We start from the raw sequence: 115343 nt of genomic DNA, 5'->3' as shown, positions 1-115343 counted from the left end.
TTCTCAGCAGCAATCCCTCGTCGTTTTTTCAGCGGCTGAATAACGATCTGAGTGCCGTCGCCAACCATTTGGGTTATCAGCGCTTAACGCTGCATCGCACTTTTATCCCGGAATCGCAGCCAGAGATTCTGGCGCAACGCATTATCGCCAGCAGTGAGAAGCGCGACGGCCTGATCGTGTTTGGTCATGACTATCCCATGATCCACGACGCGCTGGCGCACTGTCATGCCAACGGCATTCCGGTGGTCACCTTCGTGACGGATATCCCGGATGCGCAACGGCTTTGCCACGTCGGCATTAATCAGTATCAGGCAGGCCGCACCGCAGGACTGCTGATGAGCAAAACGATCAATACCACTGGCGATGTGATTATGGTCAGCGGGCGCATCGACTATCGCGCCCACCGCCAGCGCATTGAAGGGTTTCGCAATGCGATGGCTGCCCACGCGCCGCAGGTGAAACTGCGGGAAGCGCTGGCCGGACAGGATCAGCGAGACACCATCCGCTCGCTGCTGGATTCGACGCTCTCACTGTCAAATGACGTGGCCGGGGTTTACAACACCGGCGTGGGCAATACCGAAGTGCGGGATATCCTGCAAAAGCACCAGCGGCTGGGCGTATGCGCCTTTATCACCCATGAGCTGTACAGCATCACCAAAGCCATGCTGCAGGAGGATGCGGTGGATTTCACCCTCGACCAGAATGCCCATCAGCATGCGCGCCTTTCGATCGAGCTGCTGTTGAGTCATCTGGAAACCGGGTATCAGCCTGCGCTGTATGAGGACGGGAAGGTCGATTTGAAGATTGTGACGTGTGAGAATTTGGGTTGAAGGTGGGGTGATCATTTCCGGGTTTTAGTGAGGGGGGCAGTCTGCAATGTGCCATAAGCGGAATTAGTTAACAACCATCAGTGTTGTTCAACGGGGAAGGGTCATTTGATTTTTCTGCCCTAAGAAAATGAAAAAAGCGCGCCGGATCAAGTTTGCTCTACGCGAGGCCGCTAATCCCGTAGCCGGGACGTTTTAACATCATTATGATGGCGGATACACTTGCTGTGTGAAGGTTCCACCAGTGATACCCGCCCAATTACTGCTTCGGGCGTTTCTTTTGTGAATTAGTGGTAATGAGTAGTGAATCGCTAACAGTTACCCGAATAAACGGTTCCTGCAATTAATTCTATATACTGAACAGGGGGAGATTATTACACATGAAATTTAAGGACAGAAATCTCAGGGCTCTCGCGGAATGTCTCATCGGAGATAATACGGCATTCCTGTATCGCTCAAGCAGTCGCATCACTGAATTTTTCCAGGACTGCGACATGGAGGTTATTCATGACGGATCAACGCGGTGGGCATGGACGGCCCAGAGGCTTGAAGAACTTCTTAATGAGCCACAGCCAAAGGCCCATACTTTACCGGAAAGGTTTATTCATGTACTCAGGACTTTAATGTTAAAAGAAGATGCCATGGATGACGATCCCGCAAGATCAAAAGCGCTTGAAGAACTGAACAAGCCATTGATGCGGGAAGGCTATGAGGCATTCTATGGTGACGATAATCTTTTGTATATACGCCATATTGGCACCAAAACAGTTTCAGTAAGTAATAATCCTCATCGGCCCTTAACGCCTCACGAAATAAAACGCAGAACATTACTGACCTTCTTTCTCGATACCTGCTCTGAAGATGAGCTGATAGAAGAGGTACTCCTCCCTTTATTCCGGCAACTCGGTTTTCACCGAATAACAGCAGCGGGACATAAAGATAAAGCACTGGAATACGGGAAAGACATCTGGATGAAGTTCACACTGCCAACTCAGCATGTTCTTTATTTCGGCATTCAGGCAAAAAAAGGCAAGCTGGATGCGTCCGGAGTCAGCAAAGCTACGAATTCAAACGTGGCAGAAATCCACAACCAGGTACTGATGATGCTTGGCCATGAAATATTTGACCCGGAAACAAACAGAAAGGTGCTGGTAGATCATGCCTTTATTCTTTCCGGCGGAGAAATTACTAAACAGGCGAGGAATTGGCTTGGCGGGAAACTTGATGCCAGCAAAAGAAGCCAGATAATGTTTATGGACCGGGAAGACATTCTTAATTTATATACTGTAAGTAATATACCTCTGCCCGGAGGTGCACTCATCTCTGATGATGCCGTTAAGAACGATGATATTCCGTTCTAATCAGGAGTACGTCTTTTTCCGAAAGAAATACGCGACAGGTAGCACTGGGAAGGCATACAGCGGCACCGTATGCCTATCTGTTATCAGCTCCGACCATCGTAGAGTTTGGCGATTTCCGTTGCAGCTTTCTCTATACCCGGATAAACCGTACTTTCGTTGATGCCGAAGCGGCTGAGCTGCTGCATCAGGCGTTCCTTGTTTCTAATCACCAGTTTTCTGACGTTCAGCGTACTTAGCCCTGTTGCTGGCAGGTCCACGTTTTCGCCAAATAAGAGGAACGCTCCAGACTGAGAAGAAATTCGGGCGTTGCTGAGCCGCCCTTTAACCAGAACGATTTTACTCAAATGTGCCGGATCGATAATGTTTTTGAAATAGGACTTCTCATCACGGATCAGATGAAGCAAATGCCCGCACTCTTCGGTGGCATTAAATGCCTGAGTCGCCAAGCTGGTATTCAGGTTGCTTTTGATACGTGATGGAAGCCGGGAAAGATTGGCTATACAACTTACAGTATCGGAGTCGAAAAACTTAATTTCACTTTTGGGTGCCGTTAATATAATGACGTTGCCATCAATTTCATTTTCATCTTTGTCTCGTTTGATTTTGGAACACGCGAAATAGAGTGCGATAAGCGGGTTAGTTGAGACGTCAAGCAGGCGCGTGGGTAAACCATAATGTTGCATGCGTACAAGCTTATCCAGCATATAGCGGTCATCTCTGAACTCGGCGGGTTGAACCGTCAGCAGCTCGGTAATCATATCCGATTCGTGATGTCGGTAGCGATAGTTACCCTGCGTATTTTTGCGGAACAGCGAAGGTTCTAACTGATAGCTGATGTCGGAGTGACCCCGGTAAAACACATCTTCGTTATTTTCCTGAGGATGATTCAGTATGATTTCCAGATATTGATTGATATCCGAAATTACCTCAAGGTCTTCATTATTGTCAGGTGCTTCGGTTTTAACCGCAGCGGAAGCTTCAGGGGCTAATACACTGAGGCCTAATATATCGAAAAACTCTTTAACGTCTATATCCTTGACTGCCCAGAAATTTCTGTTCAGCCCGAAGCTGCCTAGCTCCAGCTTCCTGACGTATTCTTTTTCACTGGTTAAGAACTCTTTGCCGATGAAACCGGTTAACTCATAGTTAAAAGCCAGAACTTTTTCCCTGTTTATAGTGGTTGCTCTGATGTTACTTATTCTTCCAATGCGGATATGGCTGTAATAACCGCCTGTATTGTCTTCCTCATCAACTTCAAACTCCGGCTCTGTCATAAAGATGACCGGCAGTTCCTGAAGAAACTGATAGGTTTTGCTGGTCAGGGGGAGCAGTTTATTTCTGAGTGAGTCAGGGGTGGATTCAAAAAGCCGGGAAACCGGAAAAGATGCTTCACCGTTATTGTCAGAGAAAAAACTGTGATAATCGGGATTACCGACCACGATAAGATTCAACATGTATGTCATCCTTGCATTAATTACATTGTATTTTCATTATGCCAGAACTGGTGAGTTTTTAAACATTGCGTGACCTGTGCCCCGCTGGTTCACATAAAACGCTGTTAGCAATGTCCGCTTTTCGCTCATAACTGACCTTTAACATTAAAAGAATGATGTGTACGCCCACGGCTATCAACCTTCTCACCCGTAAGTCTTTCAACAGCCTCGATAGCGTCTGGATCACCATGCCAAGCCATGCAACTTGAACAATCGCCACCACAATCAAGATTCAGTGTTTCTGATGCGGCACTCATTGGCTGGTCACAAGTCTGGCAATTGTTCACTTTCATTGGAACCACATCCTATTCTAATTTTGTTGCTGAGCTGCCTCATATACCGCTTTATGCTTAGCTTCTCGCTCCTGGCAGACATTAGGTTCATAAAGCTTACTGCTTATGCAAGAAATAACGATTTTGCATAACGCCAGCGCAAGTACTGAACTCTCCAATCCGGATGATTGATAACGTCACCCAAAATTGCACTTAAAGCGGTGAGATAGCCTCAACCTCATGCTGGAATACATAGGGATCGGAAAGCAATTCGAACGCCTCGTCATCAGGGTATGTCATTGCCACCTGATAATTTTCACCTGCGAAGGCCTTTACTGCCTCAAGGTCCTGCCAGTAGGTGGCAAGGAAAAAATGCTCCCAACCGTTCTGCGTTTCACTTCGCACGAATGCGCCCTTATTTCCCTCGACACTCCTTGAATGCTCCACACCTGTTTTATCGAGATGCTCAGCAAAGCCCTCTGCATGTTTAAGCGGAACGCAACCGTGCCATGTCCGGACAATCATTAACTTTCTCCTTTCAGTGATTATGATCCCGAAGAAAAACCGTTACCACGTCTTTGGGGGGAATGCCTCCGCACTCGGAAATGAGCCATCCGACAGCGCCGCGATGATAGGTCCCATGGAAAAGCACATGGTTGATCATGTCGAGTGACTTCATTTGACCTTCACCGCCATCGACAAACTGGAATCTGATAACTTTAGCGAAATCGGCATCTTGCATGGCGCTCACGCGCTCGATATACCACTCGATACATTCGCGCATATTCACTCGCAATTCTTCAACTGATGGCGTTTCTGGCGTGTTGAGGGCGGAATATCCGTGTTGCCGGCTGGTCATGTTAGCCTGGAAAATTCTGTCTACTACGTAGATATGATTCATCAACCTCAGCATCAGGTGACGCTTCTCAGGATGGATTGAATCATCGGTTTCCTGTATCGACTGGAGGGTATCTGTATCCGCCCACAGTTTATATTTTAGTAGCGCAACTAACGTGTCCTTATCCATTACCTTGCCCTTCATTTCCTGTGAAGCGATATCATGCCTTCATTGCGTCTTGCAGTGCAACATGACTAAACCAACACGGTCTGCCTATATATCGTAATCATTGAGTCGCTAAAACTAATGCATATGAAATTGGGCTTGTTCTGTTCTAAGCCCAAACATTCCCAAAGTCCTATATTAATAATTGTTCAATAGGCTCAAGGACCCTTGTGGTAACCTGGCTTGAATGTCACGCCAAAAGGAGTCCAGATGCTAACGGTATGGGGTCGCAAAACGTCTTCGAATGTTCAGGCTTTGATGTGGTGCATTGGAGAAATGGAATTGCCGTACGTCAGGCACGACATAGGGCATAAGTATAAAGGGACTGAGACTGATTTTTACTATTCACTTAATCCAAACAGGACTGTTCCGGTTCTGCAAGATGGTACCGCTCCACCCCTATGGGAGACGGGAGCCATTCTTCGCTATCTCGCTAATCGCTATGGTGCTGAAAGCTTCTGGCCCTCGGATGACATACAAAAAGCGAATATAGATAAATGGGCTGAATGGTCAAAAATTAATGTGGCGACGGCATTTAATCTCCCTGTGTTCTGGCGTGTTGTACGTACACCGCAGGAAAACCGAGACGAGCAAGCTATAACTGAAGCGATGGTGAAGTTAGAAAACTACCTCTCAGTCGCAGAAGCGCAGTTCGAAAAACACCGCTTTCTGGCGGGAGATGATTTTTCTCTGGCCGACATCCAGTTTGGTCACGTGTTATACCGTTATTACGATATAGATGTCGTCCGAAAGCCTTTACCCAGATTACGTGCGTATTATGAAAATATCGCCTTGAGACCTGCTTTTCAGGAGCATGTCATGGTTTCATATGAAGAGTTGCGCGCTTAACGGTGTAAGTTTGATGCAGCACGTTATGAGCTATAAACGGCCTGGATTGATACTAGCGATTGTTCATTGCGGGGCAGTAACAGCTGTTCGGCTTGGGAGTTGTTATAACGTCAGTTGGAGATGTAACGCAGCGCTTTCATGTAAAAGGCCAAAAATTTGACCACGGCGCACACACCTTTAATTGAGTCACAGGAAAGCGTCTTTTATAAAACCGGCCTTTATCGATCCAGCCGCACAGGGCGATGCCGTTCTCGTATTCAAGAACCACCATTGTGTGTTTTCGTTTATGGCGCTGAACAATGGTGCCCACTTCTGTCATGTTGATACCTTGTTTGATAGCACCGACCTGACGATAAAATCGTTGCTCCTTCTGAGGTCTTCAATTGCAGGCTGAATTTTTGCGTAAACACGCATCCCTTCCAGCATCATGAAAATACTTACTGCCATTACTCTTGCATCTTCATCCTGTCGAAAGACCTGCTGTGCCTGGCCTTTGGTCAATATTGTCTCTAATTGATTAATTATCTTATTAAATTTATCAGACACCTTGTTTTTGACCTCTTCATCACCCGGCAAGAGTTCACTGGCGGCGGCTATGGTAAAGCAGCCTTTATCTCCTTCAGGAGCAGATGAGAACAGGGCGACAAATTCGAGGGTTTCCCGCAATGCATCTTCTGGCGACAAGTCCGCATCACGCTTCATGCCTCTGGATGTTCCTTCATCCATATAAAGCTGTAGTGCAGCAAGATAGATAGCCCGTTTATCCGGGTAAAGTTTGTAGATGCTGGCGCTTGCCAGGCCTGATGCCTTCATAAGGTCAGACATCGAGGTTGCCCGGTATCCATTCTGCCAGAAGCACTCCAGCGCAGTGTTAAGAAAGTCCTTTGGATCAAATTCTCTGGGCCTACCAACCGATGCTTTCATAAGGTTCTCCTGTGGGGGAATATCGATTGTAGATCGATCAATCTACAATTGGAAGCTTCTGTGAAATTCTTCATTCACGGATCCTGGCTGTTCGTTTTTCTTTAAAGGTGACTAGAGTGGCGGGGGGGCTACAACACTGACGTGGGCAGTACCGAGGTGCGGGATATCAACCCCCTTGGTATAAGGACATGAAGGTTAATTTGAAGATTGTGACTTGTGAGAATTTGGGTTGAGTATGGAAAGGGGGGCAGTACTGAGTTGCTGAAAAGGCAGCCCCCTGAGAACAATGACTGCCATTTGTTTGCAAATAAAAAACTCATTTTTAACGATTATTTTTTAATTTCAATCTGTTGCCATCCTTTCTTGAACATGCAGTCCTTAACAAGGATAGTGCGCTGAGTTTCATTGACGTCACTTGTTGAATAACTGGTGTCAGTGGACTTATCTTTCTTATTTTTAGACGTATATTTATCGCTCACCACGTTATCGGGCGGTAAATCACGTAGCGCCTGAGCCTGGCAGGCCGTTTCTGCCATCGCCTCCTGCTGCTCATTCGCATCAGCCTTAACCCATTTATATTCCACGCAGCCTGTCAGACAGAGGGGAATAAGCAGTAGCATTAGTAGTCTTTTCATTTATTTTTCAATGATTTCTTTAACGTCTTTCTGGTTCATTTGGTGGGTGACCCCGTCAGCATCTTTATATGAGATAAGTCCGGTGTCGTTATCTTTAACCGGTTTACCGTGCGTGGTGATCATGTGCCCGTCATCGGTTGAAATCACATAACTGCTTGAGCATGCGGTGAGACTCAACGCAGCGGACGCAACCATACAAGCCAGGATAAGTCGTTTTGAAGATGCAGATACTTTCATTTTAAGCTCTCTGGTTTGGTATTTTCGAAATGAATGATAAAGAGGTTGCTGATTATCACGCGCACTCTGTAAACAGATAGTCAATGGCCGGGTAAAGAAACGCGCGGGTATATTTTTCCATGATCTTAATCATTTTTTATAATGCGCTTGCATGGGAAATTTTTTTCCAATTCGGTTAAGCAGGGGAAATGGACATCTGCCTGCAAAGCCCCTCACAGCGCAGTGTTAAGAAAGTCCATAGGATCAAATTGGCTGTCCGTGTTTCTTTAAGGGTGATAAGAGTAGTCTCATTGCTGGGCAGGAGAGTTTTCCTTCAGCAACCTTCATCTCTGGGACGGGTGAAGAGACTCTGAACAATCTAAACGCAGAATGAGGTTTGTTTATGATAAAAAGAACTCTCCGGGCATGTATGCCTGAAACCTGGTGGAGCAGAAATGAGAACTCAGAAGCGATGCATGGGATATGTGGCCATAGTTGTTGATGACTACGATCGGGCAATAGCGTATTACACGGAAAAACTGGGCTTTACGCTCGTTGAGGATACACCGCAGCCAGGAAAACGCTGGGTAGTCGTTACACCAAACCCGGACAGCGACTGTAATCTTCTATTGGCTCGCGCATCAAACGAGAAGCAGGAAAACTTTATCGGCAACCAGTGTGGCGGACGTGTTTTCCTTTTTCTTCAGACTGATGACTTCTGGCGCGACTACACCGCCATGAAAGCTAAGGGGGTGGAATTCTGCCAGGAACCTCGCGAAGAGGAGTACGGTACAGTTGTTGTATTTGAAGACCTGTATGGCAACCGCTGGGATCTTTACCAGAATAAGTAAAGTCAACGCTCTCTGGAGGCTACACCTTTAGAGAGTAGCCTTAAGGATTTCGCCTAACTCTGAGTTCACATGACTCATCTTATATCCGCGCCTGGCCGGATATTTATAAGTATAACTTAGCGGCTGTAATCAATTCCTCTGAGAAATTGAATATATCATCAATATTACTCAAAGGGTGTCTAATTTCTTTCTTGTTATCATCAAACAATCCAATATACATCTGGCTTCTATTTAAATGAAGCCGGCATATTGGTTTTCTGTTGTTATCATCAATGAGTATGCCGAAATAACTTTTAGTATCTCTGAACCCAATTCTCTCCGGTGAGAGAGTCGTTCTGATTATTGACTTAACGATATGGAAACCTTCAATCTCTTCTGCGGTTGTGACAATATCATTATTCTCTTCTGCAGTTGAGATATCATCATTGGTAGTTTTCTCAACATCAGTTTTTGTCTCGACAATTTTTGTACTGTTGAGGGCTGATTTCAGTCTTTCATTAACTTGGTCAGTCATCCATTGTGTCAGCGATTTTTTGGTAAGTGCTGAAAAAAGCTCCCTGACTTTCTGGGTTTGCACACCCTCATATACTCGCGATGCAATTAGCCGTACAAAATCATCATCAGGATTTATAAATTGCGATGAGATTATTTTCTTAATTTGACTGACATACTTTAGTTCACCAGCAGCGTTTACAATTGAATCAACATCAAATGCACTTTTAGTCAGCTTGAAAATCTCAGGGACGACGTTCTCATCAATATAATCTAAATCAAGCTCTAAAAATGGTTTCTCATCCATTTTGTTAGGGGAGTCTAGATCTGTGAAAAACTTATAAACCTGTCCATTGGTTAATATAGATATGCGTGCTGTAGTTACATGGAAATACCTGAAAAGTTGAGATGCATGGTTAATGTTTAATGGTTCGCCAATTTTTTTGCATTCAATAAGGATCTGTATTTCACCATTTTTTATTATTGCGAAGTCTATTTTTTCGCCTTTCTTGGTGCCAACATCACAAATGTATTCAGGTATGACTTCTGTTGGATCAAAAACATCATAACCAAGAACTTTGTTAATAAATGGCATTACGAAGGCACTTTTTGTTGCCTCTTCAGTTTTAATCAATGATGCCTGTTGTTTAATTTTTGCAGAGAGATCGTTAAGCGTGTCCAAAATTTCCATTTTTTCACCAGTTTTTGGTTTCATCGATTAAAAAGACCAGCACCATCTTCTAAAACCCTGTTTTAAAACTTAAAATTCTATATCTTTCTTTAAAATCTCATTGAGATGAAGGAAATCTTAAACCTTCATTAATAACGACGTCGTTATGAAGCATCAATATCCTTTAGGGATTATCTCATTGACACTAACAGTATCCGATCAAGGATTTCTAATCAATACCCCGATGAAATATTTCAACACATCCATAACTATCTGAATTAAATGGTTTTAAATGAAATGATCCATGAATTTTAGTTAACTTTTAACTAAAGATCGCTTTTTTTAAACAACATTCATCTGCCCTATTTTTTAATAAAGTTAAGCTGGACAGAAATTTCTTACACTCTGAGTGCTGAAAAAGCTTATTTCTCATGATTTATGCCGATCGCAGGCAGTGCCAGCGATTAATCAATGTTTAACCTTCTTTTATCAGCGTTTGACGATTTTAATATTGAGTGAAATTCTTGCAGTCTTCATTCGGAATCCTGGAAAGACACTTAAGAAAGTAACCTGAAAATGCACCCTAATTTGAGTGCATTATCATGTTTTTTAGAATTTAAACTGGAACTTATTCAGTCATCCTAGGGATACTACGCAGCAGGATGTATTTTAACCAACAGGGATGAAGTTATGGAAAATGATGTCAAAATCGTGATGTCCCCGGTGCAGCTCGCAGCTGCACTCTCAGACAGGTCCGTTACAGAAGGTGAAACTCTCAGTAATCGTTTATTTGGCGGCCTTGGACTCGTCATGGGCACTCTGGAGCTTGTGGGGGCGACGGCTCTGTGTGTCGCTCCTGAGTCGACAGGATTAACCAAAGCCGGATGTATTGTGGTTGGAGCGCACAGCCTTGATGGTATTAATACCGCTGCAAATCAGATTATTACGGGAAATAATACTCGCTCAGCCACCTATAAAGCTGCTACTGCGATGGCAAAAGCTTTCGGTGCTGACGACGATACTGCGTTGAAGATCGGGCTTACCGTGGATATCGCCGTGCCATTAGGATTCGCATTGGCGATTGGAGCTACCCGCGTTGCAGCGGTGAGGGCTGGCCGCATCAGATTGAGAGAGCATGAGTCAGCGACTAATCTCAAGCTAGGCGGACATACCCTTTCCATGCATATCGGCAAGAGTGACAGTGACCTTTTGGCCAGATTTCAAACAAATAAACGATTGCAGTTCTCCTCTACATTTTCAGATGTGCGCATAGCTGAGGATGCCATCTCAAGAGCGATTTTTATCAATAAATCATCGATAAAGTCCGTATTGGCTGGAGGACGGCCCGAGGCCAGGCTCACCATTCGTTACCCGACAAATGAAGTCCTGGGTTATGGTTTCAGGCGTGGAAGCAGTCAAAGATTGATTTTGAAAAATGTCAGGGTCGTTATCGAGTTTCAAAAGTACAACGGTAAGCCATATTATATTCTCACCGCCTTCGCGGATGCATAAGGAACACAATGCAAAAATTCAATTTGCTTGATCAACTGATATTCGGTTATTTCAATCAAGATTACGACCTCATCAATGACGGCGAAGAGTCTATGGAAGGGATCATAAAACTCTATAAAAATAGATTTATGGACTGGATGTTGAAAGATCTTATTGATGAAGTCGATGATTTCATTACCGCTTATGGTGATGGTATAGAGGATGGGTTCGAGAAGAGGTACGGGCATGATTTCTCACCAGAGCTGTGGGAGACAACGGCCCTTGAGTTTTTGATGACGGTACGCCGTATAGCATCAGAGAAGTAAAGCCCGATAGTTCCCGCTCAGGCTCATGTAGCACAATCATTTATGCGTACAGTGTTCTACAGGTTTGTTGTTTTTTACGTTAAGGATAATGAATGAAAAAAATACTCTCTCTCCTCGCCCTGATGATGTTGGTCACCATGCAAGCTGAAGCTGCGCGTGGGCGGCAACCTTGCTCAGGCTCAAAGGGCGGTATCTCTCACTGTACTGCTGAAGGGGGTTTCATCTGTAACGATGGCAGCTTGAGCCAGTCTAAGCGGTTCTGTTCAGGCTATGGCACTCGAAGTATCCAACAACCGATTCCAGAATCACGCATTAAACCGTCACCTCCTAAGAAAACCAGTGTGAAAAAACCGATACACAGCGAGAAAGTAGATTCCCAACCTGCTCAAAATGATGACGCTTCAAAGCTGGAACCGAGAAAGCCGACCTGTGCGCCGATTTATATGGCAGATAAGGCTGGATATACCCATCTCCCGATTTGTTCTGGAAACCAGTATTAACGGATATATTCCAATAATTTCTATTACTCCTGAGAAATTATTAACATATTAAACTGTCTTTAACTCAGGAGTATTTACAAAAAGCCTGCAACACCCACCCTCAATACATTTTTTTGCGAGCCACTTCTAACCCTTCAAATTTGAGTATTTTTCACTCAGTTTTCATTTGACTCACTATATATGCATACAGGAGACTATCACCGTTACGCATTACCCCGCGTAACAAATAGCAACGCCCCGAAAGTGCGATAACACTTCCGAGGCGTCTGACCACAAACGTTAAAGGAGCTAACGAATATGGCTACGGCATACAGTAACACAAACGGCTACGATGATTTCACATCTGAATCTTCAATTTTTGATCTGAGTATTCCAGCGCTGTTGAAATTACCGGTAAATACCTCTCTGGACTTATTCCAGATACTGGATATTTGTCGTTGTTATGGCGATGCATTAATTGAGAATGACTTTGAGGAACAGCGCATGGCGCTTTGTGGCCGCCTGTTCGCCGGACTGGAAGTGCTAAAGGTGGTATTAACCTATCCTTTACCTGACTATCTGATTGAACAGCTCACGGTCGATGAGGTGCAGTCTGGCGGCTATATCAGTCCGCTGACCAACGACTCGGAAACGCTCTGTGGCTACTGTTCTGCGCTGGCGCTGGTGTTGCTCAGCCAGCGGCAACCGCTGGAGCAGGCAGAACAGATCACTGAATTGCTTTTCGATATGCTCTACGTTCTGACTGAAGACCTGAAAGCACCGCGCTTTATCCGCACCAGCGAGGGGTTAGCCATGATTGAAGGCGAAACGCTGCTGCCGGTTCATTAAGTCACTGTCATTCAGCCCGAGCAATCGGGCTGTTCTTGCCTGCCATCAGGTCCGTTAAGCCACTGAATTACCAGCCGGTCGTTTTAGGTAAATCAGGTTCGGCGTCGCTCCATTTCTTCGCCTGTTTGCTGTTTTTTGGTGCGATAAACACGGTTTCTTTGCCTTCCTTATGAGCTTTGAGCAGCCCCAACTTCGCAAGCTGCTGGAAATCCGTTCTGGCCGTGTTGTAGGAAATCTTCAGATTCTCCATTGCTTCGCCGAGCGAGAATATTCTGCCTGGGTGCGCAATGGCCACGCTCATGATTTGCTGCTGGCGGGCGTTCAGGTCTTTGACCGACTCATTGCTCCACAGCCAGGCATCCAGCTCCGATCGGATGCGGATCAGTTCTTTGATGTGCGTGATATATGCGTCAACCGCCTTTGCGACCGTCTCGCACTGATGGCTCACAAAATACGTCAGGTCGAAATCATCCGTTTCGGTCTGCAGGTAGGCCTTGCCATAGGCGACCGGTGCCTCCTTCAACAAACGGCTGACTGAGATATGCCGGAAGGCCGAGTAGCCGCACTTGAGCATGTACCAATAAAACAGCGCGCGTGCCGTCCTGCCGTTGCCATCGCAGAAGGGGTGAATGTAGCCAATCATAAAATGCAGCACGCAGGCTTTCAGCAACGGATGGATATAGGAACCCGTTACGTCTTTCTCGTGCGGTTCATTAGCCCAGTGACACAATGTCTCAATATACTCATCAAGCTGTGTATGGCTGGGCGGCTGATGGATCACGTCTTTCGACAGCGTATCTTCCACCACGATGTCATCGTGATCGCGAAAGTCGCCGGGTTTATACTGCGCGTCGTTGATATCCCGCACACCGATGGCGTGAATTTCTTTCAGCAGCCCGGCCGTCATTTTTTGTCCCGCCTGCTGAACGACAAATTGCATCATGCGGTAGTTGCCGAAAATCATCCTTTCGCTTTCATCTCTCGGCTCCCTTTTTATCTGCAGCATTTCCTGAGCCACGCGGGTGGTGGTCGCCGCACCTTCCAGCTGGCTGGAGGAAATCGACTCTTCACCAAACAGGTCTTTAATAAAGTAGCTTCTCTCTTCCAGGCCTTTTAACAGCTCATTTTCGGCGGAAGAGGAGGTCAGTCTGTCGACCTGGCTGCAGGTTTTCTGCATAAAATCGGTGACGTACAGCTGCGCCTTGCTGCCGTTTTTGTCCGTCAGCGGCAATGTCCGGCCACCGCTCCGGCGGGCATGCTTCACAAAGGTCCAGACCAGTTCAGGATCAAGCTGTTTTGGGATGCGATGCCGCAGCGAATCCCAGTGCAGGTAGCGCCCCTTATCGTCGACCGGTTTCATAAACTCAATATAGGCCGACAGGTTTTCACCATTGCTGAAGACATTGGCTAATTCATTGATATTCAGCGCGTCTGGCGGTCTTTTAATTTTCATTTTTTTCAACTCAAAAATCGAAGAAATTGAGTTGATGATGGAGAGGAAATAACCGATCTGCAAGTTTTATCGCCAGGCTGCATCGTTACCCGGCCGCTGCCCGGCGTTGAATAACCCTGGCACACAGCCCTTCACCGGATTTTCTTTACAAAATTTCTGTGCCTTCCAGCCGCGAACGCTTTATCTTCTACAGCAAATTTGCGAGCGTGCGCGTTTCCACGGCCCTGACGTGCAAAAAGAGTAAAAACAGAACCGATTATTTTGTAGAATTTGATCAGTACGCCTCAGGGCTGACGGTGTTCAATCTGGAGAAATTATGAGTAAGTCGAAGATCGTGTTGTTATCCGCTGTATTGATGGGAGCCCTGCCGGTGATGTCCACTGCGTATGCAGAAGGCGAGCAGGCTCAGCAAGTTCAGACCGACCCGGCGGCTCAGGCACCGGCCACGCAGGATCCGGCCACCGCCGCTGACCCGTCAGATGCGGACACCGGCACGCCGTCCTCTCAGGATAATCAGGGCGTGACCACACCAGGTCAGACCCCGGACGTGCAAACGCCTGCGGAACACAATCAGGATGCCGTTGAGAAGCCCGATCCGGCGCACCCGTATGCGATCAAAACGTTCTTCGCGGACTTCCAGCGCTTCAATATCGGTAGCGTGATCCCCGACCGTTACCGCACCAAGAAGTATGAAGTCGTGGACTGGAAAACCCGTAACCTGCCGAAACCGGCAGACGGCACGGCCTGGACCTATATGGGCGGCAACTATGTGCTGTTCACCAAAGTCGATGGCAAAATCGTGCAGGCTGAATCCGGCGACATCTTCTACCACCAGTAATAAAAAAACGGAAACCGCACGCGTCGGTTTCCGTTCTTCGTTGGTTCCCACCTTATCACCGCAGGATCCGCTTCTTCTGACGTCTCCACGCCTTATTCGGCAGGGCGGTTCAGCTCTTTCCAGCGCTTATACACGTCCAGTGCCTGAACGTCCGGCTGATGCTTCATTGGCAGGCGGCGCTGCGCGATCGGCTTGGCAAATTCCTGATAGAAGTTCTCCAGCTCAAAGTACTGACGATCGTCGCGGTAAAACGGCACGTACTCTTCGCGGGTGGTGATGTAAATCACCTGCTTCGGACTGCAATAGTACAGCGAACCCAGGCACATCGGGCACGGGCTGGCCAGAATGTAGATCTCACAGTCGGAGAGATTTTCCGTTTGCAGCTTTTTACAGGCTTCGCGGATCGCCAGGATCTCAGCATGAGCGGTCGGATCGTGGCTCTGCGCGGCTTTATTGGCGCTTTCGGCCACGATCTCGCCATTGCGCACAATTACCGTGGCAAACGGTCTGCCACCTTCTTCAACGTTCTGCATTGCCAACTCAATCGTTCTTTTTACAAAATCCATCATGACCTCTCTCACTCGTTAAGACAGGCGTAAGCGTAGGCTTAATATTGCTAGCAATCAAGCTAGCAAAGACGGAGTTGAGCTTATGGCACTGATAATTAACCGCTTATAGGTGTTTCATGCAGATGCCGCCAGCCGATGCCGGCAGAAGACAGGCTGAACACCACGGTTGAACGCCGCTGGGTAGGCGCTGAACCCGGCAGCGACTGGATTTCGCGGTAACTGACCACGGCACCGTCGGTCCATTCGCTGACCAGCGTCATCTCGTCGATTGCGATTTTCAGCCCTGGCTTTGCCGCCTGGCTGGCGCGGAAAAACTGGCTCAGTTTGGAGTGATCCAGCACCGCGCCGCTCAGCCCGATCATGGAAAACGCCGCCGGGAAGCGAGCCAGTAACGCCCCGACGTCGCCGCTGCCTTCACTCAGCCAGTTTTCAATGGCGACATGTGCGTCCAGCACTTCGGTAAACCAGGTATTCATGACGTTTTCTCACTGTTAACGGGATATTTTTGCTGCTGGCGGGCAAACCAGTCAGCCGGTACATGATGCGGTGCCTGCGTCAGCTGCTCAATGCCCTGTTCGATGATGATCGACGCCTGCTTCCACAGGTCGGCATTGCCGTCGGTCAGCAGCGAAATCTGCACGCGCTTTTCGACCAGATAGACGCGGGCAAAATGCGGATCGAAATGGATTATCGAGCGGGTGTTATCAATGATGTCCGCCAGTTTGATGGTCTGCGCATCCGCAGAGGCTTTGGCGGTGTGGCGGAAGTGGGCGACTTTGCGCGCGGCGCGGTTTTTGGCGTCCGCCGGTGGGCAGTCGGTCAGCATCTCGACCAGCTCCGCGACTTCCGGGCCGAAAAAGTTGCTGATGTCATTTAAGGTGGATGGCGTGTCCTCAACCGTGTCGTGCAGCCAGGCGGCCGCCAGCATCACTTCGTTGTCGGTCACGCTTCTGACCAGTTCGACCACGGCCGCCGGATGAACGATATAGGGTTCATCGGTGTATTTGCGGCGCTGGCCCGCTTCCGCGTGGGCTTTGGTGGCATATCGCCGTGCCTGTTCTTCCAGTGAATCCATCCGTTTTCCCCCATAGATAGAAATTAGCTTGCAAATATATCGTGCACTATTTATATTTTTGGTCATGACGAAAGATAAAGATGACAAAAAAGCCAAAGACTCGCCACTGTTGCTTGATCAACAGCTGTGCTTTGCGCTTTATTCCGCCAATCTGGCGCTCCACAAGCTTTACCGGCAGCTGCTGACCCAGCTCGATGTCACCTATCCGCAATATCTGGTGCTGCTGGTGCTGTGGGAAAAGGATGACGTCACCGTCTCCGAGATTGGCGAGCGTCTTTTCCTTGATTCCGCGACCTTAACGCCGCTGCTGAAACGACTGGAAGCCGCCGGATTGCTCAATCGCCAGCGTTCACGCAAAGATGAGCGCCAGGTGGTGGTGACCTTAACGGAGCAGGGGGCTGAATTGCGCCGTAAGGCCGAGAACATCCCTGAGTCGGTCTTCTGCGCCACGGCGTGTGACGGCGATACGCTGACCTCGCTGAAAACCGGACTGGAAACGCTGCGCGACAACCTTAACGGGTAAGCGCGGATGCACTAAAATCAGTATCGATTCTTTTTGTTATATAAATCGTGCGCGATTTAATCGCGTATAAAAACACTCAACAGGAGTTTCACCATGTCTATCGAAAAAGTTGTTTATACCGCAAAAGCTAAAGCCACCGGTGGCCGTGACGGCCGTGCGACCTCTTCCGACGGCGTGCTGGACGTTAAGCTGGGCGTGCCGAAAGAAATGGGCGGCGCAGGCGGCGAAGCGACTAACCCAGAGCAGCTGTTTGCTGCCGGTTACTCTGCATGCTTCCTTGGTGCGATGAAATTTGTGGCCGGTCGCGACAAAATCGCTATCCCGAAAGACGCCTTTATTGAAGGCGAAGTGGGCATCGGCGCGATCCCGACCGGTTTCGGTATCGAAGCCAAACTGAATATTCATCTGGAAGGCATGGACGAAGCGGAAGCCAAAAAACTGGTCGACGCTGCGCACATCGTTTGCCCGTACTCTAATGCAACCCGTGGCAACATCGACGTGACCCTGAATATCATCAACTAATTTGATGGTATAAATGCCCCCCGGCCCGCTCTGTGGCCGGGGATGCGCGCCCCGTAACGTTTTAAAATACAAAAAAACCGCAATCTTCCTGGTAGTTTCCTGTTCTCCGCTTACGCTTACTTAGCACCCTAACTAGTCGACACACAGCATCCTTCTCAGGAGAGACACATGATCAAGTCCCGTATTGCAGCCCTGCTGCTCGGCACGCTGCTGGTCAGCGGCACCTCTTTCGCTGCAGATACCACTATCAAACCTACCCGCGGAACAATCGATTCGGTCAGCGACTCGGCGGTGCAGATCACCACCCGTCAGGGCGATAAGCTGGATGTAAAAATCACCGACCAGACCAAGGTCAACAGCGTCAGCAAAGCCAAAATGAGCGATATCAAACCGGACAGCTTTATCGGCACCGCCGCGGTTCCGATGGCCAATGGCGAGCTGAAAGCGCTGGAAGTGCACGTGTTTGCGCCAAGCCTGCGTGGCAGCGGTGAAGGCTTCAACCCGTTTGAATCGCCGGACGGCAAAATCAACACCATGACCAACGGCACCGTCGGCAAGCTGGTCAACAGCAACGGCCGCACCCTGACGGTCAAAGTGCATGACATGGAAAAAACCGTGATCGTGCCTGACGACGTGCCGGTGGTGCTGATTGAGCCGGGCAACAAGAGCCTGCTGAAAGCCGGAACCAAAGTGGTGCTGTTCGGCATGAAAGATGCGCAGGGCAACATCGTGGCACGCGGCATTTCTGCCGGTAAAGACGGCCTGACGCCGCCAATGTAACCCGGAGAAACCATGCCGGCTTCTGCAAAAAAACGGGTCCATCCGTGGCCCGTACGCCTGTGTCACTGGCTGAACGTGCTGGTGATGGTTGGCATGGTGATGAGCGGCTGGGGCATTTATAACGCCTCGCCGCTGTTTTCGTTTACCTTCCCGGCGTTCCTCACCCTTGGCGGCTGGCTGGGCGGCAATATCGCCTGGCATCTGGCGGTGATGTGGCTGCTGTTCGTCAACGCGGCGATCTATGTGCTGTGGGGGCTGTTCAGCGGGCATTTTCGTCGTCGCTTCTTACCCTTTACGCCCGCGTCGGTGCTGCGTGATATCGGCCAGGCGCTGCGCTTTAAGCTGCCGCACCAGCAGGGGCACTACAATGCGGTGCAAAAGCTGCTGTATGTGGGCGTGCTGATATTGGGCGCGCTGCTGGTGCTGTCCGGGTTATCGATCTGGAAACCGGTGCAGTTCAGCCAGCTGGTCGCCCTGTTCGGTGGCTTTGATATTGCCCGCTACGTCCATTTCTTTGCCATGAGCGGCGTGATGCTGTTTGTGGTGGTGCATGTGGTGATGGTGTTGCTGGTGCCGAAAACGCTGCCGGCGATGATCACCGGTGGCCGCAGGGAGACACCCACCGATGAGTGACAAACCCAAAATTATCCTTGAGCCGGATCAGCGTAAACAGCTGGTGAATCTGCAGCGTCGGTTGATCCTGCGATCGGGCCTGACGCTGGGTGCGGTGTCGATGCTGACCGGTTGCAACCTGCAGGACGGCGATCAGGTGGATAAAGCGCTGTGGGCGATGTCGCGCTGGAACGATCGGGTACAGGCCTGGCTGTTCAGCGGCGATAAGCTGGCGCAAACCTACAGCGAAGCGCAGATCACCCGGCCATTCCGCTTCAACGCGTTTTACCCTGAGTACAACGTGCCGGATATCGATATCAGCGACTACCGGCTGGAAGTGTCCGGCAAGGTGGAGAAGAAAGCGCCCTGGACGCTGGATCAGCTAAAGCAGCTGCCGCAGAGTGCGCAGATCACCCGGCTGATCTGCATTGAAGGCTGGAGTGCCATCGGCCAGTGGAGTGGCGTGCCGCTGAAAACCTTCTTACAGCATGTGGGAGCCGATTTGACGGCCAAATACGTCGGCTTTAAGTGTGACGATCGCTACTACTCCAGCCTGGATATGCCCACCGCGCTGCATCCGCAAACCATCCTCGCGTTAGATTTTGACAAAAAGCCGCTGCCGCCGGATTTCGGTTATCCGCTGCGTCTGCGCGCGCCGACTAAGCTCGGATTTAAGAATGCCAAGCATATTGGGGCCATTTTTGTCACCAATGAAAATCCGGGCGGGTACTGGGAGGATCAAGGATACAATTGGTATAGTGGAATTTAACCCCGTCGTCATTGACGCCGATTTTTTCTGGTTTTGAGCTTTTTCTGAACGATTTTTGGGAAAACGGGCGCGTATTGTGGTTAACTACGCGGCTTATGCGAAGGGGCTCCTTCGCTTTGACGTTCCTGGGTGATGATTTTACCTGGGGATAATCGACCTGCTTTCCGAACTCTGGCGTAACGGTACGGTCTGATTAGCGTTTAAGATCCGTTTTTGTTACACCGGGAAATAGGTTGAATGAATTTTATTAAATCTCTAACACAGCAGAAGCTCTCGCTGATGCTGGCATTTTACATCGGTATCTTTTTGAATATACCGGTGTTTTACCGTCGTTTTGATCCCTTTCTGGCCCAATTTAACGCCATGCAGTGGTTTTCTGCTGCGGTGGAAGTGGTGGCAATCGTCCTGCTGACCTTCTTCCTGATGCGTCTGCTGTCGCTCGGCGGCAAGGTATTCTGGCGCATTACCGCCACCGCGCTGGTGCTGATTTCAGTCGCCGCCAGCTACTATATGAGCTTCTTTAACGTCGTTATTGGCTACGGCATTGTGGCCTCGGTAATGACCACCGATACCGACCTGTCGAAAGAGGTGATTGGTTACCACTTCGTCCTGTGGATGGTGTCCGTCAGCATCGTGCCTTTAGTGCTGATCTGGTGCAACGCGCTGCGCCTGACCCTGCTTGAGCAGCTGAAAACGCCGGGACACCGCATTAAACCGCTGCTGATCCTGCTGCTGGCCGTCGCGCTGGTCTGGTTGCCGATCCGCTTCCTCGATAAGCAGCAGAACATCAATGAAAAGCTGACCAACGTCGATCTGCCAAGCTATGGCGGCGTGGTGGCGCACTCCTATCTGCCGTCGAACTGGCTTTCGGCGCTGGGGCTGTTTGCCTATACCAGCTACGACGAGAAGATGGACAGCAAGGACCTGCTGGATCCGGCGAAGCAGTTTACCTACACCGCGCCAGCCGGGCTGGACGACACCTATGTAGTATTTGTCATCGGTGAAACCACCCGCTGGGACCATATGGGCATCCTCGGCTATGACCGCGATACCACGCCGAAACTGTCGAAAGAGAGGAACCTGGTGGCATTCCGGGGCGAGTCCTGCGATACCGCCACCAAGCTGTCGCTGCGCTGTATGTTTGTGCGTGAGGGCGGAACCGATGAAGGCCCGGCCCGCACCCTGAAAGAGCAGAACGTCTTCTCGGTACTGAAAGAACTGGGCTTCAGCTCGGAGCTGTTCGCCATGCAGAGCGAAGTGTGGTTCTACAACAACACCAATGCGGATAACTTCGCCTTCCGCGAGCAGATTGGCTCGGAGAAAGAGAATCAGGGCAAATCGGTCGACGATATGCTGCTGGTGCCGGAGCTGAAAAAGTCGCTGGATCGCCACCCTGATGGCAAGCATCTGGTGGTGCTGCATACCAAAGGCTCGCACTACCTCTATTCCCAGCGCTATCCGCGCGAGTTTGCCCGCTATCAGCCTGAATGCATGGGCGTCGACGACACCTGCAGCAAGGCAATGTTGATCAATGCCTTTGATAACTCGGTGCTGTACACCGATACGGTGCTCGACAGCGTGTTCGACCAGCTGCGTGATAAGAAAGCCATCGTCTTCTATGCGGCGGACCACGGCGAATCGATCAGCGAGAACATGCACCTGCACGGCACGCCGCGTCATATGGCACCGCCGGAGCAGTTCCGCGTGCCGATGATTGTCTGGGCGTCCGATAAGTATCTGGCCGATCCGAACAACCAGAGCGCCTTTGAACGGCTGAAAGCCCAGCAGCGCGTCGGCAAGACCCATCGCCACGTTGAGCTGTTTGATACCCTGCTCGGTTGCCTGGGTTATACCTCGCCAGACGGCGGCATCAATCAGAAAAACAACTGGTGTGCCGATCCGAAACAGGCCACGGCGACGACAGACAACAAAGCCTGATCGGCTGCAAAACCCCTGCAATTAGCCCGGATCGTTCCGGGCTTTTTTATGCCTGAAATTCCCCACCGCAAAACCGCAGCATAAAATCCTGTTGGCGAAAAATGACTGTTACAAAAATTTGTCCATTTTTAACGGAAAAAAAGTCGCTGAAACCCTTCTGCCGTCTGGTTTCATCCCCTTATTTCGCGCCGCATTCCGCTTATGACCGATCCCGGGTTGTTGCTGATTTCTTATGCGTCAGTTGCAGCATATTTAGCTGGCTAAGTTGATATAAGCAAAGCGTATCGTTCATAAATAACCCAGTTAGCCGACTAAATTAATCGTTTTTTTTTAGAGCAAATTGCCATGATTAAAGTTGTGGGCATTATCTTTGTGCGGTGAAACGGGCTGCAATCAATCGTTTCCTCTGAAAAACCCCGCAATTGGTTTTTTTTATGTTTGCTTGCTGTTTCTCACACTCTGTGTAAATACCTGACAGTTGTATTGACGTTCCTTGCAACTGTTGACAAATTGATGCCTCAGCGAGACAGGATGCGGATTAGTCTGATGGTTTCTCCCCTGACCGATCCTTTCCTTCTCCAGCGCCGCAAGGCAACGCAAAGACCGCACTAAAAAAATACAGGGTCTTGCGCACGTGCACACAACACCACATCACAATTGGAGCAGAAGCATGCGTATTTCTAAAACAGGGATGCTGAAGGTAGGTCTGAGCCTGATTGCTCTCACCGTTGCCGCTGGCGTCCAGGCTAAAACCCTTGTTTATTGTTCAGAAGGGTCGCCTGAGGGCTTTAACCCACAGCTGTTCACCTCCGGCACCACCTACGATGCCAGCTCAGTTCCGATCTACAACCGTCTGGTTGAATTCAAAATCGGCACCACTGAAATCCAGCCGGGCCTGGCAGAAAAGTGGGAAGTGAGCGAAGACGGTAAAACCTACACCTTCCACCTGCGTAAGGGTGTGAAGTGGCAGACCACCAAAGACTTCAAGCCAACCCGCGATTTTAACGCCGATGACGTGGTGTTCTCCTTCGAGCGTCAGCTCGATAAGAACAACAAGTATCATGGCGTCTCTGGCGGCAGCTACGAATACTTCGAAGGCATGGACATGCCGAAGCTGATCAGCAAAATCGAGAAAGTGGACGACAATACCGTGCGCTTCGTGCTGACCCGTCCTGAGTCTCCGTTCCTGGCCGACCTCGGCATGGACTTCGCCTCCGTGCTGTCGGCTGAATACGCTGACAACATGCTGAAAGCCGGTACCCCGGAAAAAATCGACCTGAACCCGGTCGGTACCGGTCCGTTCCAGCTGGTGCAGTACCAGAAAGACTCCCGCATCCTGTACAAAGCCTTTGACCAGTACTGGGGCACCAAGCCAAAAATCGACCGTCTGGTGTTCTCCATCACGCCGGATGCGTCCGTGCGTTACGCCAAGCTGCAGAAAGGCGAATGCCAGGTGATGCCGTACCCGAACCCGGCTGACATCGCCCGCATGAAGGAAGATAAAAATATCAACCTGATGCAGATGCCAGGCCTGAACGTCGGTTACCTGTCGTTCAACACCGAGAAAAAACCGCTGGATAACCTGAAAGTGCGCCAGGCGCTGATCACGGCCGTTAACAAGCAGGCGATCATCGACGCGGTGTATCAGGGTGCTGGCCAGGCGGCCAAAAACCTGATCCCACCAACCATGTGGGGCTACAACGACGCGGTCAAGGATTACACCTACGACCCGGCGAAAGCGAAAGAGCTGCTGAAAGAAGCGGGTATGCCAGACGGGTTCTCCATCGACCTGTGGGCAATGCCGGTTCAGCGTCCGTACAACCCGAACGCGCGTCGTATGGCTGAAATGATCCAGTCCGACTGGGCGAAAATTGGCGTGAAAGCCAAGATCGTCACCTACGAGTGGGGCGAGTACCTGAAGCGTGCTAAAGCCGGTGAACACCAGACCGTGATGATGGGCTGGACCGGTGATAATGGGGATCCGGATAACTTCTTCGCCACCCTGTTCAGCTGTGCAGCGGCAAAAGACGGTTCCAACTACTCCCGCTGGTGTTACAAGCCGTTTGAAGACCAGATCCAGCCAGCCCGTGCTGAGCCCGATCACAACAAACGTATTGAATACTACAAACAGGCTCAGGTTGTGATGCACGACCAGGCGCCTGCGCTGATTATCGCGCACTCTACGGTGTACGAGCCGGTGAGCAAGAAAGTGACCGGCTACGTGGTTGACCCATTGGGTAAACATCACTTCGAGAACGTTGATATTCAGGAATAGTAAACGGGTGCGCGGTTGAATAACTGCGTTGCGCGGCGCTCGCCACCTTCGACTGGCACGATGCCATGTCTGGGTTGCTGTGCGCCGCGCGCCTTGTTCTTCACTCTGCGCCCGACGGTTATCACCATCTGAAGTCATCATTAATTGAATTCATTCAATCAATGCCAGGTACGGCGCCCTGAAAAGCGTCGCGGCGGAGAATATCCGCGGCAAGATGTGAGCAAATATAATCTCTCGGGCTACGAGCCTGCGGGAACCAAAAGAGAATCCGGAATATGCTGCAGTTCATACTCCGACGTTTGGGACTTGTCATCCCAACGTTTATTGGTATCACCCTGTTAACCTTCGCGTTTGTCCATATGATCCCGGGCGATCCGGTGCTGATTATGGCCGGCGAACGCGGAATGTCTCCTGAACGTCACGCGCAGCTTCTGGCCCAGATGGGTCTGGATAAGCCGCTGTGGCAACAATATGTCTCCTACGTCTATGGCGTGCTCCATGGCGATTTAGGCATTTCACTGAAAAGCCGCATCCCGGTCTGGCAGGAATTCGTTCCGCGCTTTAAAGCGACGCTGGAACTGGGCATCTGCGCGATGATTTTTGCCGTGGCTGTCGGCATCCCTGCCGGGGTACTGGCTGCGGTTAAACGCGGTTCCATCTTCGATCATACCGTGGTCGGCATCTCGCTGACCGGTTACTCCATGCCGATTTTCTGGTGGGGAATGATGATGATCATGCTGGTGTCGGTGCACTGGAACCTGACCCCGGTCGCGGGGCGAATAGGCGATACGGTGTTCCTCGACGACAGTCAGCCGCTAACCGGTTTTATGCTGATTGATACCCTGATCTGGGGCGAACCGGGCGACTTCAAAGACGCCGTAATGCATATGATCCTGCCGGCCATCGTGCTGGGGACCATTCCGCTGGCGGTGATCGTCCGTATGACGCGTTCGGCGATGCTGGAAGTGTTAGGTGAAGACTACATCCGTACCGCGCGCGCCAAAGGGCTGACGCGGATGCGGGTGATTGTGGTCCATGCGCTGCGCAATGCGATGCTGCCGGTGGTGACCGTGATCGGGTTGCAGGTGGGCACGCTGCTGGCGGGCGCCATCCTGACCGAAACCATCTTCTCCTGGCCGGGTCTGGGCCGCTGGCTGATCGATGCGCTTCAGCGTCGTGACTATCCGGTGGTGCAGGGCGGCGTGCTGATGGTGGCCATCCTGATTATCGCGGTCAACCTGCTGGTTGATGTGCTCTATGGCGTGGTTAACCCGCGCATTCGCCACAAGAAATAAGGGGACGAGGATATGTCTGCACTCGATCCAGGCAGCGTGAGCGCTGCCCCAAAGCCCATGACCCCGTTACAGGAGTTCTGGCACTACTTTAAGCGTAACAAAGGCGCGGTAATCGGCCTGGTCTACGTGGTTCTGATGTTCCTGATTGCGATCTTTGCCAACGTGCTGGCGCCGCATGCGCCGTCCGAACAGTTCCGTGATGCGTTGCTGCATCCGCCGGCCTGGCAGGATGGCGGCAGCTGGAAGTTTATTCTCGGTACCGATGACGTGGGTCGCGATGTACTGTCCCGTCTGATGTACGGTGCCCGCCTGTCGCTGCTGGTCGGTTGTCTGGTGGTGGTGCTGTCGCTGATCCTCGGGGTGATTTTCGGTCTGATCGCCGGTTACGTCGGCGGTGTCACCGACAACGTGATTATGCGTCTGGTCGATATCATGCTGGCGCTGCCAAGCCTGCTGCTGGCGTTGGTGCTGGTGGCAATCTTCGGGCCGTCGATCGTCAATGCCTCCATCGCGCTGACCTTCGTGGCCCTGCCGCACTATATTCGTCTGACCCGCGCCGCGGTGCTGGTGGAAGTGAACCGCGATTATGTCACCGCTTCCAACGTGGCCGGCGCTGGCCCGATCCGCCAGATGTTTATCAACATTTTACCAAACTGCCTGGCACCGCTGATCGTGCAGGCGTCTCTGGGCTTCTCCAACGCGATCCTCGATATGGCCGCGCTGGGCTTCCTGGGTATGGGTGCGCAGCCACCAACACCGGAGTGGGGCACCATGCTCTCCGACGTGTTGCAGTATGCGCAAAGTGCCTGGTGGGTGGTCACCTTCCCTGGTGTCGCGATCCTGCTGACCGTACTGGCATTTAACCTGATGGGCGACGGATTGCGTGACGCCCTCGACCCGAAACTCAAGCAGTAGAGGCACCAGATGGCACTATTCACTGTAGACAAACTGTCGGTGCATTTCGGCGACGAGAAGGCACCGTTTAAAGCGGTCGATCGCATCAGCTATCAGGTCGAGCAGGGCCAGGTGGTCGGCATCGTCGGCGAATCCGGCTCCGGTAAATCCGTCAGCTCGCTGGCGATCATGGGGCTGATCGATTATCCCGGCAAAGTGATGGCGGAAAAGCTGGAGTTTAACCAGCGCGACCTGAAACGCATCTCCGAGAAAGAGCGCCGCCAGCTGGTGGGCTCGGAAGTGGCGATGATTTTCCAGGATCCAATGACCAGCCTGAATCCGTGTTACACCGTGGGCTTCCAGATTATGGAAGCGATCAAGGTGCATCAGGGCGGCAACAAGAAAACCCGTCGCCAGCGTGCGATTGACCTGCTTAACCAGGTCGGCATCCCCGATCCGTCGTCGCGTCTGGATGTCTATCCGCACCAGCTTTCGGGCGGGATGAGCCAGCGCGTGATGATTGCGATGGCCATCGCCTGTCGGCCAAAACTGCTGATTGCCGATGAGCCCACCACCGCGCTGGATGTGACCATTCAGGCGCAGATCATCGAGCTGCTGCTTGAGCTGCAACAGCAGGAGAACATGGCGCTGATCCTGATCACTCACGATCTGGCGCTGGTGGCCGAAGCCGCGCACCACATCATCGTGATGTATGCCGGGCAGGTGGTGGAAACCGGTAAGGCCGTTGATATCTTCAAATCGCCACGCCATCCGTACACTCAGGCGCTGCTGCGTGCGCTGCCGGAGTTTGCCGCTGACAAGGCGCGTCTGGCATCACTGCCGGGCGTGGTGCCGGGCAAATATGACCGTCCGCAGGGCTGTCTGCTGAACCCGCGTTGCCCGTATGCCAACGACCGCTGCCGGGTTGAAGAACCTGAATTACGTGATATTCCGGGGCGTCAGTCCAAATGTCATTACCCTCTGGATGATGCCGGGAGACCAACTTATGAAGCCTGAACATAACTCTGCGCTGCTGATGCAGGCGATCGATCTGAAAAAGCATTACCCGGTGAAGAAAGGGCTGTTTGGTCAGGAGCGTCTGGTGAAGGCGCTGGACGGCGTCTCCTTTAATCTGGAGCGCGGCAAAACGCTGGCGGTGGTAGGCGAGTCAGGCTGTGGTAAATCCACGCTGGGCCGTTTACTGACCATGATTGAAACGCCGACCGAAGGCCAGCTGTTCTATCAGGGACAGGATTTGCTGAAGCACGATCCGGCGGCCCAGAAGCTGCGCCGCCAGAAAATTCAGATCGTCTTCCAGAACCCCTACGGCTCGCTGAACCCGCGTAAAAAGGTCAGCCAGATCCTTGAAGAGCCGCTGCTGATTAACACCAGCCTGAGCAAAGCCGAGCGCCGCGAGAAAACCCTGGCGATGATGGCCAAGGTCGGCCTGAAAACCGAGCATTACGATCGCTATCCGCATATGTTCTCCGGCGGTCAGCGTCAGCGTATTGCCATCGCCCGTGGCCTGATGCTGGATCCGGACGTGCTGATTGCCGATGAACCGGTATCGGCGCTGGACGTGTCGGTGCGCGCGCAGGTGCTGAACCTGATGATGGATCTGCAACAGGAGCTGGGGCTGTCATACGTGTTTATTTCCCACGACCTGTCGGTGGTGGAGCATATCGCGGATGAAGTGATGGTGATGTATCTGGGACGCTGCGTGGAGCGGGGCAGTAAAGAAGCGATCTTTGCGAACCCACGCCATCCGTACACCCAGGCGCTGCTGTCTGCGACGCCACGTCTGAACCCGGACGAGCGTCGCGAACGCATCAAGCTGACCGGCGAGCTGCCAAGCCCGCTGAATCCGCCGCCGGGCTGCGCGTTTAACGCCCGTTGCCGCCGCCGTTTTGGTCCCTGCACCCAGCTGCAACCGCAGCTCAAGCAGTATGGCGACCAGCAGATAGCCTGCTTCGCCGTCGATCAGGATGAAGGTCAACCGGTCGGTAACTGAGGTCCGGCCATAAGCGAGAAGGGCGAATCATCGATTCGCCCTTTTTTTATCTGTGCGTAGCAGACGAATTTATAAGAGAAATAAGGCGTGAGTAGCGATTGCTCAGGCGATTGCGCTTAGGACCAATGGTCAGTTCAAAAGGCTGGGAGGAACAGGACCACCGGATAAAGTAGGGGTTCAGGGCCAGTCAAAGGTGACTTATGTCAAATTTCACCGCTTGCCAGCATAAACTTTGATTACTTCCCCTAACGTATTGCTAAACTCAAAGAAGTTGGCTATTTCCTCTTATCATTCATTGTCTTTTAATCGTCATTCTATTTAATTAACCTGACGAAATTATTTAATTAAGGCAAATAATAACAAAGTTGATTGATAGCCTGCGCAATCATTTATTTTATTTATCCTGAAGAGTTAATTAATCATTCTTCTGCACCCTGACTGGCGATAAGAATAATCTGATGCATATAAACATTGTATGGTATATTGCCGCGAAATCCCCCCACTCTCCGCGATCATTCCCATGAAAAGTTATGATGACCTGCAGCGTTTTAAAGAAAAAACGCAAACAAACCATATCGAATTCAAGGACATGTCTGAACAGACGAAGAATTCAGACAGTGCTAATTGGGCGATCATCAAACAGTTAATGAATGATGGCGCAGAGTCGGCTTTAGGCAACGGTCAGCGTATCGATGTGCCTGCGCCACAACCGATAGCCGAAGACAGCCTGGATGCCCTGCTGGGACACGCCGCGCAGCCAGTACAGCCGCCTGTTCAGCAGCCAAAACCACCGCATCAGCCGCCTACACACGCGCCGTCGCACAGCGTGGCGCCGCTCGTGGCGAAACCGGCGGCAGCGCAGATTGGTGGCTCCTTGCTGGACAGCATTTCCGCGTCGCTGAAGCCCGCGCCGGTGGCGGAACCTGCACCTAAGCCTCAGGCCGTTAACCCGGTGAATGAGGCGCAGCATCCGCTGGCGTCGGCACAGCCGGACTTTGCCGCGTCACCGTTGATGGCATCTTTGTCCTCGCTGCCCACCGCAGCGCCCGCGCAGACTGCCCCGGTGCGTCAGCCCGCAGCCCCGGTGCAACCGGCTGCCGATCTGCCGCGCTTTAAGCAGCTGTTCAGCACCGCGCCGGAGCCGTCAGTGACCTCTTTATCGAAAGATACTTTGCTGCAACCTCTGCTGGAGAGAATTGCCTCATGCCGTTAGTTTGTGTTTGTTCTCCCAAAGGGGGCGTGGGTAAAACCACGCTGGCAGCCAACCTCGCCTATTCCCTCGCCCGTGGCGGCAGCAAAGTGCTGGCCATCGACTTTGATGTGCAGAACGCCCTGCGTCTGCATTTTGGCGTGCCGTTGTCAGACGGGCGGGGTTACGTGGCGAAATCGTCCGAATCACCCGACTGGAGCCAGTCTATTTTAACCACCGGCGGCAACATCTTTGTGATGCCGTATGGTGACGTGACTGAAGAGCAGCGTGTTGAATTTGAAGATAATTTATCCCGCGACCCCAACTTCCTCGCACGGGGTTTACATACCGTCCTCAACTACCCAGGCCTGGTGATCGTCGCTGATTTTCCGCCAGGACCGGGTCCAGCCCTAAAGGCAATGACCGATCTTGCCGATTTACACCTTGTGGTGATGCTGGCGGATACCGCTTCGCTGTCACTGCTGCCGCAAATCGAAAACGAAAAAATGATTGGCGCTGCGCTGAATCAGCGTTCAGGACACTTCTTTGTGCTGAACCAGAGTGACAGCCGCCGCAACATCAGTCGTGACGTAACGGCCTTTATGCAACAGCGACTGGGCGACCGGTTGTTGGGTGTGGTGAATCGCGATGAGAGCGTGGCGGAAGCCAATGCCTCGCAGCAGTCCATCTTTGATTTCAGCCCTGTTTCGGCGGCGGCCTTTGATATTGAGATCGTCAGCAAGCGTATTGCTGCCCTGCTGGATATCAAGGTCGGCGACGGTGAAATGCAGGCGCCGCTGAGATCGCGTTAATCGACGGCGGAGCCGTCGGGTATGGATGCCTGAAACACCGCAGTGCGCCCGCGCTGCGGTAAAAAATAATAGTCTCGTTTTCAGGATGACTTATGAAAAAAGTCCTGTATTACCTGTTGCTGCTGGTATTATTCCCGCTCGCCGCAGTGATTGTGATCACCCCAATGGACAGCCAGAAGCAGTATATTTTTGGCCTGATTTCTATTGCCATTCTTTTTGTTATGGGCTTCAGTAAAAGCCGCAAAACCTCTATGGTAATGGTGTTCCTGTCGGCATTAATGTCGACGCGCTATATATACTGGCGTGCGACGGAAACCCTCTCATTCAATTCCGAAGTGGAAGCGATCTTAGGCATCGGCTTATTTATTGCCGAAGTGTATGTCTGGCTGATCCTGATCCTCGGCTACCTGCAAACATCATGGCCGCTTAAGAGAACCATCGAGCCGATGCCGGAAGACGTCAGCTTATGGCCGACCGTCGACATCTACGTGCCGAGCTATAACGAAAGCCTCGATGTGGTGCGCGATACCGTGCTCGCTGCCCAGTGCATCGACTACCCACGCGACAAAATCAAAATCTACCTGCTGGATGACGGCAAGCGTAGCGAATTTGCGGTGTTTGCCGCCGATGCGGGCGTGGGCTACATCACCCGTGACGATAACCGCCACGCCAAAGCCGGTAACCTGAACCACGCGATGCGCATTACCAAAGGCGAGCTGATTACCGTCTTTGACTGCGACCACGTCGCCACCCGCGCCTTCCTGCAGGCCACCGTGGCACCGTTCCTGAAAGACCCGAAACTGGCCCTGTTACAGACGCCGCACTACTTCTATTCGCCGGACCCATTTGAGCGCAATCTGAAAGCCGCGCGCGATATCCCGAACGAAGGTGCGCTGTTCTATGGCCCGGTACAGCAGGGTAACGACAACTGGAACGCCACCTTCTTCTGCGGCTCCTGTGCGGTGATCCGCCGGTCTGCGCTGGAAGAGATCGGCGGCTTTGCCACCGAAACCGTGACCGAAGATGCGCACACCGCACTGAAAATGCAGCGTCTGGGCTGGAAGTCCGCCTTCCTGGCGCTGCCGCTGGCGGCGGGCCTGGCCACCGAACGTCTGGGTCTGCACATCATTCAGCGTACCCGCTGGGCGCGCGGCATGACGCAGATTTTCCGCGTGGATAACCCGCTGTTGGGCCGTGGCCTGAAGTGGCAGCAACGTCTGTGCTACCTGAACGCCATGCTGCACTTCCAGTTTGGTCTGCCGCGCGTGATCTTCCTGACCGCGCCGCTGGCGTATCTGCTGTTCAACCTGAACATCATTCACTCTTCTGCCAGCCTGATTTTCGCCTACGTATTGCCGCATCTGGTGATGTCGCTGTACGTCAACTCCCGCATGAACGGCCGCTTCCGCGCCACCTTCTGGGGAGAAATCTACGAAACGGTAATGGCCTTCCACCTGGTTATCCCGACCCTCCTGACGATGATTTCGCCGAAGCACGGCAAGTTCAACGTAACGGATAAGGGCGGACTGCTGGACGTGGGCTTCTTCGACTTCAACATCGTGCGTCCACACGTAATCTGTGCCGCGCTGCTGACGATTGGCGTGGTGAGCGGCATTGTCCGTGCCGTGGCGCATGACTACTTCGGCGTGGATCCTTACGTCATCGCCCTCAACGTCGGCTGGGCGCTGTTCAGCCTGATCATCCTGATGGCGGCGATCGCCGTGGCGCGTGAAACCAAGCAGACCCGTAAAACCATCCGTATCGAGGTGAATATTCCGGTGGTGCTGCACTACGCCAGCGGCATCTCTTCACGCACCACCACGGTGGATCTGTCGATGGGTGGCGCACAGGTTAACGCGCCGGATGACCGTCATGAAAATGATGAAATCGAAGCCATCGACCTGATGTTGCAGTCCGGCACTATCTCGATTCCGGTGAGCATTATGGGCTCGGACAACGGCGTGATCCGCCTGATGTTTGATGAGATCCCGTTATCACGCCGCCGCGAACTGGTGCGCGTGGTGCTCTCGCGCGCCGACGCCTGGATCAAGCCAGAAGGCGAGAAGGACAAACCGTTCCGCTCGCTGATTACCATTATCCGTACCGTATTTGAATTGTTCTGGCTGACCTGGAAAGATCGTCGTGCGAAGCGTCATCGTCAGGCCGTGAAGGAAGAGGATGGCGTGGCATGAAGCGACTGATATTACCTGCGCTCTGTTTTACCGGGGTCCTGACCCTGAGCAGCGTCTGGGCCGCGCCGGAAAGCGTGACCCAGGACAGCAATGCGTTGTCCCAGATCCCACCGCCGGCCGATGTGGGCCAGCAGACCGGCAACACTCCGGGCTATTCGGCACAGATGAACCAGGCAACTGGCGCGGCCTCTCAGATGAGCCAGCCTACCGCCGATCCGGCCGCGCAGCCCGATGCTGCCCAGCCGCAGGACGCGCAAACCTCGACTGATGTTACCCAGCCTGCACCGGGCACGGCGGACAGCGTAGCAACCAGCCAACCTGCCACCACGGACAACACGGCGACCAGCCAACCGGCCGCCGCGGACAGCATGGCGACCAGCCAACCGGCCAACACGGACAGCGCAGCGACCAGCCAGCCGGATCCGGCCACCGGTCTGCCGGCGGGCCTGCCGCCACTGCCGGCTCCGGTGGTTTCCGCCCCGGCGCAGCCCGTATTGCTGAATCAGCCGCTGACCAGCACCGTGTCGGTCGGCCAGATGGGCCAGACCAACGGCATTCTGTTGACCGGCGGTCAGCTGCAGTCCGGTATCGTCTTCACGTTGCCAACGGATGAAGTGATCACCAACGCCCGTCTGAACCTGTCACTGAAGGTCTCTCAGGCGCTGGCCGCCCGTAACACCTCACTGCAGCTGATGCTCAACGGTCAGCCGCTGGGCACGCTGCCGTTAAGCGCCTCAGACAGCGCCAGCGAAGATTATCAGCTGGATATTCCCGCCGCGATGGTGGTCTCCAGCAACAACCTGAGCTTCAAGATTAACGATGCCGATCAGCTGCTGTGCGAGCGCGACAGCGCCAGTCAGTATCAGGTCACCATCCTGCCGAAAACCACGCTGTCGCTGGAAGGCCAGCAGCTGAATATCGGTAACACGCTGCGCAACTTCCCGCGCCCGTTTATCGATCCGCTGCGCATGACCCCTTCGGTGGTGCCGATGGTGTTTGGCGATGCGGTGTCGCCGGGTGAAGTCAGCGCGGCGGCGATTGTCTCCTCGTGGATGGGTATCCAGACCGATTACCGTGGCATCAGCTTCCCGGTGCTGCGTAACGAGCTGCCAGAGAAAAACGGCATCCTGTTTGCTCATCCGGGCGAAATGGTGGCGGGCGTGGCGATCCCACGCGTGACCGGCCCGAGCCTGCAGGTGATCGATAACCCGGTGAACCCGGTTTACAAGCTGATGCTGGTGATCGGTAAGGACGATGACGCGCTGCGTCAGGCGGCCTGGCGTCTGACGCAGCCGCTGAGCGTCGACGTGCCGTCGCTGGCGGTGGCTGCGCAGAATATCCCGGTCAGCAAGCCTTACGACGCGCCGCGCTGGATCAACACCGATCGTCCGGTTCGCCTCAGCGATCTGCTGCGTAAAGATCAAAGTATGACCACCACCGGGATCTGGCATGACGCGCTGCGGGTGAACTTCCGCGCCGCGCCGGACCTGTTCCTGTGGGATGGCGACACCCTGCCGGTGAAGCTGAACTACCGTTTCCCGTCGGAAAGCTGGATTGATGAGGACAAATCGTTCTTAAACGTCGGGCTGAACGGCACCTTCCTGCGTAACCTGACCGTCAACAAGGTCGGCCTGCTGGAAAGCGTCTGGCACCGCCTGGGCGGCGATGCGCGTCAGGAAAACTACACCCTGAAGCTCGACCCGTACCTGATTTACGGTGACAACCAGCTGCAGCTGTACTTCAACATCAAGCCGAAGGCCGATGCGCCGTGCAGCGTGCTAAGCAACAACAATATCAAGAGCAGGATCGAAGACGACTCCTATATTGACCTGAGCCACACGCGTCACTTTACGCTGCTGCCGAACCTGTCGTATTTCGTCGGTGCGGCCTTCCCGTTCACCCGTTTTGCCGACTACTCGCAGACCGTGTTGATGCTGCCGTCCTCGCCAAGCAATGCTGAAATCAGCACCCTGCTGGATATGGCTGGACGCTCGGGCAATGCCACCGGCGTGGCGTTAAGCCACAACAGCGTGATGTTTGGTATTCCGGCGGGCGGAACCTCGCTGGGACGCCTGAAGAACAGCGATGTGCTGGCGGTTTCTACCCTGTCGCAGACGGCCTTCAACCAGTCGATGTTGCAGGGCACGCCGTACGATGTGAACGGCCACACCCTCGGCGTTAAAGAGCCGACGCTGCTGGATAACCTGCGCGGCTGGCTGACCGGTGACTGGTACCGCCAGGCGGTGGATGCGGATCGCTACTTCTCGTCGAACGAAGACTGGCGCGGCTTTATCAGCTACAGCTCGCCGTGGAACAGTTCACGGGTGGTGGTGATGACCGTCGCCACCGACGATGCTCAGCTTTCCCGCCTGCATCACGACCTGACGTCGCCGCGCATTAACGCCGGCATCCGGGGCGATACGGCGATCATCACCGATGAGAACGGTATCCGCAGCTTCCGCGTCGGCGCGCAGTTCCCGAGCGGCCAGATGCCGTGGTACATGATGGTGATCTGGTATGCCAACCAGCATGCGGTGGTGTTAGCCCTGCTGGCGCTGTTGATCTCTGTGCTGGTGGGCCTGAGCACGGTTGTGCTGCTGAAGCGCCACGCCTGGAAGCGACTGAACCCGCAACATGATTCCGATTCCTCTGGCGAGAAGAAGTAACCGACATGATGAAAATAAAAACACTGACCGCCAGACTTCGTCAGCATTGGGTTCCCGGCATGACGCTGGCTGCCTCCGCGCTGGTTTTCCCGGCGCTGGCAGCGGAGAACAACCCGGCCATCCAGGCGCTGTTCGATCAGGCCAATTACTGGCACCAGAAGGCCCATGACGAGCTGGCCCGCGATGCGCTGAACAAAGTGCTGATGGTCGACAGCAGCAACACTCAGGCCATTTACCTGATGGCGCTGTGGGCACAGCAGAGCGGCGACAGCGCGATGGCCAGCAAATGGCGCACGCGTCTGAGCCAGGTCTCGCCGGATGATGCACATCTGGTGGAGCTGGACCAGGCCCGTCAGCTGCAGTCGATCCCGGCGGCCCAGCTGTCGCTGGCCCGTCAGCAGGCGCGTAGCGGCAATATCTCGGCGTCACTGCAAACCTGGCGCAACACCTTCAGCGGCAACGAGCCGCCGGCCAGCGTGGCGGCAGAATATTACCTGACCATGGCGGGCGACCGTTCGCTGCTGCCGCAGGCGATTGATAACCTGCGCCAGTTCTCGGCGCAAAATCCGCAGGATAACGGCGCGAAGCTGGCGCTGGGCAAGGCGCTGACCTACCAGGAATCCCCCCGCCGCGAAGGTCTGCAAACGCTGGCCGGCATGGCGGATGGCAACCAGGATGCGGACCGCTCGCTGCGTCAGGGCCTGTTATGGCTCGGTCCGCAGCCGGCCGATGCGCCGCTGTACCAGAACTATCAGCAGCGTCACCCGCAGGATCGCGCGGTAATGGACTATTACCGTAAGAACGCCGGTGGCGCCGAAAAAGGCCAGGGCTTTACCGCGCTGAACAGCGGTGACGTCTCCGGCGCACAGTCTGCCTTTAATCAGGTGCTGCAGGCCAACCCGGAAGATGCCGATGCGCTGGCCGGTCTCGGCTATGTCGCTCAGCGTAACGGCAACTATGCCGCGGCGGCGGACTATCTCGATCGTGCCGCGAAGCAGGGCGGTGAAAACAGCCAGCAGCGCATGACCCAGGCCGCCGACGCCCGTTTCTATGCCCAGCTTGCCACCGCGCAGCAGGCGATGAAGGCCGGGAATACCGCGCAGGCGCTCAGCCTCAGTGAACCCCTGACCCAGGCCGACGGCGAAAAAGGCGTGTCGGCGAAGCTGTTCCGCGCCGATGTGCAGCGCCGCAGCAACCAGTTCGACGCCGCAGAGCAGACCTACCGTTCGGTGATCCAGAGCGACCCGGACAACCGTCCGGCGAAAGAAGGGCTGTTCTACGTGCTGCGTCAGCAGAACCGTGGCGCAGAAGCCAATACGCTGCTGTCGTCTCTGCCGGAAAGCGTGCGCGAAAGCGTGACGCCGAAACCGGCGGTGACCAGCGATCCGGTGCGCCGTCAGGCGAAGCAGGCGCTGGCGGCAGGCAATACCCAGCAGGCGATTGCCATTCTGCAACAGGGCACTCAGCGCTTCCCAACCGATCCCTGGCTTCGCCTCGACCTGGCGCGCATTTACCAGCAACAGGGCAACACCAGCCTGGCGGCGGGTATCATGCAGCCGGCGTTCCGTAACGGCGCAAGCAATAACGAAATTTATGCCGGCGCGCTGTTTGCCAGCGAAAGCGGGGCCTGGCAGCAGGCGCAGACGCTGATCGCCCGTATTCCTGCCCGCAGTCAGAGCAGCGAAATGCGCGAGCTGTCGCGCAGGGCTAACTTCAATCTGCAGATGGCGGTGGCGCAGCAGTATCTGGCGCAGGGCTCAAATGCCGCGGCGGCGAACACCCTGAAAGCGCTGGCGGTGAACCCACCGGAGAACCCGGCCGATGCGGGTAACCTGGCGAAAGGGCTGGCCGATGCCGGCGATCTGTCGACGGCGGTAACCGTGGTACGCAACAATATGCAGCGCGGCGTGCAGGGCAATGCCGGCGATTATGCCGCGCAGGTGGCGGTGCTGAACCAGGCCGGGCTGAGCGGCGAAGCGCAGCGCTTCCTCAGCAACCCGGAACTGCAGTCGCGCAGCACGCAAACCCAGCTGGCGGGCATTCAGAATGGCTACGTGATCAACGAAGCCGACCGTCTGCGGAATCAGAAGCAGTATGCCGCAGCCTACGACAAGCTGATCGGCGCGTTGCAGCGCGATCCGCAGAACACCGATTTGATGTTTGCCATGGGCCGTCTCTATCAGTCCGGCAAAATGAACAAAGAAGCGGGCGTGGTGTATGACTACCTGATGACCCGCGACACGCCAACCCAGGATGCCCGCGTTGGCGCGATTGACGTGGCGCTGGCCAGTCACGATCTGCCAAAGGCAAAAGGCCTGGTGGCCGGACTGCGTGGCGAGCAAACCCCGGAGCGCCTGCTGCTTATGGCGCGCGTGGCGGAAGCTGATGGCGACCATCAGCAGGCGCTGGCGTATCTGCGCACCGCGCGAGGCAAGATGATCGGCCTGGAAGGCGCCTCAAGCGGCTCCAACCCGGCAATCGGCGGCCTGGCGCTGGCAGACAATCCGTTTATCAACCGCACCACGCCATCGCAGCGTCGTTCCCCTTCGGCGTATGGCGCGGTGATGCCGTGGCAGAACGCCCCGGCGGGCAGCAGCGATGCGGCGATGCAAACCGCCAGCGTGGACGTGCCGTCGCAGCAGAGCCAGACGCTGCATCAGATCGATACCATGATGGACGATTTGCAGGAGCGCACCGGCACCTGGGCACAGGGCGGCGTGCAGGTCAGAGGGCGTGATGGTGAATCCGGCCTCAGTAAGCTGACCGAAGCCAAAGCGCCGCTGACCTGGTCAACGGTGCCGTATGGCGACACCCGTTTCGACTTCACCTTAACGCCGGTGACCCTCAGCGCGGGCAGTGCCAACAGTTCGGCCACGCCGCGCTTTGGTACCCAGGCGCTGGAGCAGGGCCGCAGCGCGCAGGCCAACAACGTGCTGCCGTCGGAAGTGAAGCTGGATTCACCGGGATCGCAGAACGCCTCCGGGGTTGAAGTGAACCTCGGCCTGACCAACGACAACTTCAAAATTGACCTCGGCTCGACGCCATTGGGCCAGGATCTCAGCACGCTGGTGGGCGGCATTCAGTGGTCACCGAAGCTGACCGATTACCTGACGCTGATCCTGACCGGTGAACGCCGTTCGGTCACCGACAGCCTGCTCTCTTATGTCGGCGTTGAAGACAAGCTGAGTGGCAAACGCTGGGGCCGCGTGACCAAAAACGGCGGCGATGCGCTGTTAAGCTACGACAACGGCGACGCCGGTTTCTACTTCGGCGCGGGCGGTTACAGCTATCTCGGTGAGAACGTAGAAAGCAACCAGAGCATCATGGGCCAGGCGGGCGCCTACGTGCGTCCGTTCCATGACGACAGCAGCGAGCTGAAAACCGGTATCAGCATGAGCTGGATGGATTTCTCGAAAAACCTCAGCTACTACACGTACGGCCAGGGCGGTTACTTCAGCCCGCAGAACTTTGTTGCGGTGTCGTTCCCGGTTGACTGGAGCAAGAACTACGACGATCTGAAGGTGAAGGTCGGCGGCTCGGTGGGTTATCAGTCTTACTCGCAGGATCGCAGCGCCTACTTCCCAACGGATCCGGATAAACAGGCGCAGCTGGAAAGCTATTACAATGCGGGCTACGCCACCGAGGCCTATTACGAAGGCGGCAGCAAAAACGGTATTGGCTATAATCTGCACGCCGGTGCGGATTACAAGGTGAATAAAGACGTCACCATTGGCGGCCAGCTGGGCTACGACACCTTCGGTGATTACAACGAAAGCAGCGCGAAACTCTATTTCCGCTATATGCTCGGGGACAAATAAGAATGACTGACCTTCAGGACCGTACGCTGCACTACTATCGTCAGCAGCAGTATCAGCCAGGCTGGTTCGACTTACTGAGCGTGATGATCAACGGCATGCTACGCAATGCCGGAGAGCGTGAGAGTCACGCCTTCCTGCAGCAGATGGGTGACACGCTGGCAGCGCGCTATCCGCTGGGCGCGGCAAATACCGTGGCGGATCTGGAAAGCCAGATCAACGCGGTGCTGGCGCAGTTTAACTGGGGCTTTGTTGATGTGCAGCCGCGCGAGAATTCGATGGTGATCTCGCATATGGCGCTGCCGCCGGGCGACGGGCAGATTGAAGCCCGTCAGTGGCGTCAGGCGCTGGGCGCGGTGCTGCTGGGCTTATACGCCCGCTGGCTACGCGATCAGGGCGGCAACCAGGCCGTTCCGCTGGTGTGCGAAGAAACCGACAGCGAAGCCACGCTGAATTTCCGTTATCAGAGGTGAGGAAGATAATAATGTCTCTGCTCAGAGCGAGCCTGATGATCATTGCGATGATGGTGGGCTGCGCGCAGGCCACCGCGTCAGACGGTTGGAGCACCTTTAAAGGGCGCTTTATGACCGAAGACGGCCGCATTCAGGATACCGGCAACAACAACGTCAGCCATACCGAAGGGCAGGGCTACGCGATGCTGATGGCGGTCTGGTACAACGATCGTGGCAGCTTCGACAGCCTGTGGCGCTGGACCCAGCAGCACCTGAAGAACCCACAGAATGGCCTGTTCTACTGGAAATACAATCCAGCCGCCGCCGATCCGGTGATGGACAAGAACAATGCCTCCGACGGCGATGTGCTGATCGCCTGGGCGCTGCTGAAGGCCGGACAGAAGTGGCAGGATCAGGCGTATTTGCAGGCGTCCGACCGCATTCAGAAGGCGATTGTTGACCGCGAAGTGATCACCTTTGGTGGCCATACCGTGATGCTGCCTGGCGTGCAGGGCTTCAACAAAACCAGCTATGTGGTGCTGAACCCGTCCTATTTCCTGTTCCCGGCGTGGCGTGATTTTGCCGCGCGCAGTCATCTGAAGGTCTGGACCAACCTGATCGACAGCGGGATGGATCTGCTGGGTAAGATGCGCTTTGGCGATGCCGGCCTGCCGGTTGACTGGGTGGCGCTGAACGCCGACGGCACGGTGGCACCGGCCACCGCCTGGCCGCCGCGCTTTAGCTATGACGCGATCCGCGTGCCGCTGTATGTCTACTGGTATGACGCGCAAAGTCTGCAGCTGGTGCCTTTCCAGCGTTACTGGATGAGCTTCTCCCGGCTGCAAACCCCGGCGTGGAGCGACGTGATGAGCAATAACAAAGCGCCCTACAATATGGCCGGTGGCCTGCTGGCGGTGCGCGATTTGACGCTGAACCAGAGCGGTTATCTCACCGACCAGCTGGATGCCAAAGAGGATTACTTCTCCTCCAGCCTGCATCTGCTGGCCTGGCTGGCGCTGAAAGACCACTAGTCTGCTCCGCAGGCAATAAAAAACCCGCCTGCTCAAACGGTTGAGCAGGCGGGTTTTTTTTAACAATCAGTTCGGGTACGCCACCCAATCCCCGCCGTTCAGCCGGATCCCCGGCTTGCCCTGATAGATCATCACCACCGCGTTATCGTTCTCCGACACCACCGGCGTCTGCGGCAGGTTGGCGGTAAGCGTCGCCAGATTCAGCTGAGGGTTGCTGAACACCTGACCATCCACCGCACGGGAAACCAGTTCGGAAATGGCCTGCAGGCTGGTTGGCGTAGAGACGTCCACGGCCTGGGCCGGATGAGGCGCTTTCATGCCGACAAACTTAATGCCGACCGGCACATGAGTAATCGACGGGCTGGGAATATCCCGCAGGCCGGACATCTGCATTTTATCGCCTTCCAGCGCCGCGCCGTGCTCCGGCACCACAATCACCATCACCCGACGGCCGGATTTATCCAGATTGGTGAGGAAGGTATCCAGCTGATCGAACAGCATTTTCGCGCGCGGCTGCCAGGCGGCGGTTTTGCTGCTGCCCAGTTCGCGAGTGCCGTCATGCAATGGGATCAGGTTATAGAAGGTGGCGCTGCGCGGATCGGCACTTTTCTGCCGCTCATCCAGCCAGCGCTGCATCACCTCGCCATCGTTTAATACCGGCGAGCTGTCGAAGGAGCTGAGCTCCGGTCTGATCCCGGCCTGCGACATCAGCGGTGCCTTCAGATTGCCCTCTTCACGCAGTTCCTGCAGATAGTTACCGAACACGCCGGTATGGTCCATCATCAGCTGCTGCTTAAAGCCGAGGCTGGCCAGATTGTCGAACAGATAGCAGCGTCCATCGGTCGGTTTATACAGATCGCTGTGCGAGCTCTGGCCGCAGCTGGCGCGCAACAGGCGGATGCCCGCCGGACCGCTGTAACCGGTCGCCGAATTGTAGTTGCTCAGCATAATATCGAAGTGCTTCCACAGCGGGTGATCGCGCAGCTGCGCCGCATCCAGATCGGACCACGCCAGCGAACAGATGTTAATCACCAGAATATCGAACGGCGCCGCTTCCGCCGGTAAGGTGGCGGGGAACGCGGTCACTTTCTGCTTTTCGCTTTCGTAAAACTTATTGAGGTACGCGGTCAGATTGGCGCTGGTGGGCGGCGCAGACTGATCGAGTCCGTCGGCGGCGGTTTTGGTCGTTGGCGCAGGCGTGGACACAGTGGCCGGCGTGCTGCTGCCGGGAAGCAGGTTCACCGACGGACCGGCAATCGTCACCACGTTCAGCCACAGCAGCACCAGCGAAACCAGCACGGTAATCCGCACCCACTGCGAAATAAACAGGTACAGCACCAGCATCACAAAGGCGGTACCCACCATCTCCCAGTTGATGAAGCGGTTGGCCAGCTCCAGCAGATACGACGCGGAAAAGCCGGTCAGCTGGCTGCCCTGACTGGCAATGCTTTCCGGGCCGGGCAGCCAGGTATCGTGCCAGAACAAACCGATGCCGACCGGGATGGCGATCCAGTTACGCAGGCGGTGCAGCCGATCGGAGCGGATCGGCAGCAACAAGCCGGCCAGCAACACCAGGTTGCTCAACGGATGAAAATTGAGGTATCCGAACCACAGCAGCGCGAATTTGATCAGGAAGTAGAAGTTCCAGCCACCCAGACCGCGCCATATAAAGCGCGTCGCGGGCATAACAGGTCGTTGAGTCATTTCTTATCCGGTGGTGTTGCCGCATTACGTCGCCAGGTGCCTTCGTACTTCAGGGCGCGCGGCGGGGTCAGGCGTAGCATCAGCCGGTGCCATTTTTTTGGCAGCCAGCGGGCATAAACAGGTTTCAGTAATAACAGCAGCAGCACCACAAGGATCAGGATCTGCACAATGTCCGACAGATTCATTCTGACGCTTCCGGCGGCTGTTTGCCGAGGGTGATGTCCTGCGGCTGGCGGCGCGGCGCTTCCGTGGCCGGCGTCGACGCCTTCGGATCGGCAGCGGGCTGCACCGGCGCGGCGCGCCAGGCGGTTTTCACCTTGCCGGGGATCTGGCGGATCTCCGATAAAATCTGCAGATCTTCCTGCCACACCAGCCGGTTAGTGAAAATCTCATCGTGCGGCAGGCGGAAGATATATTTCACCGCCGTATCCAGATCGTTGAAGCGGCAGGAGGAGAGGAACAGATAAATCCGGTCATCGACCAGCGTCACCAGATCGCCAAAGCGCCGGGGTTTGCACAGCGTCAGCACCTGTTCCGGTTTCAGCTCCGGCACCGGCCGCAGCGCCACCAACAGCCCTTTGCCATTCTCGGGCAGCAGGGCGTTGTTCACCAGCAGCGTCACCGACTGGCAGAACGCCTCCAGCGGCAGATAGCCTCTTTCCTGCAGCGGCTGCATCGATTTCAGCAACGCATCAAGATCGGCGGGCACGTGGCGATTGTAGGATTGCCCCTGAATGCCTTCCAGCAGGGTCAGGAAGCGCGACATCGGCGCATTAAACGGCACGATGGCGTTGACGCCGCAGGCCAGCAGCAGGCGTTCATCGCTGTAGCGCAGGGCGGTTTCCATCTCGCGCACCACAATTTTCAGCCCGCTGCCGCGCGTGCGGCGCAGGCTGTGGATGCGGCCCGCCAGATGCGGAATACGATCGCTGTTTTTCAGGGTGAAAATCACCGTGGCGGCATTGGCCTGCAACGCGCGGTCATAGACCTCTTCATTGGTGGCGAACAGCGTCCACTGCGTTGACAGCGGCGGCGCGCCTTCCAGCACCGTTTGTTCCGCGAGATACCGCTGCTCATCGTTGAGGGTCAGCGGCGTATTTTGCTCATCCTGATCCAACAACGCGAAGCCCGTTTCCGAGGCGCTGAGTCGCATGGCGCGGTCGGCCAGCATGCCGCCGCCATTCGCCCACCAGTTAATGCGGTAATTCCAGCTGTCCTGCTGCCAGTCGAGATGGGAAAGCCCTTCAAGGTGGCGATAACAGGTTTGCAAATGATTGCGCAGGTTATTAATTCCGCTACCCGCCGTAATAATCAGAAGCGTAATCTTTTTACCGCTCAACCACTGCTGTAATTGCTTAAGCCAAATATTCACCTCGTCCGCCGCTATTTTTTCCCATAACAACGAAGCGGTAAACAATATAACCAGACGCGGTTTTTCCGACAGCACCCGGTCCAGATCGTCGGTCAGGTTGAGCAATGCTTTACGCGTCTCCGGCAGGGAGAACATCGGGATCGCATCCGGGCCGCCGGGCGGTGCCGGGGTCAGCAACGCCTGCGGCTGACTGCCGGAGGTTATCAAGGCCACCGAGCGCTGCGCGCTGATGCACTGACGTGCCAGAACGCGGGCATCTTCTTGCCGATTTGCGGTCACCCAATAACAGCCGGACGGCTGCATCAGGATTAATTCATCCCTGACCTGTTCGAAACCTAAAGAAAATGATGTGGCCATAAGTTTTATCGCAACACGTCCTATTAAAAACAGTGAGTGGTGAGCAGATGAAAATAGATTGCCTGACTTATCTTGCTGTAAATATACATTACAAGTTCTGCCAAACCCATTTAAACTGTCCCTAAGTTAATTCTTAGAACACCCCGCCACTTTTGGCACCTTCCGCTGCGTAAAAAAGGGTTTGATAATGAGTGAGCCGCGACATCCGCTGTTATCAGTAAGCAATGAATCACAGGATGACATTCGCGCGTTAGCCGACGCCTTCTCTTTACAAAACTGGCGCTATATTGATATCGCCCGCGAAGAGCGACTGGCGGCGATCGTTGCCCGCTGGCCGTTACTGGCGGAACGGGCCACGGACGTCCGTAAGCAGGTGGCGTAATGCCGGTGATTGCCTTTCAGGGGCTTCGCGGCGGCGCGGGCACCACTTCGCTGGTGGCCGGGTTGAGCTGGGCGCTGCATACGCTGGGTGAGTCGGTCATCGCCATCGATATGTCGCCTGATAACCAGCTGCGGATGCACTTCAATACCGCGTCGGATCATCCCCGTGGCTGGCTGCGCACCGCGCTCGATCGCCAACCCTGGCAGCAAAGTGCGTTGCGCTATGCGCCCGAGCTGGATTTTATCCCCTTCGGCCAGCTGAATGACGACGAGCTGATGGCCTTTGTCAGCCAGCCGCAGGCCGGTCTGGATGGCTGGACCGCGCAGCTTGCCACACTCAGGCAAACCTACCGCTGGATCCTGCTGGATGTTCCTGCCGGCACCACGCCGTGGACGCGGGCGTTGCTGGCGCTGGCTGACCGCACCATCAGCGTGATGGTGCCCGATGCCAACTGCCATATCCGCCTGCATCAGCAGCGCTTTACCGCCAATAACCTGTTCTTACTGAATCAGTTCTTCCCGGTCAGCCGTTCGCAGCAGGATCTGCATCAGCTGTGGCTGGCGACGTTGCAGAACCTGATCCCGCTGACACTCCATCGCGATGAGGCGGTGGCGGAAGCGCTGCTAAGCAAGCAGCCGTTTAGCGAATATCGCCCGCAGAGCCTGGCGGCAGAAGAGATGATGACCTTTGCCAGCTGGGCGCTGATCCATCTGGCTGAGCAGGCGTCATGAAGCCGTTTATCGCCCCGGCGTCAATTGCCCGCCCTGGGTCGACGTTGTGACGCCGTTACGCTGGCTGCTGAATCCGCCGGTCTGGCAGGCGCTGCATCAACGATACAGCGGCTTCCGCCATCACGGTGCGTCATCCCTCACCTCCGCCTTGCACTGCTTCTGGCTGGTGTTGGGCTGGTCGCTGCTGCGTTTTGAGTCGCCGGCCTGGCAAAAGGTGCAGGCCGATCGCCGTCGCCTGTACCCGCAAATCTCGCCGGAAAAACCGCGTCCGGCAGACCTGCTGCGTTATCTTTTTCAGAGCCTGTGGCTGATGCTGGTCTTGCCAGTCGGTGCTGTTAGCCGTAGTGAGCGCTCACGTATTATTCCGCTGCAACGCTGGCGGCAGCGCGCCTTGATCTGGCTGGGCAGACTGCCGCAGCGCGCGGAAGACCGGCAGCTGGCGCGCAAGGCCGACCGACGCATAAAGCAGATGCCTGCTGCGCTGCGCAAAGGGCTGTTTGGTTTGGCGATCCTGCTGGCGACCGCGCTGGCGCTGCTGTGTATCTCTCAGCCGTTCGACTTCTTTACCCAGGCGGTGTTTGTGGTGCTGCTGTGGAGCGTGGCGATGGTGGTGCGGCGCATTCCGGGGCGCTTACCGACCATGATGCTGATCGTACTGTCGCTGACCATCTCCTGCCGCTATCTCTGGTGGCGCTACACCTCCACGCTGAACTGGGATGACCCGGTCAGCCTGACCTTTGGCGTGCTGCTGATCGCGGCGGAAACCTATTCGTGGGTGGTGCTGGTGCTGGGCTATTTCCAGACCCTGTGGCCACTGCAGCGTCAGCCGGTGCCGATGCCCGCAGATACCGCCAGCTGGCCTTCGATAGATTTGTTAGTACCCACTTACAATGAAGCGCTGAGCGTGGTGAAACCGACGCTGTATGCGGCACTCGGCATCGACTGGCCGAAGGACAAACTGACCATTTACCTGCTGGATGATGGCAACCGCGAAGAGTTCCGCCAGTTCGCCGCCGAGATCGGCATAAAGTACATTGCCCGGTCCGGGAATGCCCATGCCAAGGCCGGCAACATCAACCATGCGCTGAAGTCCGAATGCCGCAGCGAATACGTGGCGATTTTTGACTGTGACCACGTGCCAACCCGCTCTTTCCTGCAGGTGTCGCTGGGCTGGTTCCTGAAAGACCCGAAGCTGGCGATGCTGCAGACGCCGCACCACTTCTTCTCGCCCGATCCGTTCGAACGTAACCTGGGCCGCTTCCGCCGCACGCCGAATGAAGGCACCCTGTTTTACGGCCTGGTGCAGGATGGCAACGATGTCTGGGATGCGGCGTTCTTCTGCGGCTCCTGTGCGGTGATCCGCCGCAGCGCGCTGGATGAAATTGGCGGCATCGCGGTGGAGACCGTCACCGAAGATGCGCACACCTCGCTGCGGCTGCACCGCAAAGGCTACACCTCGGCCTATATCCGTATTCCCCAGGCGGCGGGCCTGGCGACCGAAAGCCTGTCCGCCCATATCGGCCAGCGTATTCGCTGGGCGCGCGGCATGGTGCAGATCTTCCGTCTGGATAACCCGTTGATGGGCAAGGGGCTGAAGCTGGTGCAGCGGCTCTGTTATGCCAACGCCATGCTGCACTTCCTCGCCGGTATTCCCCGGCTGATCTTCCTGCTGGCACCGCTGGCCTTCCTGCTGTTCCACGCCTTTATCATTTTTGCTCCGGCGCTGGTGATCGCCATCTTTGTGCTGCCGCATATGGTGCACACCAGCATGACCAACTCGCGTATTCAGGGCCGCTGGCGTCACTCGTTCTGGAGCGAAGTCTATGAAACCGTGCTGGCCTGGTATATTGCCCGTCCAACCACGGTGGCGCTGTTTAATCCGCACAAAGGCAAGTTCAACGTCACCGCCAAAGGCGGGCTGGTGGAAGAGCAGCATCTCGACTGGGTGATCACCAAGCCGTATATGTGCCTGGTGCTGGTCAACCTGGCGGGGGTGTTCGCCGCCTTCTGGCGACTGCATTATGGCCCGCCGCACGAGGTATTGACGGTGATCGTCAGCCTGGTGTGGGTGCTCTACAACATGATTATTCTTGGCGGCGCGGTGGCGGTGTCGGTGGAAGCCCGGCAGATCCGTGAAGCGCACCGGGTGGAAATTGCCATGCCGGCGGCGCTGGCGCGGGCCGATGGCCATATGCTGCCCTGCACGCTGCGCGACTACTCCGACGGCGGCGTTGGACTGGAGCTGCGCGAAGACAATCTGCTCAGCGAAGGCGAACAGGTCTGGCTGCTGCTGCGCCGGGGCCAGCAGGAGTTCAGCTTCCCGTGCCAGGTGCAGCGCACCTTTGGCCGCCGCGCCGGCATCCGCCTGCATCAGCTGACCACCGAACAGCACGTCGAATTTATTCAATGCACCTTTGCCCGCGCCGATACCTGGGCCCTGTGGCAGGACAGTTTCCCGGAAGATAAACCGGTGCAAAGCCTGGCCGATATTGTGGTACTGGGCTTTAAAGGCTATTTGCGGCTGGCAGAGTATGGCCCTGCACCGCTGCGCCGGCTGTTTGCGCTGCTGACGCAGCTGGCAGGCTGGCTGGCCTCCTTCTTCCCCCGCAGCGTGAGCAGAACAGGCTCCGCGGTTTCCTGATTGACCTTGATGAAGACACCATGACGAAAAAATTAGCTTGGTTCACCGCATTATGGCTTGGCGTGCTGCCAGGGGTTCAGGCAGCAGCAGACGGCTACACCCGGCCGGTCAACACCACGGCGGACAGCCTGGCGCCTCCGGCCATCGATCCCGCCGCGCCGGTGCGTGATTATCTGCGGCCGTTTACCCAGATCGCCCCGCCGCCAGGCAACTTCAACCTGACCGGCACCCGCACTCAGGGGCAGATTGAGTTTGGCGTGCGCAGCGATGAAGTGGTGACCAACGCGTTGCTCAACCTGAGTTTCCGCCCGTCGCCGTCGCTGATCCCCGGCATGTCGCATCTGAAGGTCTATCTGAACGACGAGCTGGTCGGTCTGGTACCGGTAGTCGCCGAACAGGCCGGTAAAAATAATCAGGTGCAGGTGCCGATTGACCCGCGATTTATTGGCGACTTCAACCGCATCCGCTTTGAGCTGGTGGGGCATTACGCCAACATCTGCGAAAACCCGGCCAGCAGCGCCATCTGGCTGGATATCGGCAAGGACAGCACGCTGGATCTGTCGCTGCAAAAGCTGCCTTTGAAGGATGATTTATCGCACTTCCCGGAGCCGTTTTTCGATGCGCGCGACAGCCGCCCGTTAACCCTGCCGATGATTTTTGCCCGCGCGCCGGATCTCGGCCAACAGCGCGCGGCTGCGGTGCTGGCATCGTGGTTTGGCACCCAGGCGGACTGGCGTGGACAGACCTTCCCGGTGCTGTATAACCAGCTGCCGGATCGTCAGCACGCCGTCGTGTTTGCCACCAACGATCGGCGTCCGGACTTCCTGAAGGCTTTGCCGCCGGTGGATAAACCGACGGTGGAAATCATCGACCAGCCGGACAATAAGTACCAAAAATTACTGTTGGTGCTGGGGCGTAACGACGAGGACCTGCTGAAAGCGGTGCAGGGTATTGCGCAGGGCGAACTGCTGCTGCGTGGACAGGCCTCGAGCATCGACAGCGTGAAGGAGCTGGCGGCACGCCAGCCTTACGATGCGCCAAACTGGGTGCGGACCGACCGCGCCACCACCTTCGCCGAGCTGCAACAGTTCCAGGGCCAGCTTCAGGCCGACGGCATGCAGCCTGCGCCCATCTCGTTGACCCTGAAATTACCGCCGGACCTGTTCCTGGTGCGCGCACGCGGTATCGATATGGATATCAAATACCGCTATACCTCACCGGTGCAGGATGACGGATCGCGGCTGGCGGTGAACCTCAACAACCAGTTTGTGCAGGATTACCCGCTGGTCAATAAGCGCGAGGAAGGCAAGCAGCTGCTGCATATTCCGCTGGTGCAGGGGCTGCTGGATGGCGGCACGCAGCTGACCATTCCGGCGCTGCAGCTGGGCGTGGTCAATCAGCTGCGCTTCGATTTTGATTATGCCAGCACCTTTATTGGCGGCTCGTTCAATAACGGCACCAACGAAGGGCGCTGCGAAACCATCACCCCGGTATCCAACCATGTGGTGATCGACGGCAATTCGACGGTCGATTTCTCCGGCTATCGCCACTATATGGAGATGCCGTCGCTGGGCGCGTTTGCCAACGCCGGCTTCCCGTTCAGCCGTAATGCTGACCTGGCGCAAACGCTGGTGCTGGTCAACAACCGTCCGCAGCCGGGCGAAGTCAGCGCGCTGCTGAACGCATTGGGCAATATCTCGGCGCAGACCGGCTATCCGGCGCTGAAAATGCAGATCGCCGATGACTGGAGCAAGGCGAAAACCAGCGATGCCGATCTGCTGATGATTGGCCGGTTGCCTGAACAGATGAAGGATGACGACAAGGTCAATCTGCTGCTGGACGCGGCGAAAAGCTGGATCAACAAGCCTAACCGGCAGACGGCGTTCTCCAGCGGCTCCTCAGCCCCGGACGATCTGCGCGCCGAGAGCCAGACCACCATCAGCTCCGCTGGGCCGATGGCGGCAGTGATTGGCTTCCAGTCGCCGTTTGATGCGCAACGCAGCGTGGTCGCGCTGCTGGCAGACAGCCCGCGCGCCTGGGAACTGCTGAATGGCGCGCTGATCGACAGCGGTAAACGCGCGGCGATTTTTGGCTCGGCATCGGTGATCCGTGAATCCGGCGTGCGCAGCCTGCGCGTAGGCGACACCTACTGGATGGGCCATTTGCCGTGGTGGGAGCGGGTATGGAATGCGCTGGCCACCCATCCGGTGATGCTGGCGGCGTTTGCCACGCTGGTGGTGATCCTGTTTGCGCTGCTGGTGTGGCGACTGATGCGCCGCGTCAGCCGTCATCGCCTCGGTGACGAGGACGACGAGGAGTGAAACGTTCGCGACTCAGCCTGTTGTTGCCGCTGCTGCTGTGGCCGTTAAGCCGCGCCGTGCCGGCGGCACCCGATCACGTTGAGCCGGTCGACTGGCTGCTGCAACAGGTCAGGATTGGCGAAGCGACCCAGAAATACGATCTGGTCAGCCAGTCGCTGTATCGGCTGGAAAAAATTGCGCCGGATAATCCGCAGGTGCTGGCGGCACAGATCCGCCTGGCGCTGCACCAGGGCGAACAGGACAAAGCGCGTCAGCTGATGGTGACGCTGAAGCAGGTTTCGCCCGATTCGCTGGCGACGCGGCAGGCTGAAGTTAGTATTCGCTTACTATCTGACGAGGGCAGGAAACAGCTGCAGCTGGCGCGGCTTCTCGCCACCTCTGGCCGGCTGGAAGAGGCCAAAGCGGCTTACGATAAACAGTTCAACGGCGTCTTTCCCTCGCCGGATATCGCGCTGGAATACTGGCGGTTAGTGTCGCGGCTGCCGGGACAGGAAAACCGCGCGCTGGCCGAACTCTCGGCGCTGGATCGCGATGCGCCGGGCAGCATCAACGTGCGCATGGCGATTGCGCAAATGGAGCTGAGCCGCAATAACCCGACCGCCGCCGTTAAACAACTGCAAGTGGTGGCAATGGATCCGGCGGGCCGGGTGCAGGCCGCCGAACTGTGGCTGAGCCATATCAAATCGCAGCCGGTCACGCCGCAAAGCGTCGCCCAGCTGAAAACCTATCTCGCCACCTTTACCAGTGACAAGCCGCAGTCCGACGGCCTGACCGAGCTGGCGCGGCAGCAAAAAATGCTGGCCGATCCGGCTTACCAGCAGCGGCTGCGCGGCCTGGCGATGATCGATGGCGGTCAAAGCAGCGCTGCCATTCCCGCCCTGCGTGCTGCGCTAAAGGCGACGCCAGACGATGCCGATTTACTGGGTGCCATGGGCCAGGCGCTGGCGCGGGCCAACCAGCGCGCCGAGGCAAACGGCTATTTTCAGCGGGCGATTGTCGCCGATGCGCAGGGCACCGATATCGGCAAATGGCGCAGCCTGCTGACTTCCAACCAGTACTGGCTGGCGATTGCCGAGGGTGACAAAGAACTGGCGGCGGGCAACCTTCCCCAGGCCGCCAGTCAGTATCAGCGGGCGCGCTCGCTGGATAACCGCGACAGCTATGCGCTGATTGGGCTGGGCGACGTGGCGCTGGCACAGAAAAATCCGGCCACGGCGGAAGTGCAGTACAGCCGCGCGTTACGGCTGGATGCAGGCAATACCACCGCCGCCCGACGGCTGGCCGCACTCTATCAACAGCAGTCACCGCAAAAGGCGATGGCGTTTATCAACGGGCTACCGGCCTCACAGAAAAAGGCGCTGGGTGATACCCTCGCCAGCCTGCGCAGCAGTGCGCTCAGCGCCGAGGCGGACAGGCTGGCGGCTGGCGGAAACGTGCGGCAGGCGGCAGACGTATACCGTCAGGCACTCCAGCTGTCGCCGGACGACGTCTGGCTGAACACCCGACTGGCGGGCGCACTGCGTCAGAGTGGGCAGACGCAGGCCGCCGATCGGCAGATGCAGGCGATGGCGCGCCAGCAGCCCGGCGTGCCGGCACAGGTCTATGCCAACGCGCTCTATTTGTCAGGCAGCGACCGGCCACAGGCCGCGCTGGCGCAGATCCACACGCTGCCGCAGGCAAAGTGGGATCACAATATCACCGACCTCAATACCCGGCTGGAAACCGGCCTGCTAATCGCCCGCGCGGAAGCCAGCCTGGATAACATTGAGGCCCTGATCGCCCGCCATCAGCTGGCCGCCGCGCGTAAGCAGCTGAACGCGCTGCCGCCCGAGGCGTCCACGGCGAACGTCTACAGCGGACGGCGGGTGGCCAATGCCTGGCTGGCGGTGGGCGAGCCGCAGAAAGCCACCTCGCTGTATGCCGGGCTGAAAACCCAGGCCGCAAAAGACGGGCCGTCGCAAAGCAGCGCGCTGATCTATCGCGATGCCGCCCGTCTGGAAGCGCAGCAGGGTCAGCCTCACTTCGCGCAGGAGGATTACCGCCAGGCGATGGTCGCCAGCGGCATCAGCCTGGTGGTGCCGCCGGATAACCCAACCTTTACCCGGCTGACCCGCAACGACCGGCGGGATGACTGGCTGAAGCGCGGTATCCGCAGCGATGCCGCCGATCTTTATCGTCAGCAGGACAGCACGCTGACGCTGGAAGAGGACTATTCGCGCAATAAGGGCACCGGCGGCGTGTCCGACTTCACTGCGCACACCACCATGATGGAAGCCGAAACGCCATTTGCCGACGGCAAAAGCTTCCTGCGGCTGGATAATGTCGATGTGTCGGCCGGCACCTTCTCGCGCAACGTCGATGGAAATATTGATGAGACGTTCGGCACCTGTGCCAATGACGATGCGACCTGCAACCGCGATTTCCGCCAGCATCAGAACGGCACCAGCCTTGGCGTCGGCTACCGTAGCGATAAATGGCGCGCGGATATTGGCACCACGCCGCTGGGCTTTGCGGTCACCAACTGGGTGGGTGGCGTCACCTGGAACACCGATTGGCAGGATATCGGCGTGTCGCTGACCGCGTCGCGGCGGCCGATTTCCAGCTCGCTGCTCGCCTATGCCGGCGCGCAGGATCCCAACACCGCCAGCGGCAAAACCTGGGGCGGCGTGGTGGCAACCGGCGGCGCGATTGGCCTGAGCTATGACCAGGGCAACGCCAACGGCGTCTGGGCCGATCTCAGCGCGCACCAGATCACCGGCGAAAACGTGGCGGATAACAGCCGCGAACGCCTGATGGCGGGCTATTACTACAAGCTGATCAACGAAAACAACCGGCGGGCCACCATCGGCCTGAACGGCATGCTGTGGCACTACGCGAAGGATCTGAGTGATTACTCACTTGGACAGGGCGGCTATTACAGCCCGCAGCGTTACAGCTCGCTCTCGGTGCCGGTCAGCTGGCGGCAGCGCACGGAAAACTGGTCTTACGATCTCGGCGGTTCGGTTTCCTGGTCCCATTCGGAAACCGACGGCCAGTCACGCTACCCGCTCGATTTCGGCGCGCTGACCACGGATAACCCGCAAAGCAGCGACAGCAGCAGCAACGGATTCGGCTATACCCTGCGCGCGGTGTTGGAACGCCGGTTAAGCGCGCACTGGACGATGGGCGTCGGCGTCGATATTCAGCAGGCAAAAGACTATACGCCGAGCCACGGGCTGATCTATGCGCGCTATTCGATGGCCGGCTGGCAGGGCGATCTGGATCTGCCGCCAGAGCCGTTAACGCCATACGCGGACTTTAAATAGGGTTATCAGGCTGCATTTAGTGAGAAAATTAAGATAATCGCCTTCAGAAAACACCTAATCAACCCCTGGCCCGGACAGAGTGCTTAACAAGCGGCCGCCTTAAGATATACTCAGGGCAGTTTTTTGCTGCCCCCGGTGGTGGCATTCAGTAATTCGGAGAGTGGGTTTGCGCGTCAGTCGTTCATTAACAATAAAACAGATGGCGACGGTATCCTGCGTGGCCGCCGTGACCATCTGTATTTTTATTGTCATTCAGCTTTTCCATTTTGTGCAGCAGCGCAGGATTGACTACGCCCAGCAGATGGAAAACGTCGCCCATACCGTGCGCCAGCCGCTGTCCCAGGCGGTGCTGAAAGCCGATATTCCCCAGGCCGAACTGATCCTCAACTCCCTGAAACCGGCCGGGATCCTGGCCAGGGCCGAAGTGGTGTTGCCGAACGGCCTGCAGGCGCTGCATACCGATTTCGAGCCCGAAAAACCGGTCCCGGAATTTATCGCCACGCTGTTTGAGCTTCCGGTGAAGATCACCGTGCCGCTCTACTCGGTGGAGCCAGCCAATCCCAAGCCGCTGGCGCTGCTGGTGTTGCAGGCCGATTCCTGGCGGGTCTATCAGTTTATTCTCAGCGCCCTGTCGACGATGGTGACCACTTACCTGCTGCTGGCATTGATCCTGTCGATCGCCATCAGCTGGTGCATCAACAAGCTGATCGTTCGCCCGCTGCGGCGGATCGCCATGGAGCTGCAGGATCTGCCGCCGCAGGAGGCGATTTCCCATCAGCTGACGCTGCCTGAGCGCCACCGTGACGATGAGTTGGGCATGTTAATCCGCAGCTACAACCGCAATCAGCAGGTGGGCGAAGCGGTGCATGATGAGATGAGCAGGCTGACCACCCGTTTTGCCCTGACCAATCTGCCGAACAAAACCCTGTTTCTGGCGCTGCTGGAGCAGCATCTTAATTCCGTCTCTGACGACGACAATTTCACCCTGATGGTGCTGCGCATCGAGACCTTGCAGGACGCCAACGGCGTGGTCAAGGACGAACAGCGTGATGCGCTGTTGCTGACGCTGCTGGAAAAAATTCGCAACAGTATCGACAGCCATACGCTGGTGGGCCAGCTGTCAGGCAGCGATTTTGTGCTGCTGGTGAAGCGCGCCAATAAACCTTTCCGCGCCATGCGCCTGGCGCGCCTGCTGCTGCTGCGGCTGAATCAGCCGGTCACTTTGCAGGACATGCAGCTGCGGCCCAACCTGAGCATCGGCCTGGCGCAGCGTGAAGCGCGCGATCTCACCGCGCAGGACTTTTTAAGCCGTGCGGCGTCGGCGATGATGTCGGCCCGTCATCAGGGCAAAAATCAGATCCTGTTTTATGACCCGATGATGATGGAACGGGCGCACAAGCGGCTGACCCAGGAACACGACATTTTGCAGGGGCTGGAAGAAGAGCAGTTCTCATTGTTCCTGCAGCCGCAGATTGATATGCGTAACGGCAAGCTGGTCGGCGCGGAAGCCCTGCTGAGAATGCGCCAGCCGGACGGCAGCTGGGCCTTGCCGGAAGATCTGATTGTGAACGCCGAAGAGATTGGCGTGATCAGCGCGCTGGGCCGCTGGGTGTTCGAAGAGTCCTGCCGGGTGCTGGCGGGCTGGCAGAAGCAGGGCATTAATCTGCCGCTCAGCGTCAATCTCTCCGCCGTGCAGCTGCGTGAAGCGGATATGGTCACCCACTTACAGGACCTGATCCATCGCCACCAAATCAGTCCGGGCAGCCTGATGCTGGAGATCACCGAGACCGCCCAGGTGGGCGAGCCGGAACAGGCACTGCAGCTGTTAAGCGAGCTGCAGAAAGTCGGCATCTCGGTGGCGCTGGATGATTTTGGTATGGGCTACGCCAACCTGAACTGGCTGAGCCAGTTTAAGTCGTTACCCATCAGTAAGCTGAAGATGGACCGCAGTTTTGTCTGTGTGCTGCCGAATGATGACACCATGGTGCGAATCGTTGCGGCGATTGCCGAAATCATCAAGCTGGACGTGATTGCCGAAGGCGTCGAAACCAGCCAGCAGCGCGACTGGCTACTGGCGCGCGGCATTAATATCGGGCAGGGCTACCTCTATTCTGAGGCGCTACCGCTGGCGGTCTTTAACCGCAAATATCTGGAATTAATCACGCCTTAATACGGTCCCGTAAGGGATAATTTCCACGTGTATCAATCCTTAACGCAAACCACAACGCGTCATTACCGGTGCTGAAGTGATTCAGCTCATAAAACGGCGCGTTGCCCGGCGGCTGAGTGTTTCAAGTTATATCAATCCCGTTAACGTAGTGTTACTTTCGCGCTGAAGACTGACGATTACATCAGCGAAAGCGCCTGCCATCCAAGCCGTTAATGGACATTCTATGAAAACTTCCCTGTTTAAAAGCCTCTATTTCCAGGTGATTACCGCCATCGTCATCGGCGTGCTGTTAGGGCATTTCTACCCCGAGTTGGGTGCCCAGATGAAGCCGCTCGGTGATGCCTTTGTGAAGCTGATCAAGATGATCATCGCACCGGTTATTTTCTGTACCGTGGTCACCGGGATCGCCGGGATGGAAAGCATGAAAGCGGTCGGCCGTACCGGTGCCGTCGCGCTGCTCTATTTTGAAGTGGTCAGCACCATCGCCCTGATTATTGGCCTGGTGGTGGTCAACGTGTTGCAGCCTGGCGTTGGTATGAATATCGACCCGGCCACGCTGGATGCCAAAGCGGTGGCGATGTATGCCCAGCAGGCCGAGCAGCAGGGCGTGGTGGCGTTCCTGTTAGATATCATTCCTAACAGCGTGATTGGCGCCTTTGCCAGCGGCAACATTCTGCAGGTACTGCTTTTCGCCATCATGTTCGGTTTTGCCCTGCACCGCATGGGCGACAAAGGCACGCTGGTATTCAACTTTATCGAAAGTTTCTCCCGCGTGATTTTCGGCATCATCAATATGATCATGCGTCTGGCACCGATTGGCGCGTTCGGGGCGATGGCCTTTACCATTGGTAAATACGGCGTCGGTTCGCTGGTGCAGTTAGGTCAGTTGATTATCTGCTTCTATATTACCTGCCTGCTGTTTGTGGTGGTGGTGCTGGGTACCATTGCCCGCGTGGTCGGCTTCAACATCTTCAAATTTATCGCCTACATCAAAGAAGAGCTGCTGATCGTGCTGGGGACCTCGTCCTCAGAATCCGCGCTGCCGCGCATGCTCGATAAGATGGAAAAGCTGGGCTGTAAGAAGTCGGTGGTCGGGCTGGTGATCCCAACTGGCTACTCGTTTAACCTCGACGGCACCTCGATTTACCTGACCATGGCAGCGGTGTTTATCGCCCAGGCCACCAATGCGCATATGGATATCTGGCATCAAATCACGCTGCTGGTGGTGCTGCTGCTCTCCTCGAAAGGGGCGGCGGGCGTTACCGGCAGCGGATTTATCGTGCTGGCGGCCACGCTCTCGGCGGTCGGCCATCTGCCGGTGGCCGGTCTGGCGCTGATCCTCGGTATTGACCGCTTTATGTCTGAAGCCCGTGCGTTGACTAACCTGGTCGGCAACGGCGTGGCGACCGTGGTGGTGGCAAAATGGGTCGATCAGCTGGACGAGCAACAGTTGAAAGACACGCTGGATGGCAAAAATAAGGCAAAAAAACTGCCCGAAAACGCCGCATAAGCCGTTAATTTGTTAAATATCCCCTCAAATGCCCGTCGCGACTTGCCCTCGCGGCGGGCATTTGCATAATAACCCCCAGAGATTTTTATCATTTTTCACTCCGTGGTGGGACATCCCCGCCAATGCGTGGTCTAAGAAGCTGTTCTGAGAAAAAACAGCGGCTTCCCTGAGTTATCCCTCCCGTAGATAGCAGCAGGCCGTAGATCGCCAGTGATTTTTTTTGGTTTGTGATTGAGTAGGGGTTCACATGCAGGGCACCAGAATTCGTCTTTTGGTTGGTGGAATATTGCTGGCCGCGGTCAGCAGCACTGTGCAGGCTGAAACACTCCAACCCGATCCCGCCTGGCAGCAGGGAAAACTCGATAACGGGTTCACCTGGCAGGTTTTAACGACTCCGCAGCGTCCCAGCGACCGCGTTGAAGTCCGCTTACTGGTTAATACCGGCTCTCTGGTGGAGAATACCCAGCAGGCCGGTTACAGCCACCTCTTACCGCGTCTGGCCTTAGTGCATAACGCGAAGCTCGACCCTGCGCAGCAGCGCTCGCTGTGGCAGCAAAGTATCGATCCCGATCGCCCGCAACCGCCTGCGATCACCTCTTATGACTTCACGCTCTACACCCTCAGTCTGCCGAACAACCGGCCGGAAGTGGTGAAAGAAGCGATGAACTGGCTGGCGGCGACCGTCGGCGATATGACCATCAATGAACAGACGGTGAACACCGCGCTGGCTGCTGACGATCCGATCGCCACCTGGCCTGCCAATCCGCAGGATGTCTGGTGGCGTTACCGGCTGAAGGGCTCCACGTTGCTGGGCCACGATCCGGGTACGCCCGCTAATGCGCCGATCGACCCGGTCAAGCTGAACGACTTCTACAAGCAGTGGTACACGCCGGATGCGATGACGCTGATGGTGGTGGGCAACGTCGACAGCCGCAGCCTGGCCGAGCAGATCAACAAAACCTTCTCGCCGCTGAAGGGCAAGCGTGATACGCCGTCGCCGATGCCAACGCTGTCGCCACTGCCGCCGCAGCCGATTAACCTGGTTAACAATAATCTGACCCAGGATCGTCTGTCGCTGGTGTGGGATTCGCCGTGGCAGCCGATCAGGGATTCGCAGAATTTGCAGCATTACTGGCAGAGCGATCTGGCCCGTGAAGCGTTGTTCTGGCACGTGCAGCATGTGCTGAGCGACAGTAAGGCGCAGAAGGTGCAGGTGGGCTTTGACTGCCGCGTGCTGTACCAGCGCGCGCAGTGCGCCATCAATCTGGATGCGGATAACGCCACCCTGCAAAGCAACCTGAATCTGGTTGCGCGGGAGATGGTAAACATCCGCGATAACGGCCTGCCGCAGGAAGAGTTTGACGCGTTGATGGCGCAGAAAACCGCCGAGCTGAACAAGCTGTTTGCCACCTACGCCCGCACTGATACCGATGTGCTGATGAGCCAGCGTTTGCGCTCGCAGCAGAATGCGGTAGTGGATATCGCGCCGGAACAGTATCAGAAACTGCGCCAGAGCTTCCTGTCGGGCCTGACCTTGCAGATGATGAACCAGGAGCTGCGCCAGCAGCTGTCACAGGATCTGACCATGATGCTGATGCAGCCGCAGGGCGAGCCGGAAACCAACGTTCAGCAGCTGGAAGAGAGCTGGAAGAAAATCATGGCACCGGCCCCGGAAGCGGCGGCCGCAGCGGTGGATGAAACCAAGCCGGAAGTCTCTGACATCCCGTCTTCGCAGAACTGATTTGTTCTGACCACAACCCGGTCGCCTGACGCGGCCGGGTTTTTCTGCGTGCTACCAGATCCGTGCGCGCAGCCATTCATTAACCAGCATCGGCCAGCTGGCCAGCGGCAGATCGGCGACGTTGCGAATGCCAAAGCCGTGCCCGCCTTTCTCGTAGAAGTGCAGCTCGCTGGAGACCTTGTGTTCACGCAGCGCGCTGAACATCACCATGCTGTTATTGATCGGCACCGACTCATCGTTCACTGCATGGATCAGCAAGGTTTGTGGCGTCTGCTCAGTCACGCGCGTTTCCATCGAGTACGCGTCAATTTCCCGCTGCGTCGGATGCTCACCCAGCAGATGCTGGCGACAGCCCTGATGCGCCAGCCCTTCACGCATAGTGATCACCGGGTACATCAGCACCAGCGCATCCGGACGGGCGGTCAGCGAGTCGGCAATATCCTGCACCGGATAGAGTTTCTCAGTGAAGCGCGTACCGACGCTGGCGGCCACATAGCCACCGGCCGAGAAGCCCATCATCACAATACGCTTGCCGTTCAGCCCACGGGCGGCACGGTGACGCAGCACGCGCACCGCACGCTGCGCATCCGATAAGGGCGCGTCAGCCGCTTCATGGTGACCATCCTGCGGGAAACGGTAGGTCATCACCGCCAGCGTATAGCCCATCGCGGTAAAGAACATCGCCAGCGCGCTGCCTTCTTTATCGATCATGATTTTTTCGAAGCCGCCACCGGGTGCGACCAGCAGGGTCACGCCGTGGGATTCTTCCGGATACCAGAAGGCCAGCTCAGGATTGCGCACGCCGCTGGCGGCACGGTCGTAAGGTTCGTACTCTTTCGCTAAATCGACAATTTGTGGGCTGACCCTGGAATCGCTGGCACCGGGAGCCTCGCCGTGAGGCCAGATATTAATAATTTCGGTTTTCATAGGCGCTCCTGAATTTCATTATTTAAGTATAGGCGAGCCCGGCGCGAGAATAGGGGGGATCGGCTGTAATAAAACAATCATTGCCCATTTATTTATACAGCGTCCAGCCTTGCTCACGCTTTTAGCGCAGTTTCAGACTATGCCCAGAAGCGCCGGTCTGGGGTTATTTATCTGCTGCTATCTGATTGTTTTAAAACGAGTCGGTTTGCATCACGGATCGCCATTAAGCGGGTTTAAGGTAATTATCATAATATTCAGTTTATTATCCGTTTGCCGATCTGCGGCTGGACCTGAATTAGGAATTGACTCATTCAGACTGCTTACGGATAAGCCGCGTAATTAATTTGACTTAAATTGCGGATGTTAATTTAAGGGCGGATCGGCGGGCGGGGAATAATAAAAAGCCCCGCTATTGCGGGGCTGTTTGCTGCCAGGGCTGAAAATCGGCGAACGCGCTTAAGCCGGCATTGCCGAGCGGGGAATGATCGCCCCGCGATGTTGGATCACCGTGCTGGCGGTCAGATGGCCACGTATCGCCGCCTCTTCCGCACTGCCACCGCTTAAACGTACCGCAAGATAGCCGGCGCTGAAGGAGTCTCCTGCCGCCGTGGTATCGACCACGCTGCTGGCCGGCAGCTTCACTGCCGGAACCTCCAGCAGTGGCCGATCGGCCAGCGACACCAGGCAGGATTCGGCACCGCGCTTGATCACAATCTCGCTGACGCCGGCGGCACGGGTGCGGGCAATCACCTCGTCAACAGGCGCTTCGCCCCACAGCAGGGTTTCATCGTCCAGCGTCAGGAAGGCGATGTCGGTACAGGCCAGCATCACCTGATAAGCCGCCTGGGTGACCTCAGCGGACGGCCACAGGCGTGGTCGATAGTTGTTATCAAAGATGATTTTCCCACCGTTGCGGCGACAGGCGGTCAGCAACGCCATCAGCTTTTCCCGGCTCTGCGGGCTGAGGATCGCCAGGCTGATGCCGCTCAGGTAAAGGTAATCAAACTGGGCCAGCTGCTGGCAAATGTCCTCTGCGCGCTCGCCTTCCAGCCAGAAGCGCGCGGCGGCATCGTTGCGCCAGTAGTAAAAGGTTCGCTCGCCCTGCGCATCGGTTTCAATCACGTACAGGCCCGGCAACTTGTTATCCATCTGCTGGATGAGGCCGGTCTGCACCTGCTCCTGCTGCCAGGCGGCGAGCATCTCACCGCTGAAGCTGTCGGTGCCCAGCGCGGTCACGTAATCCACGCTGAGCTGCTGTGGGTCAACCTGACGGGCGATATACACCGCGGTGTTCAGCGTATCGCCGCCAAAACCGCGGCTCAGGTCGGTGGCTTTCTGTGAAAGCTCAATCATGCACTCGCCGATAACGGCAATTTTTTTCTGCGTCATGGTAGTCAGCTCATCCCTCAAATTTGCACCAGTTTCGCTGCGCAGACGCACGTAGTCAATATTTTAAAACGGCGTTTTACTTTTTTCCTCACGCAGTGAATCGCTGAGAAAACAGCAGCAACGGCCTGCATTTTCGGCCAGCTGCGGCCAGCAATAATGGGCAATTACCGGGCGTTTTTAGCGCCAGGCGCGATAAAGTTCTGCGATGCGGTGCCGATATCTTTCCTGCGGGAGATCCGTTCCCCGAACGGTCTCATCATTATCAAGGATCAATTACATGGTGCTGAACGACCTCAGTCACCGGCTTCCTCTCTCAAATGTTGTGACAAAGCAACAAGATGAGCGTCTGTACTGGCAGGAGTGCCAGCGCATCTATACGTTTCAGCCTATCTACCGGGTGACCGGCAGTCTGATGGCAATTGAGTTGCTCACGGCGGTATTCCATCCCGCCGAACCGGGCAAGAGGGTATCACCGGAGTCCTATTTTGCAGCGCTTGAGATCCCACAGCGCCTGCACATTGTTACCGAGCAGCTTGAGCTGCTGGCGGAATGGGAAACGCTGTTCACCTCCAGTGGCACCGTTGCCTCGGTCAATATTGATGGCCCAACCCTGTTGGAACTGCAGCATCATGCTGCCATCCGTCAGCTGGTCGCCCGCTGCCCGTGGGTGCGCTTTGAGCTGGTGGAACACCATATGCTGCCGCAGGAAGAGATCGTCGCGCAGATGCCGGAACTCGGCCCGCTGTGGCTGGATGATTTCGGCTGCGGCATGGCCAACTTTTCCGCGCTGACCGAGCTGAAGTATGACTACATCAAAATGGCCCGCGAGCTGTTTATCATGCTGAGAAAGTCAGAAGAGGGCCGCAATCTCTTCAACATGCTGCTGGCCCTGATTAATCGCTACTGCAAAGGGGTGATTGTCGAAGGCGTTGAAACCCTTGATGAATGGATGCAGGTGAAAAATTCACCGGCTTATGCTGCTCAGGGCTACTTTTTTGCCCGTCCGATGCCTTTTGACCAGCTGGGATCGCTGCCGCACCAGCTGATCTGATCCCGTTTCCTGCTCTCTCGACTATCTTTACAGAAGGCCGAAGCGAGCAAGGAGACCGGGTATGTCGCGTACGGGAAAAATAATTAGCTGGATTGTCGGGATTTTTTTGTTGCTGGTGATCGTGGTGGTGATCATCATTGCGACCTTTGACTGGAACCGACTCAAACCGACCATCAATCAAAAAGTGTCGACTGAATTGAATCGTCCGTTCGCCATTCGCGGTGACCTGGGCGTGGCGTGGGAACGCAACCGGGATGAACCTGGCTGGCGCAGTTGGGTGCCATGGCCGCACGTTCATGCCGACGATATTCTGCTGGGCAATCCGCCCGAAATTCCTGATGTCACCATGGTGCATCTGCAACGCGTGGATGCCACGCTGGCCCCGCTGGCGCTGTTGGGCAAAGAAGTTTATATCCCGTGGATTAAGCTGACGCAGCCGGATGCCAGGCTGATCCAGACCGCGGATAAAAAGAATAACTGGACCTTCAATCTGGCCGGCAGTGACAACCCGGACCCGAATCAGCCGCCGTCTGCGTGGACCTTCCGCCTCGACAACATCATGTTTGACCGCGGACAGATCGCCTACCGGGATGCCATCAACAAAGCCGATGTGCAGGTCACCGTTGATCCGCTCGGCAAGCCGGTCCCTTACGTTCAGGTGGCGGGCAGCAAGGATGATAAGAGCCAGAAGGGCGCGTCTGATTACGTGTTTGGCTGGAAGGCTTCCGGTACTTACAACAACGAGAAGCTGACCGGCGACGGTAAAATCGGCGGCATGCTGTCGCTGCGCAGTAAAACCAATCCTTTCCCACTGCAGGCCGACGTGCGCAACGGCACCACGCGCGTGCAGGTGGCCGGGACGCTGCAGGATCCGCTTAACCTTGGCGGGCTGGATATCCGGCTGCGCTTCGCCGGTGACACGCTGGCCAATCTCTACGGCCTGACCGGCATTCTGCTGCCGGATACGCCGCCATATGAAACCGATGGACATCTGATCGCCCGCTTCCAGCAGAAGGGTGGCCCGGTATTCCGTTATGAAAATTTCAACGGCCATATTGGCGACAGCGATATTCACGGCTCCATGACCTACACCCAGGGCAAACCGCGTCCAAAACTGGAAGGTTCGCTGGAATCGAAACAGCTGAGAATGGCCGATTTAGGGCCGCTGATTGGCGTGAATTCGGGTAAAGGCAGCGAGAAAACCGAGCAGGCGAAAGCCAAACGGGGCGATGCCACCACTCAGCCGGCGGATCGCGTGTTGCCACACGATAAGTTCGATACCAAAAGCTGGGGCGCGATGGACGCTGACGTGAAGTTCAGCGGCAAGAAAATTGAGCACAGTAACTCGCTGCCGCTCAGCGATCTGTACACCCATCTGGTGCTGAAAAACGGCGATATCCTGCTGGATCCGCTGCGCTTTGGCATGGCCGGCGGCAATCTCAACTCCACCATTCATCTTGAAGGTGACCGCACGCCGATGCGCGCGCGGGCCGATCTGCATGCCCGTAACCTGAAGCTGAAGCAGCTGTTCCCGAACGTCTCCGCCATGCAAAGCAGTATGGGGCAGATGAACGGCGACGCCACGCTGAGCGGAAACGGTAACTCGGTGGCCGATATTCTGGCGACCAGCAACGGCGAGCTGAAGATGCTGATGAATGACGGGGTGATCAGCCGCAGCCTGATGGAGATTGTCGGTCTGAACGTCGGTAACTACGTGGTCGGCAAGCTGTTTGGCGATGATGAAGTGCGGATCAACTGTGCCGCAGCCGACCTCAACGTCACTAACGGCTTAGCCTCAACCCGGCTGTTCGTCTTCGATACCGAGAACGCGGTGATTAACATCTCCGGCACCACCAACTTCGCCAACGAGCGGATGGATTTGTCGATCGATCCTGAGAGCAAGGGCATCCGTATCATCACCCTACGCTCGCCGCTGTATGTGAAGGGCACCTTCAAGAATCCGAATGCGGGTGTGAAAGCCGGTCCGCTGATTGCGCGGGGTGCGGCAGCGGTGGCTCTCGGTGCGGTCGTGGCGCCCGCCGCCGCGCTGCTGGCACTGATTTCACCCAGCGACAACGAGCAGAATCAGTGTACCAACGTGCTGCAACAGATGAAGAGCAAGAAATAATCCCCGGCGGGGGTGGGCACAGGGCCCGTTCCCGCAGCGGATTTCTGCACGAAAAAAAACCGGCCATGGCCGGTTTTTTATTGCCTGAATAAGGCCTAGTCGTACAGCGATTCGTGGCGGGTTTCTTTGCTGGCCAACAGCGCAATCAGCGTCAGGCAGGCCATCGAGGCCAGATAGATGCCGACGTAGAACAGACCGTAGGTGTGCGCTAACCAGGTGGCGATATAGGGTGCGACAGACGCCCCAAGGATCGACGACAGGTTATAGGAGAACGAGGCACCGGTATAACGCACTTCCGTCGGGAACAGCTCCGGCAGCAGGGCACCCATCGGGCCGAAGGTCAGCCCCATAATGCTCAGACCGCACAGCAGGAAGGCCATCACCATTAGCTGATTCCCTGACCCTAACATGCTCGGGAAAATCAGCGAGAAGGCGATAATCATCAGGGTAATGACGATCATGGTTTTGCGGCGACCGAAGCGGTCTGCCAGCAGGCCGGCAATCGGCACCATCACACCAAAACCAATGACCGCCAGCATCAGCATCCACAGCATGGTATTGCGTGGGAAGCCAAGACCGCCCGGTGCCGGCGTGGTGCCGTAGGTCATTGAATACACGGTCATGATATAGAACAGCGTGTAGGTCGCCAGCATGATAAAGGTGCCGATAATCGTCGCCTTCAGGTGCTTAGACAGCAGCGTGCCAATCGGGATTTTGACCTGCTTCTTCTCTTTCTTCACCTTGGCAAAGACCGGCGATTCGTGCAGCGACAGGCGCACGTACAGGCCAACCAGCACCAGCACCGCAGAGAGCACAAACGGCACGCGCCAGCCCCACTGCATAAACTGATCGTCGGTCAGCAGCCAGGAGAGCAGCAGGAAGGTGCCGTTGGCAAAGAAGAAGCCAATCGGCGCGCCGAGCTGCGGGAAGGAGCCGTACAGGGCACGCTTCTTCGCCGGGGCATTTTCCGTTGCCAGCAGCGCCGCGCCACCCCATTCCCCACCGAGTCCCAGACCCTGACCGAAGCGCGCCAGCGCCAGCAGCAGTGGCGCAAAGACGCCGATGGTTTCATAGCCCGGCAGCAGGCCGATCACCACGGTTGAAATCCCCATGGTCAGCAGCGATGCGACCAGCGTGGCTTTACGGCCCACGCGGTCACCGAAGTGGCCAAACACCGCCGAGCCAATCGGGCGCGCGACAAAGGCGATGGCGAAGGTAGCCAGCGACTGTAGCGTGGCGACCGTGGCATCACCCTGTGGGAAGAAGATATGCGGGAAAACGATGACCGCAGCGGTAGCATAAATATAGAAATCGAAAAATTCGATAGCGGTGCCGACCAGCGAAGCGACCATCACTTTACCGCGGGAATTTACGGGCGTGGTGTCGTTTTCGGCGTCGAGCGTTGGGGCGATGGAGGCTTGCATAGCAGTTTCTTATTTGTAAAACATGTTAAAGAATCTTACGCACAGCGGAGACGGCATTCAATGGCGAAAACCGCGCCACGACGGGCTTGCGGCGTGGAAAAGAGGATTATGCGTGACAGAGGATAATTGCCGGGCGATGGCAACGCCAAACGCCGGTTTGCTGGCAATAAACACCAGTAAACGGCCAATAAAAAGTGGCGGGTCAGCGTTAAATGCTGGCTTTTGGCTAACTTTTGCCCAGCAAACCAGATTTATGACTGGCTTTCGCCCCAGCGACGGACGACGTTAACCCCGACACAGCGTGTTACAACGCGTGTCGGAGCGGATGGGGAAGGGTTTATTTTATCGTCGCGTTAACCTGCTCAAGCATTCACGGATAAAACGGATTCGACGACTGGCGCATCAGCGAATCCAGGCTGACGATTAACACCGAGCGCTCCCCGCGCGGCGTCATCGAGCCGAAACTGACGCCGAACGCATTGGGCGGCGTCGGCGTGCGCCCGTACAGGGAATCGGTTAACGGGAAGGGCAGCGCCACATGGGACAGCGAATAGACGTCTGCCGGGTAACGCAATCCCAGCGGCGTGACCAGGGTCGCGGTGCTGCCGGCTGGGGTGGTTTTTGCCACTTCCGTATCGCTTCCGGCAGAAGCGTTGGTGACCAGGGTCGCGGTGTAGGCCCGTGGCGCGGGAGGTAACAGATGTTCTGCCGCATGGCGGGCGCTGCTGCGCATCAGCGGGGAGAGCGGCACCGACTGATTGATATCAAACAGCACCAGCTCGCTGCCGTTGGCCGGCAGCAGATTGTATAAGGCTCTGACCACCGCAGGCGTGCTGACCGTGGCATCCGCCACCGACTGGAAGGTCAGCACCGGCGGCAGTTTAGCCAACCGCTGGCTGGCCTGTTCACGATGCAGCTGGCTCTGCAGGGCGCTGGTAAGCAGCCAGGACTGGCGCGCCGCTTTTACCGGGAAGGAGTTGTATTTGAATGGGTTAAACTCCGGCAGGATGCTCAGCCACGCCGATCGGGCAAAGGCCGGGAAGATCGACGGGATCCCCGCCAGCCCGGCATAACGGGCGTAGCTGCTGACGCCAATCATCGGCGAGATCAGGATCAGCCGGTCGGGTGCCGGCAGGGTCGGATCGTCCAGCGCATCCAGCGCATATTTCATCGCCAGCGCGCCGCCGTTGGAGAAGCCGACGATATGCAGCGGTGCACCGGGTGGAATGCGTTTTTTCGCTTCCCGCACGGCCAGCCGGGTTGCCGCCATCCAGTCCTGCCACACCACGCTGGTCAGCGCCGCCGGCACCGTGCCGTGGCCGGGTAAACGGATCCCCAGCGCGATATAGCCATGCTGCTGATAGTCCTGAGCGATATGGCGCAGACTGTAGGGTGAGTCGGTCAGGCCATGCAGCAACACCACCGCGCCACGCGGCGTGCCGGTCGGCATCATGATGTAGGAGCGGTTCCAGTCGGTGGAAAAGTTTTCCGGATTGACCGGGCTGCGCTCCGCATAGCGGTTATAGGTTTCCGGATTGTCGTCCTGCAGCCTGTCGCTGACGTTAATTTTGATGCCGTCGAACAGGTTCTGCTCATTCTTCAGATAGCCCGCCCAGTCGCTGTTATCCATCTGACTGTCGCTCAGTTCCTGCGGTACCCAGGTGTGCCACAGCTGCAAATCTGGCCCGCGTTCCGTTAGCGCCACGCGCAGCCCCAGCAGCACGATCGATACAATGACCACCAGTGTCGCCACGCGTTTAAACCAGATTTTAGTCCGTTGAAGCATTGTCATCCTGTCCTTCTGCCCGAGTCTCCGCTGCAAGTATAGAGCGGATCGGCCAGGGAATGAGAAAGTGTTTAAGCAATGTCTTAATGGGAATTTCGCCGCTGTTGATTAATGGTTTAAGAAAAAAAAAGCGATTAATCACCGTAAGTTACCATTTATCTTTATGATTATATTGGGTATTTTTATTTTTTGATCGCAAAGTGGTGCTAAATTTTGCGGTTTACTTCGGTCCTGACCCGGCCTATAGTGACGGCGATTCACACAACGGAGCCCAAAATTGGACAGTCACCCCTTAAGTAACATCTTAATCTGGTAAGCCAACTCCTTTGTTTGCTTGCCGAAAAACGGCGGGCAATGTTTCACCTCCTTTCAAGGTCGTCGCATCCCCCCTGACTTATCGTAATCAGGTCCAGTGAATACTGGGCGCGGAAGGCTATGCGTTTGATCCCCGATCTTCTGCAGTGCCGCTAAACACACTTTTTCTGATAAAGGATTTTCTGATGAAAGAACCTCCGACCAGCGATGGGCGAAGGCGGCTGCACGGCAGAAGGGGGATAAACACGCACTGATCGCCCCTTCTTCACGCTGTCCTGCCCTCGTCCCGATCCGTACACATTCTGATTAATCCTCATGCGCAGGAGAGATTCCCCGCGCCTGAACAAAAAAAAGAAAGGATCTGGCAGATGAAAATGAACAATGCCAACTTAAACCTTGCCCGCGATCTGGCCATCGCCAGCGCCGCAAAACAGAGCCTGGACAGCACGCTGGCCAGAATGCATACCCAGCGTCAGGGCCTGACCCAGGAAGAGGCCGCAGAGCGCCTCGCCCATTACGGCAAAAACCAGGTGGCGAACGAGAAGGCACCCCATGCCATTCGCCAGCTTTTTCAGGCGTTTAACAATCCCTTTATCTGGGTACTGATGGTGCTGGCCGGCATCAGCTTTGTCACCGATTACATTTTGCCACAGCGCAAAGGTGAAGAAACCGATCTGACCGGCGTGCTGATCATGCTGATGATGGTGATGCTGAGCGGGCTGCTGCGTTTCTGGCAGGAATATCGCACCAATAAAGCCGCCGAAGCGTTGAAGTCAATGGTGCGCACCACCGCCACGGTGATCCGCCGCAGCAGCGCCTCGGCGCAGCCGGTCAGAAGTGAAATTGCCCTGCATGATGTGGTGCCAGGCGACATTATCTTCCTGTCGGCGGGCGACATGATCCCGGCTGACGTGCGGCTGCTCTCCTCCCGCGACCTGTTTGTCAGCCAGGCGGCGCTCAGCGGGGAAGCCATTCCGATTGAGAAATATGACGCGATGGCCAACATCGCCGAGAAAACCGCGACAGGCAGTAGCGACGACGCCGACCTGCTGTCGATGCCCGGCATCTGCCTGATGGGCACCAACGTCGCCAGCGGCACCGCAACCGCCGTGGTGGTGGCGACCGGTGGCGAAACCTGGTTTGGCTCGCTGGCGAAATCAGTGGTGGGTAGCCGTCCGCAAACGGCGTTCGACCGTGGCGTCAACAGCGTCAGCTGGCTGCTGATCCGATTTATGCTGGTGATGGTGCCGATTGTGTTGTTTATCAACGGCTTTACCAAAGGTGACTGGTCCGATGCGCTGATGTTCGCGCTGGCGGTGGCGGTCGGTCTGACCCCGGAAATGCTGCCGATGATCGTCAGCTCCAACCTGGCGAAAGGGGCTATTGCCATGTCCCGTCGCAAAGTGGTGGTGAAACGGCTGAATGCCATCCAAAACTTCGGCGCGATGGACGTGCTGTGCACCGACAAAACCGGCACGCTGACGCAAGATCGCATCATTCTGGAGCAGCATCTGGATGCCCATGGCCGCAATAACGACAAGGTGCTGCAGCTGGCCTGGCTGAACAGCCGCCATCAAAGCGGCATCAAGAACCTGATGGATAAGGCCATCCTCAGCTTCAGCCAGGGAAACCAGGCGGTCGCCGGACTGTGGCGCTACCGTAAAATTGACGAGCTGCCGTTCGACTTTGAGCGTCGCCGCCTGTCGGTGGTGGTCGCCAATGAACACAATCAGCAGCAGCTGATTTGCAAAGGCGCGGGGGATGAGATGCTGGCGGTGGCCAGCTGGTGGCTGGACGGCGGCGAAAAGCGTCCGCTGGATGAAGCCGCACGGCAACAGTGGCGTCAGCAGGCAGAAGAGTGGAATCAGCAGGGCTTCCGCGTGTTGATGCTGGGCGAACGTGAGCTGGGAGACAATCCGCTGACGCTGCCGTTGAGCAAAGCGGACGAGCGTGAGCTGACCATTTGCGGGCTGCTGACCTTCCTCGATCCGCCGAAAGAGAGTGCCGGCGAAGCGATTGCTGCGCTACAGGAAAGTGGCGTGGCGGTGAAGGTGTTGACCGGCGATAACGCGATTATTACCAGCAAAATTTGCCGTGAAGTCGGCCTGAACCCAGGCGTGCCGCTGTGTGGGACCGAGATTGCTCGCCTCAGCGACGATGAGCTTTACCCGCTGGTGGAAGCGCGGACGGTGTTTTGCCGCCTGACACCGCAGCAGAAATCACGCGTGCTGCAGGCGTTGCAGTACAACGGCCACACCGTCGGCTTCCTCGGCGATGGCATCAACGATGCGCCGGCGCTGCGGGATGCGGACATCGGCATTTCGGTGGATACCGCCACGGATATCGCCAAAGAGTCCGCCGATATTATTCTGCTGGAAAAAAATCTGATGGTGCTGGAGCAGGGCGTGATTAAAGGCCGGGAAACCTTCGGCAATATCATTAAGTACCTGAACATGACCGCCAGCTCCAACTTTGGCAACGTGTTTTCAGTGTTGATCGCCAGTGCCTTTATTCCGTTTTTACCGATGCTGGCCATTCATCTGCTGATCCAGAACCTGATGTATGACCTGTCTCAGCTGGCGCTGCCGTGGGACAAAATGGACAAGGAGTTTTTACGCAAACCGCGCAAATGGGACGCGAAAAACATCGGTCGTTTTATGCTGTGGATGGGGCCAACCTCGTCGCTGTTTGATATCACCACCTTTGTGATTATGTGGCACGTGTTTGCCGCCAACAGCGTCGAGCATCAGGCCCTGTTCCAGTCGGGTTGGTTTATTGAAGGGCTGCTCTCGCAAACGCTGGTGGTGCATATGCTGCGCACCCAGAAAATCCCGTTTATTCAGAGCCGTGCGGCGCTGCCGGTGATGATAGCCACCGGGCTGGTGATGGCGTTGGGGATCTATATTCCGTTCTCACCGCTGGGGCATGCGGTCGGTCTGGTGCCGTTGCCATGGTCGTACTTCCCATGGCTGGTCGCCACGCTGTTCGGGTACTGCGTGGTCGCGCAGGCGATGAAACGTGTTTATATCCGCCGCTTCGGCCAGTGGTTCTGAGGAGAAACGCATGAAATACGCTAACGTGGTGACCACCATCGTGCTGTTCTTCGTCGGGCTGCTGATTTTCTCCAGCGGACTGCTGATGATCCTCAGCATGTAATGCAGTCAGGGCGGATCGCCGATCCGCCCTGATTTTTTTAATCCCGTGAGACCTTCACAAACCGCAGGTAAATAAAGCGGATCACAAAGTATTCAATCGCCCCCAGCAGCAAAAACCACAGGCAAAACACCAGCGTATACAGCTGGCCGATATCACTGAGATGGAACATCGCCATCAGGCGGTACGTCAGGCTCAGACCAAACCATGGCGCGGGCAACAGCAGGGCGGAGAGCATGCCCAGCATCAGGGTGCTCATCGGCATCAAAAAGGTCAGAAACGGGTTATTCATGGGGCTTCCAGTCGGGTCATCAGCGGCCATTTTCCAGCAAACTCGCTTCAGGTTCAATGCTTACACCGCCAGCGCGCGTTTCACCTCTTCCCGCATCCACTGAATAAAGCTGCTGCGCTTCTCCGAAGGGTGCAGATCCTGCCGCTACAAAACGTGAATCGGGCGGCGTCCATTTTGACCCGCTGAGCGAGATGACCATCACCCAGTTTGAAACCGGCAAGGTTTACCGGGTCTGGTAACGCTCAGGGGGCCGATCTCCGCCCCTTTTCTAAACAAAAGATTCCCCCATTTCCTGCCCGCCTTATCCCTCATTTCTGCTGGCTATTCCCCCAACGGCTTCAGGGATGTGACCGTTAACACAGTAATTCTTTTAGCCTTTTTGATTAAAAATTTACCGCGAAATTAGCATTCGTTAAAAAGTATAGCCAAGGCTATACTCAAATCCCTGATTTTGTTGTCTTTTTTTTTGCGAAACCCCGTGATAGGATGCGCTTCTTGTTGAGCACCCGCGCTTATTTTTTCGCCGGGACCTCTGTTTTTGATGCCTGAAGGCGTCCAGGGCCCTCAAACCGGTATAACTACAATGAACATGTACGCAACAATGATTTTGGCCTTTGGCATGTCGATGGACGCGTTTGCGGCGGCCATCGGTAAAGGTGCCAGCCTGCATCGTCCCTCACTGAAAGAGGCGCTGCGCACCGGCCTGATTTTTGGCGTTATTGAAGCGCTGACCCCGCTGATTGGCTGGGCAGTGGGCATTGCGGCCAGCCGTTACGTTATGCAGTGGGATCACTGGGTGGCCTTCACGCTGCTGTTTGTACTCGGTGCCCGTATGATTTGGGAAGGGTTCCGCAAAAAAGAATCGGTCGAAGACGCGCCCCAGAGCCACAGCTTCATGTTGCTGGCCACCACTGCGGTGGCAACCAGCCTCGATGCTATGGCTGTGGGCGTTGGCCTGGCCTTCCTGCAGGTGAACATTGTCACCACCGCGCTGGCTATCGGCGCTTCCACCATGGTGATGGCATCAGCAGGTATTTTGCTGGGGCGTTTCCTGGGCCCGGTGATGGGCAAATGGGCAGAGATATTTGGTGGTGTCGTGCTGATCGGTATCGGCAGCAGCATTCTGGTTGAACATTTAGGCCTTTTTGCCTGATTTCCCTCCTCTTTCTCCCCTTGCTGTTGGCGGGCTGCGGCCCGCTTGTTTAACCTTCGTTTAAGTTCACCTTTGCATACTACCCGCCAATTTTGTGATCTGGTTCAAATTTATTTGCCTGAAAAACGCGCTTCTTGTATACTTTTTTTGCGTTTTACTAACAAAAGTTTAATCAGGTAGCCGAAATGAAAAAATTCTTTAAACGCGTGTTGCACAGCTATGTTGAAGCGTTCAAACACGTGCCGCCAGGCGCCATGTCTTAATGGTTCCGGCCAGACACCCTCGATAGCCTCGGTCAGGGACCGACCGGTGGTTATCACTTTCTTCTGTTCTTCACTGCCTTCTACTCTCCCTAAAAATCTTCTTACGCCTTCTGAACCCGTCCAGCCATCGGGCGATTTGCTGTGCCTGTCGATCGCCGCATTAAACTCTCCACACCCTGTAACGGGATGGTCTGATTTATTTCCCCCATCGCGCATTTACGCCTTACACTCATTAAGTACCGCGTTAAGGGTCACCGTGGGGCCTTATGGCCTCACTTGTTTTCGACGGATTGAACCCGACTTGTCTCAAAATAGTTGTGTGAAAAGAAGGTGTTAATAGATGGAATTTAAAGATTATTACGCCCTGCTGGAGGTTGAACCGACGGCAGATTTGAAAACCATTAAAACGTCGTACCGTCGGCTGGCGCGAAAATACCATCCCGATGTCAGCACCGAAGCCAATGCCGAAACGAAATTTAAAGAGATGGCCGAAGCTTACGAGGTTCTGAAGGACAGCGACAAGCGCGCTGAATACGACAATCTGCGCTTACACCGCGACGATCCCCGCTTCTCACAATCCGCACCGGACTTCGGTGGCGGATTTGGTCAACATTCTCAGGGTAATACCGGTGACTATTCTGACTTCTTCGAATCCATCTTTGGCCGTCAGGGCGGTGGATTCCAGGGGCAGACGCGACGTCATCCACCAAGACGAGGTCAGGATTTGGAAATGGAAGTGCCGATGTTCCTTGAAGAGACGTTGACCGGCGACAGCCGCAACGTCTCCTTCACCCTGCCAGTGCTGGATGAGTTTGGTCGCCAGACGGATGAAATAGCAAAAACCCTGAAGGTGAAAATCCCCGCCGGCGTGGTCGATGGCGAGCGTATTCGCCTGAAAGGCCAGGGCGTGGCGGGCAGCCACGGTGCGGCGAACGGCGATTTGTATCTGGTGATCCGCGTGGCGCCGCATCCGCTGTTTGAAGTCGATGGGCAGAATTTGCAGATTGTGGTGCCGCTGGCTCCGTGGGAAGCCGCGCTGGGCGCGACGATTCAGGTACCAACCTTGACCGGAAAAATTGCGCTGACCATCCCGGCGGGCAGTCAGAACGGCCAGCGGATGCGGGTCAAAGGCAAAGGCCTGGTCAGTAAAAAAGGCAGCGGCGATCTGTTTGCCATTCTGAAAGTGGTGATGCCGGGCAAAGCCGATGAGCAAACGGCCGCCCTGTGGCGTGAGTTAGCGGAGAAGGCCGCCTTCGAGCCGCGCTCAGCATGGGAGAACGCATCATGAGTGAACATGTCCGCTATACCGTGATTGAGATTTGCCGTTCGGGGGATATTTCCCCCGAAGAGCTGACGGAAGTGGTGGGGCTTGGGGTGATCACCCCGCTGGAAGTGACGCCCGGATGGATTTTCGATTATCACGCGCTGCGTAGCCTGCGCAAAGCACGACAGCTGCAGGTTGAGCTTGAGCTGGAGTGGGCGGGTATTGCGATGGCGCTGACGCTGATGGAGAAGGTGGAGCATCTGGAGAAAGAGAACGCCCATCTGAAGCGCCAACTTGAGCGGCTGCTGCACACCCACTAATTTACCGGCGTGGCGAAGTGTTCAGGGTCGGTTCGCCCGACCCTGATGCGCTTTAATCCTGGCTCTGATACTCGTCCAGCGTGGCGTTCTGGCAAGCTTCGGGGCTCTGACGCGCTTCTTTTTTCTGGTTTTCATTCAGGTTCATCCAGGCGGCAATCACCGTTCTGGCTTCATCTTCATCAAACTCATGCTTTTCCTGCGCGGAAGGCGACTGACCGCGTGCATCCAGTGCCTTCAACTTAGCAATGTAGCTGTCTACGGACCCACTGGTTTTTTCCTGGGTCACTAACGTACACAGATTGGCGATATAGCCCTGAGCCGGATCTTCAGAGTCATCTGCGGCCTGCGCCGCGCCGGTTGCTGCCAGAATGGCGAGCAGCATTAGTGCTTTTTTCATACCTGCTCCTGGTAAAAGGGGTGAAGTTAACGCATCTTCCATCAGGCAGCCTTTAAATTGCAACTGTTTCAGCCTGCTCGCCAGTGTTGATCGGATTGATGACAGAATTTCATTCAGGCTCTTTTAAAGATTCAGGAGCGCACGATGGTGGGTTTTGCCGCTCTGGTACCGTGCTTCAGCATTGGCCTGGCCCGGGCCACGGTGGGTATCGGTGCAGCATAAAGCCTGAAGCACGCGACGAAACGCTGGAGCGTATTCATTGCTTTCGCCCAGCGCGCGCCTTATGTTCCCCGCGCACCGATTGCCATTGTCGATATATATACATTGGCCTTTATGGCTGGACGGGAATAATCAGATAAAGGGGTTATTTAACCTGTTCTGGCATGGCAGAAGAGTGGTGAGTTGAAATCAACCATTTCTCGCCATTCCAGGCATAGGTAAAGGTATAACGGGCTGCCGCTTTACTGCCGTCTTTAAAGGTAAAGGTATAGGTTCCGGTATCAATCGCTTTATTACAGCCCAGACGAATATTGCGGCTATCAATATGGCCAATCGGTTTTTTCGCTAAAAACTCTTCAAAATAATGAATGCGCTCTTCGTCGCTTAAACGGACCTGATTAGACAGCGTCGGTAGCAATACCGCGTCCGACAGGTAATTTTCTGAAACGGTTTTCGCATCGCCGGTCTGCAGCGAGGCGTTCCAGCGATCGAACATTGACGCCACTTGTTTCTCGGTCGTTTTAACACAGGCGTTATTTTCCTTGGCAAAGGCCGCAGAAGACGTCAGTACGGCAGCAATAATAAGGACGGTTATTCCAGATTTCATTTGTTTTTTCCCATGATGTTTAACTGAATGCGATTTTTAAAAATGAAAGGTAGCAACCGTTAATTAAACGAGGCATAAACCTGTGGGCGCGGGGAAAGAGGGGAAGCTTGACCTCTGATGTAGATCAATTTTAGGGGTGTTATTTAATCTAACTGGCAGGGAATAATACTTTCCGCAGTAATTATACGCAACATTATTAAAACCATGATGGTGAAATGGCAGTTTACATAATCGTGTTTTTACAGGGTAAAAAAATACCGGCAGCCACCGGATAGTGGCTGCCGGTAATGATGAAATGATTATTGCTGAATCAATTTTCTGACCCAGGCAATAATCTCGGCATCTTTACCGTGTTCAAACAGGCAATGCTGGAAGCGTTTGCCGCCCACGGCGGTTTTCACCAGTTCCGGGTCGATGGCCCGCAGCGTATCGAGGTAGTTCTCCTTGATCACCGCGCTTTTCACCTGGTTCAGAATGCCTGCGTTACGGACCTGAGGCTCTTTACGGTCAAGCGGATAGCCTTCGCCTTTGCGACCGGTGAACGCTTTCTCAAAGATATAGCGGACGTTCAACTCCGCGCCCCAGCCGAAGCCTTTAGCAAAAGGTAACGACAAGGCGTTGCCGTTATTGATCTGCGCAAACAGGAAGGCGTCCGCCGGATCGATACAGTAGCCGCACACCACGCCTGGATGGATGTTCAGCGACATCAGCGCGCCCTGGCCGGTGCCGCAGCCGGTGACGACAAAATCCACCGCTTTAGCATTCAACAGGATGCTGGCCATGATACCTAAATGAATATAGGTCAGATGGTGGTCCTGATCGTCCTGCATACCGACGTTAAACACCGCATCCTTGTTGTCTTTAGCGACCGCTTCCAGCTGGGCTAACACCAGCGCATTTTTCCCCGCCTGGCTGTTTTCCATCATCAGTGCAATATTCATATTTACTCCCGTTTTAGGCTTATTCGTTCAAAAAGGGCAGAAAGGGCTAGCGTGCAAGCCAGCCGCCATCTACCGCAAGGGTGTATCCGTTAACGTAGTCAGACGCGTTGGAGGCGAGGAATACCACCGGACCCATCAGGTCCTCCGGGGCTCCCCAGCGTCCGGCCGGAATGCGATTAATAATGTCTTTGTTGCGCGTTGGGTCGTCGCGTAACTGCTCGGTGTTATTGGTCGCGATATAGCCGGGCGCCAGCGCGTTGACGTTGATGCCATGCTTCGCCCATTCGTTGGCCAGCTCGCGGGTCAGGCCCATCACCGCGCTCTTCGAGGCGGTATACGACGGCACGCGAACCCCGCCCTGGAAAGAGAGCAGGGACGCGATGTTGATAATTTTTCCGCCGTGGCCCTGTTTAACGAACTGGCGGGCGACCAGCTGGGACAAAAAGAACAGCGTCTTGATGTTCACATTCATCACGTCGTCCCAGTCCTGCTCGCTAAAGTCCAGTGCCTCATCGCGGCGGATGATCCCGGCGTTGTTGACCAGAATATCGATCTGCCCCATTTCGCCGACCGCGCGTTCAAGCAGCGACGCCAGTTGATCCTGTTTGCCCAAATCGGCCTTCAGACTCAAAAAACGTCGACCTGCTGCCGTGACTTCCTTAGCGGTTTCTGTGGGTTCACTGCGGTTTATGGCCACGATGTCGCACCCGGCTTGCGCCAGGCCGACGGCCATACTCTTCCCCAGCCCGGTATTACATCCGGTGACCACGGCGACCTTACCGTGGAGAGAAAAATCGTTAAGGATCATGCGGTTTTCCTTTTTTTATAGATAGACATGCAGGTATTCCACCAGGCATAAAATCGCCATCGCCTGGCCATACGGCATCGACGTCAGCGGGACCTGGCGGTAGTAATCGAGGTTTTTGCCCATCGCGGTGCCGAAGGAAACCTGAGTCAGTTCACCCTCGGCATTGATATGCTTAATCAGTCCTTTCAGCGCCTTTTCAGCTACAGCGATGTAGCGGTCGTCGGCATAGTGGCAGCGGGCGGCTTTCAGCATGCCGAAGGCAAAGCCTGCAGTGGCCGAGGCTTCCAGATAGGAGGTCGGATCGTCCAGCAGCGTGTGCCACAGGCCGCTCTCATGCTGGCAGTTCTCTAACGCCGCCAGCTGGCTGGCAAGCACCTGCTGAAGATAACGCCGGGTGGCGTCTTTCTCCGGCAGATCCAGCAGCTCAAGGAATTCCGGGATAACAATCGTCAGCCAGCTGTTGCCGCGTGCCCAACGGGCATTGGCAAAGTTGTGGTGGCCTTCAAACGTCCAGCCGTGGAACCACAAGCCGCTCTGGCGATCCATCAGATGCTGGGTATGCAGCAGGAACTGATATTTCGCCTCTTCGATGTAGTCCGGGCGGTTCAGCAACTTGCCAATCTTCGCCAGCGGCAGCACGGTCATCATCAGCGTGTCGTCCCACAGCTGCTGATGGTTTTCCTCTGCCAGCGTGATGTGTTGCAGACCGCCGCAATCGGTACGCGGCATCTTGTGCACTATCCAGTCGGCCCAGCTTTCCAGATAGGGCAACCAGCGCGGGTCTTTACTCTCTTCATAGCGGTACGCCAGCGTCAGGAACGGGCAGACGGTGTTGACGTTGCGGGTGGTAGAACCCTCCGCAAAGCGGTCGCGAAACCAGTCATCAACGATGGCCCGCAGACGATCGTCACCGGTCTGGCGGTAGTACTGATGAATACCGTACAGCCCGATGCCGTGCGTCCACTCCCAGCCTGCCCAACCTTTGGTATCAATTACCCGTCCGTCATCCAGTCTTAACAGGAACTCGCCGGACTCATCGGTAATGTTCACCAGGTTATCCACCAACTTATTGATCAGCTGATGTAATTCTTTACTGGAGATAAAGCGGTCCGGCTGGCGGAGCAGTTCGCTGTGTTTTACGGGATAGACCAACATATTTTTTTGTCCTCGAATATTCAGGGATGACGGGTTAACTGACTGGCGACAGGTTCAACCAGCGGCGTGACGGGCAATGGCGTCACAGCAGGCTTGTTGCGGTTGAGGTAGCCAATATTGTTGTTGCCCCACAGTGCTTCGTACGGCAGTCCGGCCAGCATCTCGACGGTTGCCCGGGCCTGAGGGGTGATATTGCCGGGCACCACATTGCCGGCTGCTCGCATTTTTTCGGTCTCTTCACGCAGCGTCTGATGCGTTGCCAGATTCAGCTTGAAGCGCAGGGAGATAAAGAAGCCGATGCACAGCATCACCAGCGTGCCGCCACACAGGATGCCGAGAATGGCGTGGCTGACCGTCGGGGATTGCACGCTGCTGCCGGCCATAAAACCGGAGAGCTGCATCAGGATGCCGACCAGCATCACCGCGCCCGCCTGGGAGGCTTTGCGGGTCAGGGTCATGATCCCGGCAAAAATCCCTTCACGGCGCTGTCCGGTGATCACCTCGTCAACGTCAGAAATGTAGGTGTAGATATTCCACGGCACATAGTTGATACCGCCGCGACCCAGTCCGGCAAGGCCCGATACCAGCAGCAGCAGCGAGAACACATCGCTCAGGCCGGTGTAATACAGCACGCCGTAAGAGAGGGTGCTCAGACCGAACAGCACCACCACGATGCGGTAAGAAGGCGCAGGCCCGAAGCGGATGCACAGCGGGATCATGCCCATCACGGCGATAAACTGCATGATTGCCATGGTGCCCATCAGATTGGAGGCCAGGCTGGCGCTTTGCATCAGCACGAACACCACGTAATAGGTGAACACCGCATTGAACACGTCCTGGGCGATATAGCCGCCAAGATACATGCCGAGATGCTGGCGGAAGATGCGCACGCGCAGCGTGGACGTCAGCTCAATCTTCAGTCGGGAAAGGCTTTGCCCGAGCGTCAGTTTCTGCTGCTCGGCTTCCAGTGCGGCAGCGGATTTTTTCTCGGCCGGCCGTTCCCAGGTGTTAAACCACACCAGCGTCAGCACGATGGCGCAAATCACCGAGAACACCAGGCTGGAATAGAAGAAGGAGATCGCATTATCTTTACCGAAGTAGCTGAGCAGCACGCCCGGCAGGAAAGCCGCCAGAATGGCTGAAAGCTGCGCCAGCGCGATGCGTGCGCCAGAGAACTTGGTTTTCTCTTTGAAATCATCGGTCATTTCCGGCACCAGCGTTTCGTATGGCACCAGAATTGAGGTGTAGACCACTTCGAACACCAGATAGGTCAGCAGGTAATAGACGTAAGTCATATCGCCGACCCACATCAGGCTGTAAGTGAAGACCAGCGGGATACCGGTCAGAATGAAGAATTTCCGGCGACCAAAGCGCTTGCCCAGCCAGGTCGAACCGAAGTGGTCGGTCAGATAGCCCATCAGCGGGCTGACCACGGCGTCCAGCACACGGGCCATGGCAAAGATGGACGTGGCTTCAATCGGGCTGAGCCCGCAGAAGGTGGTGTAAAAATAGAGAAGCCACGCAGAGGTTAGCGCCATGGTGCCAGCGCCGAGAAAATCACCTGATCCGTAGGCTAAATAAGTTAGCGTTCCTGGTTTACGTATCATCATAGTGCCCATCCTGGTTAGACAACTGTCAGACCCGGCCTTATGTCGGGGATGAGCTAAGTTAGAACCAGCACGAACAGAAAACCTTTGCGATTTTGCCAGGTTTAGGGGGTGGGTGACATTAAAAAGAAGAAACCGGACACCGATCTCACCAATTTAATAAAATGCCGTTTCATTTTTATTGAAGTACCGTCTTGATTGCCGATTTTAGTACGGTTTTTCTTCTTTGCGCTTCTTTACCTGTCACATCCTCAGACACACTTTTTTATCCACTATGGTTAAGCCTTGTTTATGCTGATTTTTCCTCTCCCTTTCCTAATTTGATAAGGATTAACCTGTGTCGAACATCCTTCGTGGCCTGGTCATTGCCAGCCTGATAACCGGTTTCTCTGCCACGGCGGCGGAGACCACGCCGACCTACGGGCCGGAACTGCAAGGTTTTGATTTCCCTTACCCTATTCAGAAATTCGATTTTACCTCGCAGGGCCAGCCGCTCAGCATGGGTTATATCGATGTGCAGCCGAAAGGCCAGGCCAACGGCCGCACGGCGGTGCTGATGCACGGCAAAAACTTTTGTGGCGTGACCTGGCAGGACTCGATCGATGCGTTGAGCCACGCCGGTTACCGGGTGATCGCCCCGGATCAGATCGGTTTTTGTACCTCCAGCAAACCGGCTCATTACCAGTACAGCTTCCAGCAACTGGCGTTGAATACGCAGAACCTGCTGAACAAGCTGCATATCGACAAGGTCACGCTGGTGGGCCATTCAACCGGCGGCATGCTGGCAACGCGCTTTGCGCTGATGTATCCGCAGGAAGTACAGAAGCTGGTGTTGGTGAATCCGATTGGTCTGGAAGACTGGAAAGCGAAGGGCGTGCCGTGGCGCAGCGTCGATGACTGGTATCAGCGCGAGCTGAAAACCTCGGCGGCCAGCATCAAAAAGTATGAGCTGAACACCTATTATGTTGGTCGCTGGAAGCCAGAATATGACCGTTGGGTCACCATGCTGGCCGGATTGAATAACGGACCGGGCCACCAGATTGTCGCCTGGAATTCGGCGCTGCTGTACGACATGATTTTCACTCAGCCGGTGTACTACGAGTTTAAGGATCTGAAAATGCCGACCACGCTGATGATTGGCACCTCAGACACCACGGCGATCGGCAGCGATATTGCTCCGCCGGAGGTGAACGCAAAAATCGGCCATTACAACCAGCTGGGCAAACAGGTTGCCGCGTTAATTCCGCATTCCACGCTGATTGAATTCCCCGAAATGGGGCACGCGCCGCAGATGGAAGAGCCGGCGAAGTTTAATCAGGCGCTGATTAAAAATCTGGATCAACCTTAACGGCACTGAGAGGTGCAGGCCTGCAGGCAGGACTGCATCTTGGCACCACAGCCACTGTCATTGTTGCGCTGACACTGGCTGTTTTGCACATAGCAATTTTGCTGGCACAGGCTGACATCACACTTTGCCGCCACCGGCGTGGCGATAATATCCTGCTTTGGCGGCACCAACGGCAGTTGAGACATTTGCGAACAGGCGGTACCTGAGAACGCCAGCGCCAGCAGGGCCAGAATGCCAGTCATCTTCATCGTTATTTCCCCAGAAAAAAGCATGCAAAAGCGATACTGACAGCATAGATAGCCTGGTCAAAAACGCGAAGATTACCGGTCTGATATGCGACGAAGGCCGGATGAAACCGTTGCCGGTAACCCTTCTGCCATCCTGGCGCTGTACTATGATTATCGGCAAGGTGCTTTGTCGGCGTCGAGCAAAGCACGATTTCGATCAAATTTGCGGGGATAACATGTCAGACGAGCAGGATTGCATTACAACGCTGGCCGCGCTTGAGCAGCTGTATGGCGAGGTTGCAGCGCCGTCGTTGATGAAAGTAACCGACCATATTCACCCGGCCTACCGCCCGTTTATTGACTCTTCTCCCTTTGTGGCACTGGCGACATCAGGCCCGTCAGGTCTGGACGTTTCGCCCAGAGGCGACCCGGCCGGATTCCTGCATATCGAAAATGAGAAAACCCTGCTGCTGCCGGATCGGCGAGGCAATAACCGCATCGACAGTTTGAGAAATATCGTCAGCGATCCTCGTGTGGCGCTGCTGTTTTTGATCCCGGGTATTGGTGAAACGCTGCGGGTAAATGGCGTTGCTGAGATCAGCATCAATCCCGAGCTGCTGGAACACTTTGCGGTCGAGGGAAACAGGCCGAGATCGGTGTTACGTATTACGGTAAATAGCGTGTTCTTCCAATGTAGCCGGGCGATAATCCGCGCCCGACTGTGGGATCCCGCCACCCAGCTTGAACGCGCTCAGCTGCCCAGCACCGGCAGCATCCTGAAAGCCCTTTCCCAGTCAGCTATCGACGGCGAGGCTTACGATCGGGCTTTGCCGGGGCGGATTAAGGACACGCTTTACTGAGTGGCTTATCAGCGTGGCTTGAGTGCTCACAGATTACAGACTCATTCCGGCCCCAACGCCCGCAAGATCCTACCGGCCTGATCCGCCGTTAGCGGGTAATCAAAGAAGCGCTGATAGAAATCCTGGGTGGTTTTCACCATATCGAGATCCGGGAATAACGCCGGATGCAGCAGTTTTGCTGCCCACTGGATTTGCAGCGCGGCTTCGGTACCGTAGCGGTCCCAGGGGAAAACCCCGGCCGGGTTTTGCCACACCTGATGGTTTTTCACCGCCTTCAGGCTGTTGAATAACGTCGCGTAATCGGAGTCAGCAATAGAACCTGCACCGGCACCAATAATGATGATATCCGGCTGCCAGAACAGCACGTTCTCCGGCGAGGTTTCCTTCATATTGCCGCTCACTTCCGCCGCCGCATTGCGCCCGCCGGCCAGTTTGATCCAGGTATCAATCAGCGTATGGCTACCATCCACTTTTAACGGATGCAGCGACTCAATATGCAGCACGCGCGGGCGCTGGTCGGCCGGCAGCGCCGCCGTTTTGGCCTGAATCGCGGCAATATGCTGGTTCAGATAGGCGTTGTACGCCTGCGCCCGCTGACGTGCTTTCTCCGTCCCGACCACCTCAGCCGTGGTCAGCAGGGAGCGCTTCATGGACGGGAAGTCGTCAAAGCCCATCACCAGCGTTGGCAGGCCAGCCTGGCGATAGGCGGCGGCATCGCCATCTTCCGCCGCGACAAACACGGCATCCACTTTTCGCGTCAGCAGCGCTTCGCTCTCAAAACTGCGGCCATGCACCGACAGCGCCTGATTTAACGACGGCTGGATTTTAAACATCCACGGCCGGTCTTTGGCGTGATTTACCGTCGCCACGATCCGATCGCCCGCACCCAGCGTCATCAGCAGCGAATGGTGCGCATACCAGCCATCGGCAATGCGCGTTGCCTGAACGGCAACGGTGACGCGATTCCCCGCGTCATCGGTTACCGTGCGGGCGAATAGCGACTGGCTAAAAGTGGTCAGGCTCAGTGCCGCCAGCAGCGGCAGCAGGATCGGGCGCATGTTCATCAGGACCTCATCAGAAATTAAGCTGCATGGAAAGCTGCACCATTCGCGGTTCGCCAATCGGGGCGCTGGCATAACCGGCACCGCTGTAGCCGTTCAGGCCGCCGGGCACGATGTTGGTCCAGTAGGGGTTTACCACTGCCATTGTTTTAATTTGCCTTACGATGCTGAGCGGCTCGGGCGGCCACCTGTGCGGGGATGCTGTAAAAAGAGCGCAGAGGTTAGCATATCGCTATATCAATTAGTATATAGCGACTCACCATAACCCCAGGCTATACCCTGCCGATAAACAAGCATTATCCCGGCTGTCATAACAGTGAAATAGTCTTCTCAGGCAAACCCTGCAACCTGATAAGAGAAAACCCTGATGCTGATCCCTCAACCCTATTTGTTATTCCTTGGCGACGTTACCGATCCGCTGGCGGCGAAAACGGCACGCGGCATCCACGTCTGGCGTCCTGAGCAGTGCGTTGGGCAGATCCGTCTGCCGGGCTGCACCGTCTCTCTGGGCCTCGACGATCTGACTATTGAAGCCGCCGTCGCGGCCGGGGCGAAAACGCTGGTGCTCGGTACCGCCAATGCCGGTGGCTATCTGCCGGAACACTGGCTGGACACCGTGCGTGGCGCGATCAATGCCGGACTGAACGTGGCCAGCGGCCTGCATTATCGCCTGGTGGATAACGAAGAGCTGGTGGCGCTGGCGAAAGCGCAGGGCGTTGCGCTGTTCGACATCCGCCATATGCGGCCAAAACTGGACGTGGGCAGCGGTAAGAAACGCAGCGGCAAACGCGTGCTGACGGTCGGCACCGACTGCTCGGTCGGCAAAATGTACACCTCGCTGGCGCTGGAATCCGCCATGCGTGAGATTGGCCTGAAGGCTGATTTCCGCGCGACCGGGCAGACCGGCATTCTGGTGGCGGGCGAGGGGATCGCCATCGATGCGGTGATTGCGGACTTTATCGCTGGCGCGGCAGAAGCGCTGTCTCCGGCCAACGAGGCCGATCACTGGGATATCGTGGAAGGCCAGGGTTCACTGTTCCATCCCTCTTATGCCGGCGTCAGCATGGGCCTGATCCATGGCGCGCAGCCGCACTGGCTGGTGATGTGCCACGAGATGCACCGTCCGCATATGCGTCACCTGCCGCATCAGCCGATGGTCAGCCTGGCAGACTGCGTGGAAGCCAACGTGCGTGCCGCCCATGTCACCAGCGACAGCGTTCAGCTGGCCGGTTTCGCCATCAATACCTCTAACTACAGCGAGCAGGAAGCCCGTGATTACTGCCAGCAAATCAGTGCGGAATTTGGCGTGCCGGCCACCGATCCGGTGCGTTTTGGCATCTCGGAGATTGCTGCACTGCTGAAAGAGCGGGGCTGATTATGCGCCGGATGCAGGTTGAAGTTGTCGAGCTGCCGTTAGCGCGTCCGTTCGCCATCGCGCGCGGTACCCGCACGGCGGTGACGGTGGTGCGGGTCACGCTGGAAGAACAGGGCTTTATCGGACGTGGCGAATGCACGCCCACCGCCCATTACCATGAAAGTGCCGAAAGCGTTACCGCGCAGCTGGCGGCGGTGCAGGAAGAGGTGGAAAACGGTCTGACGTTAAGCGAGCTGCAAAACCGTCTGCTGCCGGGATCGGCCCGCAACGCGCTGGACTGCGCGCTATGGCGGCTGGATGCCGCGCTCAACCGACAAACGCTGTGGCAGCGTCTGAATGCGCGGCCACCTGCCAGCGTGATCACCGCCGAAACGCTGAGCCTCGACAGCGTGGAGATGATGGCGGCCGCGGCGGCGGATGCCGTTTCGCGCGGGGCGATCCTGCTGAAAATCAAACTCAACCGCGACCTGATTCTGGAAAAAGTGGCGGCGATCCGCGCCGCCGCGCCGGACGCCACGCTGATTATTGATGCCAACGAAGCCTGGAGCGGGCTGGATCTCAGCAGCCTGTTCTCGGCGCTGACCCACTACAACATCGCGATGATCGAACAGCCGTTGCCTGCGGGTAACGACGCCGATCTGCAACGCTTCGATCACCCGATCCCGGTCTGTGCGGATGAAAGCTGCCATCACGTCGGCGACATCGCCGGGCTGCGCAACCGCTACGAGATGATCAACATCAAGCTCGATAAATGTGGCGGCCTGACCGAAGCGCTGGCGATGGTGGACGCCGCGCGGATCCACAAATTACGGCTGATGGTGGGCTGCATGCTCGGCTCCTCACTGGCGATGGAAGCCGCGCTGCCGGTGGCCGTCTCGGCGGAACATGTTGATCTCGACGGGCCGATCTGGCTCGCGGCGGACAGCGCCCCTTATCTTTCCTACAACCAGGGTCGTATCTGGCTTTAATCCAGCGACCACCGGAGTCACGATGACGGAACGTATTCACTCAGAACCCACCGCCACCGGATCCGGCAACGCCTCGCCTGTACTGCAGGTTGAGGATTTGAGCGTCAGCTTTAGCGGGCGCTCCGGGAAAAACCTTGCGCTGAAAGGCGTCTCCTTCACCATCAATAAAGGCGAAATTGTTGCCGTGGTTGGCGAAAGTGGCTCGGGTAAATCGGTCACCTCGCTGGCGGTAATGGGCCTGCTGGCATCGTCTGCCACCATTGAGCGCGGGGCGATCCACTTCAGCCCGCGCAGCGGCGTGAAGCACCCGTTGCTGACCATGAGCACCGAGGAGCGGCGCAAGCTGCGCGGTCGCGATATGGCAATGATTTTTCAGGAGCCGATGACCTCGCTAAACCCGGTCCTGCGGGTTGGCGATCAGCTGACGGAAGCCCTGCGCGATCACCAACTGTGCGACAGCAAAACTGCCAACGCCAAAGCCCGCGAGCTGCTGCGCAAAGTGCGTATTGCGGATATCGATCGGGTGATGAAAAGCCATCCGCATTCCCTGTCCGGCGGCATGCGCCAGCGGGTGATGATTGCCCAGGCGCTGGCCTGCGATCCGCAGCTGCTGATCGCCGATGAACCGACCACCGCGCTGGACGTCACCGTTCAGGCCCGCATCCTGCAAATCCTCCGCGACCTGCAACAGCAAAGCGATATGGCGGTGCTGTTTATCACCCACGATATGGGCGTGGTGGCGGAAATTGCCGATCGGGTGGTGGTGATGTATCGCGGCGAAGTGGTGGAACAGGGCCGCGTGGAGCAGATTTTTGCCGCACCCGAACACCCTTATACCAGGGCGTTGCTGGCCGCCGTTCCGCGTCTGGGCGATATGAAAGCCAGCCGCTGGCCACAACGTTTTCCGCTGCTGGGTGAAGAGCAGGATGAGGAGGCCGGCGTGCAGATTACCGCGCGTTATGAGCAGAAGCCGCTGCTGGATGTGCGGGGGCTGAAGGTGTATTACCCCATCCGCAGCGGGATGTTTTCCGCGCTAACCCATCGCGTCCACGCCGTTGAGCAGATCGATTTTTGCGTCTGGCCCGGGGAAACGCTGGCGATTGTCGGCGAAAGCGGCTGCGGCAAAGCCACCACCGGACGCGCGCTGCTGCGGCTGGTTTCCAGCGAGTCGGAGAGTATTCACTTTCGCGGCGAAGAGATCAGCATGCTGAAAGAGCCGGCATTTCATGCGCTGCGCCGGGAAATTCAGATGGTGTTCCAGGATCCGTATGCCTCATTAAATCCGCGTCTGACGGTGGGCTTCACCATTGCCGAACCGCTGCTGCTGCATGGGCTGGTGAAATCCCTGGAAGAGGCGACGCCGCAGGTCCAGTCATTACTGAAAAGCGTCGGATTATTGCCGGAACATGCCCGCCGCTATCCGCATGAGTTTTCCGGTGGCCAGCGTCAGCGTATCGCCATCGCCCGCGCCATGGCGCTGCAGCCGCAGGTGATTATCGCGGATGAAGCGGTGTCGGCGCTGGATGTTTCCATCCAGGCGCAGGTGGTTAACCTGATGATGGACCTGCAAAAAGAGACCGGCGTGGCGTGGATCTTTATTTCGCACGATATGGCCGTCGTCGAGCGCATCGCCAACCGCGTGGCGGTGATGTACCTCGGCCAGATTGTGGAAATCGGCCCGCGCCATGCGGTATTCAGCAACCCTCAGCATCCTTATACCCGTCGTCTGTTGGCCTCCGTTCCGGTGGCCGATCCTGCCCGCCGTACCGTGCGTGAACTGGACGACGGCGAAATCCCCTCGCCGCTGCGTAAAGCCGGGGAAGAAGTGGAAAAACTTCGTTACCGCCAGGTCGACCTGCATCACTGGGTTGCCGAAGGGGACATGCACCGTTAGCGCTTATTTCATTTACCATTCTGGAGAGACACCATGAAGCCGTTTTTACGTCGTTCTGCCGTCGCCCTTGGGCTGTCACTGTGTCTGGCGGGCATCGCCCAGGCGCAGGACCTGCGGATTTCCGCCTATGTCGATATCACCGGTCTTGATCCGCACGATACCTCCGACAACGCCAGCTATTCGGTACAGGCAGGGATCTTTGAACGCCTGTTCCAGTTCGACAGCAAAATGAAGCTGGTTCCGTGGCTGGCGACCGATTACACCAGCAACGCGGACGCCACCGAATTCACGCTGAATCTGCGTAAAGACGTCATCTTCCAGGACGGCACGCCGTTTGATGCCGCGGCGGTAAAAGCCAACCTCGACAGGCTGGCCGATCAGACCAAAGGTCTGAAGCGTAACAGCCTGTATAAGATGATTAAAACCGTCACCGTCGTTTCGCCAACCCAGGTCAAAATCGATCTCAACCAGTCTTTTGGCGCCTTTATCAACACCCTCGCACACCCGTCGGCGGTGATGTGGAGCCCGACCGTGCTGAAGCAGTACCCGGACGAAGCGCAGCTGCGCCTGCATCCCACCGGCACCGGCCCGTTCAAATTTGTCAGCTGGCAGCCGGGAAAAGAGGTCAAGCTAAGCAAGTTTGACGGTTACTGGCAGAAAGGCTGGCCGAAGGTCGATAACGTTTACATCACGCCAAGCCCGGAAGACTCCACCCGCGTCGCGGCGCTGAAGTCCGGCCAGGTGGATGCGATCTATCCACTGCCTTCCGACCTGATCAACACCGTGCAGAGCGACAGCAAGCTGGCGGTTCAGCGCGATGAAAGTATCTACCTCTACTACATGGCGATGAACACCCAGCATAAATCGCTGGCCGATGTGCGCGTGCGTCAGGCCATCAACTACGCCATCAACCGCGATATCTGGCTGAAAGTGGCCTATGCGGGCATGGGCAAACCGGCTACCTCGGCGATCCCGCCGGCGGTGCAGTTCTACGCCAAACAGAGCGATCCGGATTACCGCTACAACCCGGAAAAAGCCAAAGCCTTGCTGAAAGAGGCCGGCTTCGCCAACGGTCTGGACCTCAAGCTGTGGGTGACCAACGCCACCGCCAGCGTGCGTGCTGCGCAGTTCCTTAAGCAGCAGCTGGGCGCGGTCGGCATTCGCGTCTCGGTGACGCCAATGGATTCCGGCGCGCGTAACGCCAAACTGTGGGGCGTGAAGGATCCGAAGCAGGCCGAATTCGACCTCTATTACGGCGGCTGGTCGACCTCCACCGGTGATGCGGACTGGGCCTTACGTCCGCTGTTCGCCACCGAATCCTGGGTACCGGTGTCGTATAACGTCTCTTACTACAGCAACCCGGAAGCGGACAAAGCCATTGCGGCAGCGCTGCAAACGGCCGATCCGGCGAAGCGTGCGGCGGCTTATGCCCAGGCACAGACCATCATCTGGAAAGATGCGCCGATCGCCTTCCTCGGCTCGCCAGATAACCTGGTCGGCAAGAAAAAGAACCTGACCGGCGTGTCGATGCTGGCCGACGGCTCGTTCCTGTTCGATCAGGCGGAGTTCCATTAATCCTGAGTCTGTGGCGGGAGCGATCCCGCCTTTGCTGCTGGTACACCCGAATTAACCAGGAAATCGCCTATGTTTGCCTATCTTGTCCGACGTTTACTGGAAATGATCCCGGTGTTGCTGGTGGTCTCCCTGTTGGTATTTGCTTTTATTAAACTGCTGCCGGGCGATCCGGCACGAATTTATGCCGGTCCCGATGCGCCAATTGAGGCGGTCGAGGCGGCACGACAGCATTTAGGCCTCAACGACCCGCTGCCACAGCAGTATCTGCACTGGCTGGGCGGGCTGGTGAAAGGTGACCTTGGCGTCACCTACCGCACGCAACAGCCGGTCACCGAGGTGATTGCCCAGGGCTTTATGCCGACGATGTGGCTGGCGCTGGCCGGATTTGCCTGGTCGGTATTGTTGGGGCTGATTATCGGCGTGATCTCGGCGCTGAAACGCGGGAAATGGCAGGACTGGACGCTGATGAGTCTGGCGGTGGGCGGCATATCGATGCCGCCGTTCTGGCTGGGGCTGCTGCTGATCCAGTTTGTGGCGATGCCGTTTGGCCTGTTTTCCGTCAGCGGCTTCAACCAACCCAGCGACATAATCCTGCCGGCCATTACGCTGGGATCCTCGGTGGCGGCGGTGATGGCGCGCTTCACCCGATCGGCCTTTCTGGAAGTGGCGCAGGAAGATTACGTCCGTACCGCCAGGGCGAAAGGGCTGCGTAACCGGCTGGTGACCTGGAAACATATCATGCGCAATGCGCTGATCCCGGTGATCACCATGCTCGGCTTACAGTTTGGTTTTCTGCTCGGCGGATCGATCGTGGTGGAAAGCGTCTTCAGCTGGCCGGGTCTGGGCTGGTTGCTGATCGAGTCGATCAAAACCCAGGATCAGCCGGTGATTCAGGCGCTGGTGATGCTGTTTGTCTTTGAATTTATTGTCATCAACCTGCTGGTGGACCTGCTTTACGCAGTGGTGAATCCGGCCATCCGTCTGCGTCAGGAGCCTGCATGAAGCCAACAACCGAAGCGGCCATCGCGCAAACCGTGCTCGAGAACAGTACGCTGCGCTCGCCGTGGCACGATTTTATTCAGAACCTGATACGCAACCCGCTGGCGCTGGTGTCCGGTGGCTTTATCCTGCTGCTGGTGATTGTGGCGGTGTTTGCGCCGGGGATTGCGCCCTGGGATCCGATGGCTCCCGACTGGATGGCGCTGTCGGCACCGCCTTCTGCCGCGCACTGGATGGGCACCGACGATCTGGGTCGCGATGTGCTTAGCCGCATTATCTACGGCGCGCGCATCTCGCTGTATGTCGGCGTGCTGTCGGTCACCCTTGGGATGATGGTCGGCATCGTGCTGGGACTGCTGGCGGGCTATTACGGCCGCTGGGTGGATATGCTGATTATGCGCGGCTCTGACGTGCTGTTTGCCTTCCCAGGCATGCTGCTGGCGATTGCGGTGGTGGCGATTTTAGGTCCAGGCTTAAATAACGTCATTATCGCCGTCGCGGTGTTCAGCGTGCCGGTATTCGCCCGCATCGTGCGTGCCTCGACGCTGTCGTTAAAGCAGGCGGCCTACGTTGAAGCGGTGCGCTGTGCCGGTGCGCCGGATCGGGTGATTTTGATCCGCCATATTCTGCCGGGCACGCTGTCGAACGTGATTGTCTATTTCACCATGCGTATCGGCACCAGTATTCTGACCGCAGCCGGCCTGAGCTTTATCGGTCTTGGCCCGGAGCCGGATGTGCCGGAGTGGGGCAATATTCTGGCGATGAGCCGCAATATGATGATGGCCGGAGAGTGGCACGTCAGCGTGTTCCCCGGGCTGGCGATTTTTATTACCGTGCTGGCGTTTAACCTGTTGGGTGATGCGCTGCGCGACACCTTAGATCCGAAATTGAAAGGGTAAGCAGATGGACTATCGTCAGGCCGCGCTCGACCTGTTATTGCAGCGCTGGCGAGAGACGCGCCGGTTAGGCAATCCTCGCGGCATTTGTGGTGCCACCAACAGCCTGAGCGATGTGCCGGGCGTTCGGGTCGGGCACGCCACGCTGGACGAGGGCGAACGCCAGACCGGAGTGACGGCGATTGTGCCGCCGGGCGACAACCTGTTTACCCAGCCGTTACCCTGCGGTGCGGCGGTGTTAAACGGCTTCGCCAAGCCGGTCGGGCTGGTGCAGATTGAAGAGTTGGGCGTGCTGCAAACGCCGATCCTGCTGAGCAACACGCTGGCGGTCGGCACGCTGTTTACCACCCTGGTGCGCGAGGCGATTAGCCATAATCCGGAGCTGGGCCGCTCGCTGCCGACGGTGAATCCGCTGGCGCTGGAGTGCAACGATGGCTGGCTGAATGACATTCAGGCGCTGGCGGTGACCGAGCAGATGGCGCAGCAGGCGCTGCAGTCTGCCTCCGCTGCGTTTTCCCGAGGCAGCGTCGGAGCCGGGCGCGGCATGAGCTGCTTTAGCATGAAGGGGGGAATTGGCACCGCCTCACGCAACCTCCCGACACTGAATGCCACGCTGGGTGTGCTGGTGCTGGCCAACTTTGGCGCCTTAACCGCGCTGACGCTGGACGGGGTCAGAGTGGGTGAGGCGATAGAACCGCTGCTGCCCGAGCTGACGCCGCAGCGCGATGCGGGTTCGATTATCATCATTATGGCCACCGATGCGCCGCTGGATGCCCGGCAGTTAAAGCGGATTGCGAAGCGCGCCGGTGCCGGTCTGGGCAGGCTTGGCAGCTACTGGGGCCACGGATCTGGCGATATCGCGGTGGCCTTCTCCACCCACCCGGTGCCGCAGCCGCCGGAGGAGTCGGCGCTGGAACCGCTGTTATCTGCCGCGGCCGATGCCACGGAGCATGCGGTGCTGGATGCGCTGCTGAGCGCCGAAGCGGTCACCGGATTCCGTGGGCATCATCGCCCGGCATTAAGCGAACTATTAGATCGACTGGCTGCAGGCCCTGACGCCTGACTTATCCCTGGCGCGGCGCAAGCTGCCCGCGCTGCAACTCCCTGGTTTCTGCTGAAGGTCTTCCCCGATGAAAATTTTTATCTCCGCCGATATTGAAGGCATCGCAGGCGTGATGCGCCCGGAACAGTGCAGTCCGGGTCACGCCGAGTATCAGCTGGCACGTGGTCTGATGGAGCAGGAAGTGAATGCCGCCATCGACGGCGCCTTTGCCGGTGGCGCAACGGAAGTGGTGGTTGCCGACAGTCATGCGCAGATGACCAATCTGCGGGCGGAAAATATCGACCCGCGCGCGCGCCTGGTACAGGGCAAACCGCGCGGATTATCGATGGTGGAAGGGCTGGAGCATCAGCCTTACGACGGCATGATGTTCGTCGGCTTTCACAGCGCCGCAGGCGAGTTTGGCGTGCTGGCGCATACCATCAACGGTCGGGCGTTTTACCGGGTCAAAATCAACGGCGAAGTGATGGGCGAAAGCGATATCTATGCCGCCGCCGGCGCGGAGCAGAATGCGCCATTGTGGCTGGTGACCGGAGACGACAGGCTGCAACAGTGGATGGCGGATTACTATCCGTCGGCCGATTACGTCTGCGTAAAACGGGCGATTTCACAAACCTGCGCCGAATCACTCAGCCCGGACGCCGCCCGCACCGCCATTCGTCAGGCCGCTGAAAAAGCAGTGAGGCGCGGCAGAAAAGTCAGCACCACCCGCGTTACCGCGCCTTACCAGCTGGAACTGATGGTCACTAAACCGGTGCTCGGCGATCTGTTCTGCCTGGTCCCCGGCGTCACGCGGCTGGATGCCGTCACCGTCGGATACAGCGCCCAAAATATGGCGACCCTCGTCAGCCTGCTGAGCGCGTTCTCCTATCTGGCCTCGACGCAGAACTGAACCTGACCTGTGCAAACGTGTTTCCAGCGGCGCATTGTCGATGCGGTTAATTATTGATCGACCAAAATTGTGCGAGTAGTCAGGTCAAACAGGTCAAACAGGTCAAACAGGTCAAACAGGTCAACTTTGTGGCTTGTGCTGACCTGTTTGCGGGGGATCTATGCGCAAGATGAATCTGATCACCAATGATGGCAACATCATCAAACACTGCGCCCGTTATATCGCTATCACCGCCTGTGGTTAACGCCGGTACTTCACCATCCGGCTGCGATTAAGTACCAGCGTCAGGCTGTCGCCATCGACCTGCACGGCAAAGCGCTTCTGCCACAGACCATCCTGCGCGGTGGCCAGCAGGCGGCCTTTGCCGAGCGGCACCAGCGTGGCGTGAATGGCCGCCGGGCCGATGCCCATCACCATCTTGTCACCGTTGATGACCAGTTCACTGCGCACGGCCGGAATGTGCCAGCGTCCCTGCACCGCCGACAGGGTGCTGCTGTCTGCTTCCACCGGCACAAACTGACGCGCGGCGAGACCAATCTCACCGCTGATGGTGATGCCCTGCTGGCGCAAACGGACCGGGAAGGTGCTGGACAGCGACACTGCTTCACCCGGCACGTCGCTGTGATAGAGATTCTCGGCATTGCCCAGCCAGTTGATGCTGTCGGCATTCACTTCCAGCCAGTCACTGCCTTCCTCCGCGACATACAAGCCGGGCGTCAGGCTGTGACCCCGTTGTGGCAGTGATTCCCCTTGCAGCGCTGCCATGATCGCCAGCGCCGAATCGAAGCTGGCGACATCTTCGCGGTTGGCGACCAATGCCAGACCCACTTTTTGCTGCGGGTCGAGCAGGAAATAGCTTTTATAACCGGCATGCGAACCGCCATGACCGACCAGTTTCACCTTGCCTGCCGACGAGTGGGCGATCCCCAGACCGTAGCCGGTCACCCGGCCATCAGCCAGCTGACGCGGGGCAGCCAGCCTGTTCAGCGTCTGCTCCTCACGCAACAGGTGCTGAAGCCAGCGGCTAAGGTCGGTCACGCTGCCGGTAATACAGCCGGACGCCGAAAGGTGCAGTCCGGCGCTGGCGAGCAGCCACTGCTGGTTGTGCTGCCAGTAGCCCGGCACCAAGCCCGGCACGACATCGAACCAGGTTTCCGGTGCGCTAAACTGGATGCCCAGCGGCCGGTTAATCTGCCCGGCGATAAGCTCAGAGAACAGCACGCCTTTGGCCTTCAGCGCTTCCTCAACCAGGCGATAACCGGTATTGGAATAGGACACTTCGCTGCCCGGCGGATAACTCAGATCGCCCATCTCGGCCAGCAAAGCCAGTAAGGCCGCGGCGCTGGTGGCGTTGTAAACCGACAGGCCCAGCAGCGAGAGGGTTTCGCGCACGTCCGGCAGGCCGGAGGTCATATCCAGCGCGCGACCGACGGTCACCTGGCCATTTTCCCCGGTCAGCTGCGGCAGATGCTGCACCAGCTGGTCGTCCAGCCCCAGATGCTGGCTGGCGGCGCCGGTCACTAACGACGCGAAAATATGCTTGGTCACCGAGGCATAGCGCACCACGGTATCACCATCGAACGCGCGGCCCTGCGCCAGATCCGCCAGGCCACCGGCGCTGATGCTGTGCATTTTCTCACTGTCGAACAGCGCGATAGCCCCGCCCGGTGCGCCGGGTTGTCCCCAGCCGGCGGTAATCTCATCCGCAACCTGTTTCGCCTGCTGCCAGTTAAGGGTCATGCCGGTTCCTCCAGCGTCATACTTAAATCAAACAGTTGCAGGGTGTGCGGGTGCTGAATGCGTCGTGCGCGCAGGTCGTCGGCGCTTAACATCTCAACCATTTCACCCTGTTGCATCACCCCAATATGCGCACACAGGTGGGTCACCACCGCCAGATTGTGCGTCACCATAATGTAGGTGAGTTTGCGTTCTTCCCGCAAATCACTGAGCAGATTCAGAATTTCCGCCTGCACCGAGACGTCCAGTGCCGAAGTCGGTTCATCCAGCAGCAGCACTTCCGGTTCGGCTATCAAGGCCCGGGCAATCGCCACGCGCTGGCGTTGACCACCAGACAGCTGATGCGGAAAACGGAAGCGCACGCTGGCTGGCAGGCCAACGTCTGACAATACCTGAGCGATACGTTGCTCCGCGCGATCGATCCGGTGGATCAGCAGCGGCTCATGCAGAATGCGATCGATTGTCTGGCGCGGATGCAGCGATCCGTACGGATCCTGAAATACCATCTGCACCTGGCGGAAAAAGTTGCGTCCACGGTTGGCAGACAGCGCCATGCCGCCGAAGGTCATTTCGCCGCGCCAGTCATTGTTCAGCCCGGCCAGCGCGCGCAGGATGGTCGATTTGCCTGAGCCACTTTCGCCGACGATACCGAAGCTGGCACCGTTGGCGACGTCGAATGACACGCCCTTTACGACCTCAAGCGATCCAAAAGCAATGCGTAAGTCTTTAATGTTAATCATGGTTACTCCTCCCGCCACGCGGCTTCACGCTGCATCACGGGCAGACGGGCGCGCGGATGGCGCAGCGAAGGCAGGCACGCCAGCAGACCCTTGGTGTAGGGATGCTGAGCCTGCTGCAGATCGCCCGCCGCCAGCATCTCGACAATGCGTCCGCTGTACATCACCGCCACGCGATCGCAAAAATGCGAAACCAGCGGCAGATCGTGACTGATCAGGATCAATCCCATGCCGCGCTGCGAAACCAGATCGTCAATCAGCCGTAAGATCTCCGCCTGCACGGTGGCATCCAGCGCGCTGGTCGGTTCATCGGCGATCAGCAGTTCAGGATCCGGTGCCAGCATCATCGCAATCATCACCCGCTGGCCCATGCCGCCCGAAACCTCATGCGGATAGCGTTTCGCCACTAATTCCGGGTCGCGGATTTTCACCTGAGAAAGCAGATCGACGGCGGCCTTCAGCGCGTCGCGTTTGCTGCCGCCTTTATGCTCACGCCAGGCCTCGGCAATCTGCTGACCAATGGTCATCACCGGATTCAGCGAGTATTTCGGGTCCTGCAAAATAAAGCCCACGCGTTTGCCGCGCACCTGACGCATGACTTTTTCACTGGCGCCCCGCAGATCGATACCGTCGAAGCTCAGCTTATCCGCCGTGACCTTCGCGTTGCCGGGCAGCAGCTGCATCAGGCAGCGCGCGGTCAGCGACTTGCCTGAGCCACTCTCACCGACGATGGCAAACTTCTCTTTGCCGACGCTGAAGGAGACGCCGCGCACCGCTTCAAAGGTCTCCGTGCCGCTGGTGAAGCCAATTCGTAAGTTTTCAATTTCAACCAGCATTTACTGCTCCTTAGGATCCAGCACGTCACGCAGGCCATCGCCGAGGAAGTTGAAGGCCAGCGAGGTTAAAAAGATGGCGATGCAGGGCATTAGCGGCACCCACCATTCGCTGAACAGGAAGCGGCGCGCGGTGGCGATCATCGTTCCCCACTCAGGCGACGGTGGCTGCGCGCCCATGCCGAGGAAGCCAAGGCTGGCCGCGGTGATAATGATTGAGCTCATATCCAGCGTCACCCGCACAATCAGGCTGGGCACGCACAGCGGCATGATATGGCGCAACACGATGCGCAGCGGCGACGCGCCGCTAATCCGGCTGGCAGCGATAAAATCACTGTGACGGAACTGCAGCGTTTCGGCGCGGGCAAGGCGGGCGTAAGGCGGCCAGGCGGTGAGGGCAATCGCCAGAATGGCGCTCTCAACGCCGGGCGTTAAGGCCGCGACAAATGCCAGCGCCAGAATCAGCCGGGGAAAGGCCAGAAAGATATCGGTGATGCGCATCAGCGTTTTATCCAGCAGGCCACCGGCATAACCGGCGATACAGCCGATAAACAGGCCGATGGGCGCGGTGATCAACACCACCGCAATCACCATGCCTAAGGTGGTTCTGCCGCCAAACAGGATGCGGGTGAAAATGTCGCGTCCCAGCTCATCGGTACCCAGCCAGTGCAGCGTGGAAGGGCGGGCCAGACGGTTGGCCAGATCCTGAAAACCGGGATCGTACGGCGTCAGCAGCGGTGCGGCGAGTGACAGTAGCAGCATCAGCAGCACCACCAGCAGGCCGCTCATCGCCAGCGGATGGCGCTTCAGTCCCAGCCACAGGCGATAACGTCTGCCCCACACCGCCTGACTGCGGGTGGTTGGCGTCTCGTTAAGCAGCCAGGCTCTTGATAAATTTGTCATTTTACGCGTGGGTCCATAAGTCGGTAGAGAATATCAGCGCACAGATTCAGCAGCACATAGGCGGTGCCCACCAGCAGCGTCGCGCCGACGACCGGGTTCATATCGGCATTCATCAGCGAGGTGGTGAGGTATTGCCCCAGCCCCGGCCAGGAGAAGACGTTTTCGGTGACTACCGCGCCTTCCAGCAGCCCGGCATAGGTCAATGCCAGCACGGTCACCAGCTGAACCGCCACGGTCGGAAAGGCGTGACGCCAGATGACCCGACGTGAAGAGAGCCCTTTGGCGCGGGCGGTGATAACAAACTCGCCGCTCAGCGCGTTCAGCATAAAGGTGCGGGTCATACGGGTGATGTACGCCATGCTGAAATAGGCGAGGATCAGCACCGGCTGGGCCATATGCGCCAGCGCATCCCAGAAGGCGTCATAATCTTTCGCCAGCAGGGAATCCACCGTCAGCAGGCCGGTAACCTGCGGCACCATATCCTGATAAATGATGTCCTGACGGCCAGGGCCAGGCGCAATGCCCAACACCGCGTAGAACACCAGCAGGCTGAGGAGCGCGAGGACAAATACTGGCAGGGAGTGACCGGCCAGGCACACCACGCGGATCACCTGATCGATCCATTTCCCCTGACGCACGGCGGCCCAGACGCCCAACGGGATGCCGATAATCGCCGCGACAATAATCGCCGCCGTTGCCAGTTCCAGCGTGGCCGGGAAAAAGCGGGCGATGTCCTGGCTGACCGGGTTAGAGGTCAGAATGGAGCGACCAAAGTCGCCATGAAGGATTTGGGTCAGATAGTGCCAGAACTGAATGTACAGGGGCTGATCCAGCCCCATTTCCTGTCGAACGCGCTCGATGACGGCCTGCGGAGCGTTATCGCCTACCGCGGCCAGCACCGGATCGGTCGGCATGACCCGACCGATAAAGAACGTTAAAACCGACAGACCAAACAGCGTCAGCAGCAGGCTTCCCAGCGTGCTGGCAATACGGGTTAACCACGACATCAGGCTTTTTTCACCAACTCGTAAGGGTTGTCATTCAGCACGGTGATGTGCATGCCGGTGACGCCTTTGGTGCTGGCGTAGGTGTTCAGTTTCTGGAACATGAAAATGAACGGGCTCTTCTCGCGGTGCATGGTCTGGATCTGCTCATAGAGGGCGATACGTTTCGCCGGGTCTTTTTCGTGCAGGGCCGCTGCGGTCATTTTGTTGAAGTCTTCGTCGGACCAGCTGCAACGCCAGGCCAGTGAACGCACGCGGGCGGTGTCGCTGTTATCGGTATTGACGCTGAACGCCTCGGTGTTGGAGTTCGGATCAAAATAGTCGGCGCCCCAGGCGGTGATGGCCAGCTGATGCTGACGGGCGCGCATCTTGGTCAGGACCTGGCGGTTTTCGGCGGAAATCAGCTGAACTTTGATACCGATAGCGCCCAGCTGCGTCTGGATAGCCTGGGCAATGTCCGGGAAAGGCTGGGCGGAGTAGTGATCCAGCGTCAGCTCAAACCCGTCCGGGTAACCCGCTTCGGCCAGCAACGCTTTCGCTTTTGCCACATCCACCTTAAACGGCTGGTCGTTTAACGCCGCCGGGAAACCGGCTGGCAGCAGGCTCTGATGGACTTTGTAGGTCAGCGGAATGATATTTTTCTGGATGCTGTCGTAATCAATCGCCCACTTCAGCGCCTGCCAGACCTGCGGCTTCTGCAAATGTTCGTTTTTGGTGTTGCAGGACATCAGCATCAGGGTGCCGACCATCTGCTGCACCACGTGGAAATTCGTGTCGCCCATCAGCGGCTTAAGCTGCTCGGTGGTCAGGTCGCGGGCGATATCCACATCGCCTTTTTGCAGCATCAGCAGCTGGGCGGACGGGTCGATAATATGTTTGGCGATCACCCGTTTAATGGTGCTTGTTGACGGATGGTTGTCGTTTTTCTCCAGAATAATGCTCTCGCTGGCTTTCCACGCGCGCAGGGTGAACGGGCCGCTGCCGGCGCTGTGCTGCTTGATCCAGGCATTGCCCTGATCGTCGCCGGCCTGATTTGCCAGCGCGGTTTTCTTCTGCACGATGCTGCCCACTGGCGCGGACAGGCAGTACAGCAGGAAGGTTTCGGCGGCGGGTTCCGCCAGGTTCAGCACCAGCGTGTGGGGATCTTTCGCCACAATCATCTGGTCAACGTTGTCTTTGGTAAAGCCGAACTGGTTGATGATAAAGGCCGGGCTCTTATCCAGCTTCACCACGCGTTGCAGCGAGAAGGCGGCATCATCGGCGGTCATCGGGCTGCCGTCGGCGAATTTAACCGCCGGGTCGAGATGGAAGGTGAAGGTCTTGCTGTCGCTGCTAACGTCCCAGCTTTTCGCCAGTTCGCCCATTACTTCATTCGGCTTAGCCGGATTTGGCATCACCAGGCGTTGATAGAGGTTACCGCAGACTTCAGAGCCGATGGCTTCAAAGCTTTCGGCCGGATCCAGGCTGGTCATGTTGTCGAGCTGCATCGCCATTACCAGCATCGAAGGCGGGGTGGCGGCAAAGGCGCTGTTCAGAGAGAGGTATGAGAGAAAAGGAACCGCACTGCATCCTGCAAGAAAACGTCTTCTGGTAACCATGGTATCTCCAACATATTGAAATTAAAGAAAAATAATGAATTTTATTGTGCTTTCTGTCTTGACAGCTACCGACGATCTCGGGTAGTACTGAAAGGAGAAGCCTTTTTTTGCTGCGCGAAGCAGCATGCGCTTTGCTGGTGCAACCTGCCTCAGCATGGCGCACCGTTAATCCCCTAACCTGAGAGCGGAATTCCCCCATGCAACAACTGCGTTCTGATGCCGTGACCGTGCCCGTCTTTGACGGCCATAACGATCTCCTGATGCGCCTGTGGCTGTCCCATCAGGACGATCCCGCTGCCGCTTTTCTCAACGGTCCGGCTGCGGGCCAGATGGACCTGCCACGCATGAAGCAGGGCGGTTTTGCAGGCGGTTTATTCGCGGCGTATGTGCCTTCGGCTGGATCCAGTGCAAGAAGCGCGCCAGCTGTCAGAAAAAACCGATCGGTGCCGGAATACAATGAGATAGAACCGACGCCATCGCGGGAAGAGGCGCTGGAAATCACCCTGTCGATGATTGCCACCTTATTGCGCATTGAGCAGCAGTCGGGCGGCGCGGCACGCATCTGCCGCACGGCGAAAGACATTCGTCAATGCATGCAGGACAGTGCAATCGCCATGGTGATGCACATCGAGGGAGCAGAAGCGCTGGATGAAGACCTGGCGTTGCTGGAGGTGCTGTATGCCGCCGGTTTGCGCACGCTGGGCCCGCTGTGGAGCCGGCCAAATATTTTTGGTGACGGCGTGCCGTTCCGTTTCCCTTCATCGCCGGATATCGGCAACGGCCTGACGGACGCGGGATTAAGGCTGGTTCGCGCCTGTAATCACAAGCGCATCATGGTGGATTTGTCGCACATGGATGAGAAGGGCTTCTGGCAAACGGCGAAAATCAGCGACGCGCCGCTGGTGGCCAGCCATTCCAACGCCCATGCGTTGTGCCCGCAGTCGCGTAATCTGACCGATCGCCAGCTGGCGGCCATCCGCGAAACCAACGGCTTTGTCGGGGTGAATTTTGGCACCAGCTTCCTGCGCGGCGACGGGAAAAAAGCCGACGATGCCACGGTGCTGGAAATCGTCCGCCACGTGGAGTATCTGGTTGAAAAGGTAGGTGAAGATAACGTCGGTTTTGGATCGGATTTTGACGGCACCACGCTGCCACCGGACATGAAAGACGTGGCGGGATTGCCGTTGCTGGTCAGGGCGTTAAGCGAGCACGGCTACGACCGGCCATTGCTGGAAAAAATTTGCTACGGCAACTGGATCCGCGTGCTGGAAGCCACCTGGGGTGAATAACCATGCGCCTGCGCCATATTGAGGTTTTCCAGGCGATTGTGGAGGCCGGCAGCATCAGTGCGGCGGCGCGGCAGCTTAACGTCTCACAGCCGAACGTCAGTCGGGTGCTGAACCATGCCGAGCAACAGCTCGGCTTTACCCTGTTTGAACGGCACAGCCAGGGAATGATCCCGACGCTGGAAGCGCAACGGTTGATCCCGGAGATCCGCGAGCTGTATGGCCGTCTGCAGGCGATCGGCGTGTTAACGGAGCAGCTGCGACGCGGTGAAGGCCAGACGGTGCGGGTGGGCGCGGCCCATGCTTTTGGCCAGATGATCCTCGCCCCGGCGATGGTGGAATATCGCCGACAAAACGGCTTCGTCAACGTCGACCTGGTGACCGAGCATTTCAGTACGCTATGCCAGAACTTGCTGGAGGATCGGCTTGATTTTGCGCTGGTGTTTGGTCAGCAGGTGCCGGGAGAATTGGTATCAGAGCCGCTGTTTCACTCATCAATGGTGGCCCTGTTGCCGGCGGATTCAGAACAGACCTCGGCGGTTACGCTCGAGTGGCTATGCCAGAACAATTTGCTGATGATGCAGCAGGAAGATCCGCTGGGCCATGTGCTGCATCGCGCGCTGCGGGATAAGGCGCTGCAACCGGCCAATTCACTGTATATCAAGACCTATTCGGTGATCGCCGATATGGTGCTGGCCGGCGGTGGCGTGGGGATTGTCGACCTGTTTACCGGCCGCCGCTATGCCGATCAGCTGCGGGTGTTGCCGATCGCCCAGCCGTTACCGTTTGAGGTGATGCTGATCAGCCGCCGCGACCGGCCACAATCGCAGTCGACGCTGCAACTCAAGCAGGTGATCCGCACCAGGCTGTGGGAGCTGGCGCGCCAGTGTGAGGCGCAAATTCACGCCGAACACTCAGCCGGCATCTGACCGAACTGCGCCGCGCTGCGCAAACGATTGGCGGTTTTTGCCGCAGGCATCAACGAATGTCCGATGGAGTTAACAGATCGGCGCTCTGCCGCTTTCTCTCTCCCGCTGCGGGTGCTTAAATCTGCTGTCGCTTAAAAAGATGCAGGAGGAGCTGTGCTGCCATCGCAAACCGTCAATGTGACCATCCCCCGTAACTGGGTAGACCTGTACGAAACCATCTGGAAACCCGAATTCTTCCCGAAGTGGGCCTCCGGCCTTAGCCAGTCATCGCTGGTCAGGGAAAGCACGCACTGGAAAGCCAACGGCCCGAACGGCGTGGTGAAACTGCGTTTTACCGAGCACAACCCCTGGGGCGTGATGGATCATTACGTCGATAGCGGTTTTGGCAAGGAAGTGTATGTGCCGATGCGCGTGGTGGGGAATGAAGCCGGGGCAACGGTGTTTATCACCGTGTTCCGACAGTCACTGATGTCTGAAGAGAAGTTTGCGCAGGATATTGAGTGGGTAAAGCGGGATTTGCAGGCGCTGCATACGCTGTTAACCACCTGACCGGCAACGCGGGGGAACCGCCGTTCTCCCCGCGCTGTCAGCAATGCTCTCAGAAATGAATCACACCTTTGATTAATTCCCGATTGTTAATCACGTCCGCTTCAAACACCTCCGCCAGCTCGGCAAACGCAAAGCGTTTATTCAACATCATCTCTGCACTGATTTTGCCTGCGGCCATTAACTGCGCGACCTTCTCAAAATCTTCCTGAGTGGCATTGCGGCTGCCCATCAGCGTGGTCTCTTTCTTATGGAAATCGGTATCCGGGATCTGGATGTCGCCTTTGTGCAGACCGACAAACACGATGCTGCCGCCGTGGGCAATCAGCGAGACGCAGTTGTTCATGGCGTGCGGGTTGCCGGTGGCATCAATCACCTTGCCCGGCAGGCGGCCGGAGAACTGTGCCCGCAGCTGCTGTTCGAAATCACCGGCGGCGGCATCCAGCGCCGGCAGCGCCAGATTTTTTTCGACATGGGAGCGGCGGAACGGGCTGGTATCGGCCACCACCACCCGCGCGCCGGCGGCATTGGCGATGGCGGCCACGCCCAGCCCGATCGGACCGGCACCGACCACCAGCACACTTTCGTCGGGCTGAATCGCCGCACGGCGAACGGCATGAGCACTGATGGCAAAGGGTTCGATTAATGCCGCAGCTTCCGCATCGACGCCGGTGACATCCAGCAGATTACTTTCCGGCACGCTGAGGTAGTCACAAAAACCGCCGTCCTGATGGACACCAATCACCGAAATTTTCTCGCAGCAGTTGGTTTTGCCGCTTTCGCAGGCGCCACAGCTGCCGCAGGACAGGTAAGGGATCACCGAGACTTTCTGACCGACGCGGAAGCGGTGTGCGCCGGCACCCAGCGCCACAACCTCACCGCACAGCTCGTGGCCGAGTACGCGGGGATAACTGAAGAAGGGCTGATTACCTGCCCAGGCATGGATATCGGTGCCGCAGATGCCGGCAGTCACAATCTTCAGCAGGGCTTCACCCGGCGCGGCATGGGGTTTCGCGCGCTGCTGGTAGGACATCTCTTTCGGCTGCTGGATCACCAGCGTGGTCATCATGGTCATGGGTTTTTCTCCGTTGTCTGGCCTGAGTTATGGAATAAAACCGGGCCGCCGCGCAGGGTGCACAACCGGATTTGTGACTGAACGCGCCTTTATCGGGCCTGAATTGGTTTTTAATGGATAAAAATCAGGAGAAGCCATGAGCCGCACGCAAAACCTTCGCCACAACGTGGTCAATCAGATGCTGGAAGGCATCGCCAGCCAGCATATCCGCTCGCCGTTGCCACCGCAGGCAGCATTGGCGGAGATGTTTAACGTCAGCCGCACCACGGTTCGCCATACGCTGGCGCATCTGCATGAACGTGGCGTGCTGGATAAGGTGGAAGACCAGTATCTGATCGTGCGTCAGCCCAGCCAGGACGACGGCTTCGATGCGGTCAGCACCTCGCTAGACGATCAGGCCCGGCAGTTCGAGCAGGCGTTTTTCCAGATGATCAACCAGAAGACCTTGTCAGCCGGCGAAAGCTTTACCGAACTGCAGCTGGCGCAACAGGTGGGGGTCAGTCCGGTGGTGGTGAGGGAGTTTTTGCTGCGCTTCAGCCGCTATAACCTGATTGAAAGCACCCGTCGCGGCCACTGGCTGATGAAGAAGTTCGACCGGCGTTATGCGGAAAAACTGTTTGAGCTGCGGGAAATGCTGGAGACGCACGCCCTGAACCGTTTTCTCAATCTTCCTGCCGATGATGAGCGCTGGATAAAAGCGCGTGACCTGCTCAGCCGCCACCGGGAGATGCGCGACACCATCGCCAGCAGTTACCGGATGTTTGCCCAGCTGGATCGCGAAATGCATCAGCTGATCCTCTCCGCGGCGGATAACCCGTTTATTGATCAGTCGCTGGAGATCATTTCGGTGATTTTCCATTCACATTATCAATGGGATGAAAGCGATTTGAAGCAGCGCAATATCGTCGCGCTGGAGGAGCATATGGCGATCCTCACCGCGATCATCAGCCGCAATGACGTTGAGGCGAGCTGTGAATTACACCGCCATCTGACCACCGCGAAACAGTCGATGATCCGCTCGATCAAGCAGTACAGCGACTGACCAAAAAAAGGCTGCATCCGCACCCGGACGGGCAGCGGCATGCAGCCCGCTTTCAGGGATTACTTATCCGTTGAGCCACAGCCGCCAATGATTTTTGAAATGGAGATGGCCGGGTGCAGCAGATACTCGTAATTGCAGTCTTTCTCTTTGTTGTAGACGCTGCCGCTACAGCCGGAAAGGGTGGTAATGACCGCGGTCAGCAGGGCGAATTTCATGACGTTTTTCATCGGTGATAAATCCTTTTATAAAGTAAACGCGCCGGTCAGCCCGACACAGCGCGCAGTATTATTTTTTGCAGCTGGTGGCGGTCAATCATTAATTGGCGGTGCGCGTGGCCGTGATTTAACCGGAATTGCCCGGCTGTTCCGGCCCGCGCACGCCCGTCTGCGGGCGGATAAAGTGACTGGGATCTCGCTTTGCGCCGGGGCTTAGGTATAAAAAACCATTAAAAAACGGCAAAGCCCAATCTGTAGCACGGAACCGCAACATGATTACCCCAAGTAATTAACAGGGCATTTACTCTGAGCAGGACATCTTCACCGCCGAGCGCGGACTACAAGAACACCTGACACTGGGGAATGCTTTATGGAAAACAGCCCGATTGTGACTGGCAGCGGCCATCAACTTGGCTCTGACAAAGAGACGGTAGAAATCGTCCCGGCGCACGGCAAACTGGTACGTTCAGCACGCATCAAACGCGTGCAAACCACCGCGATGATCCTGCTGTTCCTCGCCGCCGTGATCAACTACCTCGACCGCAGCTCGCTTTCGGTGGCTAACATGACCATCCGTGGCGATATGGGGTTGAGCGCCACCGAAATCGGCATGCTGTTGTCGGCCTTCTCACTGGCGTACGGTATCGCCCAGCTGCCTTGCGGCACGCTGCTGGACCGTAAAGGCCCGCGCATTATGCTGGGGATCGGCATGTTCGTCTGGTCCTGCTTCCAGGCCCTGTCCGGGCTGGTGCAGAGCTTCACCCAGTTTATTCTGGTGCGTATTGGCCTGGGGATTGGCGAAGCGCCGATGAACCCGTGCGGCGTCAAGGTGATCAACGACTGGTTCAATATCAAAGAGCGCGGGATGCCGATGGGCTTCTTTAACGCCGCCTCGATGATTGGCCTGGCGATCAGTCCACCGATTCTGGCGGCGATGATGCTGACCATGGGCTGGCGCGGCATGTTCGTTACGATCGGACTGCTGGGCATCTTCCTCTCTGCCGGCTGGTACATGCTGTACCGCAACCGCGATAACAAAACGCTGACCAAAGAAGAAGTGAACTATCTGGAAGCCGGCAGCGTCGTCGCACGCAAAGAGCCGATGAGCATGAAAGAGTGGCGCGGCCTGTTCAAGAACCGCACTATGTGGGGCATGATGATTGGCTTCAGCGGCATCAACTACACCGCGTGGCTGTATCTGGCCTGGCTGCCGGGCTACCTGCAAACCACCTATCATCTCGATTTGAAAGCGACCGGCTGGCTGACGGCGATCCCGTTCCTGTTCGGTGCGGCGGGGATGCTACTGAATGGCTATGTGGTTGATGCGCTGGTGCGCCGCGGCATGCAGCCGGTCAAAACCCGTAAAATCTGTATCGTTGCCGGTATGCTGTTCTCCGCGGCCTTTACCGCCGTGGTGGTGCAGGCAACCACCACTTACGCGGCGGTGGTGCTGATCGGTATGGCGCTGTTCTGTATCCCCTTTGCCGGCACCTCCTGCTGGGGCCTGATCCACGTGAACGTCCCCTCGCGTATGACGGCGTCAGTCGGCAGCATCCAGAACTTCGCGAGCTTTATCTTCGCCTCGTTCGCCCCGGTCTTAACCGGCTTTATCCTCGATAAAACCGGCTCGTTTAATATGGCGTTAATGGTCTGTGCCTGCGTCACCGTACTCGGCGCGCTCTCTTACCTGTTTATCGTCCGTGACCCGATTGTCGATGCCGTTGACTAACGACTGAGTCAGTAAATAAAGGCAGCGCTTTAAAGGCGCTGCCTTTTTTATTTTCAGGCAGGATGATTATTTGTGGGGAAATGCAGATAGTTGCTACCTGATTTCAAGCCGCTTGCACAAAATTTAGATCCAGTTTTAAGTTTAAATAAGTGCTACGCAAGGAAGGTGATATTGTGCGCTACACTGCGCGCGGGCGTATATCCTGACAGGGTAAAAGCCGCTTTTTACCTGCGGCTTTGGTGGCATAAAGGTGTACATAGTCAACCAAAAAAAGGGTTATTTATCTTGTCATGGCCTATCCGAAAAACGTTAAGGTTAGCCTGACTGATGCGGAAAAAGTCCAGCTGAAAAAGTTAACTAAGTTATTGAAAAGTGAGGTGTGATATGAAAATTTTTGACGATCTTAAAGCGTCTTTAGAAGAGGCTGTGGATATCAGGAATGGCGATAAAGCGCCTGGCAATGTTACCCGCTTTGAGATTGCCGATGTCAGGGCGATCCGGGAGCAGCTTAACGTTTCGCAAAGTGAAATGGCCAGGGCTCTGGGTACCAGCGTTGATACAATTAAAAGCTGGGAAAGTAAAAGGCGTAATCCCATCGGTCTGGCGGCTAAAGTGTTGGCCGCTATTCATGCCAATCCCGCATTTTTTCGGGAACTGGCCTCGCAGTAATTAATATAGGCACCCCAGCCTTTTTTTATACTTTTTTTACACCCCGCCCCTGCATTTTTACATCAACTTTGCACCCCGCTCGCAACAATAGAGGCCTTCGAAAGCGCCTCTGGAGGTGTGTTGTGAGCATGGCCTTAATTACCGGCATTGTGCTGGTGTTCCTGTTGTTGGGCTATCTGGTATATGCCCTGATTAATGCGGAGGCGTTCTGATGGCCGCCAGCGCATTTTTACTGATCGCCAGCTATCTGCTGCTGTTGATGATCCTCGCCCGTCCGCTGGGTAGCGGTCTTGCTCGCCTGATTGACGATCGTCCGCTGGCCGGCGTTGCCGGCTTCGAACGTCTGCTCTGGCGTGCCAGCGGCGTAGCGTCTGAATCCATGAGCTGGCGCAGCTACTTGCTCGCTATTCTGCTGTTTAACCTCGGCGGCCTGATCCTGCTGACAGTGATGCTGATGACCCAGGCCAGCCTGCCGCTTAACCCGCAGCACCTGCCGAATCTCAGCTGGCATCTGGCGCTGAATACCGCCGTCAGCTTTGTCACCAACACCAACTGGCAGGCTTATGCCGGCGAAAGCACGCTCAGCTACTTTAGCCAGATGGTGGGCCTGACCGTGCAGAACTTCCTTTCGGCAGCGACCGGGATTGCGGTGGCCTTCGCGCTGATCCGCGGCTTTGCTAACCGCTCACTGGGCACGCTGGGCAACGCCTGGAGGGATATGACCCGCATCACGCTGTATGTGTTGCTGCCGCTTTCCCTGCTGATTGCGCTGTTCTTTGTCAGCCAGGGCACGCTGCAAAACGTTAACGGCTATCTGGATCTCACCACGCTGGAAGGGGTGAAACAGACGCTGCCGATGGGTCCGGTCGCCTCGCAGGAAGCGATCAAAATGCTTGGCACCAACGGCGGCGGTTTCTTTAACGCTAACTCGGCGCATCCGTTTGAAAACCCGACAGCGTTAAGCAACGTCGTGCAGATGCTGGCGATATTCCTGATCCCGGCCGCTTTATGCTTCGCCTTTGGCGATGTGGTGAAAGACCGCCGTCAGGGCCATGCGCTGCTGTGGGCGATGTCGCTGATGTTTATCGGCGCGGTGGTGGTGGTGATGTGGGCCGAACTGAAAGGCAATCCGCACTTCCTCAGCCTGGGTGCCGACAGCGCCATCAATATGGAAGGCAAAGAGACCCGCTTTGGCATTCTCAACTCCAGCCTGTTCGCGGTGATCACTACCGCCGCCTCGTGCGGCGCGGTCAACGCGATGCATGACTCCTTCACCGCGCTCGGCGGCATGGTGCCGATGTGGCTGATGCAGATTGGCGAAGTGGTGTTTGGCGGCGTCGGTGCCGGGCTGTACGGCATGCTGCTGTTTGTCCTGCTGGCGGTGTTTATCGCCGGCCTGATGATCGGTCGCACCCCGGAGTACCTCGGCAAAAAAATCGACGTCTGGGAAATGAAAATGACCGCGCTGGCGATCCTGATCACGCCGACGCTGGTTCTGCTCGGCACCGCGCTGGCGATGATGACCGACGCCGGACGCAGCGGCATGGCCAACCCCGGCATCCACGGCTTCAGCGAAGTGCTGTATGCGGTGTCGTCGGCCGCGAACAACAACGGCAGTGCCTTTGCCGGCCTGAGCGCCAATACCCCGTTCTGGAACCTGCTGCTGGCGTTCTGCATGCTGGTCGGCCGCTTTGGCATCATCATTCCGGTGATGGCGATTGCCGGATCGCTGGCGATGAAAAAAGTGCAGCCGGTGGGCAACGGCACGCTGCCGACCCACGGGGTGCTGTTTATCGCTCTGCTGATTGGCACGGTGCTGCTGGTAGGCGCACTGACGTTCATCCCTGCTCTGGCTCTGGGGCCAGTGGCGGAACACCTGATCATGTTTGCATATTAATCGCCGGAGAGAAGGATCATGAGTCGTAATCAACAGGCGCTGTTTGACGGTGCGCTGATAAGGGTTGCCCTGGGCGATGCCCTGAAAAAAATGAGCCCGCGCGTGCAGTTCCGCAACCCGGTGATGTTTGTTGTCTGGCTGGGCAGCGTGCTCACCACGCTGCTGGCGCTGGCCATGCTGGCAGGAAAAACGCCGGGCAGCGCCGGCTTTACCGGGGCGATTTCGCTGTGGCTGTGGTTCACCGTGCTGTTCGCAAACTTTGCCGAAGCGCTGGCCGAAGGGCGCAGTAAAGCGCAGGCCAACAGCCTGAAAGGCATCCAGAAGACCAGCTATGCCAAAAAAATGGCGGCGGCAAAATACGGGTCGGCACATCAGCAGGTCGCGGCAGATTCGCTGCGCAAAGGCGATGTGGTGCTAGTGGAAGCCGGTGACATCATTCCCTGCGATGGCGAAGTGCTGGAAGGCGGCGCATCCGTCGACGAGAGCGCGATCACCGGCGAATCTGCACCGGTGATCCGCGAATCGGGCGGCGACTTTGCGTCGGTCACCGGCGGGACGCGCATCCTCTCGGACTGGCTGGTGATCCAGTGCAGCGTTAACCCTGGCGAAACCTTCCTCGACCGGATGATCGCCATGGTGGAAGGCGCAACAAGGCGCAAAACCCCGAACGAAATCGCGCTGACCATCCTGCTGGTGGCGCTGACCATCGTCTTTCTGCTGGCGACGGCCACGCTCTATCCGTTCACGGTCTGGGGCGGGAATCCGGTCAGTATCACCGTGCTGGTGGCGCTCTTGGTCTGCCTGATACCGACCACCATTGGCGGCCTGCTGTCCGCGATTGGCGTGGCGGGGATGAGCCGGATGCTGGCCGCTAACGTCATCGCCACCAGCGGGCGTGCGGTGGAAGCTGCGGGCGATGTCGATGTGCTGATGCTGGATAAAACCGGCACCATCACCCTCGGCAACCGCCAGGCCACCCAGTTTATGCCTGCGCCGGGCGTCAGCGAAGAGCAGCTGGCCGACGCAGCACAGCTGGCGTCGCTGGCTGATGAGACGCCGGAAGGGCGCAGCATTGTGGTGCTGGCCAAGCAGAAGTTTAACCTGCGCGAGCGCGATCTCAACAGCATGGGCGCGACCTTTATTCCGTTCTCGGCCCAGACGCGAATGAGCGGCGTCAACGTGCAGGATCGCATGGTGCGGAAAGGGGCGGTTGACGCCGTTCGCCGCCATATCGACAGCAATGGCGGCACCTTCCCGGCAGAAGTGAACAAGCTGGTGGAGGACGTGGCTCGCAGCGGCGGCACGCCGTTAGTGGTCTGCGATGGCGCCAAAGTGATGGGCGTGGTGGCGCTGAAAGACATTGTGAAAGGCGGCATCAAAGAGCGTTTTGCCGAGCTGCGCAAAATGGGCATCAAGACCATCATGATCACCGGCGATAACCCGCTGACGGCGGCGGCGATTGCCGCTGAAGCAGGCGTGGACGATTTTCTGTCAGAAGCGACACCGGAAGCCAAGCTGGCGCTGATCCGTCAGTATCAGGCGGAAGGACGACTGGTGGCGATGACCGGCGATGGCACCAACGATGCCCCGGCGCTGGCGCAGGCGGACGTGGCGGTGGCGATGAACTCGGGCACCCAGGCAGCGAAAGAAGCGGGCAATATGGTGGATCTGGATTCCAACCCGACCAAATTGCTGGAAGTGGTGCACATCGGTAAGCAGATGCTGATGACGCGGGGATCGCTCACCACCTTCAGTATCGCCAATGACGTGGCCAAGTATTTCGCCATCATTCCGGCCGCGTTTGCGGTGACCTACCCGCAGCTGAATGCGCTGAACGTGATGCGCCTGCACTCGCCGGACTCCGCCATTCTGTCGGCGGTGATCTTTAACGCGCTGGTGATTGTGTTCCTGATCCCGCTGGCGTTGCGCGGGGTCAGCTACCGTCCGCTGAGTGCCGCCGCGCTGCTGCGTCGTAATCTGTGGATTTATGGTTTTGGTGGCCTGCTGGTGCCGTTTGCCGGCATCAAGCTGATCGATATGTTACTGACCCTGACCGGTTGGTTGTAAGGAGTGAACATCATGAGTCAATTACGTCCTGCGGTGATTTTGCTGCTGTTACTAACGTTAATCACCGGGCTGATTTATCCTTTACTCACCACCACGCTGGCCCAGTGGTGGTTCCCGTCACAGGCCAACGGTTCACTGTTGATAACTGACGGGAAAACGCAGGGATCGGCGTTGATTGGGCAGAACTTCACGCAGCCGAACTATTTTTGGGGCCGTCCTTCCGCCACCGGCGATTCACCTTATAATCCGCTGGCGTCGTCGGGCAGCAACCTGGCGGGCAGCAACCCGGCGCTCGATGACGCGGTAAAACAGCGGGTGGCGGCATTGCGTAAAGCCAATCCGCAGGCCAGCGCGGCGGTGCCGGTCGATTTGGTGACGGCATCGGGCAGTGGCCTGGATCCGCAGATTTCACCGGAAGCGGCCTTCTGGCAGGCACCGCGCGTGGCGGCGGCGCGTCAGCTGCCGCTGGAAGAGGTGAAAAGACTGATTGAGGATAATACCCATACGCCATTCCCCGGCTTTATTGGCGAACCTGGCGTCAACGTGGTGACGCTGAACCTGGCGTGGGATGCACTGCAATAACTGACTTTTGATTTTAACAGGGAGCGTCCATGAACGATGAACTGCACCGACCGGACCCGGATTCCCTGCTGCTGCAGGCGACGGAAAGCGGGCGCGGCAAGCTGAAAATCTACTTCGGTGCCTGTGCCGGGGTGGGGAAAACCTGGGCGATGCTGCAGGAAGCGCGTCGCCTGCGGGCGCAGGGGCTGGAGGTGCTGGTCGGCGTGGTGGAAACCCATGGGCGTGAGGAGACGGCGGCGCTGCTGGACGGCCTGACGGTTCTGCCGCGTAAGGCGACTGGACAAAACCGCCATCCGGAATTCGATCTGGATGCGGCACTGGCGCGTCATCCGGCGGTGATCCTGATGGACGAACTGGCGCACACCAATGCGCCAGGCTCCCGGCATCCTAAACGCTGGCAGGATATTGAAGAGCTGCTGGACGCCGGGATGGACGTGATGACCACCGTCAACGTTCAGCATCTGGAAAGCCTGAATGATGTGGTCGGCGGCGTGACCGGGATCCGCGTGCGGGAAACCGTGCCGGATCCCTTTTTCGATGCGGCCGACGAAGTGGTGCTGGTGGATTTGCCGGCCGACGATTTACGTCAGCGGCTGAAAGAGGGCAAGGTCTATATTGGCGACCGGGCCGAACGCGCCATTGAGAACTTCTTTCGTAAGGGCAACCTGTTTGCCCTGCGTGAACTGGCGCTGCGCCGCACCGCCGATCGGGTTGACGATCAGATGCGGGCCTGGCGGGACAGCCAGGGTCGGGAGAAAGTCTGGCATACGCGCGATGCAATCCTGCTGTGCATTGGCGATAACACCGGCAGCGAAAAACTGGTGCGTACCGCAGCCCGGCTGGCGGCGCGGCTGGATAGCGTCTGGCACGCGGTCTACGTTGAAACGCCCCGGCTGCACCGGCTTTCTGAAGCCCGACGCCGTGGCATTCTGCGCACCTTACAGCTGGCGCAGGATTTGGGGGCGGAAACCGCCACGCTCTCCGATCCTGACGATGCCAACGCGGTGCTGCGTTACGCACGTGAACATAACCTCGGCAAAATTATCCTCGGTCGCCGGCCCGCCCGCCGCTGGCGGCGCGACAGCTTTGCTGAACGGCTGGGCAAACTCGGCCCGGATCTGGATATGGTGATTGTCGCGCTGGATGAGCCGGTTTCAGCACCGGCCAGCGCGCTGGCCGATAACCGTCCCGGCGGCGACAAATGGCGAAATCCGTTGCGCGGTTGCCTGGCCAGCCTGATTTTATGTTCGCTGGTAACGCTGGCCGGGCGCTGGCTGCTGCCGGGCGTCGACTCCGTGAACCTGGTGATGGTCTATCTGCTGGCGGTGGTGGTGGTGGCGCTGCGCTATGGTCGCTGGCCGTCTGTCGTTGCTACCGTGCTGAATATTGTCGCCTTTGACCTGGTGTTTGTGATGCCGACCGGCACCATCGCGGTGTCGGATGTGCAGTATCTGGTCACCTTCGGCGTGATGCTGGCGGTGGGGGTGATTGTCGGCAACCTGACGGCGGGCGTGCGCTATCAGGCCCGCGTTGCCCGTTACCGTGAACAGCGCGCGCGGCATCTTTATGAGATGGCGAAGACCCTGAGCCGCGCGCTCAGCCAGCAGGACATTGCGCAGGCGTTACCGCGAAGTCTGGACACCACGTTGCAGGCCCGCAGCGAACTGCTGTTGCCGGACGAGCAGGGCGAACTGGTGGCGGTTGGCGAGTCGCGGCTGAATAACGTGCCGGATAACGCCATCGCGCGCTGGAGCTTCGATAAAGGCCAGCCCGCCGGTGCCGGCACCGACACCTTGCCGGGCGTGCCCTGGCAGATCCTGCCGCTGAAAAGCGGTAATGAAACGCTGGGCCTGCTGGTGCTGGAGCCGCTGAATCTGCGTCAGCTGATGATCCCGGAACAGCAGCGGCTGGTGGAAACCTTTACGGTGCTGATTGCCAACGCGTTGGAGCGTATTGCCCTGAGCCAGCGCGAAGCGGTTTCCCGTCTGGCTGCGGAACGCGAGCAGCTACGCAATGCGCTGCTGTCGGCGTTGTCGCACGATTTGCGCACGCCGCTGACGGTGCTGTTTGGCCAGGCGGAGATCCTGACGCTGGATCTGGCGACGGAAGGCTCAAAACACGCCATTCAGGCCAGCGAGATGCGCGAGCAAACGCTGAATACTATCCGGCTGGTCAACAATCTGCTGGATATGGCTCGCCTGCAGTCCGGCGGATTTAGCCTGCGTGCTGAGTGGATGGCGCTGGAAGAATTGATCGGCAGCACGCTGAAGATGATGGCTCCATCGCTGGGCAACAGGAAAGTGGCGCTGACGTTACCGGAGGAGATGCTGTTGATCCACGTTGACGGGCCGCTAATGGAGCGGGTGCTGACTAACCTGCTGGAGAACGCGCTGAAATATGCCGGTGACGATGCGCAGATAGGCATTCGCGCCGGTGTGCAGGCGCAGCGACTGGAAATTGAGGTATGGGACAGCGGGCCGGGCATTCCTGGCGGCCAGGAAACGCAGATTTTTGAGAAGTTTTCGCGTGGTAACAAAGAGTCGGCGGTGCCGGGCGTCGGGCTGGGCCTGGCCATCTGTCAGGCCATCGTCAGCATTCACGAGGGCAAAATTCGCGCCGAGAACCGGGCGGAAGGCGGTGCGCGCTTTATTATCACCCTGCCGGTCAAAGAGCCGCCGGTGATTGAAGAGTACCAGTGAGCAGGCACAAAAAAAGCCGCCCGGAGGCAGCTTCTTCTGGCACGTCCTTATGCACCATTCCTTATTTGTACAGTTCAGCGGTCATATACACGCCGTTATCTGCACGGGCACTGGTGATTTTATAAGAATCAGCGCCGGATGCTTTCGCCTGAGCTTCGATTTTGGCCTGTGCGCCGTCAAGGGTTGCACCGTGTGCAGAGATGCTCTGGGCAGCGAAGCTACCGAAAGAAACCAGTGACAGGGCGGCAATAGCGGCGACAGACAGCGTTTTGATGGTTTTCATGGTTAAAATCCTTCTTTATGGTTTGCATGTTTTGCAGGTGAAGACTGTGTGCCTTCGATGGGTGTAATAATAACCCTGGTAATTATTAGTCGATTAACAATAAGTGCGATCTTAATCACACTTTCTCTGCGGGATTAGGTGGCGCGGGCGGAAGGGATGTATTAAGTGAATGAATATAAAGGCAATAAAAAAGCTCCCGCAGGAGCTTTGCTGTTGAGACTGCGCTGTGCCAGCGCACATTCACACCGTTTTGCAGGCTTAAGCCAGGCAGCGGGCGATAAATTCGGCCGCTGAACGTGCGCCCTGGGCGGAAATGGTGTGGCCAATGGAAGCATCAAATTGGGTGCTGACGGTAACGCCGGCTTCGCGCAGTGCGGCGGCGGCGGTTTCCGTTTCGCCATAAGGGATCACGCTG

102 protein-coding genes (2 of these 102 only partly in view) are annotated in these 115343 nt (G+C 56.7%); 63 read left to right on the top strand and 39 right to left on the bottom strand.

The window, feature by feature from the left end; genetic code table 11:
* Both E2F51_RS06470 and E2F51_RS06465 read left to right on the top strand, forming a co-directional pair.
* Nucleotides 1–830 carry the 3' portion of a LacI family DNA-binding transcriptional regulator gene (locus E2F51_RS06470; RefSeq protein WP_134823031.1) on the top strand. 190 nt of this gene lie to the left of the window's left edge, so only the last 830 of its 1020 coding nucleotides appear in the window; the start codon falls outside the window, past its left edge; the stop codon is at nt 828–830.
* 377 nt (nt 831–1207) lie between these two features.
* Nucleotides 1208–2188, top strand: a complete 981-nt coding sequence (locus tag E2F51_RS06465; RefSeq protein WP_134823030.1) for a hypothetical protein — start codon at nt 1208–1210, stop codon at nt 2186–2188.
* An 83-nt stretch (nt 2189–2271) separates the two neighbouring features.
* Here the strand turns inward: E2F51_RS06465 and E2F51_RS06460 are convergent, their stop codons facing one another.
* The 3 genes from E2F51_RS06460 to E2F51_RS06450 form a co-directional block, all read right to left on the bottom strand.
* A complete protein-coding gene (locus E2F51_RS06460; protein WP_134823029.1) occupies nt 2272–3642 on the bottom strand; it encodes an FRG domain-containing protein in 1371 nt (456 codons plus the stop codon).
* A gap of 524 nt (nt 3643–4166) precedes the next feature.
* The gene (locus tag E2F51_RS06455) at nt 4167–4478 is read right to left on the bottom strand and encodes a hypothetical protein (protein WP_134823028.1); all 312 of its coding nucleotides are present in this window, start codon (nt 4476–4478) and stop codon (nt 4167–4169) included.
* 13 nt (nt 4479–4491) lie between these two features.
* On the bottom strand, nt 4492–4980 hold the full coding sequence (locus tag E2F51_RS06450) for a DinB family protein (RefSeq protein WP_134823027.1): 489 nt from the start codon (nt 4978–4980) through the stop codon (nt 4492–4494).
* Nucleotides 4981–5226: 246 nt separating this feature from the next.
* Here E2F51_RS06450 and E2F51_RS06445 point away from each other — a divergent pair, with 246 nt between their 5' ends.
* Nucleotides 5227–5865, top strand: a complete 639-nt coding sequence (locus tag E2F51_RS06445; protein WP_134823026.1) for a glutathione S-transferase family protein — start codon at nt 5227–5229, stop codon at nt 5863–5865.
* Nucleotides 5866–6001: 136 nt separating this feature from the next.
* Here E2F51_RS06445 and E2F51_RS06440 read toward each other — a convergent pair whose 3' ends face one another.
* The 4 genes from E2F51_RS06440 to E2F51_RS06425 all read right to left on the bottom strand — a co-directional run bounded on the left by E2F51_RS06440 (nt 6002) and on the right by E2F51_RS06425 (nt 7661).
* Nucleotides 6002–6184, bottom strand: coding sequence for a hypothetical protein (locus tag E2F51_RS06440; RefSeq protein ID WP_134823025.1), 183 nt, complete (start codon nt 6182–6184; stop codon nt 6002–6004).
* Nucleotides 6181–6789 carry a TetR/AcrR family transcriptional regulator gene (locus tag E2F51_RS06435; RefSeq protein ID WP_134823024.1) on the bottom strand — a complete coding sequence of 203 codons (609 nt, stop codon included), beginning with the start codon at nt 6787–6789 and terminating at the stop codon, nt 6181–6183. Before E2F51_RS06435 ends, E2F51_RS06440 begins: the two co-directional genes overlap by 4 nt.
* Nucleotides 6790–7118: 329 nt before the next feature.
* The gene (locus E2F51_RS06430; protein ID WP_134823023.1) at nt 7119–7424 is read right to left on the bottom strand and encodes a hypothetical protein; all 306 of its coding nucleotides are present in this window, start codon (nt 7422–7424) and stop codon (nt 7119–7121) included.
* Nucleotides 7425–7661, bottom strand: a complete 237-nt coding sequence (locus tag E2F51_RS06425) for a YgdI/YgdR family lipoprotein (RefSeq protein WP_167738384.1) — start codon at nt 7659–7661, stop codon at nt 7425–7427. It lies immediately after the preceding gene.
* 434 nt (nt 7662–8095) lie between these two features.
* On the opposite strand from E2F51_RS06425, the gene E2F51_RS06420 reads away from it, so the two are divergent.
* On the top strand, nt 8096–8491 hold the full coding sequence (locus tag E2F51_RS06420; RefSeq protein WP_134823022.1) for a VOC family protein: 396 nt from the start codon (nt 8096–8098) through the stop codon (nt 8489–8491).
* 103 nt (nt 8492–8594) lie between these two features.
* Here the strand turns inward: E2F51_RS06420 and E2F51_RS06415 are convergent, their stop codons facing one another.
* Complete coding sequence (locus E2F51_RS06415) at nt 8595–9674, bottom strand: type I restriction endonuclease (protein ID WP_134824824.1); 1080 nt, start codon at nt 9672–9674, stop codon at nt 8595–8597.
* Between the two features lie 669 nt (nt 9675–10343).
* Between E2F51_RS06415 and E2F51_RS06410 the strand changes: the two genes are divergently transcribed.
* The 4 genes from E2F51_RS06410 (at nt 10344) to E2F51_RS06395 (ending at nt 12798) form a co-directional block, all read left to right on the top strand.
* On the top strand, nt 10344–11165 hold the full coding sequence (locus E2F51_RS06410; protein WP_134823021.1) for an RNase A-like domain-containing protein: 822 nt from the start codon (nt 10344–10346) through the stop codon (nt 11163–11165).
* An 8-nt stretch (nt 11166–11173) separates the two neighbouring features.
* Entirely contained in the window at nt 11174–11470 is a 297-nt protein-coding gene (locus tag E2F51_RS06405; protein ID WP_134823020.1) for a contact-dependent growth inhibition system immunity protein, read from the top strand.
* 92 nt (nt 11471–11562) lie between these two features.
* Entirely contained in the window at nt 11563–11970 is a 408-nt protein-coding gene (locus E2F51_RS06400) for a hypothetical protein (RefSeq protein WP_134823019.1), read from the top strand.
* A 297-nt stretch (nt 11971–12267) separates the two neighbouring features.
* The gene (locus E2F51_RS06395; protein WP_134823018.1) at nt 12268–12798 is read left to right on the top strand and encodes a hypothetical protein; all 531 of its coding nucleotides are present in this window, start codon (nt 12268–12270) and stop codon (nt 12796–12798) included.
* Nucleotides 12799–12865: 67 nt separating this feature from the next.
* Here the strand turns inward: E2F51_RS06395 and E2F51_RS06390 are convergent, their stop codons facing one another.
* Complete coding sequence (locus E2F51_RS06390; RefSeq protein WP_134823017.1) at nt 12866–14251, bottom strand: Fic family protein; 1386 nt, start codon at nt 14249–14251, stop codon at nt 12866–12868.
* Between the two features lie 316 nt (nt 14252–14567).
* Between E2F51_RS06390 and E2F51_RS06385 the strand changes: the two genes are divergently transcribed.
* Nucleotides 14568–15089: an RcnB family protein gene (locus tag E2F51_RS06385; protein ID WP_013204422.1), complete on the top strand. Its 522-nt coding sequence runs from the start codon at nt 14568–14570 to the stop codon at nt 15087–15089.
* 92 nt (nt 15090–15181) lie between these two features.
* Here E2F51_RS06385 and E2F51_RS06380 read toward each other — a convergent pair whose 3' ends face one another.
* The 3 genes from E2F51_RS06380 to E2F51_RS06370 all read right to left on the bottom strand — a co-directional run bounded on the left by E2F51_RS06380 (nt 15182) and on the right by E2F51_RS06370 (nt 16733).
* Nucleotides 15182–15658, bottom strand: coding sequence for a nucleoside deaminase (locus E2F51_RS06380; protein WP_225309796.1), 477 nt, complete (start codon nt 15656–15658; stop codon nt 15182–15184).
* Nucleotides 15659–15753: 95 nt separating this feature from the next.
* Nucleotides 15754–16134, bottom strand: a complete 381-nt coding sequence (locus tag E2F51_RS06375; RefSeq protein ID WP_105760463.1) for a DUF4440 domain-containing protein — start codon at nt 16132–16134, stop codon at nt 15754–15756.
* Nucleotides 16131–16733, bottom strand: coding sequence for an HD domain-containing protein (locus E2F51_RS06370; RefSeq protein WP_134823016.1), 603 nt, complete (start codon nt 16731–16733; stop codon nt 16131–16133). Before E2F51_RS06370 ends, E2F51_RS06375 begins: the two co-directional genes overlap by 4 nt.
* A gap of 64 nt (nt 16734–16797) precedes the next feature.
* Between E2F51_RS06370 and E2F51_RS06365 the strand changes: the two genes are divergently transcribed.
* From E2F51_RS06365 to E2F51_RS06280, 18 genes are all read left to right on the top strand, one after another.
* Nucleotides 16798–17256, top strand: a complete 459-nt coding sequence (locus E2F51_RS06365) for a MarR family winged helix-turn-helix transcriptional regulator (protein WP_013204418.1) — start codon at nt 16798–16800, stop codon at nt 17254–17256.
* A 93-nt stretch (nt 17257–17349) separates the two neighbouring features.
* Nucleotides 17350–17778 carry an organic hydroperoxide resistance protein gene (locus tag E2F51_RS06360; protein WP_013204417.1) on the top strand — a complete coding sequence of 143 codons (429 nt, stop codon included), beginning with the start codon at nt 17350–17352 and terminating at the stop codon, nt 17776–17778.
* Nucleotides 17779–17946: 168 nt separating this feature from the next.
* A complete protein-coding gene (locus tag E2F51_RS06355; protein WP_053141274.1) occupies nt 17947–18558 on the top strand; it encodes a hypothetical protein in 612 nt (203 codons plus the stop codon).
* 12 nt (nt 18559–18570) lie between these two features.
* Nucleotides 18571–19191, top strand: a complete 621-nt coding sequence (locus tag E2F51_RS06350) for a cytochrome b/b6 domain-containing protein (protein ID WP_134823015.1) — start codon at nt 18571–18573, stop codon at nt 19189–19191.
* Complete coding sequence (locus E2F51_RS06345; RefSeq protein WP_134823014.1) at nt 19184–19939, top strand: molybdopterin-dependent oxidoreductase; 756 nt, start codon at nt 19184–19186, stop codon at nt 19937–19939. Before E2F51_RS06350 ends, E2F51_RS06345 begins: the two co-directional genes overlap by 8 nt.
* A 237-nt stretch (nt 19940–20176) precedes the next feature.
* A complete protein-coding gene (eptB, locus tag E2F51_RS06340) occupies nt 20177–21877 on the top strand; it encodes a kdo(2)-lipid A phosphoethanolamine 7''-transferase (RefSeq protein WP_134823013.1) in 1701 nt (566 codons plus the stop codon).
* Nucleotides 21878–22547: 670 nt separating this feature from the next.
* Nucleotides 22548–24152: a dipeptide ABC transporter periplasmic-binding protein DppA gene (dppA, locus tag E2F51_RS06335; protein ID WP_053141283.1), complete on the top strand. Its 1605-nt coding sequence runs from the start codon at nt 22548–22550 to the stop codon at nt 24150–24152.
* Between the two features lie 275 nt (nt 24153–24427).
* Nucleotides 24428–25447, top strand: coding sequence for a dipeptide ABC transporter permease DppB (gene dppB / locus E2F51_RS06330; protein ID WP_013204410.1), 1020 nt, complete (start codon nt 24428–24430; stop codon nt 25445–25447).
* Nucleotides 25448–25459: 12 nt separating this feature from the next.
* Nucleotides 25460–26362 carry a dipeptide ABC transporter permease DppC gene (gene dppC / locus E2F51_RS06325; RefSeq protein WP_013204409.1) on the top strand — a complete coding sequence of 301 codons (903 nt, stop codon included), beginning with the start codon at nt 25460–25462 and terminating at the stop codon, nt 26360–26362.
* A 9-nt stretch (nt 26363–26371) separates the two neighbouring features.
* Entirely contained in the window at nt 26372–27358 is a 987-nt protein-coding gene (gene dppD, locus E2F51_RS06320) for a dipeptide ABC transporter ATP-binding protein (RefSeq protein ID WP_013204408.1), read from the top strand.
* Nucleotides 27348–28352, top strand: a complete 1005-nt coding sequence (gene dppF, locus E2F51_RS06315) for a dipeptide ABC transporter ATP-binding subunit DppF (RefSeq protein ID WP_013204407.1) — start codon at nt 27348–27350, stop codon at nt 28350–28352. Before dppD ends, dppF begins: the two co-directional genes overlap by 11 nt.
* 520 nt (nt 28353–28872) lie before the next feature.
* Nucleotides 28873–29565, top strand: a complete 693-nt coding sequence (gene bcsO, locus E2F51_RS06310) for a cellulose biosynthesis protein BcsO (protein ID WP_134823012.1) — start codon at nt 28873–28875, stop codon at nt 29563–29565.
* Nucleotides 29556–30353, top strand: coding sequence for a cellulose biosynthesis protein BcsQ (gene bcsQ / locus E2F51_RS06305; RefSeq protein ID WP_134823011.1), 798 nt, complete (start codon nt 29556–29558; stop codon nt 30351–30353). The genes bcsO and bcsQ (E2F51_RS06305) overlap by 10 nt, the downstream gene beginning before the upstream one ends.
* A 92-nt stretch (nt 30354–30445) precedes the next feature.
* Nucleotides 30446–32545, top strand: a complete 2100-nt coding sequence (bcsA, locus tag E2F51_RS06300) for a UDP-forming cellulose synthase catalytic subunit (RefSeq protein ID WP_134823010.1) — start codon at nt 30446–30448, stop codon at nt 32543–32545.
* Nucleotides 32542–35211 (top strand): cellulose biosynthesis cyclic di-GMP-binding regulatory protein BcsB, encoded by a 2670-nt coding sequence (bcsB, locus tag E2F51_RS06295; protein ID WP_134823009.1) that lies wholly within the window; start codon nt 32542–32544, stop codon nt 35209–35211. The genes bcsA (E2F51_RS06300) and bcsB (E2F51_RS06295) overlap by 4 nt, the downstream gene beginning before the upstream one ends.
* Nucleotides 35212–35219: 8 nt before the next feature.
* The gene (locus tag E2F51_RS06290; protein WP_134824823.1) at nt 35220–39029 is read left to right on the top strand and encodes a cellulose biosynthesis protein BcsC; all 3810 of its coding nucleotides are present in this window, start codon (nt 35220–35222) and stop codon (nt 39027–39029) included.
* 2 nt (nt 39030–39031) lie between these two features.
* Nucleotides 39032–39499 (top strand): cellulose biosynthesis protein BcsD, encoded by a 468-nt coding sequence (bcsD, locus tag E2F51_RS06285; RefSeq protein WP_013204401.1) that lies wholly within the window; start codon nt 39032–39034, stop codon nt 39497–39499.
* A gap of 11 nt (nt 39500–39510) precedes the next feature.
* Nucleotides 39511–40509 (top strand): glycosyl hydrolase family 8, encoded by a 999-nt coding sequence (locus E2F51_RS06280; protein ID WP_371732168.1) that lies wholly within the window; start codon nt 39511–39513, stop codon nt 40507–40509.
* A 66-nt stretch (nt 40510–40575) separates the two neighbouring features.
* On the opposite strand, the gene bcsG is transcribed toward E2F51_RS06280, so the two are convergent.
* Genes bcsG through bcsE form a run of 3 tightly spaced genes read right to left on the bottom strand, consistent with a single transcriptional unit; the run spans nt 40576 to nt 43942 of the window.
* Nucleotides 40576–42213, bottom strand: a complete 1638-nt coding sequence (gene bcsG, locus E2F51_RS06275; RefSeq protein ID WP_134823008.1) for a cellulose biosynthesis protein BcsG — start codon at nt 42211–42213, stop codon at nt 40576–40578.
* Nucleotides 42210–42398 carry a cellulose biosynthesis protein BcsF gene (gene bcsF / locus E2F51_RS06270; RefSeq protein ID WP_013204398.1) on the bottom strand — a complete coding sequence of 63 codons (189 nt, stop codon included), beginning with the start codon at nt 42396–42398 and terminating at the stop codon, nt 42210–42212. Before bcsF ends, bcsG begins: the two co-directional genes overlap by 4 nt.
* On the bottom strand, nt 42395–43942 hold the full coding sequence (gene bcsE / locus E2F51_RS06265; protein WP_134823007.1) for a cellulose biosynthesis protein BcsE: 1548 nt from the start codon (nt 43940–43942) through the stop codon (nt 42395–42397). The genes bcsF and bcsE overlap by 4 nt, the downstream gene beginning before the upstream one ends.
* 187 nt (nt 43943–44129) lie before the next feature.
* Between bcsE and bcsR the strand changes: the two genes are divergently transcribed.
* The 8 genes from bcsR to E2F51_RS06225 all read left to right on the top strand — a co-directional run bounded on the left by bcsR (nt 44130) and on the right by E2F51_RS06225 (nt 58743).
* A complete protein-coding gene (bcsR, locus tag E2F51_RS06260) occupies nt 44130–44324 on the top strand; it encodes a cellulose biosynthesis protein BcsR (protein WP_105760451.1) in 195 nt (64 codons plus the stop codon).
* Nucleotides 44324–45055 (top strand): cellulose biosynthesis protein BcsQ, encoded by a 732-nt coding sequence (gene bcsQ / locus E2F51_RS06255; protein ID WP_134823006.1) that lies wholly within the window; start codon nt 44324–44326, stop codon nt 45053–45055. Before bcsR ends, bcsQ (E2F51_RS06255) begins: the two co-directional genes overlap by 1 nt.
* A gap of 46 nt (nt 45056–45101) precedes the next feature.
* Nucleotides 45102–47696: a UDP-forming cellulose synthase catalytic subunit gene (gene bcsA / locus E2F51_RS06250; protein ID WP_134823005.1), complete on the top strand. Its 2595-nt coding sequence runs from the start codon at nt 45102–45104 to the stop codon at nt 47694–47696.
* 20 nt (nt 47697–47716) lie between these two features.
* The gene (gene bcsB / locus E2F51_RS06245; protein ID WP_134823004.1) at nt 47717–50017 is read left to right on the top strand and encodes a cellulose biosynthesis cyclic di-GMP-binding regulatory protein BcsB; all 2301 of its coding nucleotides are present in this window, start codon (nt 47717–47719) and stop codon (nt 50015–50017) included.
* The gene (bcsC, locus tag E2F51_RS06240; protein WP_134823003.1) at nt 50014–53322 is read left to right on the top strand and encodes a cellulose synthase complex outer membrane protein BcsC; all 3309 of its coding nucleotides are present in this window, start codon (nt 50014–50016) and stop codon (nt 53320–53322) included. Before bcsB (E2F51_RS06245) ends, bcsC begins: the two co-directional genes overlap by 4 nt.
* A 166-nt stretch (nt 53323–53488) precedes the next feature.
* Nucleotides 53489–55492, top strand: coding sequence for a biofilm formation regulator HmsP (gene hmsP, locus E2F51_RS06235; RefSeq protein ID WP_041692158.1), 2004 nt, complete (start codon nt 53489–53491; stop codon nt 55490–55492).
* A gap of 223 nt (nt 55493–55715) precedes the next feature.
* A complete protein-coding gene (locus E2F51_RS06230; RefSeq protein ID WP_013204390.1) occupies nt 55716–57002 on the top strand; it encodes a dicarboxylate/amino acid:cation symporter in 1287 nt (428 codons plus the stop codon).
* Between the two features lie 247 nt (nt 57003–57249).
* Nucleotides 57250–58743 carry a pitrilysin family protein gene (locus E2F51_RS06225; RefSeq protein WP_013204389.1) on the top strand — a complete coding sequence of 498 codons (1494 nt, stop codon included), beginning with the start codon at nt 57250–57252 and terminating at the stop codon, nt 58741–58743.
* A gap of 51 nt (nt 58744–58794) precedes the next feature.
* On the opposite strand, the gene E2F51_RS06220 is transcribed toward E2F51_RS06225, so the two are convergent.
* Together E2F51_RS06220 and E2F51_RS06215 are read right to left on the bottom strand one after the other, a co-directional pair.
* Complete coding sequence (locus E2F51_RS06220; protein WP_134823002.1) at nt 58795–59670, bottom strand: alpha/beta hydrolase; 876 nt, start codon at nt 59668–59670, stop codon at nt 58795–58797.
* Nucleotides 59671–60126: 456 nt separating this feature from the next.
* The gene (locus tag E2F51_RS06215) at nt 60127–61059 is read right to left on the bottom strand and encodes a sugar kinase (protein ID WP_134823001.1); all 933 of its coding nucleotides are present in this window, start codon (nt 61057–61059) and stop codon (nt 60127–60129) included.
* A gap of 277 nt (nt 61060–61336) precedes the next feature.
* On the opposite strand from E2F51_RS06215, the gene pdeH reads away from it, so the two are divergent.
* Nucleotides 61337–62110 (top strand): cyclic-guanylate-specific phosphodiesterase, encoded by a 774-nt coding sequence (gene pdeH, locus E2F51_RS06210; RefSeq protein WP_013204386.1) that lies wholly within the window; start codon nt 61337–61339, stop codon nt 62108–62110.
* A 61-nt stretch (nt 62111–62171) separates the two neighbouring features.
* Entirely contained in the window at nt 62172–64238 is a 2067-nt protein-coding gene (locus E2F51_RS06205; RefSeq protein WP_105760445.1) for an AsmA family protein, read from the top strand.
* 95 nt (nt 64239–64333) lie between these two features.
* On the opposite strand, the gene E2F51_RS06200 is transcribed toward E2F51_RS06205, so the two are convergent.
* Entirely contained in the window at nt 64334–65662 is a 1329-nt protein-coding gene (locus E2F51_RS06200; protein WP_013204384.1) for an MFS transporter, read from the bottom strand.
* A gap of 370 nt (nt 65663–66032) precedes the next feature.
* A complete protein-coding gene (locus tag E2F51_RS06195; protein ID WP_134823000.1) occupies nt 66033–67448 on the bottom strand; it encodes a carboxylesterase in 1416 nt (471 codons plus the stop codon).
* A 683-nt stretch (nt 67449–68131) separates the two neighbouring features.
* Here E2F51_RS06195 and mgtA point away from each other — a divergent pair.
* Nucleotides 68132–70816 carry a magnesium-translocating P-type ATPase gene (mgtA, locus tag E2F51_RS06190; RefSeq protein ID WP_134822999.1) on the top strand — a complete coding sequence of 895 codons (2685 nt, stop codon included), beginning with the start codon at nt 68132–68134 and terminating at the stop codon, nt 70814–70816.
* A 140-nt stretch (nt 70817–70956) separates the two neighbouring features.
* Here the strand turns inward: mgtA and E2F51_RS06185 are convergent, their stop codons facing one another.
* The gene (locus tag E2F51_RS06185; RefSeq protein ID WP_013204380.1) at nt 70957–71208 is read right to left on the bottom strand and encodes a DUF1158 family protein; all 252 of its coding nucleotides are present in this window, start codon (nt 71206–71208) and stop codon (nt 70957–70959) included.
* Between the two features lie 583 nt (nt 71209–71791).
* On the opposite strand from E2F51_RS06185, the gene mntP reads away from it, so the two are divergent.
* The 4 genes from mntP to E2F51_RS06165 all read left to right on the top strand — a co-directional run bounded on the left by mntP (nt 71792) and on the right by E2F51_RS06165 (nt 74208).
* Nucleotides 71792–72361, top strand: a complete 570-nt coding sequence (gene mntP / locus E2F51_RS06180) for a manganese efflux pump MntP (protein ID WP_013204378.1) — start codon at nt 71792–71794, stop codon at nt 72359–72361.
* A gap of 185 nt (nt 72362–72546) precedes the next feature.
* Nucleotides 72547–72624, top strand: a complete 78-nt coding sequence (gene azuC, locus E2F51_RS24280; protein WP_134824821.1) for a stress response protein AzuC — start codon at nt 72547–72549, stop codon at nt 72622–72624.
* Nucleotides 72625–72964: 340 nt separating this feature from the next.
* The gene (gene cbpA, locus E2F51_RS06170) at nt 72965–73912 is read left to right on the top strand and encodes a curved DNA-binding protein (RefSeq protein WP_013204376.1); all 948 of its coding nucleotides are present in this window, start codon (nt 72965–72967) and stop codon (nt 73910–73912) included.
* On the top strand, nt 73909–74208 hold the full coding sequence (locus tag E2F51_RS06165; protein WP_134822998.1) for a chaperone modulator CbpM: 300 nt from the start codon (nt 73909–73911) through the stop codon (nt 74206–74208). The genes cbpA and E2F51_RS06165 overlap by 4 nt, the downstream gene beginning before the upstream one ends.
* A 52-nt stretch (nt 74209–74260) precedes the next feature.
* Here E2F51_RS06165 and E2F51_RS06160 read toward each other — a convergent pair whose 3' ends face one another.
* From E2F51_RS06160 to E2F51_RS06135, 6 genes are all read right to left on the bottom strand, one after another.
* Nucleotides 74261–74605, bottom strand: coding sequence for a hypothetical protein (locus tag E2F51_RS06160; protein WP_134822997.1), 345 nt, complete (start codon nt 74603–74605; stop codon nt 74261–74263).
* Between the two features lie 364 nt (nt 74606–74969).
* Nucleotides 74970–75431 (bottom strand): SgcJ/EcaC family oxidoreductase, encoded by a 462-nt coding sequence (locus E2F51_RS06155; RefSeq protein WP_134822996.1) that lies wholly within the window; start codon nt 75429–75431, stop codon nt 74970–74972.
* Between the two features lie 299 nt (nt 75432–75730).
* A complete protein-coding gene (locus E2F51_RS06150) occupies nt 75731–76372 on the bottom strand; it encodes an RpiB/LacA/LacB family sugar-phosphate isomerase (protein ID WP_053141328.1) in 642 nt (213 codons plus the stop codon).
* A gap of 46 nt (nt 76373–76418) precedes the next feature.
* The gene (kduD, locus tag E2F51_RS06145; RefSeq protein WP_134822995.1) at nt 76419–77180 is read right to left on the bottom strand and encodes a 2-dehydro-3-deoxy-D-gluconate 5-dehydrogenase KduD; all 762 of its coding nucleotides are present in this window, start codon (nt 77178–77180) and stop codon (nt 76419–76421) included.
* A 15-nt stretch (nt 77181–77195) separates the two neighbouring features.
* Nucleotides 77196–78335, bottom strand: a complete 1140-nt coding sequence (locus E2F51_RS06140; RefSeq protein ID WP_013204370.1) for a glycoside hydrolase family 105 protein — start codon at nt 78333–78335, stop codon at nt 77196–77198.
* A gap of 20 nt (nt 78336–78355) precedes the next feature.
* Nucleotides 78356–79954, bottom strand: a complete 1599-nt coding sequence (locus E2F51_RS06135) for an MFS transporter (RefSeq protein ID WP_371732167.1) — start codon at nt 79952–79954, stop codon at nt 78356–78358.
* A gap of 325 nt (nt 79955–80279) precedes the next feature.
* On the opposite strand from E2F51_RS06135, the gene E2F51_RS06130 reads away from it, so the two are divergent.
* Nucleotides 80280–81290: an alpha/beta fold hydrolase gene (locus tag E2F51_RS06130; RefSeq protein WP_134822993.1), complete on the top strand. Its 1011-nt coding sequence runs from the start codon at nt 80280–80282 to the stop codon at nt 81288–81290.
* On the opposite strand, the gene E2F51_RS06125 is transcribed toward E2F51_RS06130, so the two are convergent.
* On the bottom strand, nt 81287–81538 hold the full coding sequence (locus tag E2F51_RS06125; protein ID WP_041692455.1) for a hypothetical protein: 252 nt from the start codon (nt 81536–81538) through the stop codon (nt 81287–81289). The two genes, E2F51_RS06130 and E2F51_RS06125, sit on opposite strands and share 4 nt — an antisense overlap.
* 215 nt (nt 81539–81753) lie before the next feature.
* Between E2F51_RS06125 and E2F51_RS06120 the strand changes: the two genes are divergently transcribed.
* Complete coding sequence (locus E2F51_RS06120) at nt 81754–82377, top strand: pyridoxamine 5'-phosphate oxidase family protein (RefSeq protein ID WP_134822992.1); 624 nt, start codon at nt 81754–81756, stop codon at nt 82375–82377.
* A 41-nt stretch (nt 82378–82418) separates the two neighbouring features.
* Here E2F51_RS06120 and E2F51_RS06115 read toward each other — a convergent pair whose 3' ends face one another.
* Nucleotides 82419–83435 (bottom strand): ABC transporter substrate-binding protein, encoded by a 1017-nt coding sequence (locus tag E2F51_RS06115; RefSeq protein WP_134824820.1) that lies wholly within the window; start codon nt 83433–83435, stop codon nt 82419–82421.
* 16 nt (nt 83436–83451) lie between these two features.
* Nucleotides 83452–83583: a hypothetical protein gene (locus E2F51_RS24190; protein ID WP_256372260.1), complete on the bottom strand. Its 132-nt coding sequence runs from the start codon at nt 83581–83583 to the stop codon at nt 83452–83454.
* A 222-nt stretch (nt 83584–83805) separates the two neighbouring features.
* On the opposite strand from E2F51_RS24190, the gene dgcN reads away from it, so the two are divergent.
* The 8 genes from dgcN to E2F51_RS06075 all read left to right on the top strand — a co-directional run bounded on the left by dgcN (nt 83806) and on the right by E2F51_RS06075 (nt 93097).
* Nucleotides 83806–84813, top strand: coding sequence for an N-acetyltransferase DgcN (gene dgcN / locus E2F51_RS06110; RefSeq protein ID WP_134822991.1), 1008 nt, complete (start codon nt 83806–83808; stop codon nt 84811–84813).
* A gap of 2 nt (nt 84814–84815) precedes the next feature.
* Nucleotides 84816–85781: an N-acetyl-D-Glu racemase DgcA gene (gene dgcA / locus E2F51_RS06105; protein ID WP_134822990.1), complete on the top strand. Its 966-nt coding sequence runs from the start codon at nt 84816–84818 to the stop codon at nt 85779–85781.
* 22 nt (nt 85782–85803) lie between these two features.
* Nucleotides 85804–87675: an ABC transporter ATP-binding protein gene (locus tag E2F51_RS06100; RefSeq protein ID WP_134822989.1), complete on the top strand. Its 1872-nt coding sequence runs from the start codon at nt 85804–85806 to the stop codon at nt 87673–87675.
* A gap of 33 nt (nt 87676–87708) precedes the next feature.
* Nucleotides 87709–89250 (top strand): glutathione ABC transporter substrate-binding protein, encoded by a 1542-nt coding sequence (locus E2F51_RS06095; protein WP_134822988.1) that lies wholly within the window; start codon nt 87709–87711, stop codon nt 89248–89250.
* Nucleotides 89251–89319: 69 nt separating this feature from the next.
* Nucleotides 89320–90252, top strand: coding sequence for an ABC transporter permease (locus E2F51_RS06090; RefSeq protein ID WP_013204359.1), 933 nt, complete (start codon nt 89320–89322; stop codon nt 90250–90252).
* Nucleotides 90249–91148 carry an ABC transporter permease subunit gene (locus E2F51_RS06085; protein WP_134822987.1) on the top strand — a complete coding sequence of 300 codons (900 nt, stop codon included), beginning with the start codon at nt 90249–90251 and terminating at the stop codon, nt 91146–91148. Before E2F51_RS06090 ends, E2F51_RS06085 begins: the two co-directional genes overlap by 4 nt.
* Nucleotides 91149–91152: 4 nt before the next feature.
* Nucleotides 91153–92208 (top strand): P1 family peptidase, encoded by a 1056-nt coding sequence (locus tag E2F51_RS06080; RefSeq protein ID WP_105760429.1) that lies wholly within the window; start codon nt 91153–91155, stop codon nt 92206–92208.
* Between the two features lie 67 nt (nt 92209–92275).
* Nucleotides 92276–93097: a M55 family metallopeptidase gene (locus E2F51_RS06075; RefSeq protein ID WP_013204356.1), complete on the top strand. Its 822-nt coding sequence runs from the start codon at nt 92276–92278 to the stop codon at nt 93095–93097.
* A 240-nt stretch (nt 93098–93337) separates the two neighbouring features.
* Here the strand turns inward: E2F51_RS06075 and E2F51_RS06070 are convergent, their stop codons facing one another.
* Genes E2F51_RS06070 through E2F51_RS06045 form a run of 6 tightly spaced genes read right to left on the bottom strand, consistent with a single transcriptional unit; the run spans nt 93338 to nt 99909 of the window.
* Complete coding sequence (locus E2F51_RS06070) at nt 93338–94837, bottom strand: serine hydrolase (protein WP_134822986.1); 1500 nt, start codon at nt 94835–94837, stop codon at nt 93338–93340.
* Nucleotides 94834–95574 carry an ABC transporter ATP-binding protein gene (locus E2F51_RS06065; protein WP_134822985.1) on the bottom strand — a complete coding sequence of 247 codons (741 nt, stop codon included), beginning with the start codon at nt 95572–95574 and terminating at the stop codon, nt 94834–94836. The genes E2F51_RS06070 and E2F51_RS06065 overlap by 4 nt, the downstream gene beginning before the upstream one ends.
* Before the next feature lie 2 nt (nt 95575–95576).
* Entirely contained in the window at nt 95577–96407 is an 831-nt protein-coding gene (locus E2F51_RS06060) for an ABC transporter ATP-binding protein (protein WP_013204353.1), read from the bottom strand.
* Nucleotides 96408–97307 carry an ABC transporter permease gene (locus E2F51_RS06055; protein ID WP_013204352.1) on the bottom strand — a complete coding sequence of 300 codons (900 nt, stop codon included), beginning with the start codon at nt 97305–97307 and terminating at the stop codon, nt 96408–96410. It lies immediately after the preceding gene.
* Nucleotides 97304–98314: an ABC transporter permease gene (locus E2F51_RS06050; protein WP_013204351.1), complete on the bottom strand. Its 1011-nt coding sequence runs from the start codon at nt 98312–98314 to the stop codon at nt 97304–97306. Before E2F51_RS06050 ends, E2F51_RS06055 begins: the two co-directional genes overlap by 4 nt.
* Entirely contained in the window at nt 98314–99909 is a 1596-nt protein-coding gene (locus E2F51_RS06045; protein ID WP_134822984.1) for an ABC transporter substrate-binding protein, read from the bottom strand. Before E2F51_RS06045 ends, E2F51_RS06050 begins: the two co-directional genes overlap by 1 nt.
* 197 nt (nt 99910–100106) lie before the next feature.
* Here E2F51_RS06045 and E2F51_RS06040 point away from each other — a divergent pair, with 197 nt between their 5' ends.
* From E2F51_RS06040 to E2F51_RS06030, 3 genes are all read left to right on the top strand, one after another.
* Nucleotides 100107–101198 carry a dipeptidase gene (locus E2F51_RS06040; protein WP_134822983.1) on the top strand — a complete coding sequence of 364 codons (1092 nt, stop codon included), beginning with the start codon at nt 100107–100109 and terminating at the stop codon, nt 101196–101198.
* 2 nt (nt 101199–101200) lie between these two features.
* Nucleotides 101201–102124, top strand: coding sequence for a LysR family transcriptional regulator (locus E2F51_RS06035; RefSeq protein WP_105760421.1), 924 nt, complete (start codon nt 101201–101203; stop codon nt 102122–102124).
* A gap of 153 nt (nt 102125–102277) precedes the next feature.
* Entirely contained in the window at nt 102278–102673 is a 396-nt protein-coding gene (locus E2F51_RS06030; RefSeq protein ID WP_105760420.1) for a polyketide cyclase, read from the top strand.
* Between the two features lie 49 nt (nt 102674–102722).
* Here the strand turns inward: E2F51_RS06030 and E2F51_RS06025 are convergent, their stop codons facing one another.
* Entirely contained in the window at nt 102723–103745 is a 1023-nt protein-coding gene (locus E2F51_RS06025) for a zinc-binding alcohol dehydrogenase family protein (RefSeq protein ID WP_134822982.1), read from the bottom strand.
* Nucleotides 103746–103881: 136 nt separating this feature from the next.
* Between E2F51_RS06025 and E2F51_RS06020 the strand changes: the two genes are divergently transcribed.
* The gene (locus E2F51_RS06020; protein WP_134822981.1) at nt 103882–104787 is read left to right on the top strand and encodes a GntR family transcriptional regulator; all 906 of its coding nucleotides are present in this window, start codon (nt 103882–103884) and stop codon (nt 104785–104787) included.
* Nucleotides 104788–104846: 59 nt separating this feature from the next.
* Here E2F51_RS06020 and E2F51_RS06015 read toward each other — a convergent pair whose 3' ends face one another.
* Nucleotides 104847–105014: a YhfL family protein gene (locus E2F51_RS06015; protein ID WP_134822980.1), complete on the bottom strand. Its 168-nt coding sequence runs from the start codon at nt 105012–105014 to the stop codon at nt 104847–104849.
* A gap of 487 nt (nt 105015–105501) precedes the next feature.
* Between E2F51_RS06015 and E2F51_RS06010 the strand changes: the two genes are divergently transcribed.
* The 7 genes from E2F51_RS06010 to kdpD all read left to right on the top strand — a co-directional run bounded on the left by E2F51_RS06010 (nt 105502) and on the right by kdpD (nt 114645).
* Complete coding sequence (locus E2F51_RS06010) at nt 105502–106731, top strand: MFS transporter (protein ID WP_245174189.1); 1230 nt, start codon at nt 105502–105504, stop codon at nt 106729–106731.
* Nucleotides 106732–107115: 384 nt separating this feature from the next.
* Nucleotides 107116–107400, top strand: a complete 285-nt coding sequence (nadS, locus tag E2F51_RS06005) for a NadS family protein (RefSeq protein WP_134822978.1) — start codon at nt 107116–107118, stop codon at nt 107398–107400.
* 122 nt (nt 107401–107522) lie between these two features.
* Entirely contained in the window at nt 107523–107612 is a 90-nt protein-coding gene (gene kdpF / locus E2F51_RS06000) for a K(+)-transporting ATPase subunit F (protein WP_082267203.1), read from the top strand.
* On the top strand, nt 107612–109297 hold the full coding sequence (gene kdpA / locus E2F51_RS05995; protein WP_134822977.1) for a potassium-transporting ATPase subunit KdpA: 1686 nt from the start codon (nt 107612–107614) through the stop codon (nt 109295–109297). The genes kdpF and kdpA overlap by 1 nt, the downstream gene beginning before the upstream one ends.
* An 18-nt stretch (nt 109298–109315) precedes the next feature.
* On the top strand, nt 109316–111364 hold the full coding sequence (kdpB, locus tag E2F51_RS05990; protein ID WP_013204341.1) for a potassium-transporting ATPase subunit KdpB: 2049 nt from the start codon (nt 109316–109318) through the stop codon (nt 111362–111364).
* A gap of 12 nt (nt 111365–111376) precedes the next feature.
* Nucleotides 111377–111946 carry a potassium-transporting ATPase subunit KdpC gene (gene kdpC, locus E2F51_RS05985; RefSeq protein ID WP_134822976.1) on the top strand — a complete coding sequence of 190 codons (570 nt, stop codon included), beginning with the start codon at nt 111377–111379 and terminating at the stop codon, nt 111944–111946.
* A gap of 29 nt (nt 111947–111975) precedes the next feature.
* On the top strand, nt 111976–114645 hold the full coding sequence (kdpD, locus tag E2F51_RS05980; RefSeq protein WP_134822975.1) for a two-component system sensor histidine kinase KdpD: 2670 nt from the start codon (nt 111976–111978) through the stop codon (nt 114643–114645).
* 61 nt (nt 114646–114706) lie between these two features.
* Here the strand turns inward: kdpD and E2F51_RS05975 are convergent, their stop codons facing one another.
* Together E2F51_RS05975 and E2F51_RS05970 are read right to left on the bottom strand one after the other, a co-directional pair.
* A complete protein-coding gene (locus E2F51_RS05975) occupies nt 114707–114928 on the bottom strand; it encodes a YdgH/BhsA/McbA-like domain containing protein (protein ID WP_013204338.1) in 222 nt (73 codons plus the stop codon).
* 258 nt (nt 114929–115186) lie between these two features.
* Nucleotides 115187–115343, bottom strand: partial view of an alpha/beta hydrolase gene (locus E2F51_RS05970; RefSeq protein ID WP_134822974.1) — the final stretch only. It continues 446 nt past the right edge of the window; the window shows 157 of its 603 coding nt (coding positions 447–603); the start codon falls outside the window, past its right edge — the gene reads right to left on this strand; its stop codon occupies nt 115187–115189.

This window comes from Erwinia sp. QL-Z3 (assembly GCF_004551645.1).
Lineage (GTDB): Bacteria > Pseudomonadota > Gammaproteobacteria > Enterobacterales > Enterobacteriaceae > Erwinia > Erwinia billingiae.
Note: the sequence above shows the minus strand (reverse complement) of the source record. Positions and strands in the feature narration are given on the sequence as shown.

Excerpts from the sequence above, each read along its gene's own strand:
- E2F51_RS06465 (WP_134823030.1), top strand. The coding sequence starts at position 1,208 with ATGAAATTTAAGGACAGAAATCTCAGGGCTCTCGCGGAATGTCTCATC.
- E2F51_RS06460 (WP_134823029.1), bottom strand. The coding sequence starts at position 3,642 with ATGTTGAATCTTATCGTGGTCGGTAATCCCGATTATCACAGTTTTTTC.
- E2F51_RS06455 (WP_134823028.1), bottom strand. The coding sequence starts at position 4,478 with ATGATTGTCCGGACATGGCACGGTTGCGTTCCGCTTAAACATGCAGAG.
- E2F51_RS06450 (WP_134823027.1), bottom strand. The coding sequence starts at position 4,980 with ATGGATAAGGACACGTTAGTTGCGCTACTAAAATATAAACTGTGGGCG.
- E2F51_RS06445 (WP_134823026.1), top strand. The coding sequence starts at position 5,227 with ATGCTAACGGTATGGGGTCGCAAAACGTCTTCGAATGTTCAGGCTTTG.
- E2F51_RS06440 (WP_134823025.1), bottom strand. The coding sequence starts at position 6,184 with ATGACAGAAGTGGGCACCATTGTTCAGCGCCATAAACGAAAACACACA.
- E2F51_RS06435 (WP_134823024.1), bottom strand. The coding sequence starts at position 6,789 with ATGAAAGCATCGGTTGGTAGGCCCAGAGAATTTGATCCAAAGGACTTT.
- E2F51_RS06430 (WP_134823023.1), bottom strand. The coding sequence starts at position 7,424 with ATGAAAAGACTACTAATGCTACTGCTTATTCCCCTCTGTCTGACAGGC.
- E2F51_RS06425 (WP_167738384.1), bottom strand. The coding sequence starts at position 7,661 with ATGAAAGTATCTGCATCTTCAAAACGACTTATCCTGGCTTGTATGGTT.
- E2F51_RS06420 (WP_134823022.1), top strand. The coding sequence starts at position 8,096 with ATGAGAACTCAGAAGCGATGCATGGGATATGTGGCCATAGTTGTTGAT.
- E2F51_RS06415 (WP_134824824.1), bottom strand. The coding sequence starts at position 9,674 with ATGGAAATTTTGGACACGCTTAACGATCTCTCTGCAAAAATTAAACAA.
- E2F51_RS06410 (WP_134823021.1), top strand. The coding sequence starts at position 10,344 with ATGGAAAATGATGTCAAAATCGTGATGTCCCCGGTGCAGCTCGCAGCT.
- E2F51_RS06405 (WP_134823020.1), top strand. The coding sequence starts at position 11,174 with ATGCAAAAATTCAATTTGCTTGATCAACTGATATTCGGTTATTTCAAT.
- E2F51_RS06400 (WP_134823019.1), top strand. The coding sequence starts at position 11,563 with ATGAAAAAAATACTCTCTCTCCTCGCCCTGATGATGTTGGTCACCATG.
- E2F51_RS06395 (WP_134823018.1), top strand. The coding sequence starts at position 12,268 with ATGGCTACGGCATACAGTAACACAAACGGCTACGATGATTTCACATCT.
- E2F51_RS06390 (WP_134823017.1), bottom strand. The coding sequence starts at position 14,251 with ATGAAAATTAAAAGACCGCCAGACGCGCTGAATATCAATGAATTAGCC.
- E2F51_RS06385 (WP_013204422.1), top strand. The coding sequence starts at position 14,568 with ATGAGTAAGTCGAAGATCGTGTTGTTATCCGCTGTATTGATGGGAGCC.
- E2F51_RS06380 (WP_225309796.1), bottom strand. The coding sequence starts at position 15,658 with ATGATGGATTTTGTAAAAAGAACGATTGAGTTGGCAATGCAGAACGTT.
- E2F51_RS06375 (WP_105760463.1), bottom strand. The coding sequence starts at position 16,134 with ATGAATACCTGGTTTACCGAAGTGCTGGACGCACATGTCGCCATTGAA.
- E2F51_RS06370 (WP_134823016.1), bottom strand. The coding sequence starts at position 16,733 with ATGGATTCACTGGAAGAACAGGCACGGCGATATGCCACCAAAGCCCAC.
- E2F51_RS06365 (WP_013204418.1), top strand. The coding sequence starts at position 16,798 with ATGACGAAAGATAAAGATGACAAAAAAGCCAAAGACTCGCCACTGTTG.
- E2F51_RS06360 (WP_013204417.1), top strand. The coding sequence starts at position 17,350 with ATGTCTATCGAAAAAGTTGTTTATACCGCAAAAGCTAAAGCCACCGGT.
- E2F51_RS06355 (WP_053141274.1), top strand. The coding sequence starts at position 17,947 with ATGATCAAGTCCCGTATTGCAGCCCTGCTGCTCGGCACGCTGCTGGTC.
- E2F51_RS06350 (WP_134823015.1), top strand. The coding sequence starts at position 18,571 with ATGCCGGCTTCTGCAAAAAAACGGGTCCATCCGTGGCCCGTACGCCTG.
- E2F51_RS06345 (WP_134823014.1), top strand. The coding sequence starts at position 19,184 with ATGAGTGACAAACCCAAAATTATCCTTGAGCCGGATCAGCGTAAACAG.
- eptB (WP_134823013.1), top strand. The coding sequence starts at position 20,177 with ATGAATTTTATTAAATCTCTAACACAGCAGAAGCTCTCGCTGATGCTG.
- dppA (WP_053141283.1), top strand. The coding sequence starts at position 22,548 with ATGCGTATTTCTAAAACAGGGATGCTGAAGGTAGGTCTGAGCCTGATT.
- dppB (WP_013204410.1), top strand. The coding sequence starts at position 24,428 with ATGCTGCAGTTCATACTCCGACGTTTGGGACTTGTCATCCCAACGTTT.
- dppC (WP_013204409.1), top strand. The coding sequence starts at position 25,460 with ATGTCTGCACTCGATCCAGGCAGCGTGAGCGCTGCCCCAAAGCCCATG.
- dppD (WP_013204408.1), top strand. The coding sequence starts at position 26,372 with ATGGCACTATTCACTGTAGACAAACTGTCGGTGCATTTCGGCGACGAG.
- dppF (WP_013204407.1), top strand. The coding sequence starts at position 27,348 with ATGAAGCCTGAACATAACTCTGCGCTGCTGATGCAGGCGATCGATCTG.
- bcsO (WP_134823012.1), top strand. The coding sequence starts at position 28,873 with ATGAAAAGTTATGATGACCTGCAGCGTTTTAAAGAAAAAACGCAAACA.
- bcsQ (WP_134823011.1), top strand. The coding sequence starts at position 29,556 with ATGCCGTTAGTTTGTGTTTGTTCTCCCAAAGGGGGCGTGGGTAAAACC.
- bcsA (WP_134823010.1), top strand. The coding sequence starts at position 30,446 with ATGAAAAAAGTCCTGTATTACCTGTTGCTGCTGGTATTATTCCCGCTC.
- bcsB (WP_134823009.1), top strand. The coding sequence starts at position 32,542 with ATGAAGCGACTGATATTACCTGCGCTCTGTTTTACCGGGGTCCTGACC.
- E2F51_RS06290 (WP_134824823.1), top strand. The coding sequence starts at position 35,220 with ATGAAAATAAAAACACTGACCGCCAGACTTCGTCAGCATTGGGTTCCC.
- bcsD (WP_013204401.1), top strand. The coding sequence starts at position 39,032 with ATGACTGACCTTCAGGACCGTACGCTGCACTACTATCGTCAGCAGCAG.
- E2F51_RS06280 (WP_371732168.1), top strand. The coding sequence starts at position 39,511 with ATGTCTCTGCTCAGAGCGAGCCTGATGATCATTGCGATGATGGTGGGC.
- bcsG (WP_134823008.1), bottom strand. The coding sequence starts at position 42,213 with ATGACTCAACGACCTGTTATGCCCGCGACGCGCTTTATATGGCGCGGT.
- bcsF (WP_013204398.1), bottom strand. The coding sequence starts at position 42,398 with ATGAATCTGTCGGACATTGTGCAGATCCTGATCCTTGTGGTGCTGCTG.
- bcsE (WP_134823007.1), bottom strand. The coding sequence starts at position 43,942 with ATGGCCACATCATTTTCTTTAGGTTTCGAACAGGTCAGGGATGAATTA.
- bcsR (WP_105760451.1), top strand. The coding sequence starts at position 44,130 with ATGAGTGAGCCGCGACATCCGCTGTTATCAGTAAGCAATGAATCACAG.
- bcsQ (WP_134823006.1), top strand. The coding sequence starts at position 44,324 with ATGCCGGTGATTGCCTTTCAGGGGCTTCGCGGCGGCGCGGGCACCACT.
- bcsB (WP_134823004.1), top strand. The coding sequence starts at position 47,717 with ATGACGAAAAAATTAGCTTGGTTCACCGCATTATGGCTTGGCGTGCTG.
- E2F51_RS06230 (WP_013204390.1), top strand. The coding sequence starts at position 55,716 with ATGAAAACTTCCCTGTTTAAAAGCCTCTATTTCCAGGTGATTACCGCC.
- E2F51_RS06225 (WP_013204389.1), top strand. The coding sequence starts at position 57,250 with ATGCAGGGCACCAGAATTCGTCTTTTGGTTGGTGGAATATTGCTGGCC.
- E2F51_RS06220 (WP_134823002.1), bottom strand. The coding sequence starts at position 59,670 with ATGAAAACCGAAATTATTAATATCTGGCCTCACGGCGAGGCTCCCGGT.
- E2F51_RS06215 (WP_134823001.1), bottom strand. The coding sequence starts at position 61,059 with ATGACGCAGAAAAAAATTGCCGTTATCGGCGAGTGCATGATTGAGCTT.
- pdeH (WP_013204386.1), top strand. The coding sequence starts at position 61,337 with ATGGTGCTGAACGACCTCAGTCACCGGCTTCCTCTCTCAAATGTTGTG.
- E2F51_RS06205 (WP_105760445.1), top strand. The coding sequence starts at position 62,172 with ATGTCGCGTACGGGAAAAATAATTAGCTGGATTGTCGGGATTTTTTTG.
- E2F51_RS06200 (WP_013204384.1), bottom strand. The coding sequence starts at position 65,662 with ATGCAAGCCTCCATCGCCCCAACGCTCGACGCCGAAAACGACACCACG.
- E2F51_RS06195 (WP_134823000.1), bottom strand. The coding sequence starts at position 67,448 with ATGCTTCAACGGACTAAAATCTGGTTTAAACGCGTGGCGACACTGGTG.
- mgtA (WP_134822999.1), top strand. The coding sequence starts at position 68,132 with ATGAAAATGAACAATGCCAACTTAAACCTTGCCCGCGATCTGGCCATC.
- E2F51_RS06185 (WP_013204380.1), bottom strand. The coding sequence starts at position 71,208 with ATGAATAACCCGTTTCTGACCTTTTTGATGCCGATGAGCACCCTGATG.
- mntP (WP_013204378.1), top strand. The coding sequence starts at position 71,792 with ATGAACATGTACGCAACAATGATTTTGGCCTTTGGCATGTCGATGGAC.
- azuC (WP_134824821.1), top strand. The coding sequence starts at position 72,547 with ATGAAAAAATTCTTTAAACGCGTGTTGCACAGCTATGTTGAAGCGTTC.
- cbpA (WP_013204376.1), top strand. The coding sequence starts at position 72,965 with ATGGAATTTAAAGATTATTACGCCCTGCTGGAGGTTGAACCGACGGCA.
- E2F51_RS06165 (WP_134822998.1), top strand. The coding sequence starts at position 73,909 with ATGAGTGAACATGTCCGCTATACCGTGATTGAGATTTGCCGTTCGGGG.
- E2F51_RS06160 (WP_134822997.1), bottom strand. The coding sequence starts at position 74,605 with ATGAAAAAAGCACTAATGCTGCTCGCCATTCTGGCAGCAACCGGCGCG.
- E2F51_RS06155 (WP_134822996.1), bottom strand. The coding sequence starts at position 75,431 with ATGAAATCTGGAATAACCGTCCTTATTATTGCTGCCGTACTGACGTCT.
- E2F51_RS06150 (WP_053141328.1), bottom strand. The coding sequence starts at position 76,372 with ATGAATATTGCACTGATGATGGAAAACAGCCAGGCGGGGAAAAATGCG.
- kduD (WP_134822995.1), bottom strand. The coding sequence starts at position 77,180 with ATGATCCTTAACGATTTTTCTCTCCACGGTAAGGTCGCCGTGGTCACC.
- E2F51_RS06140 (WP_013204370.1), bottom strand. The coding sequence starts at position 78,335 with ATGTTGGTCTATCCCGTAAAACACAGCGAACTGCTCCGCCAGCCGGAC.
- E2F51_RS06135 (WP_371732167.1), bottom strand. The coding sequence starts at position 79,954 with ATGGGCACTATGATGATACGTAAACCAGGAACGCTAACTTATTTAGCC.
- E2F51_RS06125 (WP_041692455.1), bottom strand. The coding sequence starts at position 81,538 with ATGAAGATGACTGGCATTCTGGCCCTGCTGGCGCTGGCGTTCTCAGGT.
- E2F51_RS06120 (WP_134822992.1), top strand. The coding sequence starts at position 81,754 with ATGTCAGACGAGCAGGATTGCATTACAACGCTGGCCGCGCTTGAGCAG.
- E2F51_RS06115 (WP_134824820.1), bottom strand. The coding sequence starts at position 83,435 with ATGCGCCCGATCCTGCTGCCGCTGCTGGCGGCACTGAGCCTGACCACT.
- E2F51_RS24190 (WP_256372260.1), bottom strand. The coding sequence starts at position 83,583 with ATGGCAGTGGTAAACCCCTACTGGACCAACATCGTGCCCGGCGGCCTG.
- dgcN (WP_134822991.1), top strand. The coding sequence starts at position 83,806 with ATGCTGATCCCTCAACCCTATTTGTTATTCCTTGGCGACGTTACCGAT.
- dgcA (WP_134822990.1), top strand. The coding sequence starts at position 84,816 with ATGCGCCGGATGCAGGTTGAAGTTGTCGAGCTGCCGTTAGCGCGTCCG.
- E2F51_RS06100 (WP_134822989.1), top strand. The coding sequence starts at position 85,804 with ATGACGGAACGTATTCACTCAGAACCCACCGCCACCGGATCCGGCAAC.
- E2F51_RS06095 (WP_134822988.1), top strand. The coding sequence starts at position 87,709 with ATGAAGCCGTTTTTACGTCGTTCTGCCGTCGCCCTTGGGCTGTCACTG.
- E2F51_RS06090 (WP_013204359.1), top strand. The coding sequence starts at position 89,320 with ATGTTTGCCTATCTTGTCCGACGTTTACTGGAAATGATCCCGGTGTTG.
- E2F51_RS06085 (WP_134822987.1), top strand. The coding sequence starts at position 90,249 with ATGAAGCCAACAACCGAAGCGGCCATCGCGCAAACCGTGCTCGAGAAC.
- E2F51_RS06080 (WP_105760429.1), top strand. The coding sequence starts at position 91,153 with ATGGACTATCGTCAGGCCGCGCTCGACCTGTTATTGCAGCGCTGGCGA.
- E2F51_RS06075 (WP_013204356.1), top strand. The coding sequence starts at position 92,276 with ATGAAAATTTTTATCTCCGCCGATATTGAAGGCATCGCAGGCGTGATG.
- E2F51_RS06070 (WP_134822986.1), bottom strand. The coding sequence starts at position 94,837 with ATGACCCTTAACTGGCAGCAGGCGAAACAGGTTGCGGATGAGATTACC.
- E2F51_RS06065 (WP_134822985.1), bottom strand. The coding sequence starts at position 95,574 with ATGATTAACATTAAAGACTTACGCATTGCTTTTGGATCGCTTGAGGTC.
- E2F51_RS06060 (WP_013204353.1), bottom strand. The coding sequence starts at position 96,407 with ATGCTGGTTGAAATTGAAAACTTACGAATTGGCTTCACCAGCGGCACG.
- E2F51_RS06055 (WP_013204352.1), bottom strand. The coding sequence starts at position 97,307 with ATGACAAATTTATCAAGAGCCTGGCTGCTTAACGAGACGCCAACCACC.
- E2F51_RS06050 (WP_013204351.1), bottom strand. The coding sequence starts at position 98,314 with ATGTCGTGGTTAACCCGTATTGCCAGCACGCTGGGAAGCCTGCTGCTG.
- E2F51_RS06045 (WP_134822984.1), bottom strand. The coding sequence starts at position 99,909 with ATGGTTACCAGAAGACGTTTTCTTGCAGGATGCAGTGCGGTTCCTTTT.
- E2F51_RS06040 (WP_134822983.1), top strand. The coding sequence starts at position 100,107 with ATGCAACAACTGCGTTCTGATGCCGTGACCGTGCCCGTCTTTGACGGC.
- E2F51_RS06035 (WP_105760421.1), top strand. The coding sequence starts at position 101,201 with ATGCGCCTGCGCCATATTGAGGTTTTCCAGGCGATTGTGGAGGCCGGC.
- E2F51_RS06025 (WP_134822982.1), bottom strand. The coding sequence starts at position 103,745 with ATGACCATGATGACCACGCTGGTGATCCAGCAGCCGAAAGAGATGTCC.
- E2F51_RS06020 (WP_134822981.1), top strand. The coding sequence starts at position 103,882 with ATGAGCCGCACGCAAAACCTTCGCCACAACGTGGTCAATCAGATGCTG.
- E2F51_RS06015 (WP_134822980.1), bottom strand. The coding sequence starts at position 105,014 with ATGAAAAACGTCATGAAATTCGCCCTGCTGACCGCGGTCATTACCACC.
- E2F51_RS06010 (WP_245174189.1), top strand. The coding sequence starts at position 105,502 with ATGATCCTGCTGTTCCTCGCCGCCGTGATCAACTACCTCGACCGCAGC.
- nadS (WP_134822978.1), top strand. The coding sequence starts at position 107,116 with ATGAAAATTTTTGACGATCTTAAAGCGTCTTTAGAAGAGGCTGTGGAT.
- kdpA (WP_134822977.1), top strand. The coding sequence starts at position 107,612 with ATGGCCGCCAGCGCATTTTTACTGATCGCCAGCTATCTGCTGCTGTTG.
- kdpB (WP_013204341.1), top strand. The coding sequence starts at position 109,316 with ATGAGTCGTAATCAACAGGCGCTGTTTGACGGTGCGCTGATAAGGGTT.
- kdpC (WP_134822976.1), top strand. The coding sequence starts at position 111,377 with ATGAGTCAATTACGTCCTGCGGTGATTTTGCTGCTGTTACTAACGTTA.
- kdpD (WP_134822975.1), top strand. The coding sequence starts at position 111,976 with ATGAACGATGAACTGCACCGACCGGACCCGGATTCCCTGCTGCTGCAG.
- E2F51_RS05975 (WP_013204338.1), bottom strand. The coding sequence starts at position 114,928 with ATGAAAACCATCAAAACGCTGTCTGTCGCCGCTATTGCCGCCCTGTCA.